Genomic DNA, 110,734 nt, shown 5'->3' with positions numbered 1-110,734 from the left:
AAGACAGGCACAGTTACGTTCGACGTGACAAAAGCTGTCCAGGACATCAAAGCTGGTAAGGTTGAATACCGCGCTGACAAAGCCGGCATCATCCACGCGCCAATCGGAAAAGTTTCGTTCGACAACGAGAAGCTCATCGAGAACTTCAACACGATCTTCGAAACCATCCAGAAGGCAAAACCTGCAGCTGCAAAAGGCACTTACATGAAGTCCGTCAACGTGACGACTACAATGGGCCCTGCAGTGAAAATTGATGCGGCTAACGTTACTGTCGCAAAATAATCATTGACAACGTTTCGGTGGTCTGGTAAGATTGCCGATGTTGTGAATATCGTTTGTACCGTAGACAGCAGGGGCGGCATGCCGCTTAAAATTTCCCTGCCGAGGACAAAGACGTGCTTGATCGAATGAAGCCGACTTTAATGCCCTGTGTCTGCGTACGCGGATACAGGGCTTTTCCATTGATATGCGGTATAAATGAGCCACTCTAACAGGAGGTGTTGACATGAGCAAAATTCTCGAACAGAAACAGGCGCTCGTCGATGAAATCAGCGGCAAGCTGAAAGAAGCGGCATCCGTTGTCGTCGTGGACTACCGCGGCCTCAGCGTGGCGCAAGTGACTGAGCTCCGTAAGCAGCTTCGCGAAGAAGGCATCGAGTTCAAGGTTTACAAGAACACGATGACTCGCCGCGCTGCTGAAGCGGCAGGCCTCGAAGGACTCAATGAGTACATGACAGGCCCGAACGCAATCGCGTTCTCGAACGAAGATGTTGTTGCTCCTGCGCGGGTTATCAATAACTTCGCAAAGGAAAACGATGCGCTTGAGATCAAAGCAGGCGTCATCGAAGGCAACGTGGCAACGCTTGAAGAAGTCAAGGCACTGGCAGAACTCCCATCCCGGGAAGGTCTCCTCTCCATGGTTCTCAGCGTTCTCCAGGCGCCGATCCGCAACTTCGCACTCGCTTCGAAGGCAGTTGCAGACCAGAAGGAAGAACAGGGCGCTTAATCCGGCATCCTGAGCCAACGGACCGCGGCATCGCCGCATAAAATAAAATCGATCCATTTAGGAGGAAACATCAATGAGCAAAGAGCAAATCATTGAAGCGATCAAAGAAATGACGGTCCTCGAACTGAACGACCTCGTCAAAGCAATCGAAGAAGAATTCGGCGTAACAGCAGCAGCTCCTGTTGCAGTAGCAGGCGGCGCAGCAGGCCCTGCAGCAGAAGAAAAAACTGACTTCGACGTTGTCCTTGCTTCCGCAGGCGACCAGAAGATCAAAGTCATCAAAGTTGTTCGCGAAATCACTGGCCTTGGCCTGAAAGAAGCTAAAGCGCTCGTAGACGAAGCGCCTAAAGCTATCAAAGAAGGCGTAGCGAAAGAAGAAGCAGAAGAAATGAAGTCGAAGCTCGAAGAAGTCGGCGCAGGCGTCGAACTCAAGTAATTCTTGCTTCCTATATGAAAAGCCCGTCTCAACTCGACGGGCTTTTTTATTCATGTCCAAAGGGTATGATAGGGAGGAAGGACTCCCGGCCCTTGCCGGGCACCACCAACATAAACGGAGGCGACGGGCATGGCGGATCATTACTATTCGAAAAATCCCGGAACCGGAAGCGCACCAAAGACGTGGTCAGCAACATTGCGCGGCATTCCGTTCCAATTCAAGACGGATGCCGGTGTGTTCAGCAAGGAAAGCGTCGATTTCGGCTCCAGGCTCCTGGTCGATACTTTCAGGGAACCTGGAATGCCGGGCGATCTCCTGGACATCGGCTGCGGCTACGGGCCGATCGGGCTCACTGCAGCGAGGCTGCTGCCGGACCGGACCGTACACATGGTCGATGTGAACAGCCGGGCGCTTGCGCTTGCACAAGAAAATGCCGGCGCGAACGGCGCCGGCAATACGGAGATTTATGAAAGTGACGCTGGGGCAGACGTGCGCGGGAGCGGATTTGCGGCCGTTCTGACGAACCCGCCGATCCGCGCGGGCAAAGAGACGGTGTTCAGGATCTACGAAGATGCTTTCCGCCTTCTTGCCGAAGGCGGCGAGCTCTGGGTCGTCATTCAGAAAAAACAGGGTGCCGCATCCACCGAGAAAAAGCTTCAGGAGCTGTTCGGAAACGTCACGGCCGAAGCGAAAAACAAGGGCTACCTGATTTTCCGGTCGGTCAAAAAATGACTTGACAAACATTGACTTGACAAATATTCAATGATAGTATAATAAAATGCACAAATAAAATTGAGGTCGTGTGCCCTTTTGACTGAAGTGCCTCCGGATGCCCTGGCGGTTTCCGGGGCCGGACAATCACACCGTATAGTCCGGCTCTTCAATTGGGAATACTGGCCCGGAATGGAATAAGCCTGGTGAAACCGAAAATGAGCTTCTGTACCGGACTCGTTTTCTTTTTGTCTTTTCGGATATCATACATCAATTTGCCGGCATCCGCAAAGACCCATTATCGTTTTAAATTGAGGGGTGAATCAGTTGACAGGTCAACTAGTTCAGTACGGTCAACATCGTCAGCGCAGGAGTTTTGCGCGGATCAGTGAGGTGCTCGAGCTCCCGAATCTGATCGAGATCCAGACGAAGTCCTATGAATGGTTCCTTGAGGAAGGGCTGCGGGATATGTTCCGCGACATTTCTCCAATCGAGGACTTCACGGGCAATCTTTCGCTCGATTTCGTCGACTACAGCCTCGGCGAACCGAAGTACTCCGTCGGTGAGTCGAAAGAACGCGATGCGACGTACGCGGCACCGCTCCGCGTCAAGGTCCGCCTCCATAATAAAGAAACTGAGGAAGTAAAGGAGCAGGACGTCTTCATGGGTGATTTCCCGCTCATGACGGACAACGGGACGTTCATCATCAACGGTGCGGAACGCGTCATCGTCTCCCGGCTCGTGCGTTCGCCGAGCGTTTACTTCCACGACAAGATCGACAAGAACGGCAAGCGCGGCTTCGGGGCAACTGTGATTCCGAACCGCGGTGCGTGGCTTGAATATGAGACCGATGCGAAGGATGTCGTTCACGTCCGCATCGACCGCACCCGGAAATTGCCGGTTACGGTCCTCCTACGGGCGCTCGGTTTCGGCTCCGACCAGGAGATCATCGATCTGATCGGGGATAACGAATATCTCCAGAACACTCTGGAGAAGGACAGCACCGAAAGCACCGAAAAAGCACTCCTGGAAATTTACGAGCGCCTCCGCCCGGGCGAACCGCCAACGGTCGAAAGCGCGAAGAACCTTCTTTATACCCGCTTCTTCGATCCGAAGCGGTATGACCTGGCCAACGTCGGCCGCTACAAGATGAACAAAAAACTCAGCATCAAGAACCGCCTCCTCAACCAGACGCTTGCCGAAACCATCGCAGATCCGGAAACAGGCGAAATCATTGCGGAAAAAGGGACTTACCTTGACCGCAGGGAACTCGATCGCCTCATTCCTTACCTCGAATCCGGTGCCGGCTACGAAACGGTTGAACCGACCGGCGGTGTGCTTGATGAGGAGATCACGATCTCTTCCGTGAAAATCTACGCCCCTAACAGCGAAGATGAGAAAGTCATCAACATTATCGGCAACGCCGACATCGAAGAAGAAGTAAAGCATGTCACACCGGCGGATATCGTCGCGTCGATCAGCTACTTCTTCAACCTGCTCTACCAGGTCGGTACGACTGATGACATCGACCACCTCGGAAACCGCCGCCTCCGCTCGGTCGGGGAACTGCTGCAGAACCAGTTCCGCATCGGCCTCTCCCGGATGGAGCGCGTGGTCCGCGAACGGATGTCGATCAACGATACACAATCTATTGTGCCTCAGCAGCTGATCAATATCCGCCCGGTCATCGCATCGATCAAGGAATTCTTCGGAAGCTCCCAGCTGTCCCAGTTCATGGACCAGACGAACCCGCTGGCAGAACTTACGCACAAGCGCCGTCTCTCCGCACTCGGACCGGGCGGGCTTACGCGTGAGCGCGCGGGCATGGAAGTCCGTGACGTCCACTACTCGCACTACGGCCGCATGTGTCCAATCGAGACGCCGGAAGGCCCGAACATCGGCCTCATCAACTCCCTTTCGACGTATGCGAAAGTGAACAAGTTCGGCTTCATTGAAACACCTTACCGCCGTGTTGATCCGGAAACCGGCCTCGTTACCGACCGGATCGACTACCTGACCGCCGATGAAGAAGACAACTACATCGTCGCCCAGGCAAACGCGATCCTCGATGAGGACGGCCGCTTCGTGAACGAAGAGATCTACGGCCGTTTCCGTGGCGACAACTCCGTGTTTAAGCGCGAAACGGTCGACTATATGGACGTTTCGCCGAAGCAGGTTGTCTCTGCGGCGACCGCATGTATCCCGTTCCTTGAGAACGATGACTCCAACCGTGCCCTCATGGGTGCGAACATGCAGCGTCAGGCCGTTCCTCTCCTCAACCCGGAAGCGCCGTTTGTCGGCACAGGCATGGAATATGTCTCGGCACGCGACTCGGGTGCTGCGATCGTCTCCAGGCACCACGGTATCGTGGAGCATGTCGAGGCGAAAGAGGTCCGTGTCCGCCGCATCGAGATGGTGGACGGCAAGGAAGTCAAGGGCGACCTGGACATCTACCGTTTCGAGAAATTTGTCCGCTCCAACCAGGGGACATGCTATAACCAGCGCCCGATCGTCAGCGTAGGCGACCGTGTCGAGCCGCTTACCGTCCTTGGTGACGGCCCGTCAATGGAAGTGGGCGAGCTTGCGCTCGGCCGAAACGTCCTCGTCGCATTCATGACTTGGGATGGCTTCAACTATGAGGATGCGGTCATCATGAGCGAGCGCCTGGTGAAGGACGATGTCTATACGTCGATCCACATCGAAGAATACGAATCAGACTCCCGAGATACAAAACTCGGACCTGAAGAGATTACCCGCGACATTCCGAACGTCGGTGAAGACGCGCTCCGCAACCTTGATGAGCGCGGCATCATCCGCGTCGGCGCGGAAGTCCGCGACGGCGATATCCTCGTCGGCAAGGTCACGCCGAAGGGCGTCACCGAGCTGACTGCGGAAGAACGTCTCCTCCACGCCATCTTCGGCGAAAAGGCGCGCGAAGTCCGCGACACCTCGCTCCGTGTCCCTCACGGCGCAGGCGGGATCGTCCTCGACGTCAAGGTGTTCAACCGTGAAGACGGCGATGAACTTGCACCGGGTGTCAACCAGCTCGTGCGTGTCTACATCGTCCAGAAGCGGAAGATCTCCGTTGGCGATAAGATGGCCGGCCGTCACGGCAACAAGGGTGTCATCTCCCGGATCCTGCCGGAAGAGGACATGCCGTTCATGCCGGACGGCACACCGGTCGACATCATGCTTAACCCGCTCGGCGTACCTTCCCGGATGAACATCGGGCAGGTTCTCGAGCTGCACTTGGGCATGGCCGCGCGGCAGCTCGGCCTCCATATGGCAAGCCCGGTCTTCGACGGCGCGAACGAAGAAGATGTCTGGGAGACCATGGAAGAAGCCGGCATGGACCGTTCGGGTAAGACCACCCTTTACGATGGCCGCTCCGGCGAGCCGTTCGACAACAAGGTGTCGGTCGGCGTCATGTACATGATCAAGCTCGCCCACATGGTCGACGATAAGCTCCACGCCCGTTCGACCGGACCGTACTCCCTCGTCACACAGCAGCCGCTCGGCGGTAAGGCGCAGTTCGGCGGCCAGCGTTTCGGGGAGATGGAAGTTTGGGCGCTTGAAGCGTACGGCGCAGCCTACACGCTCCAGGAAATCCTGACAGTCAAATCCGACGACGTCGTCGGCCGCGTGAAGACCTATGAAGCGATCGTCAAAGGGGAGAACATCCCGCAGCCGGGCCTCCCTGAGTCGTTCAAGGTCCTCATCAAGGAGCTCCAGTCCCTTGGCCTCGATGTCAAGATGCTGACGGAGGATTACGAGGAGATCGAGCTCCGCGACCTCGACGAAGACGAAGACCTGCAGCCGACGGATGCACTGAACATCCTGCCGGCCAACGAGCAGGAGACAATCGGAGCCGAATAATACGCGGATAAAGTTGCAGCGGGGCGGCCAGGCCGCCCGGCACGCTGCATTGCCATGAACGGTGAGCCTGTTCAGATTGAGACTAAAGGGAGGTAGGCTCCTTGATAGATGTTAATAATTTTGAGTATATGAAAATCGGCCTCGCATCTCCGGACAAAATCCGGTCGTGGTCCTACGGCGAAGTCAAAAAGCCGGAAACGATCAACTACCGGACACTGAAGCCGGAAAAAGACGGCCTGTTCTGCGAACGGATCTTCGGACCGACGAAGGACTGGGAGTGTCACTGCGGCAAGTATAAACGCGTCCGCTACAAAGGCGTTGTCTGCGACCGCTGCGGCGTCGAAGTGACGCGCGCAAAAGTCCGCCGTGAACGCATGGGCCATATCGAGCTTGCCGCTCCGGTATCCCATATCTGGTACTTCAAAGGCATTCCGAGCCGGATGGGGCTTCTTTTGGACATGTCCCCGCGCTCGCTTGAGGAAGTCATTTACTTCGCTTCCTATGTCGTGACCGAACCTGCTGATACCGGCCTCGACCGCAAACAGCTTCTGTCCGAGCGCGAATACCGCGCGTACCGTGAAAAGTACGGCAGCAAGTTCTCCGCGCTCATGGGCGCGGAAGCGATCGAAAAGCTTCTCAAGCAGATCGACCTCGACAAAGAGGCCGATGCGCTGAAGGAAGAGCTCAAGACCGCACAGGGCCAGCGCCGCACACGTGCCATCAAGCGGCTTGAAGTTGTCGAGTCGTTCCGCCATTCGGGCAACCGTCCGGAATGGATGGTCCTCGAAGTGCTTCCGGTCATCCCGCCTGAGCTTCGGCCAATGGTCCAGCTTGACGGAGGCCGCTTCGCGACGTCGGACCTGAACGACCTGTACCGCCGTGTGATCAACCGGAACAACCGTCTCAAGCGGCTGCTTGATCTCGGCGCGCCGGGAATCATCGTCCAGAACGAGAAGCGGATGCTGCAGGAAGCCGTCGACGCCCTGATCGACAACGGCCGCCGCGGCCGTCCGGTGACTGGACCGGGTAACCGCCCGCTCAAGTCCCTTTCGCATATGCTGAAGGGTAAGCAGGGCCGTTTCCGCCAGAACCTTCTCGGGAAGCGGGTCGACTATTCCGGCCGTTCCGTTATCGTTGTCGGGCCGAACCTGAAAATGTACCAGTGCGGCCTGCCGCGTGAAATGGCGATCGAGCTGTTCAAGCCTTTCGTCATGAAGGAGCTTGTCGAACGCGGCCTCGCCCACAACATCAAGAGTGCGAAACGCAAAATCGAGCGTCTCCACTCGGACGTCTGGGATGTCCTTGAGGAAGTCATCAAGGAACACCCGGTCCTGCTTAACCGCGCACCGACGCTTCACCGTCTCGGTATCCAGGCATTCGAGCCGACGCTCGTAGAAGGCCGCGCGATCCGCCTCCACCCGCTCGTATGTACGGCTTACAACGCCGACTTCGACGGTGACCAGATGGCGGTACACGTGCCGCTTTCCGCTGAAGCCCAGGCTGAGGCCCGTCTTCTTATGCTGGCGGCCCAGAACATCCTGAACCCGAAAGACGGAAAGCCGGTCGTTACGCCTTCCCAGGATATGGTCCTCGGGAACTACTACCTGACACTCGAGCGCAAGGGCGCTGCGGGAGAGGGAATGATCTTCAGCAATGCGAATGAAGTGATGGTGGCCTACCAGAACGGCTTCGTGCATCTGCACAGCCGGATCGCCATCCATGCGGCATCGCTGAACAACCCGACATTCACAGAAGAGCAGAACCGCCAGCTCCTGATGACGACGGTCGGCAAGGTGATCTTCAACGAGATCCTTCCAAAGTCGTTCCCGTATATCAACGAGCCGACGAACTACAACCTTCAGACCGAAACGCCTGAAAAGTACTTTATCGACCCGACCGATGACGTCAAGGCGAAGATCGGCGAAGCGGAGCTTGTCCAGCCGTTCAAAAAGAAAATCCTGGGGAACATCATCGCTGAGATCTTCAAGCGATTCCATATCACGGAAACGTCGAAGATGCTTGACCGCATGAAGGACCTCGGATTCAAATATTCGACGCGTGCCGGTATCACAATCGGTATTTCCGACATCGTCGTCCTTCCGAACAAGGGGGATATCCTCCAGGAAGCACAGGACAAGGTCGACAAGGTCACCAAGCAGTTCCGCCGAGGTCTCATCACCGAAGAGGAACGCTACGATCGCGTCATTTCGTACTGGTCGGCAGCAAAGGACACCATCCAGTCCAAACTGATGGAGTCCCTCGAGAACACGAACCCGATCTTCATGATGTCCGACTCCGGTGCCCGTGGTAACGCGTCGAACTTCACTCAGCTTGCCGGTATGCGCGGACTCATGGCCAACCCGGCCGGACGCATCATCGAACTCCCGATCAAGTCTTCGTTCCGGGAAGGCCTCACCGTCCTCGAGTACTTTATCTCGACACACGGTGCTCGTAAGGGTCTTGCCGATACGGCACTGAAGACGGCCGACTCCGGTTACCTGACGCGCCGCCTTGTTGATGTCGCGCAGGATGTCATCGTCCGCGAAGACGACTGCGGCACCGACCGCGGCCTCGAAGTGAGCGCGCTCACCGAAGGCACCGAGATCATCGAAACACTCGATGAGCGGATTGTCGGCCGCCACGCCAAAAAGTCGGTACGCCATCCGGAGACGGGTGATGTGCTCGTCGAACGCGACGGTCTCATCACTGAAGACATCGCGCGTGCAATCTTGGATGCGGGCGTCGAAACGGTTACCATCCGCTCGGCGTTCACATGCAACACGAAGCATGGTATCTGCAAGAAGTGCTACGGCATGAACCTGGCGACAGGCGAAGCGGTTGAAGTCGGCGAAGCAGTCGGCATCATCGCTGCCCAGTCGATCGGGGAGCCGGGCACGCAGCTGACGATGCGTACGTTCCACACAGGCGGTGTTGCCGGAGACGACATCACCCAGGGTCTACCGCGTATCCAGGAAATCTTCGAATCGCGAAATCCGAAAGGCCAGGCGGTCATTTCCGAGATCGATGGTGTCATCACCGAGATCGACGAGATCCGCGAAGGCCAGAAGGAAATCACCGTCACCGGCGAAGTCGAGACGCGCAAGTATACGCCACCGTATAATGCACGCCTCCGCTTTGAACTGAACGACACCGTCAAGCGCGGCGAAGCGCTGACTGAAGGGTCCATCGATCCGAAGCAGCTCATCGTCGTCAAAGACGTCAAGACCGTACAGGAATACCTGCTGAAGGAAGTCCAGAAGGTCTATCGGATGCAGGGCGTTGAGATCAGCGATAAGCACGTCGAGGTCATGGTCCGTCAGATGATGCGCAAAGTCCGTGTCATCGAAGCCGGCGAAACCGACCTTCTGCCGGGCACGCTGCTCGACATCCACCAGTTCACGGAAGCCAACTCCGAAGCCATCCTTGATGGCCGTGCTCCGGCGACAAGCCGTCCGGTCATCCTCGGGATCACGAAGGCGTCGCTTGAGACGGAATCTTTCCTCTCGGCCGCTTCGTTCCAGGAAACGACCCGTGTCCTCACCGATGCCGCGATCAAAGGCAAGATGGACGAACTCCTTGGCCTCAAGGAGAACGTCATCATCGGGAAGCTCGTGCCTGCCGGAACCGGCATGCAGCGCTACCGCCAGATCGAAATGGCCTACGAAGGCATGGAAGAAGAGCAGGAAATCGCAGCAACCGAATAAGCAGCATGACCCCCGGGAAGCCCATGGCTCCCCCGGGGGTTTTTTCTTGGCAAAGGAACCGGCAATGCCCGCGGGCTAGCGGAAACCGTTACGAAAAGGGTTTATTTCATTCATGGGTTGGGAGCGAGAAATCATGAATGATTAATAGCGGTTGCTTGGAGTGGAAGCACGGGACTCCTGCGGGAATAGCATGAGCCGAAGCCCCCGGATGCCGCGCAACGCTACGCTTTTGCACGCAGATGCCAATCTGCGTGTTGGCATCGGCTAAGGCCATGCCCGCGGAAAGCGAGTGCTGGAACGGAAAGCAACAACACTCTATAACAGAGCCTTAATTTAAAGAGGACGGGAATAGGGCAGGGGCATGCGGAAATGACAATCGAAATCCTACGAAAGAAAGCCGGATCTCAAGCGCTATTTCGAAAGCGTGACGCTCTTTACCATCACCGGAAGAAATGATATGTTTTTTATTGACATCCCGTTGCAGGGATGATAATATGTTCAAGGTTGAGAGTTGACTTTTGGTTCCTTGGAGGAAATGGCATATCTCATGGACAAGCGAATCAGAACCAGACGATCATCGGTATAAAGCAGGCAGTAAAGGCGCTCCGGAAAGGCCGGGTGCGGGAAGTGATTCTCGCTTCGGATGCTGACGGGCGGCTGATCGGCGACGTTCTTTCCCTTGCGGAAGAGAACGGGATTCCTGTACGCTATGAAGGCACGAGGAAAGACCTCGGCCGGGCATACGGAATCGATGTCGGCGCATCGGTCATCGCCATTACTGAGTAGGTTTTTGCGTCATGCTGCGCAAAGACTTTGTTTTTACCCCTAAAATGAACCACCTGGATGTGTGGTATTAAAAAGAACTGAAGGGAGGACCCTATCGATGCCTACAATTAACCAACTGGTCCGCAACCCGCGTAAGTCGAAAGCGACCAAGTCGAAGTCTCCGGCACTCGGGAAAGGTTACAACAGCTTCAAGAAATCTCTTACAGATGTGAACTCGCCTCAAAAGCGCGGTGTCTGCACACGTGTCGGCACAATGACGCCTAAGAAGCCGAACTCCGCGCTTCGTAAATACGCTCGTGTCCGCCTGACGAACACGATCGAAGTCAACGCGTATATCCCGGGTGAAGGCCACAACCTGCAAGAGCACAGCGTTGTCCTGATCCGCGGCGGCCGTGTTAAAGACCTTCCGGGTGTCCGCTACCACATCGTGCGCGGCGCCCTCGATACAGCCGGCGTTCAAGGCCGTATGCAGAGCCGTTCCCAATACGGCGCGAAGAAGCCAAAAGAGAAAAAATAATACACCTGCCAAAGGTGTCGTAAAGTTTGAAAGGAGGAACACACATGCCTCGTAAAGGTCCAGTAGCAAAACGTGACGTGTTGCCTGATCCGCTGTATAACTCGAAGCTCGTGACACGTCTTGTAAACAAAATCATGGTAGACGGCAAGAAGGGTACTGCCCAGAAAGCCCTCTACGGCGCATTCGAAATCGTCCGTGAGCGTTCCGGTAAGGATCCTCTGGAAGTATTCGAAGCAGCACTCGAAAACATCATGCCAGTCCTTGAAGTACGTGCCCGCCGTGTCGGTGGCGCGAACTACCAGGTACCGGTTGAAGTTCGCCCGGACCGCCGTGTAACACTCGGCCTCCGCTACCTCGTCAACTACTCCCGCCTGCGCGGTGAGAAGACGATGGAAGAGCGCCTGGCAAACGAGATCCTCGATGCATCCAACAACACTGGTGCATCCGTGAAGCGTCGTGAAGACCTTCACAAAATGGCGGAAGCGAACAAAGCATTCGCTCACTACCGCTGGTAAGTTCAAGCCGAAGTCCACTCTATTCCGACATAACAGGAGGAGAAACACATTATGGCTAGAGAATTCTCCTTGGAGAACACTCGTAACATCGGGATCATGGCCCACATTGATGCCGGTAAGACTACGACAACTGAGCGTATCCTTTATTACACAGGTAAGATCCACAAACTCGGCGAAACGCACGAAGGTGCTTCGCAGATGGACTGGATGGAGCAGGAGCAGGAGCGCGGGATCACAATCACTTCCGCTGCGACAACTGCTGCATGGAAAGGCCACCGCGTAAACATCATCGACACGCCAGGACACGTCGACTTCACAGTTGAAGTTGAACGTTCCCTCCGTGTACTCGATGGTGCGGTAACAGTGCTTGACGCCCAATCCGGCGTTGAGCCACAGACAGAGACTGTATGGCGCCAGGCAACAACTTACGGCGTTCCGCGTCTCGTATTCGTCAACAAGATGGACAAGACTGGCGCAGACTTCCTCTACGCAGTCAAAACGCTGCACGACCGCCTCGAAGCCAATGCGCATCCGATTCAGCTTCCAATTGGTGCTGAAGACGAATTCCGCGGCATCATCGACCTCGTCGAGCAGCGTGCCATCCTGTACGGCAACGACCTCGGCACGGATACTGAAGTAACAGAAATCCCTGACGAGTACAAAGACCAGGCTGACGAATACCGCGAAAAGCTCATCGAAGCACTCGCGGAATTCGACGAAGAGCTCATGGAGAAATACCTGGCCGGCGAAGAACTCTCTGTTGAAGAGATCAAAGCTGCCATCCGTAAAGCGACACTCGCGGTAGAATTCTACCCGGTTGTCCTTGGTACGGCATTCAAAAACAAAGGTGTCCAGCTCGTCCTTGACGCAGTTGTCGACTACCTCCCGTCCCCGCTGGACATCCCGGCAATCGACGGTACAGACCCTGACACAGGCGAAGCAATGGAACGCCATGCAGACGACAGCGAGCCGTTCTCGGCACTCGCGTTCAAGGTCATGACTGACCCGTTCGTCGGTAAGCTGACATTCTTCCGTGTCTACTCCGGTGTCCTTCAGTCCGGTTCTTATGTTCAGAACTCGACAAAAGGCAAGCGTGAGCGCGTCGGCCGTATCCTGCAGATGCACGCGAACTCCCGTGAGGAGATCTCCGAAGTGCACGCAGGTGAAATCGCCGCTGCCGTCGGCCTGAAAGACACAGGCACAGGCGACACGCTCTGCGACGAGAAAGCACTCGTCATCCTTGAGTCGATGGAATTCCCTGAGCCGGTTATCTCGGTTGCAATCGAGCCGAAGACCAAAGGCGACCAGGACAAGATGGGGATTGCCCTCGGCAAGCTCCAGGAAGAAGACCCTACATTCCGCGCGCATACTGACCAGGAAACTGGTGAAGTCATCATCGCGGGTATGGGAGAACTCCACCTCGACATCATCGTTGACCGCCTCAAGCGCGAGTTCAAGGTTGAAGCTAACGTCGGCGCGCCTCAGGTATCCTACCGTGAGACGTTCCGCCAAACTGCAAATGTCGAAGGTAAATTCGTACGCCAGTCCGGCGGCCGCGGTCAGTTCGGCCACGTCTGGATCGAATTCTCGCCAAACGAAGAAGGCGCCGGCTTCGAGTTCACGAACGGCATCGTCGGCGGTGTTGTTCCGCGTGAATACGTTCCTGCTGTTGAAGCGGGCGTTAAAGACGCACTCGAAAACGGTGTCGTAGCAGGATTCCCTGTCATCGACGTCAAAGCCAAGCTCTTCGATGGTTCTTACCACGATGTTGACTCCAGCGAAATGGCGTTCAAGATCGCCGCTTCCATGGCAGTCAAGAACGCAGTATCGAAGGTCAACGCTGTACTTCTTGAGCCGATGATGAAAGTTGAAGTCGTCATCCCTGAAGAGTACATGGGCGACATCATGGGCGACATCACTTCCCGTCGCGGACGCGTAGAAGGTATGGAAGCCCGCGGTAACGCTCAAGTCGTTCGCGCGATGGTTCCACTTTCCGAAATGTTCGGCTATGCGACATCGCTCCGCTCGAACACTCAGGGCCGCGGTACATTCTCGATGGTGTTCGATCACTACGAGGAAGTTCCAAAGTCCATAAGAGAAGAAATCGTTAAAAAAGTTAAAGGTGAATAATTGAAATTCCCCTTTGTTTCAAGTATAACTAACGTATAAGATATGGAAGGTGGGGAAGTATGGCTTCCCCGCGGACCATACCAACTATCTCTTACATTTAAGGAGGATTTTCCTAATGGGTAAAGAAAAATTCGACCGCTCCAAAACGCATGCTAACATCGGTACAATCGGTCACGTTGACCATGGTAAAACAACACTGACTGCTGCAATCGCAACAGTTCTCGCTAAAAAAGGCGGCGGTGAAGCACGTTCGTATGCTGACGTTGACAACGCTCCTGAAGAAAAAGAGCGCGGGATCACAATCAACACTTCCCACATCGAATACGAAACAGACAAGCGTCACTACGCGCACGTCGACTGCCCAGGTCACGCTGACTACGTCAAGAACATGATCACTGGTGCAGCACAGATGGACGGCGGAATCCTCGTCGTATCCGCAGCTGACGGCCCAATGCCACAAACTCGTGAGCACATCCTCCTGTCCCGTCAGGTAGGCGTTCCTTACCTCGTCGTATTCCTCAACAAGTGCGACATGGTAGACGACGAAGAACTCCTCGAGCTCGTTGAAATGGAAGTCCGTGACCTCCTTTCCGAGTACGACTTCCCTGGCGACGACCTTCCGGTCATCAAAGGTTCCGCTCTGAAAGCCCTCGAAGGCGAAGCAGAGTGGGAAGACAAAATCGTTGAGCTCATGGATGCAGTTGACGAGTACATCCCAACTCCTGAGCGCGACACTGAAAAGCCATTCATGATGCCTGTCGAGGACGTATTCTCGATCACAGGCCGTGGTACAGTTGCAACTGGCCGTGTAGAACGTGGCCAAGTTAAAGTCGGCGACACTGTTGACATCATCGGTCTTGCTGAAGAAGCTAAATCGACAACTGTTACAGGCGTTGAAATGTTCCGTAAGCTCCTTGACTATGCTGAAGCAGGCGACAACATCGGTGCGCTTCTCCGTGGTGTTGCACGTGAAGACATCCAGCGTGGCCAAGTTCTTGCAAAGCCAGGCTCGATCACTCCACACACTAACTTCAAATCTGAAGTTTACGTTCTGTCCAAAGAAGAAGGTGGCCGTCACACGCCATTCTTCTCCAACTACCGCCCGCAGTTCTACTTCCGTACAACTGACGTAACCGGCATCATCACGCTTCCAGAAGGCGTTGAAATGGTTATGCCTGGCGACAACGTTGAAATGACAGTAGAACTCATCTCCCCAATCGCGATCGAAGAAGGTACTAAATTCTCGATCCGTGAAGGCGGCCGCACAGTTGGTGCAGGCGTCGTAGCTTCTATCCAGAAGTAATCTGCTTCTCTCTTGTAACGAATAAACGGAAATGGAACGGCCTGATCAGCCGCTCCGCTTCCTATGTCCAGACGTGGACATGGATCTCCGCCCAGACGTGGGCGGAGGTCTTTTTTTTTTATGTCCTGATTTCATGCAGGCATGCAGAGGCTGTTGGGTTTTACCAGCAACCAGCCTGCTAACGCCAATTCTCCCGGCCGGTACGGGCCCTCCACCTCCCTTGATTCTATGTTGCTTCTCGACATGAAACCTTTTCATAAAAAAACTCAAAAAAACTTTTCCGCAGATGCAGAATGCGATATATCAACGTTTGCAAACGGTTACACCCCGAAACTAATTCTAAATTGCACAAAAACTTGGAAAAAGCGACTTGACGCAATATTTCAACCGAGTTATGATGTGTTCAATTCATTTTAAGAGACGGCAAAAGAGCATGGCCAGACGCCGCTCGGCCTCCATCCAGAGGAGAGATCATCGTATGCGAAGTGACATGATTAAAAAAGGAATCGACAGGGCACCGCACCGTAGCTTGCTGTACGCAGCGGGCGTCAAGGCGAAGGATATGGGCAAGCCGTTCATCGGCGTATGTAACTCCTACGTCGACATCATCCCGGGTCATATGCACCTGAACAAGTTCGCGGAAGTCGTCAAGGAAGCGATCCGTGAAGCGGGAGGTATTCCGTTCGAGTTCAATACGATCGGAGTCGATGACGGAATCGCGATGGGCCACATCGGGATGCGCTACTCGCTCCCGAGCCGGGAGATCATCGCTGATTCGGCTGAGACGGTCATCAACGCGCACTGGTTCGACGGTGTGTTCTATATCCCGAACTGTGACAAGATCACGCCGGGAATGCTCATGGCGGCAGTCCGGACGAACGTCCCGTCGGTCTTCGTATCGGGCGGTCCCATGGAAGCCGGCGTCGGTTCCGACGGCAGGCAGCTTTCCCTTACCTCGGTATTCGAGGGTGTAGGCGCCTACAAACAGGGATCGATGTCCGAGACCCAGCTTCTCGAAATCGAGCAGAGCGCTTGTCCGACATGCGGTTCCTGCTCAGGGATGTTCACCGCCAACTCGATGAACACCCTTATGGAGATGATGGGAGTCGCACTTCCGCAGAACGGAACAATCGTCGCAACCTCGGACAAACGCAAGGAGCTTATCTATGAGGCGGCCAAGCAGCTGATGCGCATGGTCGAGGAAGACGTGAAGCCCCGTGATCTCATTACGGAAGAGACTATCGATGACGCGTTTGCGCTTGACATGGCGATGGGCGGCTCGACAAATACGGTCCTTCACACACTCGCCATTGCGCATGAAGCCGGCATTGACTATGACCTGAAAAAGGTTAATGAAATCGCAGAGCGCGTTCCATATTTGTCCAAGCTCATGCCTGCTTCGGATTATTCGATGCATGATGTGCACCTTGCCGGCGGCGTCAATGCGATCATCCGCGAACTGTGCGACATCCCGGGTGCTATTCACCCGGACCGGATGACGGTCACCGGCAAAACACTTTATGAAAATGTGCAAGACAGCAAGATTTTGAATGAGCAGGTCATCCGGCCAAAAGAAAACCCGTATAGCCCGGTGGGCGGCCTATCCGTCTTATATGGGAATCTGGCACCGGATGGCGGCGTCATCAAAGTCGGCGCGGTCGATCCTTCCATCAAGGTGTTCGAAGGCGATGCCATCGTCTTTGAATCACAGGAAGAAGCCCAAAAAGGTATCGATGACGGCACGGTCCAGGAAGGTCATGTGGTCGTCATCCGATACGAGGGTCCGAAAGGCGGCCCAGGCATGCCGGAAATGCTCGCCCCGACATCGGCAATTGTCGGACGCGGACTCGGCACAAAAGTGGCACTCATCACGGACGGACGATTCTCGGGCGCATCCCGGGGCATCGCAGTCGGGCATATTTCGCCGGAAGCGGCGGAAGGCGGTCCGATCGGTCTGGTCGAGAATGGTGACATTATCGAAATCGACCTCGTCAGCCGAAAGATCGAACTCAAGGTTCCGGAAGACGTGCTTGAACAGCGGCGAAAGAATCTCAAGCCGTTTGAACCGAAGATCAAGACGGGCTATCTTGCCCGCTACTCCAAACTGGTCACTTCCGCCAATACAGGCGGCGTCATGAAAATCTGACGATCATCAGCAGACTTAAATGAACCAAAGCGCAGAAGAGGCAAAAGGGAAGGACCCCTGCATTTACCAGAGAGCCGGAACAGCTGGAACCCGGCAGTGCAGCCCCGACCGACATCACCTCCGAGCGGAACACTGAACGGATCATTCCCAAGGTGTTCCCGGGGCTGGCATCGAGCCGCCCCGTTACCAACCGGCCGGGCACCCAGCCCGGCCACCGAGGCGGCGTAGCCGCGAACAAGGGTGGTACCATGAAAGGCTCTTTCATCCCTTGCAACGGAAGACATCTGTGTTCCGTGCAGGGGGTGGAAGGGTCTTTTGTTTTTTTATATCAAAACTCACGAGTGAAGGAGGAAGGCGCAGATGGAAGCGAGCGTCAAGGTAAGGGAAACAAAACAAGCCGTCATGCCGGAAACTGCCGGCAACGGAGCCGACCTGCTGGTCCGGTCTTTGAAGAATGAGGGCGTGGACATTATTTTCGGCTATCCGGGCGGTGCGGTGCTCCCGATCTACGATGCACTGTACAAAAACCCGATCCGCCATATCCTGGCCCGGCACGAGCAAGGTGCCATCCATGCGGCTGAAGGATATGCGCGCACGACAGGAAGGACCGGCGTGGTCATCGCCACGTCCGGGCCGGGGGCGACCAACCTTGTTACCGGCATCGCGGACGCCATGCTTGACTCCCTCCCGCTCGTCGTCCTGACCGGTCAGGTTGCCCAGCAGGTAATCGGCACGGATGCCTTCCAGGAGGCGGACGTGATCGGCATCACGCAGCCGATCACGAAGCACAACTACCAGGTGAAGGATGCAAAAGACATCCCGCGCATCATCAAGGAGGCTTTCCATATCGCTTCCACGGGACGCAAGGGCCCGGTCGTCGTCGATATCCCGAAAGACGTATCGGTAACAGCACTTGCGGAGGATATCCGACATCCGGAAGGGGTTCACCTCCCGGGCTACCAGCCGACATTCAAGCCGAACTTCCTACAGATCCAGAAAGCGGCGCAGGCCCTTTCGGAAGCGAAGCGGCCGCTGATCCTTGCCGGGGCCGGCATCCTCGCAGCAGAGGCCACCGGAGAGCTCCGGAGCTTCATCGAAACGAACCGCATCCCGGTGACGACGACTCTTCTCGGCATCGGCACCGTCCCGGGCGGACATGAACTCGGGTTCGGGATGGCGGGCATGCACGGCTCGTACGCGGCCAATATGGCCATCCAGGAGTGCGATGTGCTCCTTAACATCGGCGCCCGTTTTGACGACCGGCTGACCGGAAAGCTCGATGGGTTCGCGCCGAACGCGAAAGTCATCCACATCGACATCGATCCGGCCGAGATCGGAAAGAACGTCCCGACGGAAATCCCGATTGTCGCGGATGCCAAAGTGGCTCTGACGGAGCTGAACGGAAAGGGCTTTGAAGCGCCGGATACGGAAGACTGGCTTGCCCGGCTCAGCGAATACCGGGAGACACGCCCGTTCGGATATGAGGCGGCGCCTGAAGGGCAGATCATGCCCCAGGACGCGGTGCGCCTCATCCACAAGTACACGGGGGGCGATGCAATCGTCACGACGGATGTCGGACAGCATCAGATGTTCGCCGCCCAGTACTACGAGCCGAACCACCCGCATCATTGGGTGACATCGGGTGGCCTCGGGACGATGGGCTTCGGATTCCCAGCTGCCATCGGCGCACAGCTCGCCTTCCCGCACGAGAAGGTCGTTGCGGTTGTCGGTGACGCCGGCTTCCAGATGACTCTGCAGGAGCTGTCGATCCTCCAGGAGTTCAAACTCCCGGTGAAGGTCATCATCATGAACAACGCCTCGCTTGGCATGGTGCGACAGTGGCAGGAGACTTTCCACGGAGAGCGCTATTCTTCATCACTGGTGCCGGTTCAGCCGGACTTCGTGAAGCTGGCGGAAGCCTATGAGGTCAAAGGCTACAAAGTCGAGACACTTGCAGATGCCGAACGGGTGATCCGCGAGGCGATCGAATCGGACGGTCCGGCGCTTGTCGACTGCCGGGTGCTTGCAACAGAGAACGTCTACCCGATGGTTGCGCCGGGCGCGACTCTCAGTGAAATGATCGGAGTGATGGAACGGTGAAACGGATCATAACGACAACAGTCCTCAACCAGAGCGGCGTCCTGAACCGGGTAACGGGACTCCTCATGAAGCGGCAGTTCAACATCGAGAGCATCACCGTTGGCCACACCGAGACACCGGGCATGTCAAAGATGACATTCGTCGTCCATGTCGAGGATCCGGGCAAGGTCGAGCAGCTCGTCAAGCAGCTGTCCAAACAGATCGACGTCATCAAGGTCAATGACATCTCCGACAAGGCGATGGTCATGAGGGAGCTGGCGCTCGTCAAGGTCGTCACCCCGCCGCAGCTCCGCCAGGAAGTCCGTAGCATCGTCGAGCCGTTCCGTGCACAGGTCATCGACATGAGCAAGAACGTCACGACGTTCCAGGTGACGGGCGACCCCGAGAAGATTGAAGCATTTATCGATCTTCTCCGGCCATACGGCATCAAAGAGATTTCCCGTACAGGCGTCACTGCCTTCACCCGCGAAACGCAGCGGGCTGAAACAGCACCGGACCTGATACTTCATTAACAGGCACTAACTTTCAAAAATGATTTTCGCGGCAGGCCGGCCCGCTTCCAAGATCCGGCCCAACCAAAAAACAGAACCCACAGGGAGGAAAATGAAAATGGCAAAAATGTACTATAACCAGGATGTTAACGAGGCAGTTCTCCAAGGCAGAAAAATCGCGGTCATCGGCTACGGCTCACAGGGCCATGCCCACGCACAGAACCTGAAAGAATCTGGTTTTGACGTGATCGTCGGCGTACGTCCCGGCAAATCGTTTGCAATGGCGCAGGAAGACGGCCTTCAGGTTTATCCGGTCGCCGAAGCTGCCGCAGCGGCGGATGTCATCATGGTCCTCCTCCCGGACGAGCGCCAGACTCAGGTCTACAACGAAGAGATCAAGCCGGCCCTCACTGCAGGCAAGGCACTCGTCTTCGCACACGGGTTCAACATCCACTTCGGCCAGATCGTTCCTCCGGCTGATGTCGATGTGTTCATGGTCGCGCCGAAGGGACCGGGCCACCTTGTCCGCCGTACGTACGAAAGCGGAGCTGGCGTACCGGCACTGATCGCAATCCACCAGGATGCAACAGGACAGGCGAAGGATCTTGCACTTGCTTACGCCAAAGGAGTCGGCGCAGCGCGTGCAGGGGTTCTTGAAACGACATTCCAGGAAGAGACCGAGACAGACCTCTTCGGCGAACAGGCTGTACTTTGCGGCGGCACGACGGCGCTCGTGAAGGCAGGATTCGAAACATTGGTCGAAGCTGGCTACCAGCCGGAAGTTGCCTACTTCGAGGTTCTCCACGAACTTAAGCTGATCGTCGACCTGATGTACGAAGGCGGCATCGAAAACATGCGCTACTCCATCTCCGACACAGCTCAGTGGGGCGACTTCGTTTCCGGCCCGCGTGTGATCACGGACGATACGAAAGCCCGCATGAAGGAAGTGCTCGAAGACATCCAGAATGGCAAGTTCGCAAAAGGCTGGCTGCTCGAGAACCAGCTTGGCCGTCCTGAATACAACGCCATCAACCGCCGTGAGTCCGAGCATCAGATCGAATCGGTCGGCCGTGAGCTGCGCGCGATGATGCCATTTGTCAACGAAGGGAAGAAAATTAAGAAGGAAGTGGTCGCCAGTGCGCAAAATTGATATCTTCGACACGACTCTGAGGGACGGGGAGCAGTCGGCGGGAATCAACCTGAACACCGCTGAAAAGCTCGAGATTGCGCGCCAGCTGGAACGGCTCGGCGTGACGGTCATGGAGGCCGGCTTCCCGGCAGCCTCGCCCGGTGACCAGGACGCCGTCCGGAAGATTGCAGGAACGGTCAAAAACTCGATTGTGACAGGCTTGGCCCGCTGCAACAAAAGTGATATCGATGCTGCATGGGAGGCCCTCCGTGTCGCGGAGCAGCCCCACATCCACATCTTCCTTGCCACATCTCCGATCCATATGGCGTACAAGCTGAAAAAGACGCCGGAAGAAGTGATTGAGGCATCGGTCGAAGCGGTCAAGTACGCGAAGAAATTCTTCCCGCTCGTCCAGTGGTCGGCGGAAGACGGTTCCCGCACGGAGCCTGACTTCCTCGCCCGCATCGTGAGTGAAGTCGTCAAGGCAGGCGCCACGACGGTCAATATCCCGGACACGGTCGGCTACGCAACGCCCCATGAATACGGTTCGATCTTCAAGTTCCTCAAGGAGAATGTCCCGAACATCGACCGCGTGAAGCTGTCGGCACACTGCCATGACGACCTCGGGATGGCAACGGCAAACACACTCGCCGCCATTGAGAACGGCGCCGATCAGGTCGAGGGCACGATCAATGCGATCGGAGAGCGCGCCGGCAACGTCGGGCTAGAAGAAGTCGCGGTAGCACTCCATATCCGCAAGGACCACTACAATGTGGAAACGGGCATCAACCTGAAGGAGATCAAGCGCACGAGCCAGCTGGTCAGCCAGCTGACCGGCGTCGCGATCCAGCCGAACAAGGCAGTGACCGGCAAGAACGCCTTTGCCCACGAGTCCGGCATCCATCAGGACGGCATGCTGAAAAACCCGAACACTTATGAAATCATCACGCCGGAACTGATCGGCGATGCCCATACCGAATTGGTCCTCGGCAAGCATTCCGGCCGCCACGCGTTCAAGTCCCGCGCGGAAGAAATGGGCTTCACGCTCGAGCCGGAGCGTCTGAACGAAGCATTCGCCGAATTCAAGAAGCTTGCTGACCGAAAGAAAGTCATCACCGAAGCCGATCTTCTTGTCATCCTCACAGACCAGCAGATCCAGGAAGCGGACGCTCCGATCTACGAACTTTCGGGCGTGCAGCTGTCCAGCGGCACGGCGAACATCCCGACGGCGACGATCACCGTCGTCCGGCCTGACGGGGAGACGACCACCGAGGCGGCGACCGGCACCGGTTCCGTTGAATCGATCTTCAACGCGCTTGAGCGCATTGTAAGCGAAAAGGTCCACATCCTCGACTACCGGGTTTCGTCCGTCGGCAAGGGCCGCGACGCACTCGGCGAGGCAGTCGTCAAAGTCCTGATCGGGGAAGAGGAGATCACCGGACGAGACGCTGCACAGGACGTACTTGAAGCAACGGCCAATGCCTACCTGAACGCGATCAATCGGAAACTTGTCAAAAACGCACAACAGCCATCAGAAACGGTGTCCATCACGTAACCATACACGGCCTGCACAGCGGGCCGGCCACCAAAAAGGAGGAAATGAACATGGAAAAGACAATTGCCGTATTGCCCGGAGACGGAATCGGCCCTGAAGTGACACGGGCTGCCGTCAAGGTCCTGAAACTTATTGCACGCCGCTACCAGCACGAATTCAATTTTTCCTACGGCCTGATCGGCGGAGCGGCAATTGACGCCCTCGACAACCCGTTCCCGAAAGAGACGGCCGACGCCTGCGAGGCGTCTGATGCCGTCCTGCTGGGTGCCGTCGGGGGACCGAAATGGGACAGCAACCCGTCCGAGCTTCGTCCTGAGAAGGGGCTGCTTGCCATCCGCAAACATTTCGGCCTGTTCGCAAACCTCCGTCCCGTCAAGGCGGTCCCGGCACTTCTGTCCGCATCCCCTCTGAAGGAAGAGAAAGCGGCAGGGGTGGACCTCATGATCGTACGCGAGCTGACAGGAGGCCTCTACTTTGGAGAAAAAGACCGTACTGCAAATGATGCGTATGACACGCTCGTGTACTCGAGGGAGGAAATCTCCCGTATCGTCGAGAAGGCGTTTGAACTTGCCCGGGTCCGCAGGGGCAAAGTGACTTCCGTCGACAAAGCAAACGTACTCGAATCCAGCCGGCTCTGGCGGGAAGTGGTTGAAGAGAAAAAGGCGGCCTATCCGGACGTCACGGTCGAACACCAGCTGGTCGACTCCTGCGCGATGAAACTGATTACGGATCCGTCCGCATTCGATGTTGTGGTGACGGAGAATATGTTCGGCGACATTCTGAGCGACGAGGCTTCTGTCATCACCGGTTCTCTCGGCATGCTGCCATCAGCGAGTATCCGCACCGACGGCTTCGGCCTGTATGAGCCCGTGCACGGTTCCGGTCCGGACATTGCAGGCAAAGGCATCGCAAACCCTGCGGCGGCAATTTTGTCCGCAGCGATGATGCTCCGCTACTCGTTCGGTATGGAAACCGAGGCAGCGGCAATCGAGGAAGCAGTCCAGACTGTGCTGGAAGACGGATGCCGTACGGCGGATGTCGCACAGGCGGGAAGCCGCAGCCTCACGACAGAGGAATGGACGGACAAAGTCATGGAACAGCTCGACGCGGAAGCCGTGTCGGACGATATTATGTTTTCGTATATGTAAAACAGGAGGCGGAACGCAATGGCAAAGACAATCATCGATAAAATCTGGGACCGGCATATCGTTGTCGGGGAGCCGGGCAAGCCGGACCTCCTCTACATCGACCTCCATCTCCTTCACGAAGTCACTTCTCCTCAGGCGTTTGAAGGACTCCGCCTGAACGGGCGCAAAGTCCGCCGGCCGGATCTCTGCTTCGCGACGATGGACCACAACGTGCCGACGGTCAACCGCAAAGTGATCAATGACCCGATCGCGCGCAAGCAGATCCGGACACTGGCAGAAAACTGCGAGGAGTTCGGGGTGCCGCTCGCGGACGTCGATCACCCGGATCAGGGGATCGTCCATGTCATCGGGCCTGAGCTCGGGCTTACCCAGCCGGGTAAAACGATCGTCTGCGGAGACTCCCACACCTCCACGCACGGCGCATTCGGCGCACTTGCTTTCGGAATCGGAACGAGCGAGGTCGAGCACGTGCTGTCCACACAGACACTCTGGCAGTCCCGCCCGAAGACCATGGAGATCCGCATCGATGGTGAGATTGCCCCGGGCGTTGCCGCCAAAGATATTATTCTGGCGATCATTGCAAAGTTCGGTACAGACATGGGCACGGGCCACATCGTGGAATACACGGGCGAAGCGATCCGCAAGCTCACGATGGAAGAGCGCATGACGATCTGCAACATGTCGATTGAAGCGGGCGCCCGTGCAGGACTGATCAGCCCGGACGAGACGACTGTCGAATACCTGCGCGGCCGAAAGTATGTACCGGATGGCGACGCTTTCGAGCAGGCGGCAGCCGACTGGCTTTCCCTCGCTTCAGACGAAGGTGCAGAGTACGACAAGTCGGTTTCGATTCATTCCGATGAAATCGAGCCGTTCATCACATGGGGAACCAACCCGGGCATGGGGGCCGGCATCAACGGCCATGTCCCATATGCCTCAGACTTCGAAAATGAGCTTGAGCGCGATTCCTTCCTTCGCGCCATCGAATACATGGGCCTTGAAGAAGGCCAGAAATTCACGGACATCGAGATTCAGCACGTCTTCATCGGCTCTTGCACGAATGCCCGCATGAGTGACCTCCGCGAAGCGGCACGCGTCATCGAAGGCAAGAAAGTCCGCGACGGCGTCAGAGCCATGGTCGTGCCGGGATCCCGCACGGTCAAGAAGCAGGCGGAAGAAGAAGGCCTCGATAAGGTCTTTACCGCTGCAGGCTTTGAATGGCGCGAATCCGGATGCAGCATGTGCCTCGCCATGAACGACGATGTCGTCCCGGCAGGCGAGCGCTGCGCGTCCACTTCCAACCGGAACTTCGAAGGACGGCAGGGGACGGGAGCGCGCACACACCTCATGAGTCCGGCCATGGCTGCTGCAGCAGCTGTTACCGGCCGCTTCACAGACGTCCGCGAACAATTTGCCGTCCACGCCTGACCGCGAAACGATGAAAGGAGGCCGCATCCATGAAACCGATCAATGAAGTCACCAGTATCCTGACTCCGCTCGACCGGAGCAACGTCGACACCGACCAGATCATCTCCAAGGAATTCCTGAAGCGCATCGAACGTACCGGCTTCGGCAAGTACCTGTTCCATCACTGGCGCTTTGATGCCGACGGCAACAAGAGGGACGGCTTCGTCCTGAACGATTCCCGCTTCGACGGGTCCGAGATCCTCGTCGCACGTGAGAACTTCGGCTGTGGCTCGTCCCGCGAACACGCCCCGTGGGCCATCCTGGACTACGGATTCCGTGTTGTCATCGCGCCAAGCTATGCTGATATCTTCTACAATAACTGCATGAAAAACGGCATCCTGCCGATCAGGCTTCCTGAAGAGGAAGTGGAAGAACTCCTCGCCAAGGGCAAGGCAGATCCGGTGCAGCTTGCAGTCAACCTGGCAGAGCAGACTGTTACACAGCCGGACGGCACCGTCCACCGGTTCGATATCGACCCGTACTGGAAGGAAATGCTCCTGAATGGCTGGGACGAAATTGCCCTGACCTTCAAATACGAAGACCAGATTGCCAAATATGAAGAAGTCACGCAGCGCGCATGATTGAAAACCGGCAGGCCTCTTTTGGGGGCCTGCCGGTTTTTCTTATGAGATGCCGCTCGCGTGAGCGCTCATGCCCATAAAGATGTTCGTATATGAAGGGTTGACAGCAATCAGCCGCCATGATAATCTAATAACATTCATTTTAACGCTTTATCACGGTAAAGTGGTGAAGCAAAAAGGAGTACTCGTTATGAATGCAGTCATTATTGCGGTCGCGGTCATGCTGGTCCTGAGTCTTCTCCGGGTCAACGTAGTGTTGGCGCTGGCTGTCGGAGCAATCGCCGGCGGTCTGACAGGCGGCCTTTCCATAAATGAAACAATAGAAGCCTTCACCGGGGGCCTCGGAGGCGGGGCAACCATCGCACTCAGTTATGCGCTTCTCGGAGGGTTTGCAGTCGCCATCTCCCGGACCGGCATTCCGGAAGTGCTCGTCAAACTGATTCTGAAGGTTGTCGGCAATGAAGGGGAAGGGGAGCGCAAAGGGCTCGCCAAGGCACTGATTATTCTTATCCTGCTTCTTGTCGCCATCTCGTCCCAGAACCTGATTCCGATCCATATCGCTTTTGTTCCGCTGCTCGTGCCGCCGATTCTCCACATCCTCGACATGCTGAAAATCGACCGCCGGCTCATCGCCTGTGTGCTCGCATTTGGTCTGATCGCTCCTTACGTCCTGTTGCCTTACGGATTCGGCCTCCTCTTCCACGAGGTCATCGCCAATCAGATGGCACTTGCAGGACTCGAGATCGATATGGCGGATATCCCGACGGCCATGGCCCTCCCGGTTGCCGGCATGGCCCTTGGTCTCATCATCGCCATTTTCATTTCGTACCGTAAACCGCGTGATTACGGCGACAGCCAAGCCATCGCTTCCGGCCCGGACCGTGAAGTCCGAACACGCAATATCGTTTTCACGATCATCGCGCTTGCGGCAGCACTTGCCGGGCAGATCACAACCGACTCGATGATCATCGGTGCCATCTCAGGTATTGCAGTTCTGTATGCAACAGGCGCTGTCCGCTGGAAAGATGCGGACGAGCTTCTGAACGACGGCATGAAAATGATGGCTTTCGTCGGCTTCGTCATGATCGCGGCAAATGGTTTTGCCGGTGTCATCCAGGCGACAGGTCACGTTGAGTCTCTCGTAGAATCCGCCAGCGGCATGCTCGGCGACAACAAGAGCATCGCGGCCATCATCATGCTTCTCGTCGGCCTGCTCGTCACAATGGGGATCGGCTCCTCGTTTGCGACCGTTCCGATCATCGCCGCCATCTTCGTTCCGCTCAGCGTCGAGTTCGGCTTCAGCACACTGGCGATCATTTCACTGATCGGCACGGCCGGAGCATTGGGTGACGCCGGCTCCCCGGCATCCGACTCCACACTCGGACCGACCGCCGGGCTCAATGCCGATGGAAAGCACAACCACATCTGGGACACCTGCGTCCCGACCTTCATCCATTTTAATATCCCCCTCATCATCTTCGGCTGGATCGCAGCCGTGATTCTTTGAGGGACTGAAAAAGCTCCGGGCTGCCGGAGCTTTTTCTTATTCCAAAAGTGTAACGGGAATGTGTTTCTTCTATATGAAATGGTGTGTTTCGACTACATTGCACAAGTTCAGCCTTATAATTTCAATAAGTATGAAAGGGAGATCTTGAGAAACTCAATATAGAATGGATTGAAGCGGAGGGTCCGAGACACCTGCGGGAAAAGCGTTAGCCGAAGACCCCGCAGAGCGCAGCTCGAGGAGGCTAAGGCAACGCCCGCGGTAAGCGAGGACCCGTAGCGTAAATCCATAAGAATATCTTAGGAACAAAGCAAAATCGACTTCCTTCCATATAACAATCCCGTTCCCGGCAACCTAATATTCCGACTCTTTCCTTACCGATTGCATCCTGAGCCAAACCGTTATATAATTCTAGGGTCCAGCAAAGAATCTCGCGCGTAATGCTTGCGAGGCTCTTCCGTTTTGTGTATAATACGGAATGTTGGTCATTTGACTGCGATGAAGCGGGAGGTTGCTGACACACCCGGCCGCTTTGCCATGGCGGTGTGCAGGAGATTTCCGTGGAGAATTGTCTTGAAAAAAGGCGAAAGGGAGGGAAAGTAATGGCAAAACAAAAAATCCGTATCCGTTTGAAAGCGTACGACCACCGTATCCTCGATCAATCAGCTGAGAAGATTGTTGAAACGGCAAAACGTTCTGGTGCAAGTGTTTCGGGTCCGATCCCGCTTCCGACAGAGCGTTCGGTTTACACGATTCTTCGTGCGGTCCACAAATACAAGGACTCACGTGAACAGTTCGAGATGCGCACGCACAAGCGTCTGATCGACATCGTCAACCCGACACCAAAAACGGTTGATGCGCTCATGAAGCTTGATCTGCCATCCGGCGTAGACATCGAAATCAAACTTTAATCAACACCAAAATAAAAACAAAAAGAATGCAGGAGGTGTGACGAATGACCAAAGGAATCTTGGGTAGAAAAGTCGGCATGACACAAGTGTTCGCTGAAAACGGCGATCTCATCCCGGTAACTGTCATCGAAGCGGCACCAAACGTTGTCCTTCAAAAGAAGACAGCAGAAACGGACGGCTATGCAGCAGTCCAGCTCGGCTTCGAAGACAAGCGCGAAAAGCTCGCGAACAAACCGGAAAAAGGCCGCGCAGCTAAAGCAGAAACTGCGCCTAAGCGCTTCGTTCGCGAATTCCGCGGAGAGGACACGGCCGATTATGAAGTTGGTCAGGAAGTCAACGTAGAAATTTTCGCAGCTGGAGATTTCGTCGATATCACAGGTGTAACAAAAGGTAAAGGATTCCAGGGTGTTATCAAGCGCCACGGGCACTCCCGCGGGCCGATGAGCCACGGATCCCACTTCCACCGCGCACCTGGTTCGCTCGGTCCGGTTGACCCGGCACGCGTCTTCAAGGGTATGAAATCCCCAGGCCGCATGGGCAGCGACACCGTAACGATCCAAAACCTCGAAATTGTAAAAGTTGACGCAGAGCGCAACCTGCTCCTCGTCAAAGGGAATGTGCCGGGCGCACGCAAGTCGCTCGTAAAAGTACGCGCATCCCTCAAGAAATAAGGAAAGGAGGACAACACAATGCCAAAAGTATCCGTACTTAATCAAACAGGCGCTTCCGTCGGCGAAGTTGAACTGAACGAATCCGTATTCGGAATCGAGCCGAACGAAGCAGTTCTTTTTGAAGCGATCATCTCCCAGCGCGCATCGCTGCGCCAGGGTAACCACAAAACGAAGCAGCGCGGAGAAGTAGCAGGCGGAGGCCGCAAGCCATGGCGCCAAAAAGGCACAGGCCGTGCGCGTCAAGGCTCCACCCGTTCCCCGCAATGGCGCGGAGGCGGTACCGTATTCGGTCCGGTTCCACGCAGCTACAGCTACAAGCTTCCTAGGAAAGTCCGCCGTCTGGCACTCCGTTCGGCACTTTCTGCGAAAGTTCGCGAAGAAAGCCTCGTCGTACTCGACGCACTCACTTTCGACGCACCTAAGACGAAAGCATTCATTCAGGTCCTGAAAGATCTTTCCGTCGACAAGAAAGCATTGTTCGTCACTGCAGAGCTCGATGAAAACGTGGCACTGTCCGCACGCAACATCCCGGGCGTCACGGTCGTCTCCGCAAACGGCATCAACGTCCTCGACCTGGTAGGCCATGACAAGCTCGTCATGACAAAATCCGCGGTCGAAAAAGTACAGGAGGTGCTTGGCTAATGGATGCACGTGATGTATTGAAGCGTCCGGTCATTACCGAGCGTTCCGCACAGGCTATGGAAGACAAAAAGTACACATTCGACGTTGACGTCCGCGCCAACAAGACACAGGTCAAACAGGCCGTCGAAGAAGTCTTCGGTGTCAAAGTTGAGAAGGTCAACATCATGAACGTCAAAGGCAAGTTCAAGCGTATGGGCCGTTTCGGCGGATACACGAACAAACGCCGCAAAGCCATCGTCAAACTGACGGCTGATTCCAAAGACATCGAACTCTTCGAAGCGTAAATCTTACGCTTTGAACCCATAAAACAATGAGGAGGGAAAACAATGGCGATCAAGAAGTACAAACCGACTTCCAACGGCCGACGCAACATGACGGCTTCCGACTTCGCAGAGATCACAACTGACAAGCCGGAAAAATCGCTCCTCGCGCCTAAACACCGCAAGGGCGGCCGTAACAACCAAGGTCGTACGACAGTCCGCCATCAAGGTGGCGGCCACAAGCGCCAATACCGTGTCATCGACTTCCAACGCCGGAAAGATGGCATTCCAGGACGCGTTGCTACGATCGAATACGATCCGAACCGTTCTGCAAACATCGCATTGATCAACTATGTGGACGGGGAAAAGCGTTACATCCTCGCGCCTAAAGGCCTCAAGGTCGGCATGGAAATCATGTCCGGTCCTGAAGCAGACATCAAAGTGGGGAACGCACTTCCACTCCAGAACATTCCGATGGGTGCGACAATCCACAACATCGAACTGAAGCCTGGCAAAGGCGGACAGCTTGTCCGTTCCGCGGGTACATCCGCTCAGGTCCTCGGTAAAGAAGACAAGTACGTCATCGTCCGTCTCCAATCCGGCGAAGTCCGCATGATCCTCGGCACATGCCGCGCGACAATCGGCCAAGTCGGCAACGAGCAGCACGAACTGATCAACATCGGTAAAGCAGGACGTTCCCGCTGGATGGGCAAGCGCCCGACAGTACGCGGTTCCGTCATGAACCCGAACGATCACCCGCACGGTGGTGGTGAAGGTCGTACGCCAATCGGCCGTAAAGCACCGGTTACACCATGGGGCAAGCCGGCACTTGGTCTCAAAACCCGCAAGAAGAAAAACAAATCGGACGACTACATCATTCGTCGCCGCAAAAAATAATGTGGTTTCTCAGCGGTTCACGGGGTGGGCCGCCGGGCAATCACGGAGGGAGGTACCAAAATGGGTCGCAGCTTGAAAAAAGGACCTTTTGTGGATGATCATCTCATGAAAAAGGTCGAAACACAGAACGCTAACGAGAAAAAGCAGGTCATTAAAACATGGTCCCGCCGCTCTACAATCTTCCCTAACTTCATCGGCAACACGATTGCAGTCTATGACGGACGCAAACACGTACCGGTCTACGTAACGGAAGACATGGTTGGCCATAAACTGGGTGAATTCGCACCTACACGCACTTACCGCGGTCATGGAGCCGACGATAAGAAAACGAAACGCTAATTGAGAGGAGGTACTCCTGATGCAACAAGCTAAAGCCGTAGCCCGTACAATCCGGATTGCTCCTCGCAAAGTCCGTTTGGTCGTCGACCTGATCCGGGGCAAGCAAGTGGGCGAAGCGGTCGCAATCCTGCGACACACACCTAAAGCCGCATCGCCGGTTGTCGAGAAAGTCTTGAAATCCGCGATTGCCAATGCAGAACACAACTACGACCTGGATGTAAACAACCTCGTCGTCAGTGAAGTCTTCGTAGACGAAGGCCCGACGCTCAAGCGTTTCCGCCCTCGTGCGCAAGGCCGTGCTACTTCAATACTCAAACGCACTAGCCACATCACACTAGTGGTATCCGAGAAAAAGGAGGGATAATTCGTGGGTCAAAAAGTACATCCAAACGGTATGCGACTCGGAGTCATCCGTGACTGGGAGTCGAAATGGTATGCAGAAAAAGACTATGCAACTCTTCTTCATGAAGACCTCAAGATTCGCGAGTACATCGACGGACGCCTGAAAGACGCTTCCCTGTCTCAGGTCGAGATCGAGCGTGCAGCGAACCGTGTGAACATTACGATCCATACAGCAAAGCCCGGCATGGTGATCGGGAAGGGCGGTTCCGAAGTTGAAGCGCTCCGCAAAGAACTCAACGCAATTTCCGGCAAGCGTGTGCACATCAACATCGTTGAAGTGAAGCGTGCAGATCTTGATGCGAAACTCGTCGCAGAAAACATCGCCCGCCAGCTTGAACAGCGTGCATCGTTCCGCCGCGCACAAAAACAAGCGATCCAGCGCACAATGCGTGCAGGCGCTAAAGGGATCCGCACAATGGTATCGGGACGCCTCGGCGGCGCCGACATCGCCCGTGCCGAACACTACAGCGAAGGTACTGTACCGCTCCATACACTCCGTGCCGACATTGGCTACGCTCACGCGGAAGCTGATACAACATACGGCAAACTCGGCGTAAAAGTATGGATCTACCGCGGTGAAGTCCTTCCTGAGAAGAAGAAATCCGAGGAAGGAGGCAACTGATCATGTTGATGCCTAAACGTGTGAAACACCGTCGTGTACACCGCGGCAAAATGCGCGGAGAAACAAAAGGCGGCGGCACAGTTAATTTCGGTGAGTATGGCCTCCAGGCTATTGAAGCCGGCTGGATCACCAACCGTCAGATCGAATCTGCCCGTATCGCCATGACCCGTTACATGAAGCGTGGCGGTAAGGTCTGGATCAAGATCTTCCCTCATAAGCCATATACGAAAAAGCCTCTTGAAGTCCGGATGGGTTCCGGTAAAGGTGCCGTTGAAGGATGGGTGGCTGTCGTGAAGCCAGGCCGTGTTATGTTTGAAATCGCAGGCGTCTCCGAAGAGGTTGCCCGTGAAGCGCTGCGTCTCGCATCGCACAAACTGCCGGTTAAGAGCAAGTTTGTAAAACGCGAAGAAATTGGTGGTGAATCGAATGAAGGCTAATGATATCCGTGAATTGACCACTGCTGAAATCGAACAAAAAGTGAAGTCGCTGAAAGAAGAGCTCTTCAACCTGCGTTTCCAGCTTGCTACCGGCCAACTCGAGAACACAGCTCGCATTCGTGAGGTGCGCAAGTCGATCGCGCGCATGAAGACAGTCATTCGCCAACGCGAACTCAGCGCCAACAACTGATAAAAGGAGGCTGCAAGCATGTCTGAGCGTAACCAACGCAAAGTTTACACAGGCCGCGTCGTTTCCGACAAAATGGACAAGACGATCACGGTTATTGTCGAGACTTACAAGAAGCACCCCGTCATCGGCAAACGTGTAAAATACTCGAAGAAATATAAAGCACATGATGAAAACAATGTTGCAAAAACAGGCGACGTCGTCCGCATCATGGAAACTCGCCCGCTTTCCGCTACGAAGCGTTTCCGCCTTGTAGAGGTCGTTGAAAAAGCGATTATCATCTGATCGGAATTTAACTTGAGAGGAGGTACCCTCGATGATCCAACAAGAGAGTCGTATGAAAGTCGCTGACAACTCCGGCGCACGTGAAGTCCTCACGATCAAAGTGCTCGGCGGTTCCGGCCGTAAGACAGCGAATATCGGCGACATCGTCGTCTGCACCGTCAAGAAAGCAACACCAGGTGGCGTTGTTAAGAAGGGTGACGTCGTCAAGGCGGTTGTCGTCCGCACGAAGAGCGGTGTCCGCCGTAAAGACGGTACGTACATCAAGTTCGACGAGAACGCATGCGTCATCATCCGTGATGACAAAGGCCCGCGTGGTACGCGGATCTTCGGACCTGTCGCACGTGAGCTGCGCGACAACAACTTCATGAAAATCATTTCCCTCGCTCCGGAAGTACTTTAATCCATAGGGTAGTGCCAACCAAGGAGGTGCAAGAGAATGCACGTTAAAAAAGGTGATAAAGTCCAGGTGATCACAGGAAAAGACAAAGGGAAAACCGGCGTCATCCTTGCTGCATTCCCTAAGAAAGACCGTGTGATCGTGGAAGGCGTCAACATCATCAAGAAGCACACGAAGCCGAACCAGGAAAGCCCACAGGGCGGCATCGTGAGCAAAGAAGCCCCAATCCACGTTTCCAACGTAATGCTGCTTGATCCGAAATCGGGCGAACCGACTCGTATCGGCTACAAAGAAGTAGAAGAAAAAGGCAAGATGGTCACAGTCCGCGTTTCCAAGAAATCCGGCGAGATCATTGCTGACCCATACAAGAAATAAGCGACATAGAGGAAGGAGGTACTCCTGATGAACCGCCTAAAAGAGAAATTTAAAACAGACATCACACCTGCTCTCATGAGCAAGTTTGAATACAGCTCGGTTATGCAAGTGCCGAAAGTTGAAAAGATCGTCATCAACATGGGTGTCGGCGACGCTGTGCAGAACAGCAAGTCCCTCGACTCCGCTGTGGAAGACCTCGAAATCATCTCCGGCCAAAAACCGGTCGTCACAAAAGCGAAGAAATCCATCGCCGGCTTCCGCCTCCGTGAAGGAATGCCGATCGGTACGAAAGTAACGCTCCGTGGCGAGCGCATGTATGATTTCCTCGACAAGCTGGTTTCGATCGCACTTCCGCGTGTCCGCGACTTCCGCGGTGTATCGAAGAACGCGTTCGACGGCCGCGGCAACTACACGCTCGGCGTTAAAGAACAGCTGATCTTCCCGGAAATCGATTACGATAAAGTATCCAAAGTCCGTGGCATGGACATCGTCATCGTCACGACTGCTAACACGGACGAAGAAGCCCGTGAGCTCCTGACGCAGCTCGGCATGCCATTCCAAAAGTAAACGAAAGGGAGGCGAAATTGTGGCTAAGAAATCGATGATCGCGAAACAAAAGCGCACACCGAAACACAAAGTGCAGGAATACACACGCTGCGAGCGTTGCGGACGTCCTCACTCCGTGTACCGTAAATTTAAGCTTTGCCGTATTTGTTTCCGTGAACTTGCATACAAAGGGCAACTGCCTGGCGTCAAGAAGGCCAGCTGGTAATCCCTATACCTGGGAAGGAGGTACAACACAATGACTATGAGTGATCCGATCGCAGATATGCTTACGCGTATCCGTAACGCTAACATGGTACGCCATGAAAAGCTGGAAGTTCCTGCTTCCAACATGAAAAAAGAGATCGCCGAAATCCTGAAACGCGAAGGATTTGTCCGCGACGTTGAATACATCGAAGATGATAAGCAGGGGATCATCCGGATCTTCCTCAAATACGGCCAGGACAACGAACGTGTTATCACGGGCCTGAAGCGTATTTCGAAGCCGGGTCTCCGCGTCTACGCGAAGACAAATGAAATCCCGAAAGTCCTGAACGGTCTGGGCATCGCCCTCGTCTCGACTTCTCACGGTGTCGTAACAGACAAAGAAGCACGTGCGAAAAAAGTTGGCGGCGAAGTCGTCGCATACGTCTGGTAATCCGCTACAAACGAATGGAGGTGCACACACATGTCCCGTATTGGCAATAAGCTGATCGAAGTGCCTGAAAACGTGACAGTCACCCTTGCGGATGACAACACGGTCACAGTCAAAGGCCCGAAAGGCGAACTCACTCGCAAACTGAGCAGTGAAATCACGATCAATCAGGACGGCAACGTCATCACCCTGACACGCCCGTCCGACAACAAAGAACACCGCGCGATCCACGGAACGACCCGTTCGCTCCTGAACAACATGGTCGAAGGCGTCTCGAAAGGCTTCGAAAAGTCCCTCGAGCTCGTCGGTGTCGGTTACCGTGCGCAAAAACAGGGCAACAAACTCGTCCTGAACGTCGGTTACTCCCACCCGGTCGAATTCACTCCTGAAGAAGGCGTGGAAGTCGAAGTTCCTTCGAACACGAAGATCACTGTCCGCGGTTACAACAAAGAGCACGTCGGTGCGCTCGCATCCAACATCCGCGCCGTACGCCCGCCTGAGCCGTACAAAGGCAAAGGGATCCGCTACGAAGGCGAGAAAGTCCGCCGCAAAGAAGGTAAGACAGGTAAATAATGCCGCATAGGCATCGAAAGGAGTGACCACGATGATTACGAAACAGGACAAGAACCAGGTCCGCAAAAAGCGCCATGCACGTGTGCGTTCCAAGATCAGTGGTACTGCCGAGCGTCCGCGCCTGAACGTCTTCCGGTCGAACAAGCATATCTATGCTCAACTGATCGATGATGCAAACGGTGTGACAGTCGCAAGTGCGTCCACAATGGACAAAGGTTTCGAAGGTTCCACTTCGAACACTGAAGCAGCAGTGAAAATCGGCGAAACAATCGCCAAAGCAGCTGTTGAAAAGAACGTAAAATCTGTCGTCTTCGACCGTGGGGGTTACCTCTACCACGGCCGCATTAAGGCTCTGGCAGATGCAGCCCGTGAAAACGGACTTGAATTCTAATTAAAAGGAGGGACCCATACACATGCGTCGCAATGAAGTGAAAAGTGAGTTCGAAGAACGCGTAGTAACGATCAACCGCGTAGCGAAAGTCGTAAAAGGCGGACGCCGTTTCCGCTTCACGGCACTTGTCGTCGTCGGCGATAAGAACGGCCGTGTCGGTTTTGGTACTGGTAAAGCACAAGAAGTTCCGGATGCGATCCGCAAAGCAGTCGAAGATGCCAAGAAGAAACTGGTCACAGTTCCTATGGTGAACGGCACAATTCCTCACGAAGTGACAGGCCGTTTCGGTGCTGGCTCCGTCTTCATCAAACCTGCTGCTCCTGGTACCGGTGTTATCGCAGGCGGCCCTGTCCGTGCGGTACTTGAGCTCGCAGGCATCACGGACATCCTTTCGAAATCCCTGGGATCCAACACGCCGATCAACGTCATCCGTGCTACGATGACTGGTCTTCAGGAACTCAAGCGTGCTGAGGATGTCGCAAAACTCCGTGGCAAATCTGTAGAAGAATTGCTGGGCTGAGGGGGGAAAACTAATGGCTAAGCTCGAAATTACCCTTAAGAAGAGCGTGATCGGGACGAAACCGGATCAACGCAAAACGGTTGAAGCTCTCGGTCTGCGCAAGACGAACCAAACGGTCGAACACGAAGACAATGCTGCAATCCGCGGCATGCTGAACAAAGTCGGCCACCTCGTCGAAGTTAAAGAAAACTAATCATTCATCAAATCATAAGGAGGTGCCAGTCAAATGAAACTGCATGAACTGAAACCTGCAAAAGGATCCCGCAAAGAACGCAATCGCGTAGGCCGCGGACCTGGTTCCGGCAACGGTAAAACATCCGGCCGCGGTGCAAACGGTCAAAACTCGCGTTCCGGCGGCGGTGTACGCCTCGGCTTCGAGGGTGGCCAGATGCCGCTCTTCCAAAGCCTGCCTAAGCGTGGCTTCACGAACATCAACCGCAAGGAATATGCCATCGTGAACCTCGAAACGCTTAACCGCTTCGAGGAAGGCACAGAAGTTACTCCTGCGCTCCTGCTCGAAACAGGCATCGTGAGCAAGGAAAAATCCGGCATCAAGATCCTCGGCAACGGTCAGCTTGAGAAAAAGCTCACTGTACAGGCTCACAAATTCTCTGCTTCCGCTAAAGAGGCCATCGAGAACGCAGGCGGCTCCGTCGAGGTGATCTGATGTTTGAGACCATCTCGAACTTTATGCGCGTCCGGGATATCCGGAAAAAAATCCTATTTACGCTGGCGCTGCTCATCGTCTTCAGGCTCGGGACCTTTATCCCGGTGCCGAATGTTGACGCGTCAGCACTCCAGGCAGCCGATCAATTCAGCCTGATCGGCTTTCTGAACACGTTCGGGGGCGGCGCGCTCGCGAACTTCTCCATTCTGGCGATGGGGATCATGCCGTACATCACGGCTTCGATCATCGTCCAGCTCCTTCAGATGGATGTCGTCCCGAAATTCGCCGAATGGGCGAAGCAGGGCGAGGTCGGCCGGAGGAAACTGGCCCAGTTCACCAGATACTTCACGATCGTCCTGGCATTTATCCAGTCGATCGCCATGTCGTACGGCTTTAACCGCATGTACGGCGGCACGCTGATCCAGAATGACAGCATTGCGACTTACCTCGTCATTGCAGTCGTCCTGACAGCAGGCACGGCGTTCCTTCTCTGGCTCGGTGAACAAATCACCGAGAACGGCGTAGGGAACGGGATCTCGATCATCATCTTTGCAGGTATCGTTGCGGCGATTCCGAATGCGGTGAATCAGATCTATGCGCAGCAGATCCAGGATGCAGGGGACCAGCTGTTCCTGAATATCCTCGTTCTGGTTCTCCTTGCTCTTGCGGTTGTCGCCATCACGGTCGGCGTCGTATATGTCCAGGAGGCTCTCCGGAAAATTCCGGTGCAGTATGCCAAGCGTGTCACGGGCCGCGGCAGCCAGCAGGCTGGCCAGCAGACCCACTTGCCATTGAAAGTAAACGCGGCGGGCGTCATTCCCGTAATCTTCGCAGTCGCGTTCATCATAACCCCTCAGTCGCTCGCTTCGTTCTTCGGCCAAAACCGCTGGACAGCGGCGATCATCGAGATCTTCGATTATACGAAGCCTGTGGGGATGATCATTTATGTAGCGCTCATCATTGCCTTCACGTATTTCTACGCGTTCATCCAGGTCAACCCTGAGAATGTGTCGGACAATCTGAAAAAGCAGGGCGCCTACATCCCGGGCATCCGTCCGGGGCAGGACACCCAGAACTATCTGACCCGTGTCCTAAACCGCCTGACCTTCGTCGGAGCCATCTTCCTTGCGGTCATCTCGATCCTGCCTATCTTCTTTATCAGCCTGGCAGGACTCCCGCAGTCCGTGCAGATCGGCGGCACCAGCCTCCTGATCGTTGCAGGGGTCGCGCTCCAGACGATGAAGCAGCTGGAATCCCAGCTCGTCAAGCGGCACTACAAAGGCTTTATGAAATGATTCCGCGGCCGGTTCCGGCCGGCCGCGAAAACACTGTAGGAGGGCACGACGTATGAACATCGTATTGATGGGCCTGCCGGGTGCCGGCAAAGGCACCCAGGCGGACAGGATTGTCGAGAAGTACGAAATCCCTCATATCTCTACAGGCGACATGTTCCGTTCCGCTATCCAAGAAGGTACGGAGCTCGGTCTCAAGGCCAAGCAGTTCATGGATGAAGGGGCGCTCGTCCCTGATGAAGTGACCGTCGGCATCGTCCGTGAACGCCTGTCTAAACAGGATTGCGAGCAAGGCGTCCTTCTGGACGGCTTCCCGCGCACTGTCGCCCAGGCGGAAGCACTGGATGAGATCATGTCCGGGCTTGGCCGCAAGATCGACCATGTCATCAACATCCGGGTGGAGCATGACGAACTCGTCAAACGGCTGACCGGCCGCCGCATCTGCAAAGAATGCGGATCTTCCTACCACCTTGTCTTCAACCCTCCCAAACAGGATGGCGTCTGTGACAAGGATGGCGGGGAGCTCTACCAGCGCGCCGATGACAACCCGGAGACCGTCAACAACCGCCTGGAAGTGAATATGAAACAGAGTGAACCGCTCCTCGCCTACTACGGCGACAAAGGCGTTCTGACCCACATCGACGGGCAGCAGGACATCGAGGTTGTATTCAAGGACATCGACCGGCTGCTCCGGGGCAACTGAGCCCGTGCCGGGGAGGCGAGACGATCCTGTTTTATGGCATGTGACGGCAGACCATGCCCGCCGGCCGCTGCGATCGGCAGGCATGGCGCGGAAATGCAGGCATGGCGGGACTTCGGTCATGCAATGCAGTCCGGAACAAGGTATAATGGGGACCGTGGATCTTTCCTTTTTTCGGATAGGGAAGCGGAAACCGTTGGTAGTCTTTCGGACATCTCTCATGCAGACCGTTCATATGTTTGAAGGTAGGGCGCAGCGGGACGAAGAGAGACCTGATTCTAACATGAAGGGATGATGATGGATGGCGAAAGATGATTTAATTGAAGTGGAAGGCAAGGTCGTCGAGACTCTGCCAGGAGCCAATTTCCAAGTGGAACTCGAAAACGGCCATACGATCCTTGCGCACGTTTCCGGAAAAATGCGGATGCACTATATCCGGATTCTGCCGGGTGACCGTGTGACAGTGGAACTTTCCCCCTACGATCTGACCCGTGGCCGTATCACATACCGTTACAAATGATCTAAGCACTCCGGACGATAAGGAGGTTCTATGCGATGAAAGTAAGACCATCTGTTAAGCCGATCTGCGAAAAGTGCAAAGTCATCCGCCGTCGCGGTCGGGTCATGGTAATCTGTGAAAACCCGAAACATAAACAACGCCAAGGCTAAACCCTAAGGAGGTGCACGAATATATGGCACGTATTGCTGGTGTAGACGTACCGCGCGAGAAGCGCGTAGTCATCGCTCTCACTTACATCTTCGGAATCGGTAAAACGACTTCCCAAAAGGTTCTCGCTGATGCAGGCGTTTCAGAAGAGACTCGCGTACGCGACCTCACTGACGCTGAACTCGACAAGATCCGTGAACAAATCGACAGCCTGAAAGTTGAAGGTGACCTTCGTCGTGAAACGAACCTCAACATCAAGCGTCTGATGGAAATCGGCAGCAACCGTGGAATCCGCCACCGCCGTGGCCTTCCAGTACGCGGTCAGCACACGAAGAACAACGCACGTACCCGTAAGGGCCCGCGTAAGACAGTCGCTAACAAGAAGAAATAATCTGCAAAGGAGGTAACTTCCCACTATGGCACGTAGACAACAAACGCGTAAACGCCGCGTCAAAAAGAATATTGAGTCCGGCATCGCACACATCCGTTCCACTTTCAACAACACAATCGTCACGATCACGGACACACAAGGTAACGCTGTATCCTGGTCGAGCGCAGGTGCACTTGGTTTCAAGGGCTCCCGTAAGTCCACTCCGTTCGCTGCCCAGATGGCTGCAGAAACAGCTGCACGCACATCGATGGAGCACGGCATGAAGACTCTCGAAGTGACGGTTAAAGGTCCTGGTGCAGGCCGTGAAGCGGCTATCCGCGCACTGCAGGCTGCAGGTCTTGAAGTCACTGCGATCCGCGACGTAACTCCAGTTCCTCACAACGGTTGCCGTCCTCCAAAACGCCGCCGTGTATAATGGCTGTCCGTCCATTGATTGAGAAACACGATTTACGGATAAACTGGTTTGTGAGAGTGCAATAGTTGTCTTGTATATCGATTTCCAATAGGAACTGCCATTCATGGACGTTTTGAGGGAGGGTGAATTTGAATGATCGAAATAGAAAAACCGAGGATTGAAGCTGTACAGACTGTGGAGAGCACCTATGGAAAGTTCATCGTGGAGCCGCTTGAGCGGGGCTACGGAACCACCTTGGGGAATTCCCTGCGGCGCATTCTTCTTTCTTCTCTGCCTGGTGCCGCTGTAACATCCATTCAGATCGACGGAGTCCTCCACGAGTTTTCGACGGTGGATGGCGTGGTCGAGGATGTCGCTTCGATCATCCTGAACGTGAAGAAACTGGCCCTGAAAATCTACTCGGACGACGAGAAGGTCATCGAAATCGATGTAAAGGGCGAGAACGAAGTAACGGCTGCGGATATCACGCATGACAGCGACGTTGAAATCCTCAACCCGGATCTCCACATTGCGACTGTCGGCAAGAACGGCCACCTCCGCATGCGCATGTATGCACAGCGCGGGCGCGGTTATGTACCGGCTGACAAAAACAAGCGTGAAGACCTGCCAATCGGCGTGATCCCGATCGACTCCATTTACACCCCAGTCTCCCGCGTCAATTTCCAGGTGGAAAACACACGTGTCGGACAATCATCCGATTACGATAAATTGACCCTCGACGTCTGGACCGATGGCAGCATCGGGCCGCAAGAGGCAATCTCGCTCGGCTCCAGGATCCTGACCGAGCACCTCAACATCTTCGTAGGCCTCACGGATGAAGCACATTCCGTTGAGATCATGGTAGAGAAGGAAGAAGACCAGAAGGAAAAGGTTCTCGAGATGACTATCGAGGAACTCGACCTGAGCGTCCGATCCTACAACTGCCTGAAGCGTGCCGGCATCAACACGGTGCTTGAGCTCGCGAACAAATCCGAAGATGAAATGATGAAAGTGCGCAACCTGGGCCGCAAGTCCCTCGAAGAGGTCAAGGCGAAGCTGACAGATCTCGGACTCGGCCTGCGTACGGAAGAATAATCGTCCATAGCGGACCATCCAATTTACCCAAAAGGAGGGAAACTCGATGGGCTACAGAAAGTTAGGTCGCACAAGCTCCCAGCGTAAGGCGATGCTTCGTGACCTCGCAACCGATCTCATCATCAACGAACGCCTGCAGACGACTGAAACGCGTGCGAAAGAGCTCCGTTCCGTCGTTGAGAAAATGATCACTCTCGGAAAACGCGGTGATCTCCATGCACGCCGTCAGGCTGCCGAATTCATCCGTCGCGAACTCGTTACGACGACTGACGAAGAAGGCAATGAGCAAACGGTCTATGCACTGCAGAAACTGTTCGACGATGTGGCACCTCGCTACGCTGAGCGTCAGGGCGGCTACACCCGCATCATGAAAGTCGGCCCTCGCCGCGGAGACGGCGCACCGGTCGTCATCATCGAACTCGTTTAATTTGCGTTAACGAAAAGGGTGTGCGGTTACCTGAGTATGGACGGCACCCTTTTCTTTCTATAATGATTTATACGGCAAATGAAAAAGCTGAGCGTTACGATGGGCGGAGCCAATGCTTGCGTCCCGTCTAGCTCTCCGCACCCCATCATGGTCCCGGCGGTGTGAGCAGCCGCCGGGTCATGCCATACGACAAAAGCGCAGTCACCAGTTGGGGTGCGCGCTTTTTTTTTACATACGGACGGAAACGGGAACGCATCTGAGTGGGGTAGGCGTTGAGACGTTGACATACTGGAGTGAAACGTTGCTATACCGGAGTGAGACGTTAAAATACCGGGGTGAAACGTTGCTTTACCGGAGTAAGATGTTCACACACTCCTCCGGCTCCGGGCCCGGACGACACGGCCACCGGATTCCGTTACAATAGACAGCAGAGTTGAGTGAAGCAGAGGAGGAATGACTATGGAACGGATCCTGTCCCTTCAGGACGTCCGTTTTACCTATACACCGGACGATGCGGACGGCCGCCATGCGGTCGACGGCGTTTCGTTCGATATGCAGGCGGGCGAGTGGATTGCCGTCGTCGGGCATAACGGTTCCGGCAAATCGACGCTTGCGCGGCTCATGATCGGACTCCTTTTCCCTCAGGAGGGGACTGTGGGCCTGTTCGGCGACACGCTCACAGAGGACAACCTTTGGGAAAAGCGTTCGCAGATGGGCATGGTGTTCCAGAACCCGGACAACCAGTTTGTCGGAGCGACCGTGCAGGATGATGTCGCTTTCGCCCTGGAAAACAACGGCATCCCATTCGAGGAGATGACACTCCGCGTGCGCGATGCGCTCAGGCAGGTCAAGATGGATACGTTCCTTGACCACGAGCCGCAGCACCTGTCGGGCGGCCAGAAGCAGCGCGTGGCCATTGCGGGTGCACTGGCCCTCAGGCCGAGGCTGCTGATTCTGGACGAAGCGACTTCGATGCTCGATCCCCAGGGACGGGAAGAAGTGATCCGGGTCATCCTGGAGTTGAGGGAAAAGACGGGACTGTCCGTTATTTCGATCACCCATGACCTCGAGGAAGCGCTATTGGCTGACCGGGTGGTGGTCATGAACGGCGGCCGCAAGTTCGCGGAAGGAACGCCGCAGGAAGTCTTTCTCAAAGGAGAGTCGCTGACTGCGCTCGGGCTCGATCTGCCGTTCGCCATGAGGCTGTCCGCACTTCTCGGGGAGCAGGGCATCGGAACAGAACCCGGAACGATGACGGAACGGAAGTTGGTGGAGCAGTTATGGACATTGCGCTCGAACAGGTAGGCTACACATACGCGGCGGGCACGCCGTTCCAGAAGCAGGCGCTCCACGATGTGAACGTCCGTATCCCTTCGGGGTCGTATACGGCCATCATCGGCCATACGGGCTCCGGCAAGTCGACGCTTCTTCAGCATCTGAACGGCCTTCTCAAGCCTACGTCCGGAGTTGTCCGAATCGGAGAGACCCAAGTCACCAAGGATACGAAAGGCAAGCAGCTGAAGCCGATCCGACGCAAAGTCGGCATCGTCTTCCAGTTTCCCGAGCATCAGCTGTTCGAGGAGAATGTGCTGAAGGATGTCATGTTCGGCCCGCTGAACTTCGGTGTTGAGGAAGAAGAGGCAAAGGTACGCGCGCTCAGATGGCTGGAGCGCGTCGGTCTTCCCGAGGGAACGGCGGAAAAGTCTCCGTTCGATCTGTCGGGCGGCCAGATGCGGCGAGTGGCGATTGCCGGGGTACTGGCCATGGAACCTGATGTGCTCGTCCTGGACGAGCCGACCGCCGGGCTGGATCCCGCTGGCCGCAAGGAGATCATGGACTTGTTCTATGAGCTCCATGGACAGCAGAATCTGACGACGATCCTCGTCACCCACAGCATGGAGGACGCCGCGCGCTATGCGGACCACATGATCGTCATGCATGACGGCACGGACGTCCTGCAGGGGCCGCCCGGGGAAGTGTTCGCAGATGCGGAGCGCCTCGGGGAATGGCGCCTCGGCGTCCCGCGCACGGTCAGCTTCCAGCGGCTGTACGAGGAAGGCGCGGGACTGCCCCCTGGCCCTCCGGCACTCACGGAAGAGCAGCTAGCGGCCTATCTTGCGGCGGACCTCGGGAAGGGGGGCGGCGCATCATGATGGAGAAAATGGTGTTCGGCCGCTACATCCCGGGTGATTCGTTCGTCCACCGGCTCGACCCGCGTTCGAAGCTGATCTTTGTCTTCATCTTCATCGCGGCGGTGTTCCTTGCGAACAGCACCGTGAGCTACGCGCTCCTGCTGGCTTTTACATTAATGTCGATCTTCGCATCCAAGGTGCGCATCGGTTTCCTCATCGGTGGGCTGAAGCCGGTCATGTTCCTAATCGCCTTCACGTTCCTCCTCCATATCTTCTTCACGAAGGAAGGCGACCTGCTGTTCGAGCTCGGCTTCCTGAAGATCTATGAAGAAGGGTTGCGGCAGGGGATTTACATCTCGGTCCGTTTCCTCGTGCTCGTGCTCATGACGTCGCTGCTCACGCTCACGACATCACCGATCTCGATCACGGACGGGCTTGAGGTGCTTCTGAACCCGCTGAAGAAAGTGAAATTCCCGGTCCACGAGCTTGCGCTTATGATGTCGATCTCGCTCCGTTTTATTCCGACACTGATGGACGAGACTGACAAAATCCTGAAGGCCCAGCTGGCACGGGGCTCCGACATCTCGTCGGGCACGATGAAAGAACGCATCCAGGCGGTTGTCCCGCTCCTCGTCCCGCTTTTCGTCAGCGCCTTCAAGCGCGCCGAGGACCTGGCCGTCGCGATGGAAGTCCGCGGTTACCGCGGGGGAGAAGGAAGGACCCGCTACCGCCAGCTAAAGTGGGACTGGCGGGATACGACGGCATTGCTGATCTTGCTAGCGGTCATTGTGGCCCTCTGGTTCCTGAGGGGATAGGGCTGCGGGATTGCGGACTTTTCGGACCGGGCTCGGACTTAGTTGGCCGATATCGGACTTACCGCTTCGTAATCGGACTTAGCGCACCAATATCGGACTTACAGCTGCAAAATCGGACTTAGCCGTTCCGTTTCGGACTTACACGCCAGGAACTGGCCCCAACACCCAAAAGGAGAGATTTCCATGCCACGCATCAAACTGATCATCGCCTATGACGGGAGCGGCTTCGAGGGCTATCAGATCCAGCCGAAGGGGCGCACGGTGCAGGGCGAGCTGGAGCAGGCACTCTCCGTGATCCATAAGGGGACGGCGGTCCGTGTGCATGCGTCCGGCCGCACCGATGCCGGCGTGCATGCAAGCGGGCAGGTCGTCCACTTTGATACACCTCTCGGCATACCGGATAACCGCTGGGCGATGGCGCTCAATACCCGGCTGCCCGGGGCGATCCGCATTCTTTCCGCGGAGACAGTACCCGACGGTTTCCACGCGCGTTTTTCGGCAACGGGCAAGACCTATCGGTACATTTGGCACCTGTCCGATGTCATCAGTCCGTTCCGTCGGTATTTCACGACGCCGTCACTCGGGGTGACACCGGATGTGGCCAGGATGGAAGCGGGCGCACGCCATCTGATCGGCACGCACGACTTCACGAGCTTCTGCTCGGCTAAGACGGATGTGGAGGACAAGGTCCGCACCATTGAATCGATCCGGTTCGAGCGGCAAGGCGAGGAGCTCCATATGGTCATCAGCGGGAGCGGCTTCCTGTACAACATGGTCCGGATCATCGCCGGCACCCTCTGGATGTGCGGCAAGGGCGAACTGGATCCGGAAGACATCCCGGGTATCCTCGCCGCGAAGGACCGGTCCCAAGCGGGGAAAACCGCGCAGGCACAGGGTTTGTACCTCGAAAACGTGCACTACGGGGGATGAAACAACTTTTCCTGGCGTACACACAAAAACGGTTGACTTCATTGCCAATTCACGGTATGATGATAAGCGGTAATTCGATAACCCCACTAAGAATGCCCCGGTAAGGTTTCTTTGTGTTAGGGATAGAGAATCGGAACTCGGAACTTTGATTGAGTGAAATTTAGGAGGACTAACAAATGCGTACAACGTACATGGCGAAAGCCCAAGAAGTCGAGCGCAAGTGGCTCGTTGTCGACGCAGAGGGCAAGACGCTCGGCCGTCTATCGTCCGAAGTCGCAGCAATCCTGCGCGGCAAGCATAAACCAACGTACACTCCGAACGTGGACACAGGCGACCACGTCATCATTATTAATGCAGAAAAGATCGAAATGACTGGAAACAAGCTCCAGGACAAGATCTACTACCGTCACACAGGCCACCCGGGCGGCATCCGTCAGCGTACAGCAGGCGAAATGCGCGAGAAGTACCCTACAAAGCTTCTCGAAACGTCCATCAAGGGCATGCTTCCAAAAGGACCGCTCGGCCGTCAGATGTACCGCAAACTGCATGTCTATGCAGGCGCTGAGCATCCACACGCAGCACAACAACCGGAAGTTTACGAACTTCGCGGGTAATTAAGAGGAGGAACCACTTTGGCACAAGTTCAATACATCGGCACTGGCCGCCGCAAGACTTCCGTTGCCCGCGTACGCCTCGTACCCGGCGAAGGTAAAGTCGTAATCAACGGCCGTGACGCAGAAGATTACATCCCATTCGAAACACTCCGTGAAGTCATCAAGCAACCGCTTGTAGCGACTGAAACTCTCGGCAGCTACGACGTTCTCGTTAACGTCAACGGCGGCGGCTACACTGGCCAAGCCGGCGCAATCCGCCACGGCGTTGCCCGTGCCCTGCTTCAGGTAGACCCTGACTTCCGTCCTGCGCTCAAATCCGCAGGTCTCCTCACACGTGACCCACGTATGAAGGAACGTAAGAAGTACGGTCTCAAAGGCGCGCGTCGTGCACCTCAGTTCTCGAAGCGCTAATTTTCAACATCACAAAAGCTCTCAACCGTTATGGTTGGGGGCTTTTTTGTTATGCTTATGATGATAAGAGACGCTGGAGGAGGTTCATACTTGAACATCTTAATAATGGGCGGGACCGGACGTGTCGGCAGCTGCATCGTCAGGCAGGCGCTTGAGGACGGACATCGGGTCAGCGTTCTTGTTCGCAATCCGGAGAAGCTTCAGATAGAAGACGAACATCTGACGGTCATCCAGGGTGATGCATTAAACCAAGATGCGATTAAACGCGCCATGCATGGAGCCGACGTTGTGGTCAGTGCCCTCAATACGGACGGAGGCACCACGCTCTCGGAAAGCATGCCGCTGATCATCAAGGCCATGGAAACAGAAGGCATCCGGCGGATCATTACAATCGGGACTGCCGGAATCCTGCAGAGCCGGGTTACCCCGGATGTATTGCGCTACCAATCAAGCGAATCCAAGCGCAAAACTACCCGTGCTGCCGAAGAACATGAGAAAGTCTACAATTTGCTCAGAGAATCCAATCTCGACTGGACCATCGTCTGTCCGACGTATTTGCCGGACGGCGAACGATTGGGCAACTACCGGACAGAAACAGATTTCCTGCCGGAAGGCGGCAGCAAAATTTCAGTGCCGGATACGGCGGAATTCGCATATGGCCAGATTGAAAGCGGCGAGTACATTAAAAAGCGCGTGGGAATTGCTTATTGATGCAGAAGCCAAAGCATCCAGCCCCTCTCCTTACATGACAGGGAGAGGCTTTTTTTCTGGCTGTTCTGATACACTATTCAAAAGACTTAGAGACGACTTGATCGCAAGGGGAGTATGTTGAATGAAGTTGCTTTTTCCATTACTCGCATTGATCGGCGGCATCGCCGTCGCCATACAGAGCCAGGTCAATGGGAACCTGGGCAGAAACGTCGGAGTGATCGAAGGGTCTTTCATTTCGTTTCTGATCGGCACGCTCGCGCTGTTCTTTGCCGTTATCTTTTTTGGGAACGGCAACTTGCTGGCCGTGGCATCGGTTCCGAAATGGCAGTTGCTTGGAGGGCTCATGGGTGCGGTTTACGTGCTCATTCTGGTCTTTTCCGTGCCGAAAATTGGTGTGGCGGCGGCTCTGGCCGGAATTATTGCCGGACAGATGATCATGGGCGCGGTGATCGACCATTTCGGGCTGTTCGGAGGAGAACGCTTCCCGATCGATGCCAAAAAGCTGATCGCGATTGTGCTGCTGTTTGTGTCGCTTTACTTGTTCAACCAGAAGTAAACCTTCTCCGGAACCGCCCTCTCTAAACTGCAGAGAGGGTTGTTTTGCGTTTTGGCAATTAACGCTTTGAACCTTGCATAAATCATTTCCAGAACTCCCGGACTTGAACCGGACAGAGGCCGGCCCGACAACCGCTAAGCCCGCATATCCTGTCGGGAGGTGGTTGGATGCACGGGCTTTCATTTGTTTTGATTCTATATACAAATCTGGTGCTGTTTGCACTGCTGTATGGCTATGTGCACCATCACCGGAAATTGATCGCTTTTCCGCTGGCCATGAATATTGCCATGGCTTTGGGCGGCCTGGTTGCCCTGTCGGCGGGGTTTTTCTGATCATGCAATATCCCTTCCACTTCACGGCTATCACGATGGTGTCTGCCTTGGGAGGGATGGGTGCCGGCGCATTGTTCGGGGCGCTCTTCGACTGCCAGTCGATGCTGACCGGGCTGATCAACGGCATGATGATGGGGATGATGGCGCCCATGCTGGGAGCCATTGTAACAGACCCCTATCATTTTACGGTCATTCTTGAATTGTTTGTTTTCCTGATCCTCGCTGTCCTGTTCGCTGCGGTCAAGAGATCGGGAGGGTGAGAACATGCTCGGCATTGTTGGACTTCTGATCTGGAATGTGGCGGCTGCTTGTTTCTGTTATTTTCGATTGCGCAGAAGGAAGCATCTGTTTGATGGCAGACATGCAGCCACCATCGCAAGCACAGCGACATTGGGAGTCACACTCATACTGGGCATGCATGTGACCGTGTTGTTGTCCGCGGGCCTCTCCCTGGTTTTTCTTGTTAATCTACTGCTTGGAGCAGCAGTCGGGACTCTTTTTGGAGGTCTGTTCAACTACCACTTGCTCCTGGCCGGTCTATACAATGGGCTGGTCGGCATCTCGATGGGCATCATGATCGGCGAAGTGCTGAAAAACCCGCAAATCTGCAGCATTCCGATCTCCGACCACACCCAGCTTCTGCTGAATATGTATCAGCTGTGCGGATTCGCCACTTTGTTGCTCACAGTTGTCGTGGGCCTCGTTTTAAATTCCATAAAAGCTTGAGGGTGAACCATTTGAAAAGAATTTCATTCATTGCCATGATCGTTCTTCTCGGATTTGCAGCGATCTGCCTTTTTTGGCCCCGGACTGTGGAGCTTCCCAAATTGGCTGCCATCGATGATCCGCAATTGCCTTCGATAACGGGTGATACGGATGCCTTTTCCTCCGGCAAACCCAAACTCGTGGCGTTTTATTACACCCAGTGTCCGGACGTTTGCCCAATGACAGTGATTGACTTGCTGAGCCTTCAGGAAACATTGGAGGGTAAAGACGTTCCGGAAAATGACTATCATGTCATTCTCATCACCTTGGACCCCGAAGTGGATACAGTGGACAGGATCAAACAATACAAGAACCAGTTTGACATTACATCGGGGAATTGGCTGTTCCTCCGGGGAACTGTTGAGCAGACGGAAGAGGTCACGAACCAGTTTAAAATGGTTTTCCAGAAAGACCGGGACGGCCAGATTGTTCATGGGACGACCATGTATGTCTTGGATGATGAGAATCAGATCCGGGCCGTTCATGATATGAATACGGGGCAGGCAGCAGTCAACGTGGAGCAGATTGCTGAGCATATCGAAACGCTGATCAAATAGCCGGCAGGAGAAGGCTCGAAATTGAATCGTGAAGAAAAGATGGAAAAGGGGCTTTCGCCGTCCGGCTGGCTCCTTTTTGCTTTTTGGAAACACTCCATATGGACCGGTATCCCAATAAAAATAGCTGCATCGAAAGAATATCTGTTCGATGCAGCTTTATTTAGATCAATGAGCCCCAATCCATATGCAGTCCGTGTAAACAAGATCTGAAGTCATTGTCACAAATCAGGACTCGTAATCGGCGTTGCACTTGCATCCGCTGTTGCATCCGCACGAGCAGCTGCATTTGCACTTGCACTCGCACTTGCACGAGCAGCTACAGCTGCATTTACACTTGCACCCACACCTGCATTTGCACTTGCATCCGGAATTACAAGTGCATCCGCTATTGCACTTGCAGTCCTTGCGGCATCTGCCTGCCTGACCAGAATTTTTAGAGCCGTCGGAACCAGGGAACGTACTCATCTAAAGTCCTCCTTTCTAAAATCTTGTCGGGGGACCAAAATTGCAGCAACTTCAGTCACTTCATCATATGAACATTTTTTTGCTCCACGTGGTCTTAACAACTATGAAATGTAATTCTTCGGTATTTGGAATACTGTACCGCGGATTTTCGATCGTCTTCATGGATTTCCGGTAAGACCGGGTATTTGCATGAGCAGGATCTTATGGCTATGCTTCTAGTGAATACAGGCTCATAGCCGGAAAGAAAGGACGGATGGGGACATGAGTACATTCAAAGCGATGGTAGTGAAGGACGAGCAGTCTCAGCCGGAGATCACGCAGCTGACCATGGAAGATCTGCCGGAAGGGGAGGTTACAATCCGGGTAGCCTACTCGAGTGTGAACTTCAAGGATGGCCTGGTTGCCCTGAAGAAGAGAATGGTCGGATCCTATCCGATGGTGCCCGGAATCGATCTGGCGGGGACGGTGATGGAGTCGGCGGACGGACGCTATAAGGCTGGAGATGAGGTCATCGTGACCAGCTACGCGCTCGGGACCGGGCATTTTGGCGGATTCAGCGAAGTGGCGCGCGTACCGGCGGATTGGGTCGTGCCGCTTCCGGAAGGACTGACGATGCGGGAGTCCATGGTTCTCGGTACGGCCGGCTTTACTGCGGCCTTGTCCGTCCTTCGGCTGGAAGAGAACGGGCTCGCGCCTGACAAAGGCCCGGTCCTGGTCGCCGGTGCCACGGGCGGCGTCGGCAGCGTCGCCGTGAACATTCTGGCCAATCGGGGCTATGAGGTGACGGCCAGCACGGGCAAACATGACGAGGAAGCGTATCTGAAAGAACTCGGGGCAAGCCGGGTCATCCGCCGCAATGACGTGGCTGATGAAGACGGGACACCGGTCAGGGAAGAACAGTGGGCAGGAGCGGTCGACCCCGTCGGCGGGAAGACGCTCCAGTACATCCTCAGTACGCTGAAGTATGGCGGTTCGGTCGCGACTTCTGGCCTGACAGGCGGTATCGAAGTCCAGACGACAGTCCTGCCGTTTATCTCGAGAAATATCAACTGGCTAGGGATCGACTCCGTGCAATGCCCGATGGAACGTCGCCTCGAGGCGTGGGAGCGGCTGAGCACTGATTATAAGCCGACGGTGCTGGACGGCGACCTGGTCAATGAAGTGTCCCTGGAGCAGCTGCCGGAAGTGCTCGGGGCCATCCTGCAGGGGAAGGTGCGAGGCCGGACACTTGTGAAACTGTAATTGGAAAGGGACCCATCCGCGGATGGGTCCCTTTCAGATTTCAGGCGGAGCCTGGTAAACGTAATTTGGAGACAGCTTTTCATTATTGTACGGCTTATGGAAAATGTGCGTTGAGGCAGGGGACAGAGGCGGAATGAGCCAGGTCCAGTTTCCGGTGACGGGGCGACCGTGTCTGTGCTCATTTTCCTCGAACTTCCGGAACTGCTCGGCCGCTGTGTGGTGGTCGACGAGCGTGACGTCGGCCAACTGATAGGAATGCAGTACGGCGACGTTCAGCTCGACAAGGGCCCGGTCGACCCAGAGAGACCGGTTAGAGGAGGTATCCAGGCCAAACACCTTCGCTACGGCGGGCAGGAGGCCATAGCGGTCCTCATCCGCGAAGTTCCTAGCGCCGATCTCCGTACCCATGTACCAGCCGTTGAACGGCGCCATCGGATACTCGATTCCGCCGATCTCCAGCAGCATATCCGAAATCATCGGGACGGCATACCATTTCAGGCCAAGCTCGCCGAATGCTTTGTTGTCCGGATGGGTGATCGGCACTTCCATGACCGCATCATCCGGAATCCGGAACAGTTCCGGTGCTTTCCCGTCCTCCCGGATAACGAGTGGAAGAACATCAAACGGGGTGCCTTCCCCCTGCCAGCCGAGATTCTCGCACAGCCTGGTGAACTGCAGGGACGCCGGGTCGCCTGTGGCCTGGCCATCTGTCTCATATCCGGCGTAGCGGATCAGCTGATGGTTCAGGACACGGAGCGGATCGGTACCGTGTTTCCGCGGAGGGAAAACGGTGATCGTGGAGCGGATCTTCCCGCCGTTCGTGGCAAAACGAATATGGTCCAGCAGCTGTTCATACGCATCTTCAGCGGTCCGTACATGCCGGGCATCGACAACATGCAGGGTGTGCCAGAGCAGGCGGCCAATACAGCGGTTGCTGTTGCGCCACGCCATCCTGGCGCCGTGCGTGAGTTCGATGGACGTGTGGGCATACGTGCCCGTCGCTTCCACTTCCGACCGGATTTCCCGGATCCGTTCTTCCTGCCTTTCCTCCGGGATCCCGAGCTCCGCGTAGCATTCTCTGATAAACTGTTCGGCTTGCATCATCAGCCGGTTGTCCGTGATCGCCTGATTCATTCGCCTCAACCTCCATTACACAAAGTGTAGCACGGGAATCTGGCCAAACTGTGATGAGGGAGTGGAGGTTTGGTGAATTCTGCCGGATAACCTGAACGTAAATCAGCCTGTGTGCCGGATTCCGGTACACAGGCTGATAAATGATTTGCTTAAACGGGTCAGGATTCGGATTCTTCTTCCCGGTCAAACCACAGCAACTCCTGATCATCCTCGTCTCCGTTGTAGTTGATGAGGATCTCTTCCCCCATTTTGATGGGAGTGTGGGCGTAGAAGTTGAATGTCTGGTTCTCGAAGCTGATCTCATAGGACGCATTCGGCTGGTACGAGTGGTTGAACAGCATACCATAGCCGAGAAGGATGGCGGTGTGGTTGAGCCCGTACTCAAACGCATAGTCAGCAAGGAGCGTCTGTTCGATGTGTTCATGCTGATCGTTCGGGTAGGCGATCACCGGCGCTTGGTGGATCAGTGTGCCTTCGTTGATATCGCACGTGGCAAATACCCCTCTGTTAAATTCCCCGTCACTTAGTGTGGATGTTTTGATTTCGATCAAATAATTCACCTGCTCATTTCTGATTGGAATTCATCCTTCAGCGGAAACGCCGCCCGGCGGATGGTTTATATAAACTAAAGAATGGTCATCAGTATTCCATCAGTATACAGCAGAAAGCTCGGTTAAAGGGGGCAGGAGGTCTCAGGTTTTCCCGAGAATCCGAAAACGGCCATGCAAAGGGGCACGGCCGTGTGGGGGAGGCTTAAGGCTGCAGGCTGCCAATCAGCTCGAGCTCGGCAACTTCTTTGGAATCTGCTGAGCCGTTTATGATCTCTTTCACATCATTCAGCGTCTCCTGGAGGCTGACGGAAGCACCCGGTTTTTTCGTGAAGGCCTCAGCAGCGTAAAATGGCTGGGTCAGATAGGCCTCCAGACGCTCGCCCCTACGATAAGTCTGCAGCTCGGATGCAGGAATCCGATCGATTCCGCCGACTGTTACCAGAGATCTGAGTTCCCGATAGCGGCGGAGGAGTTTCAGGGCTTTCTGCTGGACGGCGAAGTGTTCCTGATCGAGATGGGCGCCTTCGAGAACAGAGGACACGGATCCCAGGGGACTCACGGCCGGATAGCGGTGCCTGGCCACCAGGTCGGCATCGAACTGCCATAGCGTCTCAAGCGGCCCGTAAGGCAGGTTCTCATCCACTGCGTCACCGGTCAGGTCGACAAGGAACGTAGTCACGGAGTGGATGCCTTTTTCCTGGAGATTCTCCTGCAGCTCCTGGATGCCGCCCGTGATGACATGGGAGCGGTCAGCGACAAAAATAATCTCCTGACCGCCGCCCAGCTCAATGATTTTCCGGTTGGTTTCTCCGATCGAATGGGTAATGACATCCACGTTTTCCGCAAGGTCGTCCACTCCGCGGTGTTCCCCTTCGGGCATGAGCAGGATGGTCTGATAGCCGTCATTCTTCAACCGGTAAAGCAGTTCCGCCAATACGACGAGCTGACCCATCCCCGGACGTGCAACAAGACCGACCGTACCGCCTTTAGCCAATGGTGCAAACAAATCCAAAGTCTTGATCTTCGTCTCAATCATCTCGATCTTCTCCCCCCTGATAATCAGATCATCCAATGTGCAATTGGCCAATGAAGCGAGCGCAGCAAGCGTCCGGACCTCAGCCCGCCCGACGGGTATCTTGCCTGTGCACAGGTTCGACACGGTCGCAGGACGTAGCCCGACCTGACGGGCCGCGCTTGTCAGATTCGGGACCTTTCTGCGCAACAAACCGACATTCAAACGTAAGTCATCCATTTCAAACACCCCTTTCTTACTTTGAAGTGTAATTTAGTTTACGCTTGAATGTAAAGATTTATTAATTGGAACGCACAAAAAATTACGTTATAGCGTAATTTAACTAAAAAACCGACGAAGATAATAATCCCTCTCCATTTGTTATCTGGAGAGGGATTGCTGCATTTAGTATTCTTCTTCGCTGTCCTTCTTGATCAGCGTCATAAAGGCGATCAGTCCGATGAGGGAAGTGCCGAAAAGGGTTGCGCCCATCGGGACGGCGGTTGCGCCCGCGATGCCGGACAGCGGGGTAAAGGCCGCGCCGAGCAGGCTCGGGAGCATGCCGAGTACGGCGCTGGCGCTGCCGGCACGGCCGCCCTGTTTGGCCATCCCAAGGGTGAAGGTGCTGGTGATGATCATGCCCATCGTGGTCATGTAGATGAAGATCAGGATCACCAGCGACGCCAGCGGGCCTTTGATGATGGTCATGATCAGCAGGATGAATGTTGAGGCCGCAGCTACGGTGACGGCTGCCTGCAGCAGCTTTTTCTCGGATATGATTCCGCCGAACCGGCCGATGATGAAGCTCCCGGTGATGATGGCCACACCGTTGATCCCGAACAGGATACTGAATACCTGAGGAGACACACCGTAAATCTGCTGGTAAACAAAAGGCGTGCCCGAGACGTAGGCAAAACTTCCGCCATGGACAAAACCGACAACGAGCGCATAGCCGATAAAGGAGCGGTCCTTCAATAAACTGCCCATTGTGGTCACTGAAGAACCGATGGAACTTGGAATCCGCTTTTCCGGCGGCAGCGTTTCCTTCAGCTTCGTCCCCACAATCACGACGATCAGTACTCCGATCAAAGCCAGTGCGTAGAAAATCGTTTCCCAGCTTGCAGAAGGAATGGCCAGGATCGCTCCGCCGAGCATGGGAGCGACGACCGGTGCAACGGCATTGATGACCATGAGGAGCGAGAAGAACTTCGTCATCTCCCGCCCGCTGAAGACATCGCGCACTACGGCACGGGATAGGACAACCCCCGCCGCAGCGGTGAACCCCTGCAGGAACCGTGCGATGATGAGCACGGTGATATTGGGGGCGAGCGCACAGAAGACGGATGCCAGGGCAAAGAGAGAAGTGCCGATGATCAGCGGCTTTCTTCTGCCCTGGGCATCGCTGATCGGGCCGACCACGATCTGCCCGAGCGCAAGCCCGATCAGGCAGGCGGTCAGACTCAGCTGCACCTGCGAGGCGCCGGTTCCGAGTTCCCGCGAAATCTCGGGAAAGCTCGGCAAATACATATCGATATTGAGTGGCCCCAGTATGGCGAGGAGTCCGAGGACAAGTGCCAGTCCGATCCGGCTTTTTCCGGTCGGATTATGTAGTTTATCTTGTTGCAGGTTTATAAGTCATCACTCCTCGTCTGGAACATTATAAAGGAATCTTTCCCTTTTGCGTGAAGTTAAGTCACGACTGTTCAGAGGGAGACGAATGCTCAGCATCTGAATGACCTCACCAGTGTTTCTGAAGGGCATCAGCATTAGCCGTTGCGACACGTCAGGCAATTGACATGTAGGGTCTTCTGCATTATAGTTTCCATAGTTAATAGTTAATATGAGTAACTAAAAAGGGGGCCGAACTATGGAGGGGATTTTCCGTCATTATCTGGCCATTTACCGGCCGCTGATCACCAGGCTGAATCAGCTGCTGGAACCGTACGGCCTTACTTATTCGCTGTGGCAGGTCATTTTCTACATCGAGCGTGAAGGACCGTCTACGCTTGTTGAGATATCGAGTTATTACGGGGTTGAAAAGCCGTCGATCACGAGAAGGGTCCATCGCCTGGAAGAGCGGGAACTGATTGAGCAGATTCCAGGAAAGGACCGGCGAGTCAAAGTGATCCGTCTGACAGGGAGGGGAGTGGCGGTGTACCGGGAATGCCGGGAAAAGATCTCCCTGCTGGAAGGCGAGATCATGAAAGGGATGGCGCGTGAGGAGCAGGAACTTCTGCACCGCCTTCTTCCTGAAATCAGGAAGAATCTAATGCGGAAAGGGGGAGCCGGAGATGAAGCCTGATCAGAAATTATGGACAAAAGATTTTATCATCGTCTCCGGCGTCAACTTTCTGATCACACTCGTCTTTTACTTGCTTGTGGTTATCATCGGGGTTTATGCCACTGATGAATACGGCGCCTCGGCGAGTGAGGCGGGACTTGTTACCGGCCTGTTTATCGTGGGCGCACTTACCGGCAGGCTGTTGACCGGCCGCAGTATTGAATCAATAGGGCGCAGAAAGACACTGTTTATCGGTCTTATCCTGTTTGCTTTGACGACTGCCCTGTACTTCATCCAGCTGGGGATTCCGTTTCTTATGCTGACGCGCTTCCTCCACGGAACTGCGATGGGGATTGCAAGTACGGCGACGGGGACGATTGTGGCACAGACCATCCCGGCAGCGCGGAAAGGGGAGGGCATCGGTTATTTCAGCATGAGCGCTACGCTTGCGACGGCAATCGGTCCCTTTATCGGCCTGTATTTGAGCGGTAAGACCGGGATGACGGCCATATTCGGCTTATGCCTTGCCGTCGGTTTCGTCAGCCTGGCAGTTGCGATGTTCCTGCGCGTACCCGAAGCAAAGCCGGTGCCGAAGGGACAGGAGAAAAAAGGGTTCAGCCTTTCCGGCATCGTGGAGCCGGGTGCCATTCCGATTGCGCTCGTCACCTTGGTGGTCGCATTCTGCTATTCCGGCGTCCTGTCGTTCATCGGCACCTACGCAATCGAGATCAATCTCGTGAGCGCGGCCAGCTTCTTCTTCCTCGTGTACTCCGTCGCGGTACTGCTGTCGCGTCCGTTCACCGGCCGCCTCATGGATGTGAAGGGGGCGAATGCGGTGATGTATCCGGCGTTTGTCTTGTTCGCGTCCGGGCTCGTTCTGCTCGGGACTGCACAGAACGGACTGATGCTGCTTGCTTCCGGCGTGCTGATTGGCCTCGGATTTGGCAATATGCAGTCCTGTACACAGGCAGTCGCAGTCAAGCTCACGCCGCCACACCGCATGGGGCTGGCGACATCGACGTTTTTCATCGCGTTGGATGCGGGGCTCGGATTCGGCCCATTCCTAATTGGGTTCTTTATTCCGTACATGAGCTTCGGCACACTCTATCTGATCTTGGCGGCTGTCGTACTCGTTTCGGCGTTGCTGTATTTCTTGATGCACGGCAAAAGAGAGAAGGCAGGCCTGCAGGTGCAGGCAGGTTAATGACGGTCCGGTCTACAGTTGCGACAGTTGCCGGTTTCGTCATTCAGCGGTTAAGTTTCATCATTCGACAGTCTAATTTCGTCATTCATGCCGTTAATTTCAGCATTCGACGGCTCCGGGTGGGCGAATGACGAAATTGCGGCTTCGAATGACGAAACTGGAACCATAAATGACGAGAATGAAGCCTTGAATGACGAAATCGCAGCCTTTATAAGAAAAGCGCATCACCCTCACCCGGGCGATGCGCTTTTTCTTATAGGGACTGTTCAATATACGAGCGGACTTCCTCGCCGGAGGAGAGGGACAGGATGTGATCAATCTTCGCTTCCATCTTTGCCTTGGAAAGGCCTGCGATTTTCGCGCGGGCCTTCAGGATGGAGGAGGCGCTCATCGAGAACTCGTCGAGGCCCATGCCGAGCAGGACCGGAATCGCGGCTTCGTCACCCGCCATTTCGCCGCACATGCCGGCGTGCTTGCCTTCCCGGTGGGCGGCGTCGATGACCATCTTGATCAGCCGGAGAACCGCCGGGCTGAACGGCTGGTACAGGTACGACAGCTGTTCGTTCATCCGGTCGGCGGCCATCGTGTACTGGATCAGGTCGTTCGTACCAATCGAGAAGAAGTCGACTTCTTTGGCGAACTGGTCGGCCATGAGTGCGGCGGACGGAATCTCGACCATCATGCCGAGTTCGATCTTGTCGCTGACGGGCACGCCGCTTTGTTCCAACTTCTCCTTTTCATCCAGGAAGACCGTCTTGGCGCGGCGGAATTCATCCAGTGTCGCGATCATCGGAAACATGATCTTCAGATGTCCGTGGACACTTGCCCGGAGCAATGCGCGGAGCTGCACTCGGAACATGTCTTCTTCCTGCAGGCAAAGGCGGATGGCACGGATGCCGAGGAACGGGTTCGCCTCATCCGGAAGATCCAGGTAAGGCAATTCCTTGTCGCCGCCGATGTCGAGTGTCCGGACGATGGTCGGGCGGCCTTCCATCTGTTCCAAGACGCTCTTGTATGCTTCGAACTGCTCGTCTTCCGTAGGGAACTGGTCGCGGCCCATATAAAGGAATTCCGTCCGGAACAGGCCGATGCCTTCTCCGCCGTTCTCAAGGACTTTGGCGACATCGGCAGGGGAGCCGATGTTGCCGGCCAGTTCTACCCTGTGGCCGTCTTTTGATAGGGTCGGTTCATTCACGAGCCTGGTGAGCCGTGTTTGTTCCTCAGCGAACGCGGCCTGCTTTTCTTCATAGGACTTGAGCGTGTCGTCAGACGGGCTGACGATCACTTCACCGGAAGTTCCGTCGACGATGACCGTCGCGCCGTTTTTTATCTGAGCCATCGCGGAGCGGCTGCCGACGACTGCCGGGATTTCCAGTGTCCTTGCCAGGATGGCGGAGTGGGATGTGCGTCCTCCGATGTCCGTGACGAAACCGCGGACGTATTCCGGATTCAGCTGCACCGTATCGGACGGTGTCAGGTCCTCGGCGATGATGACCGTCTGTTCGCGGATCATCGAAGGGCTCTGGAGCGTCACTCCGAGCAGGTGGGCGAGGATGCGCTTGGTGACATCACGCACGTCGGCCGCACGTTCTTTCATGTATTCATTGTCCATCGACTCGAACAGCGCGACAAAGCCGTCAGCGGTCTGTTTGAGGGCATGCTCCGCATTTACCTGCTCCGATCGGATCTTCTCCTTCACCGGCCCGATGAGTTCAGGGTCGTCAAGGACGAGCAGGTGTGCACTGAAAATGTCCGCTTCGCTTTCACTGAGCTGTTCTGAGGTACGTTCACGGATGGCCTTGAGGTCTTCCCGCGAAGCATCGATCGCCCGGTCCAGGCGGGCAGTTTCCGCTTCTGTGTCCGCAACGGTTGCTTTTTCGGTCTGGAGGTCGGGATGCTCCAGCCGGAAAGCTTTTGCAATCGCGATGCCTCCGGAGGCTGCGATACCTTTGATCCGCTGTTCCATTCAGTTTGCCAGCCCTTCGGATTTCATGACTTCATCGATTTTGGCGATGGCTTCATTTTCATCTTCGCCCTCGGCCCTGACGGTGATGGTCGCTCCCGATGCGACTCCAAGCGCCATGACGCCAAGGATGGACTTCATGTTCACCGTCTTGTCGTTGTAGATCAGGGAGATATCGGAAGAGAAAGGCGCCAGCGAACCGACGAGCAGGGAAGTCGGACGTGCGTGGAGACCTTCTGATGCACTGATTGTATATTGTTTTTCGACCATGAGCGTAATTCCTCCTAAATGAAGACAGTCAACAGGATGACTGTTTTTGAATGTTTGTGAACGATTATGATGGATTTTGGAACCGATTTCAAGTAAAATGGGCTTAATCAATGACAGACGGGTGATCAAACATGCTGACGACTGAACGCCATGAATGGATCATGGATCTGCTGAGACAAAAGCAGACCGTGAAAATCTCTGAGCTTGTGGAAGGCACAGGTGCATCAGAATCGACCATCCGCCGCGATCTGACGGAGCTGGAGGCTATCAATCTCCTGGAGCGCATCCATGGCGGTGCCACAATCCGTGACCGGAACATCCAGGAGTTGAGCGTTTCTGACAAATCCGTCAAAAACGAGCAGGAAAAGCTGCAGATTGCGGCTGTAGCCGCCGGCCTCGTCGAGGAAGGGGAATTCATCTTCCTTGATGCGGGAACGACGACTTTCCGGATGATTCCGTTTCTTGCGGGGAAGGGGACGGTCGTCGTCACGAACGGCCTGACCCATGTGGATACTCTGATCGACCATGGAATCACGACCTATCTGACCGGCGGCTACGTAAAGGGCAAAACAGGCGCGCTTGTCGGTCCGCAGGCGACAGGTGCCCTTTCGGAATACCGCTTTGACCGGTGCTTTCTCGGGGCGAACGGGTTCCATCCGGAATACGGCTACACGACACCGGACCCCGAGGAAGCCGCTGTCAAGAAACTGGCCGCTTCGCTGTCGCGGCGCACTTATGTCGTCGCGGATCACAGCAAGGCGGGCAAGGTCAGCTTCACCAAAGTCCTTCCGCTCGCTTCTGCCGGGCTGATCACGGATTCCCTGGATGCGGCGATGATGGAAGCTGTTGAGAACGAAACAACTGTCAAGGTGGTGACGGAATGATCTATACGTATACACTGACGCCTTCTCTGGACTATACCGTTTATCTTCCCGGCTTCAGCACGGGGAAACTTAACCGCTCGGAAGAAGTGTACTACTATCCGGGGGGCAAGGGAATCAATGTCTCCCGCGTTTTAAAGCGGCTTGGCACCGACAGCACCGCCGTCGGACTTGCCGGCGGATTCACGGGAGATTATCTGGAGCAGTTCCTGCAGGACGAAGGTATCCGGACGGAACTGATCCGGACGGACAGCGTCACCCGCATCAATGTGAAGATCAAGTCGGAACAGGAGACCGAATTGAACGGCCCCGGCCCGGAGATCACGGAGAAGGAGCGCCTGCAGCTGCTCGACCGGGCAAGGCGGATGGAGCGGGGAGACTGGCTCGTGCTCGCCGGCAGGATCCCCGATTCTGCAGGGGCAGATTTTGCCTCGGAACTGGCGGGCATCTGCCGGGACATCGGCGTCCGCCTCGCGGTCGATACATCCGGCCCTGTCCTGAAAGAACTCGCCGGCATGCAGCCTGAACTGATGAAGCCGAACGAGCATGAGCTCGGTGAACTGTTCGGTGTGGAGATCGGAACAAAGGAAGAAGCGCTGAAGTACGCCCGGCTGCTCGTTGGGCAGGGTGTCCGGCATGTCATTGTTTCAATGGGCGGGGAAGGCGCGCTCTACGTGTCGGAATCAGTGGAAGCCGAGGCGCAGGCACCTGAAGTCAAGGTGGTCAATACCGTCGGTGCGGGCGATTCGCTCGTGTCCGGATTTATCTCTGCGCTTGAGTCCGGCGAAAGTGCGAAAGACGCCTTCACGTACGGTGTTGCAGCGGGCAGTGCAACGGTCTCCCGCTCGGACCTTTGCCGGAAAAAAGATGTCGATGCGCTGGCCGGGCAGATCACGGTCACCCGATTGAAAGAAGGAGAATAAGCGATGAACATCACTTCTTTGTTGACGAAAGATACAGTCCTTCTCGACCTTGCGGCTGCATCCAAGGAAGCCGCGCTCTCAGAACTTGTCGGCAAGCTCGACGAAGCGGGCAAGCTGTCCGACCGGGAAGCCTTTATGAATGATATCCTCGCGCGCGAGGAACAAAGTACGACCGGCATCGGGGATGGTATCGCCATCCCTCATGCCAAGTCCGCCGCGGTCCGCGAGCCGGCGATTGCATTCGGCCGCTCCGCCGAAGGAATCGACTATGCGTCGCTCGACGGACAGCCGGCCCATCTGTTCTTCATGATCGCAGCGAGCGAAGGGGCGAACAATGCCCACCTCGAGGCACTGTCCAGGCTCGCGACTTTCCTTATGGACGGCAAATTCCGGGACCGCGTCCTGAATGCGGCTACAGCCGACGAAGTGCTGGCTGCCGTGAACGACAAGGAGCGGGAGCTGGAAGAACCGGAAGCTCCGGCGGAAGCGCCGGAAGCGCCGGCGGAATCCGTTCCTGTACAAGCTGATGCACAGGCAGGGCAGGAAGAGCCATCTGCACTCGGCAAGGTCCTTGCAGTCACCGCCTGCCCAACCGGCATTGCCCATACGTACATGGCGGCCGAGAAGCTGAATGAGCGCGCGAAGGAGCGCGGCATCCCAATCAAGGTCGAGACAAATGGCTCCTCCGGCGTGAAAAACCGGCTGACCGCGGAAGAAATCGCCGAGGCCGATGTCATCATCGTCGCGGCGGACACGAAAGTGGAGATGGCCCGTTTTGACGGCAAGCCCGTCATCCAGACAAAGGTCGGCAAGGCGATCCATGAAACGGATGTGCTGCTTGATCGGGCTGTAACAAAAGACGCCCCGATCTACCATGCTGAACGCAAGGCGGACAAGGGTGAATCGGCTGAGCCGAAGAGCGGATTCTACAAGCACCTCATGAACGGTGTGTCAAACATGCTGCCGTTTGTCGTCGGCGGCGGAATCCTGATCGCCCTATCCTTTTTCTGGGGCATCAACGCAAGTGATCCGGAAAGCCCCGAGTACAATGCATTTGCTGCCATGCTCAACACAATTGGCGGCGGCAAGGCCTTCTTCCTTATGGTCCCGGTCCTGGCGGGCTTTATCGCATCGAGTATTGCCGAACGTCCCGGCTTCGCGCCCGGCATGGTCGGCGGCCTGATCGCGATCACTGTTTCCGGAGTGGAAGGGGCGGACGGCGGGTCCGGCTTCCTCGGTGGAATCATCGCCGGTTTCCTGGCCGGTTATGTGACGCTTTTCGTCAAGAAAATGTTCGCCAAGCTGCCGGATGCGCTTGAAGGACTCAAGCCGGTTCTCTTTTATCCGCTGTTCGGCATTGCCATCACCGGCATCATCATGATGCTGATCAACCCTCAGCTGACGAAGTTGTACACCGGCCTGTCGTCGTTCCTCGAAGGACTCGGCGGCACGAACCAGGTACTGGTCGGCCTGATCATCGGCGCGATGATGGCGGTCGATATGGGCGGCCCGGTCAACAAGGCGGCCTACACATTCGGCATTGCCATGCTGGATGCGGGCAACTTCAACTTTATCGCGGCGGTCATGGCCGCAGGCATGGTCCCGCCGCTCGGCATGGCGCTCGCCACGACGCTCTTCAAGAAGCGGTTCTCGAAACAGGAGCAAGAAGCGGGTAAGACCGCTTACGTGCTCGGAGCCTGCTTTATCACGGAAGGGGTCATCCCGTTCGCGGCGGCCGACCCGGCGCGTGTCATCCCGGCGTCCATCGGCGGCGCTGCCGTGACGGGCGCTCTCACGATGCTGTTTGACATTAGTCTGCGCGCACCGCACGGCGGAGTCTTCGTCATGGGCCTTGTTGACGGCGGCCTTATGAAGGTGATCCTCTATGCGGCTGCGATTATCGCCGGCGCCATCGTCACCGCTTTCCTTGCCGGCATGCTGAAAAAGCCTGTTGTACAGGCGGCGTGAGGCGTTAGTTGGGCGAGACGTTAACATACTTGATTGAGACGTTAACATACTGATGTGAGACGTTAACATACTTCATTGAAACGTTGACATACTCGCATGAGACGTTAACATACTTCACTGAGACGTTAACATATCCCCATATGAGAAAGGGCTGCCCATTTTGATGGACAGCCCTTTTTTCTATGGATCGGCTATTCGAGAATCGTGCTGTTCAGCAAATACTCGACATCATACTTTTCCGCAAGCCGGCGGAGAAACAGGAGAAGGTCCTCTTCGCGGGTGCTGCCCGAGGAAAAGCCGTCCATTAGTCTCCGGTATTCCTCCTTTTCCTCTTCGTCCGCCTGCTTCTTGAAGTAGCCCCACATATGCTGGACGGCATTCCGGACCGACCCGGGCGTTGCCGGAATTTTTACCGCCTCGCTGATCAGCATCTCGATTTCTTTGAGATCCGGTTGCCCCTTCAGGGTTTGCCTGATCTGGTCATAATGGGCCTGGCTGTGGTACATGACCCGGTATTTCTCGCGGCTCCACAATTCCTCCATCATGCGTCGTTCATTCATGGCCTTCCTCCTTATGTACGGTCATTCTGTCCGACAGCCTCATGAGGCGAGGGCGGTTAAAGCGCTGAATGAGGATAAACGGGATGTTTGCCGTGAGCGCATAGGCTACCATCACCCACCCCGCCCAAGGGGGGTTCCACAGGAAAAACAGAAACGCCGGCGGGATCAGCAGCCAATGCGTCCACTCGGCGCGCCTGGACTCGGCAACAAACTGCCGAAGATAATCGGCCGAACCTTCATCAAGCCGCTTTTTCGGAAACCCTCTGCCAAGCACGGAATCGCCGTCCGGCAGCCGGTCTTTCCACTGCCGGATCCGGAACAGCCGCTGCCAGGCACGGCCGCCCTGCTCCCAAAAACGGATGCGGGTGAGTGCAGTCTCTTTTTCGAAATAACGGAGCGGCATCCGGTACAGGGCATAGGAAATACCCAGATGAAACAGCGCCCATGCGGCAATATCCAAAACGACAGTCCAAACCACCGGAAGTTCGATTATCCGCATTGCGCTCCTCCTTTAAAGGTCAACCTGGCGTCCTCTCCAGGTGACGCGTTTCCGGATACGGACAGCATAAAGCGACCAGATAAAGACCGCCGTGAAAAACAGGAAGTGAAAGGGGTAAAGAAGCACTGTGGTGAACCGGAAGTTTCCGGCTTTCCGGATCAGCCTGAAGACCTCCAGGCCATAGAGGAGATAAAGGGCAGCTCCGGCAGTGATCCATCCGGCCATCCCGTTCCAGGCGGCAGCCGCAAGGGTTGCGGCCGGCATAAAGGCACCCGCGATCCACAGGCTGACGAGTGCGGTGACCGCGGGATGGGTGGAGCTGACGCCCGAAGCCATGCTTTTTGTCCAGCCTTCCACCAGACTGCGAATTCCGTCCGGGTACATCCGGAGCGAGATGACATTCCGGCCGCCCAGGCAGTAAACCGGAAGCCCGCTGTCACGGAACGCTGCACCGAGTGCCAGGTCGTCCATGAGCTCGCCACGGATCGCATGGTGGCCCCCGGTTCCTATGTAATCTGCCCGGCTGCAGAGAATGCACCCGCCAAATGCGCCCGCAGGCGGCAGGTTCCATCTTGCCGGCGTAAAGGTGTTCATGCCCGCCATGACGATCAGGTTAAAGACAGCGGACAGGTTCTCGTAGGGCCGCATGACAGTATGATAGGGCTGGACAGACAAAAGTCCGTTTCCGCCGCGCGCTCCGTACTCGGACACGAGCTTGTCCAAACTGTCCTGCGCCTGCAGACGGGTGTCGGCGTCAAGGAATAAAAAAAGCTCTCCGTTTGCGGCGGCAGCCCCCATCCAGCAGGCGGCCGATTTTCCGGCGGTGCCGTCCGGGGCAGAAGCGGAGCGGAGAACACGGGCTCCGGCGATTCGTGCGATTTCCGCCGTCCGGTCCGAAGAGTCATCGTCCACGACAATCACTTCCATGTCCGGATACAACTGATCCATGAGCGATTCCAGAAGAGGGCCGATCCGATGCGCTTCATTGCGTGCCGGGATGATGACAGAAAGGGAAGGGCGGGAAGTTTCCGGATGTTTTTTCGGAACGGGAAACCGCCATAGCATCAGTTTTCCTGCAAGGACACCCAGGACTGCAACCAGTGTCCCGGTCGCCATGAGTACAGTCAGCATGTCCGCTTCTCCTTTCGGCCAATGTCCGTCACTTACCGCGGTCCTTCCGGATGATCTTTCTCGCGGCCTGCTGTCCGCTCAGTGTCACCATCGGCATGCCGCCTCCGGGGTTTGCGGTGCCGCCGACAAAGTAAAGGTTGTCATACAGACTGCTTTCCTTCGGATGCTTGAAGCCGAGGTTACTTTTCCGGTCGGAAACCGTCCCGTAGATCGCGCCTCGGTGGGAGCCGTAGACCCGGCGGATATCTTCCGGTGTCCACATGTCTTCGGTCACGATATGGCTGCGCAGATCTTCGAGCCCCATTCGCTCCAGCTTAACCAGCACACGCTCACGGAAATCGACGTAGTCCTGCGTGGTGAACGGTTTATCCTGAATGTACGGAATATGCGGCAGGACCTTCAGGTTTTCGTGGCCTTCAGGCGCCTGCGCGGGGTCCGTCTTGTTTGCATTGACCAGATAGATCGTCGGGTCATCCGGAAGCTTGTGCTCGCGGAAGACCAGGTCCATCTGCTCTTTCAGGTTCTCCGAGAAAAAGAAATTGTGATGGGCAAGCTGCGGATAGGTCCTGTTAACCCCGAGGTGCAGCACCAGTCCGGAGCTTGCCGGTTCAAACTTTTTCTCGAGTTTCCGGATTTTATCCGATCCGACATTGAGCAGTTTTTCATAGAGCGGGATCACTTCCATATTGGAGACGAAGTGGTCGGCCTGAAGCTTTGTTCCGTCTTCAAGCTCGGCCCCGGTGATGGTCCCGTTCCCGTCTTCCGTCAGCTTGGAGATTTTCGTCCCGGTATGGAGCTCCACACCGGCCTCTTCCGCAAGGCGGGTCAGCCCCTGTGCGATCTGGTCCATGCCGCCCGGCACATACCAAACACCCTGTGAATGCTGCATGTAGATCATCATATTGAGGACCGCTGGCGCGTCATAGGGGGATGAGCCGACGTATTTGATGAAATAGGACAGCATCGTCCGGAAATGCGGATGGCTGATCCGTTTTTCGATGCTGCCATACATCGAGGAAAACAGGTCGAACCGTCTGAGCGCCGTGACCGGCCCGTGGTGGCTGAAGACTTCTTTGGCCGTGTCGAGCCCTTCATCGCCCAGGTATCCCTCTTCCGTGATGTCGTAGAGCCCCTTGGAGTATTCGAGCAGATTGCGGTATTCCCGGATATCCTTTTTATTCAGCGAATCATTTTCATGGAGCATTTTGTCCAGGTCTCCGTACAGGTCGATCACCGTGCCGTCGGGAAAGAATGAGCGCCACTCCCGCTCCAGGCGGACAGTAGGTATGTAGTCGGCCATCCGTTTGCCGGATGCATGGAACAGCCGCTCAAAAATATGCGGCATCGTCAAAATGGACGGGCCCAGGTCAAAGCCGAAGCCGTCCTGTTCCAGCCGGTTCAGTTTGCCGCCAAGGTGTTTATTCTGTTCATAGAGGGAGACACGGTAGCCTGCCTGAGCGAGCGAGATGGCTGCGGACAGCCCGCCGAGGCCGCCTCCTATGACCAGAGCCGTTTTCTTCTTTTGTGCATCCATGTATTCCCGTCCTCCTATTCCGTCCGCGGTCAGGGTGCCACATCCGCTGCCAGAGTGTGTGCCATACCTGTTTTTCGTGTAAGGCTTGCTCTCACCGCCAGCGCAATCCGGCTTTTTTCACGCTTGCCGACGACAGCGCGTCTGCTGAAGCAGTCGTAACCGTTGTTCCGGACTTCGTTCAGTATTCCGCGATACACGCCGGCGGACAGTGCAACCGGCAGCCGGCTGTCGTCGGAATAATCCCCAAGGGTTTCATTGAATCGGTCGTATAGATCTTCCGACCGGGCGGCCACGGCCTCCCACAGACTGGTGAACCGATCATCAATCAGGCGGTTTTCCAGGTCTTCCGATGTATAGCCGTGTTTGGCCATGAGGTTCCGGGGCAGATAAACCCTGCCTTTGTCACGAAGGTCTTCGCCGATATCCCTGAGGATGTTCGTAAGCTGCATGGCAACTCCCAGATCGGCCGCGTGCCGGCGGGTTTCCGCATCAGCACCGGGCGCGATGATCGGCAACAGCATCAGGCCGACGGATCCCGCGACAAAATAACTGTATTCCTCAAGCCGGCGGAGGTCTGCAGGCTGTCTGAAATCAAGGTCCATACGCTGGCCTTCCAGCTGGTCATAGAAGGGTTGGATATCCATGGTATAGCGTCTGAAGACGTCGCGCAGCGCGCGCCAGAGTGGGGTGTCCGCATCCTGCCCCTCCCGGAAGCGGTCCAATTCAGCCGACAGCCTGCCGAGGGCTGCCATACGTTCCTCCCGGCTGCCCGAGCTGTCGACACTGTCGTCCGCCGTCCTGCAGAATGCGTAGATGGCATAGACGGCGCGGGCTTTTTCCTGTGGAAGCCTGCTGAAGGCGTAATAGAAGCTTTTCGAGTGGCGCTTGATGATGGCTTCGCAATGGCGGTAATCCTCTTCTGTGCGGCGGCTGAAGGACGTGGTCATGTCGCTCTCCTCCTTATGGATTGTCATGTGGACGGCACATCCGATCCGGCTTCCACCGGATGCAGGGATTCCCGCGCGGCATCAGGGACGGTGCCAAGGTCATCAAGCATCAGTTCTTCCGTGGCGATTTTGGCGGACAGCAGAACAATCGGGACTCCGGCGCCGGGATGCGTGCTGCTTCCCGTGAAATACAGGTTCTCGCAGTTCTTGGCCTTGCTCTGAGGGCGGAGATGATTGCTCTGCGCAAGATTCGGGCGCAGCCCGAAGCAGGCCCCGTTATAGGCGTTAAAGCGCTTTTCGAAATCCGGGGGAGTCATGTAGGATTCGGAGATGATATGGCTTTCGATGTCGCCGAACTCCGGGATTTCCTTCAGCTTCTCAAAGACCCGGCTGCGGTAATGGTCGATTGTCTCCTGGGTCCACCCGTAGCTTGAGGCGGATCTGTCGGACACCGGAACAAGGATGTAAAGACCGTCCTTGCCTTCCGGTGCCATGGTCGGGTCCAGTTTCGAGCCGATGTAGACGTAGAAGGAAGGGTCATCCATCTGTTCTCCGGAAAAGATGGACTCAAGATTGGCGTTGAGGTCCTTGCTGAAGACAAAGTTATGGACGTTGTCGACTTCGTCGTACTTGCGGTCCATCCCGAGATACATCAGGAAGCAGGAACAGGAATACTTCATCTTGTCGATTTTCTTGTCGGTGTACTTGCCCTTGGCTGCCGTATCCAGTACAAGGTTCTTCATGGCGTACGGAAAGTCCGCGTTGCAGACGACAAAGTCCGCGCGCACCTCACGCCCGCCGGTCCGGATGCCTTCAGCACGGCCGTTTTGGATCAGGATGTCTTCCGCCGGGGAGTTGTAGTGGATCTTGCCGCCAAGCTCCAGGAAAAGCCGCTCCATGGCGGAGGCCATTGTGTACATGCCGCCTTTGATGAACCAGACGCCGTACAGGAATTCAATCATCGGGATCATCGTATAGAGGGAAGGGCCATTATAAGGGGAAACACCTATGTATAAGGTTTGGAAGCTGATCATCTGCTTGAGCCGTTCATTCTTGATATACTTCCCGACAAACTTGTCCGCGCTGTCGAAGGTTTTCAGCTTCAATGCCTGGCGCAGAACCGACGGATTGTAGAAATCGGAAGCGTTGCGGAACGGACGTTGAATAAAGTGGTTTTTGGCCACCGTGAAGCGTTCGTAGATCTCTTTCAGATAGGTCAGGAAGCCTTCCGCGTCTTCTTCACTGATGTCTTCAAGTGTCTTGGTCAGCTCGACAAGGTCGGAGGAGATGTCATACCGGTCGTCCGGGCCATTGCCGAAAAAGACGGAATACATCGGGTCCAGCCGTTCCATCGGGATATAGTCATCCGGATTTCGGCCTGCAAGTTCGAAGACTTCCCTGTACAGCTCGGGCATCATGACAATGGTCGGGCCCAGGTCGAAGCGGAACCCGTCCTGTTCGATTTTGTGCATCTTGCCCCCGGGAATGGCTTCTTTCTCATAGATTTCCACCTGGTAGCCTGCGTGCTGCAGGCGGATGGCGCTGGCCAGGCCGGCAACTCCGGCACCGATGACGATGACATGCTTGTTCATGATTTACTCCTCTCAGAATCTTTAATAGGGTTTGTTGAATTTGTATAATGTTTTTATCTTAACATTATACAATTAAAGTCGAAAATCAGGAAGAAAACAAGTATAATATGTTAATAGTTGTCTTCCCCTAGATTAAAAGGCCTAAACCCGTACAAGGTTTGGTGGAGATGATATACAATGTTGGTTAAGGATATTTTGAGAGCGGAGGAGGCGGGCATGATGAAGGAGCCGGTAGGCTATTACATTAAGGACGTTGCACGGATCACCGGTCTTTCCGAACAGGTCATCCGGAAATGGGAAGACCGGTATGGCATCGTCCGTCCGGTCAGGAAGGATAACGGGTACCGTGTTTATGGTGAGGAAGAGATCCGCAGGCTGTTGAAGATGCAGGCGCTGCGCAATGACGGGCATCCGCTGAAGCGTGCCGCGGAACTGGCAACGACTGAAGAGCAGACGGCCGGGACGGCGCAGCAACCGGAAAGCGAAGCCGGCCGGTATGTACGCAAGTTGATCGGACAGGGCGAGCAGTGCCATGAAGCTGAACTGGAGAGGCTCCTCCGGCAGGCGCACAGCGAACTCGGGCTGGCGCATTTTCTGGATGGAGTGGTCATCCCATTCCTGAAACAGGTCGGAGGCTTGTGGGAGCGGGGAGAGTGGGGGGAGTACCAGGAGTCTGTTTCAAGCCTCATTGTGAGGGACTTGCTTGTGAATATCCGGCGGAATGTCCGTCCTGCTCCCGGCGCCCCCCTCATCATCGGCGCCTGCTTCCCTGAGGAGCGTCATGAAATACCGGTCCATCTCATCCTGCTGAAAGCGATGATGAGGGGGTACAGGACGCATCTGGTCGGGGCTTCCCCCGCTCCCGGCGCGACCGAGTCGCTCATCCGGCAGCTCAAGCCCGACGCGGTCCTTTTATCGGCATCGACCACGGCACCATTCCTCCGCCATCCGGACGTGCTGGGCGAATTGGACCGCTTTGCCGGGGAACATGCGGATATTCGTTTTTATGCGGGAGGGGCGGGAGTCCGTCTTGCAGCGGCCGCAGGCAAACCGGTCCATATCCGGGTGACGGATGACGTAGAGCAAGTGCTGCGCGATCTGGATAACGATTATTCCAACACATAAATAAACCGGCACGGATAAAATCCCGTGCCGGTTTCTATTGTATTTGGGGTCAGCGGATCCGCCGCTCGTCCAGGAGAGGGAAGCTCTCGACAATTCCCTGGACGACCCGCTCGCCTTCTTCCTCCCAGTGGGATTTGCGGCGGATCGCTCCATCCTTTTCTTCGGGGCTCTGGAACTGGTTGAGTCCTGTGGTCGCCAGCAGGTCATCGCCTTCGTGGTCGAGGCCGACGTTGACCACATGCTTGAGGACGAACGGCTGGCCGAACACAATCTGTGTTTCGGGATCTTCCAGCATGCCGGAAACTACGTCGAACGGGATCCGGAGATAGATCGTCTCCGGGCCATCCTTATTCAGGATTCCGTCGAACATGGCCTCGTCGTATTCCCAGTTACCGCAAAGCGTAATATCCTTTTCTAGCAGGATCGGATAAATATCACCGAACCGTGCCTGTTTGCCCTGAAGGTCCGTTTCCAGTTTCAGCATGGTTCCACTCTCCTTTTCCCATCTCGTAGGTTGATACTCTATTCCCCGTATGACAGGAATTAACCTCGTGGAGAGATGGAGAGCAGATTCGCAATATGCCCACTTTCGTCAGATTCCGCGTAATTTCCCGGGAAATATGTCGGTTGCCGCGTTTAGCTTTGGGCCGCTTCCTTTAACACAATCATCGACCTCTTCTTGCTTTCCGGGCTGAACACAGGGGTGATCGCCATGATTTCATCGACGCCTGCAGAGGAAAGTTCATCCATCTGACGGCCGAGCGATTTGTTTGAACCGATCATGTAGGTGGCCAGGATATCCCGGACTTCCTGTTTTTCTTTTTCCGTCACAATGCCTGTAAGCGCTTCGGCAGGATCCGGCAGGTGCCCCTGGATGCCCCGGTGGAATCCGAACTGCACGTGTGCCGCACTGCGCGCAATCCATTCCGCTTCGTCATCGGTGTCCGCCGCGAAAACCCGGGCGGCACAAACCGTGTAGGGCGCTTCCGAAAAGCGGGACGGGCGGAAGTTTTCCCTGTACAGGCGGATGGTCTGCTCCATTTCATCCCGCTCCGCATTGATGAATCGGGCAAAGGCATACGGCAGGCCTCGCTCCGCAGCAAGTTGTGCGGACGCGGGGCCGGTTCCGAGGATCCACGGGAGCGGCTTTTGGATGACTGCAGGGGAAGCCTTCAGATAGCCGCTCATCGGATGGCTTTCCGGGAGGTCGTCCTCCAGGTACTCGATCAGTTCGCCGACCATTTCCGGGAACCTTTCCTTATTGCGTGGCTTGGCATCGGTGAGTGCCCGGCCGCCCTGCAGCGCGATTGTCGGCAGGTGCGTGCCGCCGGGTGCCTTGCCGACACCAAGGTCGACGCGGCCCGGGGCAAGCGCGCTCATTACGCGGAAGTTTTCGGCCACTTTGTACGGCGCGTAATGGGTCAGCATGACCCCTCCCGTGCCAATCCGGATCGTCTCCGTCTGCGCCAATAGATGTACTGCAAGGATTTCGGGAGAGGAGCCGGCAATCGTGTCCGAACTGTGGTGCTCCGATACCCAGAACCGCCGATAGCCGAGCTGTTCGGCAAGCCGCGCCGCCTCCACTGTACCGGCGAACCCCGCCTCGGGGGTCTGCCCTTCCGCCAGCTGTGTCTGGTCCAGCATACTCACTTGCATCTGTGCCGCCTCCTTTCTGCAAATGCTATCGGCCTGATATCAAATTTTCAATCAATGTACACCGGAGAGAAGGGGAACGGACTGTATTTATCGAAAAAATTGAGTTACGATGAAAGGTATATCATTCACTTTACGAGGAAGGATCGGGATCAAAATGAGTGGGTTTCCAAAAGATGCGCTGCGAGTACTGAAAGAAACAAGCCGGACATTTTATATTCCGATTACTTTTTTGCAGAAAGAACTGAAAGCTTCCGTCGCCTCCGCGTACCTTGTTTTCCGGGCAATTGATGAGATAGAGGACCACGAAGAGCTCGGCAACGACCTTAAGCACTCGCTCCTGATGCAGGTGGGCGAGCTGTTTACGCAGCCGTTCGACAATGAACGCTACCTCGGCATCCTCGGGCCGGTCAAGGAGCGCATGCCCGAAGTGACGCTCAGGCTTGCCGACTGGATGGAGGCCTGTCCGGAAGCGGTGCGCCCGAGAATCGCGGATGCCGCCCGGGAAATGTCCGAGGGCATGGCAAAGTGGGCCAAGGCGGGATGGAAAATCCGCACACGTGAGGACCTGGACGATTATACGTACTATGTGGCAGGGCTTGTCGGCGTGCTGCTGTCTGATCTTTGGGGACACTATGCGGGTGAAAAGACGGACCGTGAGCTCGCGATCGGCTACGGACGCGGCCTGCAGGCGGTCAATATCCTGCGCAACGAGAAGGAAGACATGGACGAGCGCGGCGTCCGCTTCGTGCCGGACGGATGGACTCGCGATGACCTGTTCCGCTATGCGGAAGAAAATCTCTCCAAGGCGGATCAGTATATGAAAGCGCTCAGCACAAAAAGCGTCATTCTGTTTTGCCGCCTTCCACTTGCCCTTGCCCATAAGACGCTTGGCGCGCTGAAGGACGGGCGCGAGAAGATGTCACGGGATGAAGTGGTCCGGACGGTCGAAGAGGTCAGTGTCGACTGACGTTTCCGGAACCGGTACAGCAAAGACAGAAGGCGGTGTTGGCGATGGCCGGCTCAATAGAACAGAGGAAATCGGAACATATTCAGATCACACTCAATGAAAAAGTCACAGGGGATGCCATCACGACCGGATTCGAGTCGTATGCGTTTATCCATAATGCCTTGCCGGAAATCGATTTTGCGGATATTTCAACTGAGGCTGAATTTCTGGGGCATGCGTGCCGGACGCCGTTCCTCATCTCTTCGATGACCGGCGGGACGGCGCTTGCCGAAACAATCAACCGGAACCTGGCAGAGGCTGCCGAGGAACGCGGCTGGGCTCTTGCGCTTGGTTCGACAAGGGCACTCCTCGACAGCGACGGCCATCCGCCTTCGTTTCTCATGCGTCGGTACGCGCCAAACGTGCCGATCATTGCGAACATCGGCGCCGTTCAGTTCAACTACGGCTACGGCATCGATGAATGCAGGCGAATCGTCGAGCTGACGGAGGCTGACATGCTCGTCCTCCATCTGAACAGCATCCAGGAAGTGGTCCAGGACGGTGGAGATACGAACTTCAGGGCGCTCCTCGGGAAAATCGAAACACTCTGCACAGGGCTCGGTGTGCCGGTCGGCGTCAAGGAAGTCGGCTGGGGCATCGACGGCGAAACTGCACGGCGCCTGACAGATGCAGGCATTGCGTTCGTCGACGTCGCAGGTGCCGGCGGCACATCGTGGAGCCAGGTGGAAAAGTTCCGCTCCAAGGATCCGGTGCGCCGGGCTGCAGCGGAGGCGTTCAGCGACTGGGGCATCCCGACGGCCGACTCGGTCCGGATGGTGCGGGCGGAAATCGGCGGCCGGACGCTTGTTGCAAGCGGCGGCATGCGGACGGGTCTTGATGCCGCAAAAGCGCTGGCGCTCGGCGCTGACTTTGTCGGGTTCGGCCGTTCGATCCTGAAAGAAGCGACACAGAGCACGGAAGATGTGCTGGAATCGATGGCCGTACGCGAGATGGAACTCCGCATGGCGATGTTCGGCATCGGCGCATCGAATCTTCGCGAACTGAAGGATACGCCCCGCCTTGTGAGAAAAGGTTTTTGAGTGTTAACGTTCCGGCTTCGGCCGGGGCGTTTTTGTTTGCGGCGGGCAGATTGTCAACGTTTCAGTGAACTTAATCAACGTTTCAATGAAGATCATCAACGTCTCAATGAAGATCGTCAACATCTCAATAAACTTAATCAACGTTTCACTCGACTTCATCAACGTTTCCCCGGAGCTGCCGCGCATTGATGCGAATTTTCGCAAAAAATGTAAACGCTTTATTGATATGTAGATTTATCTGTGGTATTCTGTACCCATAAATTCACAGCGGTCTCATGTGACTGATCCGATCAGGCATGGGGGCAAGAGCGGAGCCTGGGGGCTTTCGCTATGCTCCCATGCCTTTTTACGTCCCGGAAAGGGGCCGCGCCGAGTGACAATCCCGAAAGGTGGAATGTGCGGATGCTATCCAATCTGTTCAAGAAAAAAGACAAGGAAGAAAAAGTGCTGGCACCGGTTTCTGGCCAATTGATGCCGATTGACCAAGTGCCGGACCCGGTATTCAGCGGCAAGATGATGGGAGAGGGAATCGCCGTCATGCCGGATTCGGGGAGCGTCGTCTCGCCGGTAGACGGAACGGTCGTGATGGTCGCCGACACAGGCCATGCAATCGGTATCCGCTCAGCACAGGGCACGGAATTCCTGATCCATATCGGGCTCGAAACAGTCGCGCTTAAAGGCGAGGGTTTCAACGTCCTGGTCCGCCAGGATGACAAAGTGACCGCGGGCCAGCCGCTGATCGAAGCGGACTGGACTTATCTCGGAGAAAATGCCAACAGCACGGTCACGCCGATCGTCGTGACAAACGGGGAAGGAAAGACGGTCCGGCCGGTAGCGGAAGGCACCTGCACGGCAGGGGAAACCGTGATTATGACGGTCACTGCAGGCTGACCCGATTTTCGACTGGAGGAGGAGTCCGATGAAAATCAGCAAAATCCTCAATAACAACGCGGTGATCGTACGTGACGGAGACAGGGAGAAGGTCGTGGTCGGAGCCGGAGTCGCCTTCGGCAAGAAGCGAAACGATCCCGTCCCGGCCGACAAGATCGAGAAGGTATTCGTCATGACGGAGAACGAGCAGCTCAGCCAGCTCCTCGGCCGGATACCTGAAGAACATTTCACGGTGTCGGAAGCGATCATCTCGCGGGCGGAGAAAACGCTCGGAACCAAGCTGAACGAGCACATCCATCTCGTTCTGACCGACCACCTGTCGTTCGCCATCGAGCGGACAAAAGACGGCATCCACGTCAACAACAAGCTTCTCGGGGAGATCCGCCTCCTGTATCCGAAAGAGTACGGCATCGGGCTGTGGGGAATCGGCCATATCCGCGACACGCTCGGTGTGGAGATGCCGGTCGACGAGGCAGGGTTTATCGCGCTTCACCTCCATACGATGAAGCCGCATGGCGGAGACCTGAACGATACGATCCGCCAGGCGACCATCGTCCGTGATATGCTGCGCTCAATCCGCGCCTGCCTGCGGAACGAGATTGAGGAAGATGATATTTCATACCAGCGGCTCGTGACGCATCTACAGCATTCCGTCGCCAATCTTGGCAGGTATGATGCGCATACGCTCGACAGCGAAATGGCGGAGCTGATCCGCACCCGTTACGCAGAATCGTATCACTGCGCAAAGGTGATGGCGGCGGAAAGCATGCGGCTGCACGAAATCGATATACCGGAATCGGAACTGGCATATATTGCACTACACATCGAACGGCTCAGGAATCCGGAAAACCAGGGGACATGACGAAAGGGGGAAATTGAAGATGAAAAAGTATTTGCAGAGGCTGGGGGGCTCCCTTATGCTTCCGGTCGCAGTCCTTCCGGCTGCGGCGATACTGATGGGGATTGGTTACTGGATCGACCATGACGGCTGGGGATCCGGCAACGTCTTCGCGGCGTTCCTGATCACGGCAGGGGACTCGATCTTGAAAAACATTCCGATCCTGTTCGCGGTGGGGGCCGCAATCGGGCTTTCCAGGGAAAAGGATGGTGCTGCGGCACTGAGCGGCCTGGTAGCCTACCTCGTGGTCACCTCGATGCTATCGACCAATTCGGTAGGACTCTTGACGCAAACAGACCCGGAAAACGTGGATATGGCGTTTGGCCAGATTCAAAACGCATTTATCGGTATTCTTTCAGGGATCATCGCATCCATCATGTACAACCGGTTCAGCCAGGTGAAGCTGCCTGACTTCCTGGCGTTCTTCAGCGGCAAGCGGCTTGTGCCGATCATGTCGGCTGTGGCCATGCTTGTTGCATCGGCGGTCCTGTTCTTTGTCTGGCCGATCGTCTACGGCGGACTTGTCGCATTCGGCCAGTCGATCCTGGACCTCGGGGCGGCGGGTGCCGGAATCTATGGATTCTTTAACCGCCTCCTGATCCCGACCGGACTGCACCACGCACTCAACGCCGTGTTCTGGTTTGACACGGTCGGCATCAACGACATCGGCAACTTCTGGAGCAGCACCGGTGAACAGGGCATCACAGGCCGCTACCAGGCCGGGTTCTTCCCGATCATGATGTTCGGATTGCCGGCGGCGGCACTTGCGATGTACCACACGGCAAAGACCAAACGCCGCAAGCAGGCGGCCTCGCTCATGCTGGCAGCCGGATTCGCCTCGTTCTTCACGGGCGTTACTGAGCCGCTTGAGTTCTCGTTCATGTTCCTCGCACCTGCACTGTACGTCGTGCACGCAGCGCTCACGGGGCTGTCACTCTTTATCGCGGCCTCGTTCCAGTGGACGGCAGGCTTCGGATTCAGCGCCGGGCTGATCGACTTTGTGCTCAGCCTGCGCATCCCGATCGCCAACATGCCGCTCATGCTCCTTGTGCAGGGCTTGTTCTTCGCGCTCATCTACTACTTCCTGTTCCGCTTCCTCATCCGGAAGTTCGACCTGAAGACACCTGGGCGTGAAGACGATGAAGTCGTCGAAGAAGCGGAAACGGCAACAGGCGACGACAAGTTCAAGTCGATGGCCGCGAAAATCTACGACGGTCTTGGCGGCAAAGACAACGTCCGCAGTATCGACAACTGTGCAACAAGGCTGCGGGTTGAAGTGGCTGACATGGACAAAGTCGACCAGAAGAAAATCAAATCCACCGGCGTCCCGGGTATTAATGTCGTCGGTAAGCACAATATCCAAGTCATCGTCGGCACGAGCGTCCAGTTCGTTGCTGATGAAGTCAAAAAACTGCACAAAAAATAATCTTAAAACGGACTAACGGAGGCGTTTCCAGATGCAAAAGACATTCAAAATCACAGCACCCGAAGGGCTTCACGCCCGTCCCGCCACACAGCTTGTTTCGGCGGTCAACTCGTTGGACGCTGACATCCAGCTGATCCACGGCAGCAAGTCGGCCAACCTGAAGTCCATCATGGGCGTCATGGCACAGGCCGTCCCGCATGGCGCGACCGTCACGATCACCGCAGAAGGCGTCGAAGCCGAAAAGGCGATCGAAAAGGTGACCGAGGTGTTCGTCTCCCAGTCACTCGGGGAAGAAACGGAATAAGAGAGAAGTGCTGCGGTAGTTGCGATTGCCGTGGCGCTTTTTTTACTTAGTCGTTTTAGCAGGTGAAATAGAATTTCTCATAATCCTGTGAATGAAAAAATGTTAATATGATACATAAAGAGAGAGTTTCTTGATTGAGGTTACGTATGGTGGAGAAGATGGAAAACCAGCTGATTGCCGATAGGATTTCAAAAACATTCAACGGAAAAACTGTAGTGTATCCGACGAGCTTGAAGATCCAAAATGGCAGCATCCATGTGATTGAAGGGAAGAGCGGATCTGGGAAATCGACCTTGCTGAGTATGTTGGGTGGAATGGAAAAGCCAGACAAAGGGGAAGTTCGCTTTAAGGGTTCTTCACTTTACCGACTAAACGATATCGAGCAATCAAACATCCGGGGAACCTCTTTTGGTTATGTCTTTCAATCGTTTCATTTGATCCCTGAGTTGACGGTGAAAGAGAATATTGAGTTACCTCTGCAATTCAATCCTCGAGGCGTTAAGAAACACAGGGTTGATGAGATTGCGGATGCGCTGGGCATTTCATCTCAGTTGGAAAAAAGACCTGACTTTCTATCCGGCGGTGAACAGCAGCGGGTTGCCATCGCGAGGGCCGTCATCACGAATCCTGACATCTTATTTGCAGATGAACCAACTGGTAACTTGGATCAAGCCACGTCTAAAACTGTTGTAGAACTCTTAACCACTCTTGTGGAGTCCATGAACATCAGTTTGGTTGTAGTGACACATGAACAAAACCTCTTTTCTCATCCCCATCATCTCTATCAGATGGAGAATGGTCGTTTAAGAGAGGTGGATTGAACGTGTTTAAACTAGCGATGAAGCTAATGCTCTCCAGAAGAAAATGGTTAATCGTCATCGTTTGTTCGTTTGCGCTAATGCTAGCAGCCACATTCTCCATCCTGATGGCTTCTGAAACGATCAAGTCAAACCTGAAAAGAGCAGCCTATCAAAATTACGGGGAACACACCGGCGTTATACTGGGCGCGGAAGCTTCGAAAGAAGATGTCCGCAAGAATGCTGACCGCGTCGGTGAGTTTGCATTATCTGATCGGCTGATATTGAAAAACGGCAAAGTGGTATCCGTTGGATGGTTTGATGAAGAGGCTCTTGGGCTAAGTCACATCCGGTTATCCGAAGGAACATTTCCAAGCAAAGCAAATGAAATCGCGATTGAACGTTCCTATAAGAATTTGCTGGATAAACAGGACGGTCAAGTGTGGAAAATCGGAGAAAGCAAACTTCTTGAATTTGAAAGCGGCCATGAGCAAGTGACATTAGCCGGAGTTATTGAGGATTATTCAGCAAACTGGTCGGTGCCGGCAGGTGTGGAGAAAGGCAAGGATGATTTCCCGAACATCATAACCTTGAAGCCAGACCCCCCCCCCCTATCAGAAGCATAACTATATGTTTCAAATCAAGGCCAATAAATACACTGCCCTTGATCAAAGTTCCAGTTTGATCAGTGATTACGGCGAGGGCTTTATTAATTCACGACTTTTACATACGGGGCTTATCGATTATGGGACTGTCTCAACCGTGGCCTTCGCGTTTCAAATTGTGGTCATCTGCCTGTCCATTATCAGTATTTTAACCCTGCTCTCCTTTTACTTTGCAAATACAGTGAAAAAGATCGGCATATTTAAAGCGGTTGGCGCAAATAGCCTACATCTATTTTCCATCATCAGCTACCAATACTTGATTATGCTGTCTGTCGGCATATTGTTTGCAGTTCCGATGTCCATCCCGCTTACCCATCTGATTGTGGAGAACACATATGACAATGGAAAACCGAACGATTTAAATGGGGCCTATATCATCGGGCTGAATCTTGTCATGATTTTAATCATTTCTCTGTGTGTAGTTTTGAAGACCATTCAAGGTGTCAGAAAGGACCATGCATCTTCTGTTGCCTATTCGCTGCGCGGCAACACTCAACTGCTGGATATTTCAAAGCTGAGAACTGAGAAATTTATTCTTAAACAGTTGTATATGCAAGTCATTACATATAAAAAGTGGTCCATCCTTACCGTTCTGTCATTGTCTCTTTGCATGCTGGTCATCACCCTGTCAATCTTCATTCAAAAAGAGACTGCTGGGATTTGGGGCAGTGATGTCGACTACTACATCACAGCGCAACAGTCGTTTCAGTCCAAAACAATTGGCCATCTGGAAGTTTTAAAAGAGGAAGGGCTCACAATTTCAGCAAATGACGTCAATCGGATCGAAAGCTTACCTTTTGTCTCCAATGTAGAGAAAACTCCCTTCATGGTCGATGTCCACCCTTTAATTGAGGAGGAGTTTATCCCGCAATCGCTTGGAAGTTGGATATCTTCCCTAGACCCTGAGGAGGGGGCATATAAGGATAAACGAATCATCCCCCATGCCAATTACCAAGTGGTAGATGCAAAAGGATTTGAAGAATTATACGGAGAGAGATCGTTCGAAGAATTTCAGGGAAAAGTGCTTCTATTGTTACCCTCAGGCATTCATGGCGAAAACTTAAAAGGACATGAGATGCAATTTGTGAGGAAATACAAAAGCGGATCAGGCCTTAAAACACAGGAATGGACGTACCCCATCTATGATGTCATGTATGCTTCGGAAGTAGGAATAGAAGATTTGGCTTTCACGGTTATTTTAGACGAGGAAACTGCTATTAAAAATGGAATATTCCGAGGGTATTATAATCTCTCCATTTCTATCAAGGATTATTTGTCCGAAAAGCAAACTGATGAGCTGGAATCCATTCTGAGCGAAATCGTTTCCACGACACCGGGGAGTCTATATCAAAAGATTTCCGATTTTGAAATCGAAGACACAAAGATTTCGTTCTTCTTCGGTTTCCTGGGCAAACTCTCCTATAGCACAGCCATTTTGTTGGCTGTTATCAGTACGATCACGATGATATTCGGTAAATACAACAACCAAAAGCTCCGTTGGGGAACTTATATGTCCTTAGGGATGAGTAAAAAGCGGGTAATACAATATCTGGGGTTGGAGTTGCTCCTTTACCTGGTCTGCGGGTCCATCATCAGCACGCTGATCTTTTTGTCCATGGCGTTCTGGATTGGCCATGTATATCCAATATCCCTCTACTTGCTGTATCACTTGCTTTCGATTGCAATGATCAGTCTATTGCTTCTGACAGGCATTTGTTTAGTCAGAAACCAGATTAACAAACACTCGATACACGATTTGCTGAGAAGAGATGAATAAGTAAGATGAAATTTTTAACGCGGGGTGGATAAAGGTGAGACTGGCAGAACTGATTGGGATTGTGAAAGAAAATTTTTATCTGGCTGTAGTAGTGGTCATTGCATTAGGTGTCCTGTTTTTCCTGTTGAACAGAAGTTCTATAGGAAAAGGAGATACCAAAAAGCGGTTGGTTTTGTTGGCCTTGTTCATAGGCTATTTGATCATGGTCATCGGCGTCACCTTTCTGAACAGGGGGCCGGGCTACACGAGCAACGTGGACTTGTCCCTTTTCTCCTCATACCGGGAAGCTTGGTATCTTTACAGTACCCGGCACTGGCAGTTCATCTATTTGAATATCCTGATGTTTGTCCCGTTCGGCATGCTCGTTCCGCTGCTGAACCCGCGCTTTAAACAGGCGCTTTGGATGATCGGGGCAGCCATGCTGTTCACACTGTCCATTGAAAGTCTCCAACTGATCACGGGTTACGGGACGTTTGAGGTGGACGACCTGTTCAATAATCTGTTGGGCGCGGTCATCGGATACGGTCTCACAATGGGTTTCCTTTCCCTGAAGGAGAAGAAGGGAGTAAAAAGCTCCCTCATCTATCTGACGCCCTTATTGGTCACAGTCATTTTGTTTGGAAGCATATTTGCCTATTATCATTCCAAGGAGTACGGGAATCTCTCCATCGTCCCGGCGAACCGGGCAGACATGAAACAGGTCGAAGTAACGACCAACGTAACGTTGGATGGCAGCCGAAAAACTGTCCCCGTCTATCGGGCACCCAGTTATACGAAAGAAAGGGCAGACGAGTTTGCCAGAGAGTTTTTCGGAAGGATGAAGATTGATCCGGCGGAAATTGAGGATATTTCGTATCCCGATGAAGGGCTGTATCGGGTACATGGAGATTCCGCCTACCAACTGTCATTTCGGTTTCTGGATGGAAGCCATAGCCTGACAGATTTTTCTCTGTTGGATGATGGCCGTGAACCGGCAGACGCAGACGAGGGGAAGGTAAAAGCAAGCCTGAAAAAGTACGGGCTGGAAATTCCCCCTGAGGCCAGCTTCCGAAGGATCGATACGGGGAAGTATGAGTGGACGGTAAATCAAGAGGTAAGCGGGAACCGGTTTACGGACGGTAAGTTGTCCGTCACCTACTATAATGACGGGACGGTGAAGGAATTCGATAACCGCCTGGTTACCTATGAGAAACAAAAAGATGTCCGGATCAAAAGCGAACAGGAGGCCTATCAGGAGCTTTTGAAAGGGAAGTTCCGGAACTTCTCGGAAAAACGAAAAATCGGCAACCTGCAAATCGATGAGATGAGGATAAGCTATGCGTTAGACTCGAAAGGCTACTACCAACCCGTATATGCCTTCGAAAGTATAGTGGATGGTACGGAGATGACCATCCTGGTTCCGGGAATCTAGAAAGCCATCACTTACCTTGGTTTGGAAAGGACGGTTCCAATGGAGAAAATGTTGAAAGTCCTCATTGCGGTTTCATTAATCATCCTGGCCGTTAATAGCTTCTTCGTCGTTGGTTACTTGAAGAATCTAACGGAGTTAGTTGCTGCATTATTAAATTCCAACTGTTGTTGAAGACCTGCACAAACAGATGAAAAAGCTAAGGGAAGGGGGAGGCATCATGTGGATCCGACAGCCGTTCGATGAATTTCTTGACTATACATACAACCGGCTTTCTGAAGCAGAAGTGGAGGTCGGACTAGAAGTGAAGGACCTGTACGTGAACAGTGCCGGCGTTATTCATGGGGGCATCATTTCGTCGCTTGCCGATGTGGCGATGTCGAATTTGGTGCCGGCCGATGAAAACGGCGTCCAGCAGATGGTGACGGTCGATCTGAATGTGTCGTTCCTGAGGGCGGCAAGGGGGCAGTCGCTCCGGGCGGTCGCACGTCTTGAAAAGGATGGCCGTACGCTCGTCCATGCGATCTGTACGGTCTATGACGAACAGGAGCGCCCCGTCGCCTCGGCCAAGGGAATTTTCTGCAGGATATGAGGGAAAAGAAGTTGTGAGGTGATGGCATGCCCACATTCAAGAACGGGGACATTTCTCTTTATTATGAGGAGCAGGGAAGCGGGGAACCGCTGATTTTGCTGCACGGTCTCACGATGAACCATCTCCACTTCAGCGTGGACATGGCCCGGCTCCGACGGCACTTCCGTGTGATCGCCATGGATGCGCGCGGCCACGGCAAGTCGGACAAGCCGGAGACCTACACGATCGATGACCATATCGGCGATGTGCTCGCGCTCATGGACCATCTCGGGCTTGATAAGACTGATCTGCTCGGGGTGTCGATGGGCAGCTATATTGCGCAGGGGGTTGCAATCCGGGCACCGGAGCGGGTGGAGCGGCTGATCCTGGTGTCGACAAAATCTCACGGGACCACGTCTTCCTCACAGGCGCTTTTCGAGCGCCATGCGGAAGAACTGGAAGGAATGGACTTCCAGGAAAAGATGAATGCCGCGACCAAGTACATGTTCCGCAATCTGCTGGAAGTGGCAGATATCATGCAGAATGAGGATTTGAACGTTCGGCTTACGAAAAAGCAGCAAAAAGCGGCGAACGAGGCGCTGAATGGGTTTGACTTCAGGCCGGAACTCGGCAAGGTCCGGGCAAAGACGCTCGTGATTGCCGGCAGCCACGACGGGCTCAATCCGCCTGAGGCCGGCCGTGAGACGGCGGCGCTCATACCGGATTCCGTGTTCATGGAATTCCGCGAATCCGGCCATCTGCCGAACATCGAGGAGCCCCGGCTGTTTTATTCCGTCGTGAAGGAGTTTCTTGACGATGACGAGTGAGGAACGTTTCGAAGCCAAGCCGGCTCCAGAACGTCTTTTTCTGTTCTGGAACCTAAATAGTTTAACGTTAAACTATTTAGTGATAAACTAAATGCACCATAAGGAGGGATTTGAGATGACTGGAAGACTGCAAGGTAAGACAGCACTCATTACAGGTGCCGGTGGAGGAATCGGCAAAGGGATGGCGCTCGCCTTTGTAAAAGAAGGTGCGAAGGTCGCCATCGTGGACATCAACGAGGAGCTGGGGGCTAAAGCTGAAAAAGAGCTGCAGGCCTATTCTCCGGAGTCGTTCTTTATCAAGGGTGATCTGATGGACCACCAGAACCTCTACAAACTCGTTGAGGAAGCGGTTGCAAGGTTCGGCAAGCTCAACATTCTTGTCAACAACGCACACGCTTCCCGGCAGAAACCGTTTGTTGAGACGACACAGGAAGACTTGGATCTAAGCTTTGGAACAGGGTTTTATCCGACCTTCTATCTGATGCAGGCGGCTTATCCTCATCTGAAAGAGACGAAAGGGGCCGTCATCAACTTTTCTTCCGGAGCGGGACTTACCGGCCAGGCAAACCAGGCGGCCTACGCGGCGGCGAAGGAAGCCATCCGCGCCATTTCCCGCAATGCGGCGAACGAGTGGGGGCCGGACGGCATCAACGTCAACCTGATCTCGCCAATCGCGAACTCGCCGGGCATCCAGCAATGGAAAGAGAATGAGCCGGAAATGTTCGCAGCCATGCTGCAGAAGATTCCGATGCGCCGGCTTGGCGAGCTGGAAGCAGACATTGGCCGCGTGGCTGTGTTTCTCGCGAGCGAAGATGCCTCTTACATCACAGGCCAGACAATCATGGTCGACGGCGGCTCGATCATGCTTCGCTGACTACGTCAGCACGAGTCCTGCATGATTTGGCTCGATTTCCGGGAGTGTGATATAGGTGAAGGAAACGGATTTGTTTAAACTGATTCATTCGACCGAGGCGGTAACGAATGAGATGGTCATCCGATGGACGAAGGCGTTCCGTTACAACATCGGCATTTCTCCGGTGCTGGTTTTGTGGGAACTGAAGACAAACGGACCCCAAAAGCAGTCGGTCCTAGCAGCCAAGCTCGGTTATACGGCGGCTGCCATCACCAACATTGCGGGGAAGCTTGTGAAGGAAGAGATGGCGGAAAGGCTCGCCGATGAGCAGGACCGCCGGATGGTGCTGCTCTCGATTACGGAAAAGGGAGAAGACGTTCTCCGCGAGGCACACGAAACCGGGACCCGGTTGCGATTGAATATGTTCAGCGTGCTTTCGGAAAAAGAAGTGGATCAGTATCTCGCCATTAACAAGAAACTGCTGGCTGCCCTGGAACCGGGGGCGGAATTAAAGAAGGAGCGGACTTAAATGGGGCGTATGGAAGGAAAAGTGGCACTGGTGACAGGCGGCGCGTCCGGCATCGGCCTGTCGTCGGCCGTGCTGATGGCCCACGAAGGCGCAAAGGTGGTCATCAGTGACTTTAACGAGGAAGGCGCAAAGGCCGAAGCAAGGAAAATCACCGAATCCGGAGGGGCCGCTAAAGGAATCTTCCTCGACGCGGGCGATGAAGCTTCGATCCGGGAAGCGGTCGAGTTTACAGTAAAGGAATTCGGGAAGCTTGATGTCCTATTCAACAATGTCGGCGTCACGAATCTCCAGAAGGACCTGGATGTGGTCAATATGGACTTGGATGAATGGGACCGTCTCATGGATGTGAATCTGAAGAGCGTCCTGCTCGGCACCCGGTTCGCCATTCCGCACATGGTTGAGGCGGGCGGCGGCTCAATCATCAATACGGCTTCAATGGCGGCATTCGCGGGTGACGCCACGCGCTCCGCATATGGAGCATCCAAGGCGGGAGTCGTGAATTTGACACGCTATATCGCAGCCCAGTACGGTAAGGACAAAATCCGCTGCAATGCGGTTGCTCCCGGATTGATTCTGACCCCTGCCGCAAGGAATAACATGCCACAGCAGGTTCTCGATATCTTCGGCAAGTTTAACGCCCTGCCTTACCACGGCGAAGCGGACGACATCGGCTACACAGTCCTGTTTCTTGCCTCCGACGAATCCAAATTCATCACAGGCCAGACCATTCAGGTGGAGGGCGGGCATTACATGGCCAATCCTTCGATCGCAGATTTCCAGGCATTTATGGATCAGTCCGGCCAATAAGCGCCGGTTCTTCCCTTCCCGTGCAAGCAGGGAAGGTTTTTTTGTGCAGTCAAGCAGAACTGATCTCTCTCTGTCCATTGCTTTCAGAAAAACTGGCCGTTCAGGTATGATGAAAGTAAACAGGATGCACGGGGAGCGAGAAGGATGGAAATAGAGAAAGAGGCACTGATCATCGATGAACTGTTTGAACTGCTGGAAAGCGGAACAATCCGGCCTGGCGGGAAGCTCCCGTCCGAAAACACATTGGCCGACCAGTACCGGGTTCCCCGCTATACCGTCCGGAATGCGCTCAACCATCTGGAGGAGCGGGGCCTGATTGAATCCGTGCAGGGGAAGGGGCGTTTTCTCAAGCCGGGCCCGGCACGGATCCGGATTCCGCTTAGCGGCAAGACGAGCTTCACAGAGAAGATGGGGGAACTCGGCCGTTCGCTGGAAACCTCTGTCGTCTCATGTGAACCAAGCGACAACGGAGAAGCGGCACGGATTCTTGCCGCCGATCCGGGTGACCCGGTCTGGCGGATCGGAAGGCTGCGTGTGGTGGACGGGGAGCCGATTGCGATCCACTATTCCCATGTGCTGCAGTCCAGGTTTCCCGAAATCGGTGCGGACGGGCCGGACATCCGGTCGATGTTCGAATACTACCGGGAGCACGGCTACGGGGATTTCAAGAGCGGTAAGACCCTCCTGAGCGTCGTCTTCCCCTCATCCCGCGAACAGGAACTGCTCCGCTGCAGCCGCCTCGTCCCTCTCCTCGCCCTTGAGAGCAGCTGCCTGGACGGGCGTTCCGGCGATATGCTGGAATACACGCGGATCCTGTACCGGAGCGATACCTTCAAATACGATATTTCCGACATACAGGAATAGTGGAGCGGAAAGAAAGGGGAGCAGTCTAATGTCCGAACACGGAACGAGAAGGGTCCTGTTGGATCTGGCAGTCTCACTCGACGGATTCATCGAAGGGAAAAATGGCGAAACGGACTGGTGCATCATGGAGCCTGATATGAGTTTCGATGAATTCCTCGACGGGATCGATACGATCCTTTATGGAAGGAAGAGCTATGACATGTGGGGCCAGTACGTCCCGGAAGAAGGGGCCTCCGAAGAAGAGCACGGCTTCTGGGAACGGATTCACAGCAAGGAAAAGATCGTGTTTTCAAGAACAAGGAACGGCGATGATGCGGTTTACGTCCATGAGGACATCCCGGGCACGGTCGCAAAGCTGAAGGCACAGCCGGGCAGGGACATCTGGCTGTACGGCGGAGCGGGACTGATCACCACCTTTATCAACGCGGGGCTCGTGGACGAATTCAGGCTCTCCGTCCATTCCGTCGTGCTTGGCGAAGGCAAGCCGCTGTTCACAGATATTAGAGAGCGGCTGAACCTTAAACTGGACGGGACGCGCACATTCACATCAGGCGTAGTCCAGCTCATCTATCATCGGAATTGAATAGTAATGATGGCAAGACGGACTTCCGGAAAACCGGAGGTCCGTTTTTTTGGAGCTTGGGAAATGATAGAACTTCACTCTGTGGAAGATGATTATTCCCGGGTCGGCCACGTCCAGCTCCAGCGCCCAGCAACTAGCAAACTTCACCCTCCTCCACTGCGATAAGTCAACATCGGCTCGTATCTCGCCGTGTTTCCTTTATCTCATTACGAATGGCTCCAGTTTGTACGTTGCTAAGCGGGCGCTTGCGCTTTTGATCTTTACATTTCTTAACACAGCCTTAACCCGCGCTAAGTTGTCGCCAAGTTAGGATGAAATCAGCAGAGGAGGGAGAACCCGAAATGAAGCGCAGACGCATGACTGAAATCCTGATCGAAGGGAACCCGGAGCTGGCGGACCGGCTCGCATCTGAAATCAGGCACCACTATCCCGTGCGGGAGCTGGCCGCCCCCCGGCAGGGCCTGACGATGATCAAGATGAGGGAGACGGCCAAACAGTCGCTGTTTTATCTGGGCGAAGTGCTGGTGACGGAAGCGAAGGTCGAGATCGGCGACCACATCGGGGTCGGCATCGTCGCGGGTGTCCGGGAAAAGTTGGCCGGTGATCTGGCGGTAATCGACGCGGCCTGCCGGGCCGGGCTGTCCGAGACGGCCGGATGGACCGCGATGCTTGAGGCGGAGGAGATCAGGCTGGCGGACAGGAAACACCGGGAGCTGGCCGCTCTGGAAAAGACAAAAGTCCAATTCGACACGATGGAAGAGTGAGGGGAGATCGCAATGCAACTTGATTCAGTGCATGACATCCAGAAAGTTTACCGTGAACTGCTGCAGTGCATGGCCAGGCCCGGGAAGATCGCAGACATCCGGGACTCGGCGGCAAAGGCCGATTTTGTCCGGGAATGCCATCCGGCGACGTTCCTCGTGATCCAGACGCTGCTGGACGCGGAAGTCACATTCCATGTGCTCGGAGAGCGGAAAGACGCCATCCGCCGGAAAATCGAGGATTATACGTTTGCCGGGCACACTTCCGCTGAAGACGCGGACTATATCATCGCCCCGGCAGAGACCGGAGAGCCGGAACTGCTCGAGGCGATTCGCGGCTGCAGGGCAGGCACTCTTGAGAACCCGCACCAGTCGGCCACGTGGATCATCGAGGCCGGGGCACTGGGGGGATCTTCAGATTGGAAGCTGTCGGGCCCCGGCATCCGGGATGAAGCGGAGGCTCCAATTGCTCTCAGTGAAGCATTTGTCCGCACACGGAGCATGAAAACGCAGGAGTTCCCGACGGGCATCGACCTCATCTTCACAGACGGCGACGGGCTCATCTCGAGCATCCCGCGCACGACGGCCATCACGGCGAAGGAGGAATCGGCATGGGTTATGTAGCGGTCAAAGGCGGTACGGATGCAATTGAAGCTTCCATTGACCGTCTGAAGTATGAACGTCTCAAGGGCGGCGAGCAGGTGGAGGTGTCCGCGATCCTGTCTTCGATGAGGCTGCTTATCGATCAGGTCATGTCCGAAGCGAGCCTCTACTCTCCAGAGCTTGCGGCACTCGCCATCAAGCAGGCGGAGGGCAGCATGGAGGAAGCGGTATTTCTTCTTCGGGCGCACCGCTCTACGCTGCCGCGGCTGTATTACAGCGAGACGGTGGAACCGGAGCGAATGGGGGTGGAGCGGCGGATCTCGGCAAGCTTCAAGGACATCCCCGGCGGACAGCTGCTCGGCGCGACCCATGACTACACGCACCGCCTGATCGATTTTTCCCTCCTCGAAGAATCGGAAAAAAAGCGTAAACAATGGCTGGACCAATATGAAGAGGAACTGTCCGCACTGGAAAAAGCGACCGGCGACGGAACCTATCCGAAAGTGGTGGAGTACCTGAGGGAAGAGGGGCTGTTCGAGACGTTCGAACCGGACAACACCGAGCCGGATGACGTCACAAAGAACGTCTTCCAGTTTCCTGCATCGCGCAGCGAGCGCCTGCAGATCCTCACGCGCGGACAGACCGGTGCGATCACGGCGCTCGGCTATGCTTCGCTCAGGGGTTACGGCCAGGTTCACCCGACCGTCGGGGAAGTCCGAATGGGACAACTGCCCATCACGGTCCCGGCGCACGGGGGAGATGGGGAGGACGATTCGTATTACATCGGATCGGTCCGTGCGACAGAGGTCGAGTCGTTTGTGCCGATGCCCACCAAGGGACCGGACGGCAAGCAGGAGCTCCGGTTCGAGATCGGCTACGGCATCTGCTACGGGCAGAACGAGACGAAGGCAATCGCCATGAGCATCCTGGATCAGTGCCTGGAGCATCCGGAAAGCGATGCCCCGTCCCATGACGAGGAGTTTGTCCTGCTCCACGTGGACACGGTGGAATCGACCGGATTCATCTCACACCTGAAGATGCCGCACTACGTCACATTCCAGTCCAAGCTGGACAGCGTGCGGAACACGAGGAAAGGAGGGGACGGCCATGAAAGCTGAACCGCAATTCGCCTTCCTGGATGAAGGCTCGAAAAAAGAAATCCGCAGGGCGACGCTCAAGGCGGTCGCCATCCCGGGCTACCAGGTGCCGTTCGCCTCGCGCGAGATGCCGATGGCGCGTGGCTGGGGAACAGGGGGCCTTCAGCTGACCTGCTCCCTTGTCGGCAAAGACGATGTGCTGAAAGTGATCGACCAGGGAGCCGATGAATCGGTCAACGCCGTCAGCATCAAAAAGCTGATTCGGGCGACGACGGGCATCCCGGTGACCGAGCGGACGGAGGAAGCGTCGCTGATCCAGTCCCGCCACCGGATCCCTGAGGTCCCGCTGACCAAAGACCAGATCCTCGTGCTGCAGGTGCCGATGCCCGAACCGCTCCGCAAGTATGAGAAAAAAGAATCCGTCACGAAACGCCTCCACGCCGAAAGTGAATACAGCGGCGCGTGGCTCATGCTGTTCGAGCAGATCATGAAATACGGGCGGACGACGACGGGCGCCGACCACCCGGTCCTCGTCAACGGCCGTTACGTCATGGCACCGAGCCCGATTCCACGTTTTGATAACCCGAAGATGGACCATTCCGAGGCATTGATTCTGCTCGGGGCCGGCAGAGAGAAGAAAATTTACGCGGTTCCGCCGTATACCGAGATCCGCTCCCTTGCCTTTGAAGACCACCCATTCGAGGGAGAAGACTTTTCCGGGAAGTCCTGCCGATTCTGCGGTGCGACCGGTGTCTTCCTGGATGAACTCTACATCCAAGAGACCGGCATGACGGAGCATCAGTGCAACGACACGAGCCACTGCGCGGACCGGCTCGGGCGCCAGGAAGAAAAAGAGGTGCAGCATGCAACGATTTGAAGAACGCCCCCTCCTGAAAGTGGAAAACCTGACCAAACAGTACGGCCCGGGTTGCGGCGAATGCAGCCAGCCGGGAAGGCCGGGTCTCATCAAGAACTACTGCCCGTCCTGCGGCACGGTCTACGCCTGCAGCGACGTCTCACTCGACGTGTACCCGGGGGAGATCCTCGGGATCGTGGGCGAGAGCGGCAGCGGAAAGTCGACCCTGATGCAATGCCTGTATTTTGACCAGGACGTCACATCAGGCACGCTGACGATCGACGATCCGGAACTGGCCGGGGAGAACCTGTTCGACGTCTCCTCCCAGCGCAAGCGGTATATCCGCAACCACAAATACGGCATGGTCTACCAGAACCCGGTCAAGGGCCTCCGGATGGACTTTTCCTCCATCAGCAACATCGCTGAAAAGCAGATCGCCGCGGGCGGCCGACATGTCGGGCAGATGCAGTCCGCCGGGGAACGTCTCCTCGACGTCGTCAGCATCCCGCTGTTCCGGATGAAAGAAGAGCCGCGGAACTTCTCGGGCGGCATGCAGCAGCGGGTCCAGATCGCCAAGGCCCTCTCGAACGATCCGCCGATCCTGTTCCTCGATGAGGTGACGACAGGCCTTGACCTGTCGGTTCAGGCGGCTGTCATCGATCTGATCAAGCAGATCCAGCGCGACCTCGGCATCTCGATGATTGTCGTGTCACACGACTTGGCCGTCATCCGGATGCTCGCCGACCGGACACTCGTCATGCTGAACGGCCGGGTGATCGAGTCCGGCCTGACCGACCAGATTCTTGAAGACCCCAATCACGCATATACCCAGCAGCTGGTTTACTCGCTGCTGTAGGGAGGACGAAACCACATGCACATTCTGCATAACGGAAAGATCATTCTGGAAGACCGGATTCTTGAGGGAATGGCAGTTCTTATCGAGGGAGACCGCATCGCCGACATCGTCCCGGAGGAGGAAATCCGGCGCTGGCCGGACGCGGAGCTGCTTGATGCCAATGGCGGCTACATCACGCCGGGGTTCGTCGACATCCATTCGGACTATATCGAGACAATCGCCTCTCCGCGCCCCACAAGCATGATGGACTTCAACATGGCCCTGCGGGAAGCGGAAAAAATCCTGATCAACCATGGGATCACAACGATGTTCCATTCCCTGTCCTTCTATAAAGAAGACATGTTCAGCCATAAGCCGATCCGGCAGCCGGAAAACGTCCAGCGGCTCGTCGATGCGATCAGTTCGCTTCGCGATGGGCTCCATCTGATCCGTCACCGTCTTCACGCCCGGTTCGAGGTCGACAACATCGGGGAAGTGGACACGCTGATCCAAAACATCCGGGACGGGAAGGTCCATCTCCTGTCGTTCATGGACCACACGCCGGGACAGGGCCAGTACCGGGACCTTGAGATGTACCGGAACACCATGAAGGGCTACCGGGACATCTCGGACGAGGAAGTGGGCGTCCTGATCGCCGAGCGCACGAGCCGCGAGCAGATGACGATCGAGCGCATCCAGGAAGTCGCCGAAATCGCAATCGCCCAGGGCATCGCGGTCGCCTCCCACGACGACGATCATGAAAAGAAGCTCGAGCTTGTCCGTTCGTACGGCACGACGATCAGCGAGTTCCCGATCACCCTGGATGTCGCAAAAAAAGCGAATGAACTGGGAATGGCGACGATCGTCGGCGCGCCAAACGTCCTCATGGGCGGCTCGCATTCAGGCAATTTGTCGGCTGCGGAAGCGATCCAGGAAGGCTGCGCGGACATCCTGTGCAGCGACTACTATCCGGCTGCCCTCCTGCATTCGATCTTCAAGCTGCACGACGAGTGCGGCCTGCCGCTCCACGAAGGATTTGCAAAAGTGACGATCCGACCGGCACAGGCCGTCAACATGGAACAGGAGATCGGCTCGGTCTGCCCGGGGAAAAAAGCGGATCTGCTCATTATCGAGCGGATGGACGACGGTTACCCGATGCTGAGCGCGACGATGGTCAACGGCGTGGTCGTCACCCGGACGAATTACCGAAAAAGCTGAGAGGAGGGGGACAATTTGGTCATGCTTGAAGTGAAAGATTTCGGCAAGCGGTTCACTAGCCACCATTTGAATACCACGAGGAAGGCGGTTGAAGGCATCAGCTTCAGCCTGGAGCAGGGCGGTTTCATCGGCATCGTCGGCAAGAGCGGAAGCGGCAAGTCAACGATCCTGAAAAGCATCTACCGGACTTATCTGCCCGATGAGGGGGAGATCTGGTTCGACTCTGAGCGGTTCGGCAGGATCGACCTGCTGAAGGCGGAGGAGCGTCAGGTCATCTGGCTGAGAAAGCATGAGATCGGCTACGTCTCGCAGTTCCTGAATGTCATGCCTCGCACGACGGCCAGGGAACTCGTCGAGCAGGCGCTCCTCGGGATGGGCGAATCACACGAGGCGGCAACCATCAAAGCCGAACAGTCGCTCCGCCATTTCGATCTGGACGAGCGGCTGTGGGACACCTTCCCGAACACATTCTCGGGCGGTGAGAAGCTTCGGCTGAACATCGCGATCGCGACGGTAAAGAAACCTCGCCTGCTGCTGCTGGATGAGCCGACCGCTAGCCTGGATTACCAGTCCAAGCTGAAGGTCCGCGAAGTGATCGAAAAGCTGAAGGCGGACGGCACGACGCTCGTCGGCATCTTCCACGACCTGGAGTTCATGGAGGGGCTGTGCGACTGCGTGTATGACATGAACGAGAAAGCCCTTCGCGGAATGCCGGAGGTGCAGCGATGAAAGCGGATCTTCATGTCCACAGCCGGTATTCCGATGGGGCCGATTCGGTCCGGGAAGTACTGCAGCGCGCAACGGAAGCTGGAATCACCCACCTCAGTTTTGTCGACCACGATACGACGGATGGTCTGGAAGAGGTGGTTGCCTTAGGTGAGGAGTACGGGGTCACCGTCATCCCGGGCATCGAAATCTCCGCCTACGACTTTAAACGAAACCGCAAAGTCCACATGCTGGGCTACAACTACGGAAGTGATGCCCGCCATCTCCGCGCCCTCTGTCGGCCGCTCCTGGAACGGCGCCATCTGCACACGCTCGAACAGGCGAGAAAAATCCGGGAAACCGGCCTCTCGCTGGATGAGGAGCAGGTGCTCGCCATGGTTCCGGAAGGCGGCATCGTCTACAAGCAGCATCTGATGGACCTGCTGACGGATGCGCCGTTTGAGTCGGCGGACTACCAACAGCTGTACCGCTCCCTGTTCAAGGACGGAGGGCCGGCCTCGGGCGATATCCGGTACATCGATGTGTTCGATGCCGTGCGCGCCATCAAAGCAGACGGCGGCTTCGCGGTCATCGCCCATCCCGGACAGCTTGATTCCTACGAGCTGATCCCGGAACTTGCAACTGCAGGGCTCGACGGAATCGAACGCCATCACCCGGACCACACGCCGGAAGATTACGAACGTGTGGACCGGCTTGCAGCCGAATTCAGCCTGTTCACGACAGGCGGTTCCGATTACCACGGGCGGTACGGCACCCCTATCGCGCTTGGTGAATTCACCAGCCCTGACAACCCGCTGTTAATGTCGTGTAAACATTCTTAAAACAGTCTAAAGAAGCGCGCCAACCCATAGCCCCGCGGCCCGCTTCCGTGCTTCAATGAAGCTGAACCATGGATCTGCAGAATGGAAAAAGCCAAAACATCTGGAAAAGGGGATTGAATGATGAAAAAACGTTTCGGGCTGCTGCTTGCCGCTGCAACTACTGCCGCACTGTTGGGAGCTTGTTCAGAAGGCGATGCAGAAAGCAATGATCAGGGAGACGACGTCGTCGACATCGTCTGGTATCCGAACGAATCCGGGAACGACCTGAAAGGCGCGCGCGATGCCATCGGTACAGCGGTCGGGGAAGCCACCGGCAAAGAAGTCAAACACCATCTGACAACGGACTACGCCATCGCCATCGAAACGATCGTCAACAACAATGCCGAACTCGCCTTCATGGGCGCGCAGGGCTATATCGAGGCCAAGGAAGGCAACGATGCCATCGAACCGCTGGCCGTTCCGACAGGCCCGTCCGGCACGCTGGATGATGCCAAGTACCACTCCTGGATCGCGGTCGAGAAGGAAAACGCGGATGAATATAAGGACGGCGACGGATTCACGATTGACCCGATAGAAGGAAAGTCCTTCTCCTTCGTTTCCAACAGCTCGACTTCGGGCTTTGTCGTTCCTTCCTCTTCGATCCTGAACCACTTCTCCGACAAAGGGCTGAGCGAGGAAGACCTGATGGAGAGCGGGCCGTTCTTTGAACAGGTCCAGTTCGGCGGCTCACACCAGGGTTCTGCTGTGAACCTGCTCAAAGGAACTGTTGAAGCAGCTGCATTCTGCGATACTTGTGTGGATAACTACGTAGAAGTGGCCGAAGGCGAGGAAAACGCGCCGGGTTCGGTCTACCGGGTCAAGGATGATGCGGCCGAGCCGTTCCACACCGTGCCGGGTGAAGAATTTGTCCTTGTCAGCGTGACGCCTGTCCTGAACGCACCGTTTGTCGCCAACACGGATGTGCTGAGCGAAGAGGACTTCAATAAGATTCGTGACGCCTTCACCTCTGATGAAATGGCTGAAAACGAGGGAGTCTTCGTTCCGGAAGACTCGGGAGAATCCGGCCTCTTCAAGAAGTCGGAAGGCGAGCGATTCGCGGAAGTGGAAGACAGCTGGTTCGACCCGATCCGCGAACTTTCCAACTAAGCTGACTGGTTCCTGGCCCGCCGGCACGGCTTTTTGCCGGCCGGCGGGCCATTCTGCCAAGGCTATCTTAATAAGCAAAGGAGTTTTTTCAGTGGCATTACTGGAAGTGAACGGTCTGATGAAGTCATACCAGCCGGGCAATCCGATTCTGAAGGATGTCTCATTCTCCGTGGAAGCAGGGGAGTTTGTTGCGGTGATCGGCCCTTCGGGGGCGGGGAAATCCACAATGCTGCGCTGCCTGAACCGGATGGTCGACATCGGGGAGGGGCAGGTGTTCTTTGACGGCAAGGATGTAGGCGCGCAAAACAAAAAAGGCCTGCGGGACGTCCGAAAGCACATCGGCATGGTGTTCCAGCATTATAACCTCGTCCCAAGGCTGACCGTCATCGAAAATGTCCTGCACGGCCGATTCGGATACAAGTCGACCCTGCAGGGGGTCCTCGGACGGTTCACGGAAGCGGAAAAGCGGAAGGCGTTTGACCTTCTGGAAAAGCTCGGCATCGCCGAACACGCCTATAAGCGGTGCGACCAGTTGAGCGGCGGCCAGCAGCAGCGCGTCGGCATCTGCCGGGCGCTGATCCAGGATCCGAAAATCATCCTCTGCGATGAGCCGATCGCCTCGCTCGACCCGAACTCGTCCAAGGTGATCATGGACCATTTGAAGACGATCTCCATCGATTTCGGCATCACGTGCATCGTCAACCTCCACCAGGTGGACGTGGCGAAGGACTATGCCAACCGGATCATCGGACTGAAAAAAGGCGAAGTCGTCTTTGACGGGCCGAGCCCGCTGCTCACGGAGCGTTTCACCGATGAAATCTACGGCATGAAAACTGTCGTGGAGACCCGCGAACTGATCACTGTCTGAGGAGTCTGCCGCACATGAATGAAACCGTACTGAAAAAACGAAAATTCCAGATGACGCTGCTTTTTCTCGGAGTCATCGTCCTCACTTATCTGTCCGCATGGATCACCGACTACGGCTTCATCAGCAGCCTTGAGGCGGTTCCCGGGGCGATGGCGTGGATGGCCTCCAACCTGCTTGTTAACGGGGAGGCGCTCGGCAAGCTGCCAGATATCATGGATAAGCTGATCGAGACGATCTTTATGTCGATCGCCGCCACAACGATCGCCGCCGCACTGTCGCTGTTCCTTGCAATCATGGGTTCGAAGACGACGATGGTGAACCGGGCGTTCGGGACCTTCTCCCGCTTTGTCGCCTCGCTGTCGCGAAACATCCCGGTCGTGGCCTGGTCGCTGATCCTTCTTCTTTCCTTTGGCCAAAACTCGGTGACCGGATTTCTCGCCCTGTTTGTCGGAACGGTCGGTTTCCTGACCCGGGCCTTTATCGAGACGATCGACGAGGCGGCACTTGGATCCGTCGAGGCGCTCCGGGCGACGGGAGCCACCTACTGGCAGATCGTCAGCAAGGCCGTCGTACCGCAGGGGCTCCCACAGATGGTGAGCTGGGTGCTGTTCATGATCGAGACGAACATCCGCAGCGCCACACTTGTCGGCATCCTGACGGGCACTGGCATTGGCTATATGTTCGATATGTACTACAAGACGATGAACTACGAGGTGGTCGCGCTGATCACGATCACGATCGTGCTGGCAGTCATCCTGATCGAACTTCTCTCGACTAGAATCCGGAAGGTGATCCTGTAATGCAGCAGATAACCCAACAACCGTCCGTCATCCGGCACACACGGGCGGGCAAGATCAATATCCGCTCCGGCAACCGGGTCAGCCTGGTCCTCCGCTCGACGCTCTGGGCATTGGGCGCACTGACGGTCCTCGCCTTCTTCTTCTTTGACTACACCGGCTTCCGGCCGCTGCAGGCGATCCCGGAAACCCTGTATAACCTGAAAGCCATGTTCCTTGAACCGAAACTCAGCCACTTCGGATGGGGCGAGGCGGCCATGCAGGTCGCCATCACGCTCGGACTCGGTGCGCTGGCCACAGTATTCGGCGCGGTATTCGCCTTTTTCCTCGCGCTCGGCGCTGCGGAGAACCTGAGTGTTCCGTGGCTGTCCAAATCAATCCGGGTCGTCGTCGCGTTTGTCCGTGCGGTCCCGACAGTCCTGTGGGTCCTGATCTTCGCCATTGCGGCAGGGCTCGGCAGCGAGGCGGCCGTCCTCGGGATGCTGTTCCACTCGGTCGCCTATCTCGTGAAGGCCTTTTCGGAGGCGTTCGAGGAAGTCGACCCGAAGATCCTGGAGGCGCTCCGCTCCACGGGTGCCGGGTGGTGGCAGACCGTCGTCCACGGCGTCGTTCCGTCCACATTCACTTATCTCCTGTCCTGGACCTTCCTCCGCTTCGAGATCAACTTCTCGGTGGCCGTCGCGATGGGCGCGGCCGCCGGAGCTGGCGGCATCGGATTTGAGCTTTTCATGGCTTCGGGCTTCTACTTCGACCTGCGCGAAGTCGGCATGATCACGTATATGATCTTGGCCATCGCCATCGTGCTTGAAATTTTCTCGACGCGCCTGAAAAGCCGGGTCTACTCGGCGGACTAAGCGGTTCCATCCCCTCTGTTATGAGGGGATTTTTCATTGGATCACCCGGGCAATTTCCGACAGCCTTCGATTCATTTCCCGGGAAATATGTCGAGGAATCCCGAAAGTCACTGAGGTATAATGTAAAGACCTACAACAAAAAGGGAGGACGAACCATGGAAACGATCCGCTGGTCACAGCTCCAACAGGGGAACTGGGACCTCATCATCGCAGCGACGGACAAGGGACTTTGCTGGATCGGCTCGGAAGGTCGCGGTTTTGATGAGCTGGAACAATGGGCTGCCGCGCGTCGTCCAGGAGCTGAACTGGTCCGTGACGACGGGGCGCTTGACCTGTACAGGTCACAGCTGGAGGAGTATTTTGACGGCAGCCGGACAGTGTTTGACATGCCGGTCGACCTCGGCGGTACTCCGTTCCAGCAGAAGGTCTGGCAGGCGCTCCGGGAAATTCCGTGCGGCGAGACCGTGACGTACTCCGACATCGCGGAGCGCATCGGACGCCCGACCGCCGTGCGTGCTGTCGCCGCCGCTATCGGAGCCAACCCGGTGCTCATGCTCGTTCCGTGCCACCGGGTAATCGGCAAGAACGGCAAACTGACCGGTTTCCGCGGCGGCCTGTCGATGAAGGAGCGGCTGCTTGCGCTGGAAACGGGGGAGTAAGCGGATAAAGACAGCGAAAGACCAGGTAAAGCCGTTAAGAGTACAGGAAGAGTATACGAAAGACCAAGCGACTCCCGAGAGAGTCCAAGCAGAGACAACGAAAGACCAAGAACTCTCATCAGCCGAAGCTTGTCTGGACTCTTTCCCTGTGCTATTCTGATTGCCCGCTCCCTTTTTCGTCTGAAGGAAGAATCAGGGAAATAAAACGCTTCCAATTTCATCCTTTTCCCATTTATGGGGAAGGGATTTTGTTTTGCCTATTAGTTGGAAAAGAAAATCTCATTTCTTCAATAAAATTCCTTAAAATGTTCTTGCGTATGCCCTTTTGCGACAGTATGATAAAAAAATGTGATGGCCGGGCGCCGTTGCAATACTGTAAAAGGAGAGTGGCTGAAATGGGTAAGTATACACGCGATGACATCTGGAAGTTTGTTGAGGAAGACAATGTGAATTTCATCCGTCTCCAATTCACCGACGTGCTCGGCACGATCAAAAACGTGGAGATCCCGGTCAGCCAGCTCGACAAGGCGCTCGACAACAAGATGATGTTCGACGGCTCTTCGATCGAAGGCTTTGTGAGGATCGAGGAATCCGATATGTACCTGTTCCCTGACCTCGACACGTGGATGGTATTCCCGTGGACAACAGGCAAGGGCAAGGTCGCGCGGCTGATCTGCGACATCTCCAAGGCGGACGGCACGCCGTTCGAGGGGGATCCGCGGAATAACCTGAAGCGCGTCCTGAAAGAGATGGAAGAAATGGGCTTCACCCACTTCAACCTCGGGCCGGAGCCGGAGTTTTTCCTGTTCAAGCTCGACCATAATCTGCAGCCGACGCTAGAGCTCAATGACAACGGCGGCTACTTCGACCTCGCGCCGACCGACCTCGGCGAGAACTGCCGCCGGGACATCGTGCTCGAGCTGGAAGAGATGGGCTTCGAGATCGAGGCGTCCCACCACGAAGTGGCACCGGGCCAGCATGAAATCGACTTCAAGTATGCGGACGCACTTGCCGCATGTGACAATATCCAGACATTCAAGCTCGTCGTCAAGACGATCGCGCGCAAGCACGGCCTGCATGCGACATTCATGCCGAAGCCGCTGTTCGGCGTCGCGGGATCCGGCATGCACTGCAACATCTCCCTTTTCAAGGGAGACGAAAACGCGTTCTTCGACGAAGAAGGCCAGATGAAGCTGAGCGAGACCGCCTATAAATTCATGGCAGGTGTCCTCGAGCACGTCCGCAGCTTCACGGCGGTCACAAATCCGACCGTCAACTCGTACAAGCGGCTCGTGCCGGGCTATGAGGCTCCGAGCTACGTGGCATGGAGCGCACAGAACCGCAGCCCGCTCGTCCGGATCCCGGCATCCCGGGGACTGTCCACCCGGATCGAGGTGCGCTCCGTCGACCCGTCCGCGAACCCGTACCTGGCGCTCGCGGTCATCCTGAAGGCCGGCCTCGACGGCATCAAGCGGGACCTCGATGTCCCGGCGCCGGTCAACCGGAACCTGTATGAGATGACACCGGAGGAGCTGGAAGAGGCCGGCATCGGCACGCTGCCGACCGACCTCGACCACGCGCTCAACTCCCTCCAGGCCGACGAGACCATCATCGCTGCGCTCGGCAGCCATATCTACAACAACTACATGGCCGCCAAACGCATGGAGTGGGAACAATATCGCATGACCGTCCACCCGTGGGAGCGCGAGCAGTACATGAAGATGTACTGATACGTTACAATAAACCCCAGGAGGGATTGCCATGAACGAAATTTCTGTGAAAGATCTGGAAGCCCGCCTCGACGCAGGCGAACAGCCAAATATGATTGACGTCCGCGAAGATGAGGAAGTCGCGGCCGGCATGATCCCCGGCGCGGTGCACATCCCGCTCCAGGAAATTCCCGAGCGGCTTGGGGAACTGGATGCGGACAAGGAATACATCATCATCTGCCGCTCCGGCAACCGCAGCTCGATGGCCTGCAACTTCCTTGACGGCAACGGCTACAACGTGACGAATATGACCGGCGGCATGCTGGCGTGGGAAGGCGAAGTCATCGCCTGACCGGGCGAAACCGGCGCACCTTTTGGGTGTGCCGGTTTTTCTTATGGAGCGGAGCTGGGGGTTCGCGCCGGCAACTGGAAGATTTGCGCCGGCAACAGGGTATTTCGCGCCGGCCCCAAGTATTCACTCATCAACTCCTCCGATCCGTCCGAAAAGAACCCGTACCGCCCGTCTCCCGTCCAAGCATAGCCGGTCCACCTCGGGCGTATGATGATGAAAAAGGCGGTGACCGTTACGCATGGGGAAGTTGAAGAGGCGGGTTGTGGTTCTTGCATTTATCCTGATCGCGTCCGCGGCGTTCCTGGCCTATGAGACGTTCGCGTCGGACCGCGACTTTTTCCTGCCGGAGCCGATGGGCGGAGTGAAGGTCGTGATTGATCCGGGGCACGGCGGACCGGACGGGGGCGCGTCTTCGGGAGATATCATCGAAGGCGATATTAACCTGGCGATTGCGAAGGAATTGGAAAAGCAGCTGAAGAAAAAGGGCGCGACTGTCATCATGACGCGAACGAAAAGCGGTGATGCGCTCGCGGAGCGGGAGCCGGGGAAGGATTTCCCTTCGATCCGTGCCCGGAAGATGGCGGACCTGAAGCTTCGGGAACAGATCGCAATCGATGAGGAGCCGGATATGTTCCTGAGCATCCACGGGAACGCCGTGCCGGAGGAAAAGTGGCGCGGGGCGCAGGTGTTCTACCACCATGAAGGTCATCCGAAAAGTGAGCTTCTGGCAAAGGCGGTGCAGGGTTCGATCGTCGAGAACGTGAAGAACACGGAGCGGGAGGCACTCGCCGTCCGTCAGGTGTACCTGCTGAAGAAAGTGCCGACACCGGCAGTGCTGATTGAGACCGGTTTCCTGAGTAATCCTGAAGAGCGCGGCCTGCTGACGGATGCAGGCTACCAGAAGAAAATGGCCTCCGCGATCGCGGACGGCGTATCGGATTATCTGTCGCAGGACGTCCAGTGAGCCGTCTGCTCGATTCGGCATTTCCCTATGGTATACTGTAGGTAGAAATGACCGGATTGGGAGTGTCTGAAATTGATTAATGAACAACAAATCCGGGAACTGGTCGGAGCACTTCAGGACCCGTTCCTTCACCGTACATTGGACGAGACCGGCGGCATCACAGAAGTCTCGATCAAAGAAGAAAAAGAGCATGCGAGCGTCAAGCTTGCGATCGCCAAGATCAACAACGCCGAACAGATGCAGCTTCAGATGAAAGTCGTCGACACGCTGAAAAAGGCCGGCGTGAAGACGGTCGGCATCCGCTTCGAAGAACTGCCGGCTGAGAAACTCGAGCAGTTCCGCGGCACGGCGGACGTTTCCGAGGCACAGGATATCCTGTCGCCGCTGAACAAAGTGCAGATCATCTCGGTCGCATCCGGCAAAGGCGGCGTCGGCAAGTCGACGGTTTCCGTCAACCTCGCCGTCGCGCTTGCTCGTATGGGCAAGAAAGTCGGCCTCGTCGATGCCGATATCTACGGCTTCAGCGTACCGAACATGATGGGCATCGAGCAGAACCCGGTTGTCCGCGGCAACTCGATCATCCCGGTTGAGCGCTTTGGCGTGAAGGTCATCTCGATGGACTTTTTCGTCGACCAGAACGCGCCGGTCGTCTGGCGCGGCCCGATGCTCGGCAAGGTGCTTGACCAGTTCTTCCGCGATGTGGAGTGGGGCGACCTTGACTTCCTCCTCCTCGACCTGCCTCCGGGCACGGGCGACGTGGCGCTGGACGTCCACCAGATGCTGCCGACGTCGAAGGAACTGATCGTCACGACGCCTCACCCGACAGCCGCATTTGTCGCGGCGCGCGCGGGTGCGATGGCGCTCAAAACAGAACACGAAATTCTCGGCGTCGTCGAGAACATGTCGTGGTACGAGTCCAAGTCTGGCGAGAAGGAGTATGTCTTCGGCAAGGGCGGCGGCCCGAAACTGGCCGAAGAGCTTCGCACCGAACTGCTCGGCCAGATCCCGCTCGGCCAGCCGGACTGGGACGAAAACGACTTCGCCCCGTCCGTATACGGCGAAGACCATCCGACAGGCAAGCTTTACGGCGAAATCGCCTCTAATATCGTGGCGAAGCTCGGCAAGGACAGCGAGCCTGCGCAGAACGAAGGCCCGGTCAGCCCGTTTGACCCTAGGAATAACTGATTTGACTCAGCAGCCGCTGCGCCCGATGGGGTGCGGCGGTTTTTGCTTTCATCACTTTCAACGTGCGATTCGTCACTTTCAGGGGGTGAATCGTCACTTTCGCGAGCCTATTCGTCACTTTCAGGACGCGATTCGTCACTTTCGCTGCCAAAGCCCGTTCCTGAAAGAGGAGCGGAGACGCCCGCCGTCGAATGGTTCGTCATGCTGGGAAAGGATGAATGATATGGAGATTCGGCCTATGGGCGAACGGGAAGCGAGGGAGATCACGGGTTGGGCGTATCCGCCGCCGTATGATTTCTACAATATGGACGGAGAAGGGGCGGAGGAGCTCGGAGAATATGAAGCCGTTGTCGAAGACGGCCTGCTGATCGGCTTTTTCTGCACCGGAGCAGAGGCCCGGGTGCCGGCGGGATACGGGGCAGGCGCCTATTCGAAAGAAGACGGAATCATCGATATCGGCCTCGGGATGAAGCCGGAGCGCACTGGACAAGGGGGTGCAAGCATTTGTCTCTTTCATCCTTGACCACCTGAGGGAGACTCGGTCACCCGCAGCCTACCGCCTCACCGTGGCAGACTTTAACGAACGCGCCATCCGCCTGTACCGGAAATCCGGCTTCCGGGAGACCGGCACATTCACCCGTGACGATACGCGCTTCATTGTCATGACAAAAGAGGAAATATAAAAATGGGGTTCCGGACAGCCGGAACCCCATTTTATTCACTCTCCAGTGCCTGCCGGATTTGCCGGAAATGGTGCTCGTCGTGCTCAATCATTCCAGCAAAGTAATGCCCGAGCGTCATCCGGGACTTCCCGATCTGGAAGTCCCGGCTCCAGTCGCCGTCCGGCAGATCGCGCAGTGCGGTAATCAGCTGCCGGCGGACCGAGACGAACTCGTCAATCGTTTCATCCCGGCTTCGCTCGCGGCTATTCCGTGCGGAGCCTGCATTCAGCTCATCCGCACCCGGTCCCTCAGGCATCGGATCACCCACGATTAAATACGGAAGCCGGCGTTCCAGGATAAACCGGTCCCAAGGCGCGAAATGGCCGGCAACTTCCGCTATTGTCCACTTGCCCGGACCGAGCGGCCGCCGCCATTCTTCTTCGGACAGCTTGCTGAGTGACTGCATGAAACGGACAGATTCCTCGTTGTGCCAGACGATCTCAGATGCCTTCATGAGCTTCCCCCTTTCCTCTGATTATAAAGAAAACATCAAAAAAGAACGATCCCGGTTTTCTCCGGATCGTCCTTTTCTCCGACGTCAGGAGCCTCCGCCCCCGCCGCTTCCTTCATCTTTTTTGCCTCCGCCTTCACCGCCGCCTCCGCTTTCTCCCTCGCTCCCGCCGCCTTCTTTCTTGCCGGCTTCCTCGATGAGTTTCTGCCACTTCGAGGCGAGGGTTGGGGAGTTGATTGTCTCTTCGACGACTTTCTTCATCTCCTCGCGCATGTCAGAGGATTTCATGACTTCACCGAGGGTCTTCTGCATTTCCGCCTGTCCGAACAGGGACTCCAAGTCTTTCTGGAAGTCCGGATCCTTCATGAGCTGTTTCATGACGTCCTGCTGCTGCTCCTGCATCGATTTGGCGATGGTTTCCTTGAATTTCGGGTCCTCGAACTGCTTTTTCCAGAACTCCTTGCCCTTGTCTGACAGCATCGTTTCCTCGATTGAGGTCTTTACTTCCTCCTGTTCGAGGGCGACCATGTCCTTGAATTCCGGATCGGAGAGAAGATCGCGGATCGCTTTTTTGCCATCCTCGGTCTGGAGGGCGTCGGTTACCATTTTTTTCGTCTCTTCATAGTTCGGGGCGGCCTGCCCGCCTCCGCATCCCGAAAGAAGGAGAAGAGCGAGACCGGCCGGGATGAACCGCTTCACACGCATCAAATCCTTTCCCGCCATCGTTTCAATTATTGTTCACAATTCGGAGCAGACTATGCGTGCGCAAAATAGATTTTTCAGGGCATCGTTGATACACTTAAGAATGGAAATTAAAAACGGAGGCTTAATCTGACGTGACAATACGCAACTGGTTTAAATTTTTCCTCAACGCACTCCTGATCGGGGGCGGCATCACCGGCCTCGTAGGTCTGATCGTGCGCTGGAACGATACGTTTTCTCCATTTATCCAGTCCGGGGAATTTGGCGAATTCATCGCAGCATTCCTCTGGATGGTCTTTCTCGGTTTCACGATGAGCGTCGTGGCACAGATGGGCTTTTTCGCTTATTTGACGGTTCACCAGTTCGGCGTGAACATCTTCCGTTCTCTGACCCTCTGGAACTGGGTGCAGATGCTCATCATCGCGGTCGTTTTGTTTGACCTGGTGTTCTTCCGTTTTGACATCACGCAGGGCGACGGAAGCCGGACCGCCCTTTACCTGATGCTGCTCTTCTTCCTGATCGCCGTGCCTGCGCTGACAGCATGGCTGAAGGTGAAGATGACCGGCAAAAAGCACGTCCTCATTTCGTCGCTCTTCTTCATGATCGTCATCACGACGCTTGAATGGCTTCCGGCGCTGATGGTCCGGAGCGGCAACATCGACCAGTGGGTCACCATCCTGTTGTTCCCGCTGCTGGCCGTGAATATGTATCAGCTGCTCATGTTGCCGAAATACAATGCCAAATCGGAAGAAGACATCAAAAAGCGCCAGGAGCGCCGCGAAGCCCGCAAACGGGCCGAAGCTGCTTCCGGCAATCCGAAACAAAAGAAAAAACGGCCCGCCCAATGATGGGGGACCGCTCCGACACCCGGCAGACGCCGGGTGTTTTCTTGGTTTAAGGGAACTTCTTTTCCTTCGTTTCCACACCGAACAGCACATCTTCGATCGTCAGGAATTCATTGGCGGATAGGAGTTGGGAGACTTTTTTCAGGTCCGTCCGTTTTTCCTGGTGATGCTGGATGGACAAAATTAGGCCTTCCCGCTTTTTCGGCAGCTTGCCGCCGTCCCACCGCATTGTCGATCCGAGTGCGTTCACCTCAGCCTCGAATAGTTGTTTTTGGAGCGTTTTCGGGAACTCTTCGTCGGACGTCCGGAAGTAAAGCGGCTTGCGGCTGAAGTGAGCCTCGTATATGGCGATCTGCTCACCCAGCAGCTTCGGTTCCTCTTCGTACAGTTTGCCTTCCGCTCCAAGCAGGCCGACCGGAATGTTCCGGTCAATCATCAGCTTGACCAGCTCAGGAGAGCGTTCCAGCCAGGCAAGATCGGCGAAGATGAGCGGGTACGGTGCCTGCAGTTCCTCAAGCCACGCTTTTACCTCAGAATCGCCGAATGACAAGTCGACCGTCACTGCGGTGCCGTGGCTGCCCTTTACAATGACATCGGGCTCTTGGGTGATGTTAAAGACGGGAATGAGCGGCCCGCCGCCCGAAGAACGGACGAGCACAAATGCGGTAAACAGGAAAAACAGCCCAAACAGCAGCAACTTCTTCATCGGGGGCGCCCCTTTCCGTGAAACTCGCTCTTATCAGCTTATGCGGCGAAGGGGACGGGCATGAGCAAGGCGAAATGGGTATAGAATCCGGGCAATTCGGACAGACTGGAACAGGTTACGCAATTAATAAAATAGGGTTGAAACGTCCCGATGTCCTGTGTATAATGATATCTGTCGGTACGATATTTCAATATTCCGCAGTAGCTCAGTGGTAGAGCAATCGGCTGTTAACCGATCGGTCGTAGGTTCGAGTCCTACCTGCGGAGCCATTTTTATTTTCACCTATTATTATGCTTCCATAGCTCAGTAGGCAGAGTGCTTCCATGGTAAGGAAGAGGTCGCCGGTTCGAGCCCGGCTGGAAGCTTACGCAAAAACGCTTGTCCCATTCGGGGCAGGCGTTTTCTTTATGAACTTGAACCCATATTGATCTGGAAATCTTCTGGAATTGGAGGGTTGAGGGGTTGAAATAGAGAAGAAAAAGAAGAAATGACACAATCTGATTAAAATGAGACTAATAAGGCTTGGGGGCGTTGGAGATGAGAAAAGGCGGGTTAATGATCATGCTAACGGCAGCCATGATAATCCTGGGGGCCTGCAACAGTTCCTCTACTAAAACGGATATCGAACTGGCTGATCATTCGTCAAACAGGGAGTCGACAACAGTTGTACGAGCGGATGCGCCCAATGATGACACAATCATTGAACAAGAAGAGGTCACATCAGAAAGCACTGAAATCAATCAAACGAATAATCAGGAAGAAACGGCCAGCCGTACCGGCGAAATCAGCAACAAGGAGGAATACCTCCAGAAGCTAAGTGACGCAAAAGCTGAAACAGACCAGCTCAAGGAAACCGATTCATCAACCTACGCCTTGAAAAAGGTGGCCAACGACAAATGGGAGATTTGGGATGAGTTGCTGAATGAGATCTACGGGGTTTTGCAGGAACAGCTGTCGCAAGATGAGATGGATCGGCTAAGAGTAGAACAAAGAGATTGGATCAAGTATAGAGATGAAACTGCACTGGAAGCATCGCAGAAATTCAAAGGCGGAACGCAGGAGCACCTGGAATATGTAATGGTTCTGGCCCGACTTACCGAAGAACGATGCTATGAATTGGTTGAGGATTACATGGGATGATATCTGCCGGTCGTCGGAAAACGCCTATCCCATCTTGATACTGTTAAGGATGAGCGCATTTGTACGATATAAAGATTGGGGGATAAATGGAATGGATACGATTGAGAATCGCTTGAAAGAGTTGGGCCTGGAGCTTCCGGAGTCAGTAGCCCCTTTATACAGTTATGTGCCGGTCACGGTCCACCAGGGGACGGCATACGTGAGCGGCCAGGTTCCGAGGATCGATGGTCGTGTGCCGTATTCGGGGAAGGTCGGCAAAGACGTGACGGTTGAGCAGGCGAGGGAACTAGCCGAGTACTGCGTGCTGAAAGGGCTTAGTGTTCTGAAGGCTGAAGTCGGAAGTCTCGACCGGGTGGAACAAGTGTTGAAGGTGACCGGCTTTGTCCAGACGGCACCCGGTTTTTATGAACCGTCGAAAGTCCTCGATGCGGCTTCCGAACTGCTGGTGAAGATCTTCGGCGAGAAAGGGCGCCATGCCCGCTCTGCCATTGGTGCGGCGGAACTGCCGGACAATACCCCGGTTGAGATTGAGTTTATCTTTGCGGTGAATCTGCTGGAAGATTAAATGTGAATCAGTTGCCTGATTGAGCGCTTGTCCCAAAAGGGATGAGCGTTTTTCTTTTTGCCATCAACATCCCCCATGGCTTACTGCTTTGCAGATTAGGGAATGTAAAACGTGGAAACGCTTATTGCATACAGACAGCATGAGACAGGAGCAGTGGTGAGATGGAAAATAATCTTGCAAAAATAGATGAAATCAAAGATGCGTTGAATGCGAGGTTCCAGGAGCGCGAAGCCGAGATCGAGGCGATCCTGGTTGCGGCATTGGCGCGGCAGCATATCCTCATGATTGGCCCTGCCGGCACGGCGAAATCCGCGCTGGTCATGGAGCTTTCAAAGATGATCCAAGGGACACAGTATTTCCAGTGGCTGCTGACGAGGTTCAGCACGCCGGAGGAGCTGTTCGGCCCTTTGTCGCTGAAGGACCTGGAGCAGGGTGTCTACAAGCGGAATACGAAAAACAAGATGCCGGAGGCGCATGTGGCGTTTCTGGATGAGATCTTCAAAGCGAACAGTGCGATCCTCAACAGCCTTCTGACCCTCTTGAATGAGCGGGTCTTTTACAATGACGGTGCTCCGGTGCAGGTGCCGCTTATGTCGGTGATCGGGGCGTCCAACGAATTTCCGGAAGACGGGGAGGGGCTTGAAGCCCTGTTCGACCGTTTCCTCCTCCGTTTTGAAGTCGATTATATCGCGGATGAGGCGAATTTCATTGCGATGATGAAAGACTCGGGCCAGCATCAGCAGAGGCCGGTGATGACTCTGGAGGAGCTGATCGATCTTCAGCACATGACGGATCAGGTCGCCATCCAGGACGAAGTCTATACGGCCCTGTTGAAAATCCGGAACGAGCTGCGGGATGAAGGGATCCGCCCTTCCGACCGCAGGTTCAAGCAGTCGCTGTCCCTCCTGCAGGCGAGGGCGCTGATCAACAAGCGCCAGACTGTATTGCCGGAAGACCTGATCCTCCTCGAACATTCCCTATGGGAGACGACCGACCAGAAAGAGATCGTCTGCATCATCGTGCGCAGGCACGCCCAGGACGCACTGGTCAAAACGCTTGATTCGATGAGGCGTGAGGCGAAGGATATCTTCGGGCGGGTCAGGAAAGATCCGTCGGCCGAGTATGGCATGGAAGCGTCCCAGAAGCTGAAAAAGCTCGAGGCTAATCTGGAGCAGTTGAAAGTGCGCCATGAAGGCCGGAGCGAAGAAATCGACACGGTCCTCCTTAAAGTGAAATCGATGCAACAGGAACTTGCCGTGAACTCGATGTATGAAGGCGATAATGGCCAGGATACGTCCGGGATCTACTACAGAATGTGAGGCGATGCCGGATGAGTAAGCTGGACTTCGAAGAAAATATCTCTGTCCTGAACACAGACGCCTTCGACAAGAGGCGGTTCAAGGAAATCATGGAGATGTCGAAGGGACTCCAAGAACTCAGGGAAGAAGCGGTCATGCCAACTTTCGAACCGCTGCTCGGAGACATCTGGGCATCCCTGTACAAAATGAAGCCTTCCATCACAGAAGAGGAAGTGGACGGATCCCTTGCCGCCAACAAGCAGATCATGCAGGCAATCATGGCCGATCCGTCCTTTGAATCATTCCGCCATTTCACCCGGTTAAACGACTGGGCCTCCGCGATCAGCACACTCAAAACCGGTGAAAAGGCCCATCAATGGCTGGTCATGCAGACGGAAAAAGACAAGAGCCTGCGGGAGCAGCTCCGAAATGTGCGTGAACAGGCCAGCCGGCAGCAAGAGGAGCTAAATCCGGAAGCCATTGCGGAAAGCATGGAAGAATTCAACGAGAAGCTCAAGGAGACGATTGAATTCAATCTGGAAAGCTTCCGGCAATCGATGGATCAGGCGCGGGACGAGGTCCAGCAGGCCGGAGAATGGCTGAAATCCCTCCTGGGCGGGAGCCGCGCGGGAAGCGGGGATGCGGAACTGAGGAAAGTCCCGCTGCGCGACAAGATCTACCTGGCGGAGAAAATCTCAACTGATCGCAGGCTGAAGGAGATTGCGGACTGGGCGGGACGGTTCAAACAGGCTGCTCGGAAAAAGCAAAAGGCGAAGCAGACCGAGTCGGTGGCCAGGCAGGGTGTCACGACCGGGATTGACGTTGAAAACTTGCTGCCGGTCGAACTCAGCCTCTATACGCATCCGCTGACGAAGATGGATTTCCTCAGGCGCTTTTCTGAAAGGCAGACGATGCAATTTGAACTCAAAGGCCCCGAGCATCTGAATAAAGGCCCGATCGTCATTTGCCTGGACCAGTCGGACAGCATGAGGGAACTGGACA

The 110,734-nt window shown here is 55.5% G+C and carries 127 protein-coding genes, 2 tRNA genes and 1 other annotated feature (2 of these 130 only partly in view); of the genes, 112 read left to right on the top strand and 17 right to left on the bottom strand.

The genetic code is table 11. The annotated features are described in order from the left end of the window. The 63 genes from rplA to BMX91_RS09530 form a co-directional block, all read left to right on the top strand. On the top strand, positions 1-282 hold the final stretch of the coding sequence (gene rplA, locus BMX91_RS09840; protein ID WP_092053129.1) for a 50S ribosomal protein L1. It extends 420 nt beyond the left edge of the window; only the last 282 of its 702 coding nucleotides appear in the window; its start codon lies beyond the left edge, outside the window; it ends in the stop codon at positions 280-282. Positions 283-322: 40 nt separating this feature from the next. Next, positions 323-469, top strand: a sequence feature (ribosomal protein L10 leader region). A gap of 36 nt (positions 470-505) precedes the next feature. Beyond that, a complete protein-coding gene (gene rplJ, locus BMX91_RS09835) occupies positions 506-1,006 on the top strand; it encodes a 50S ribosomal protein L10 (protein WP_092053124.1) in 501 nt (166 codons plus the stop codon). A gap of 73 nt (positions 1,007-1,079) precedes the next feature. After that, positions 1,080-1,442, top strand: a complete 363-nt coding sequence (gene rplL / locus BMX91_RS09830) for a 50S ribosomal protein L7/L12 (RefSeq protein ID WP_092053120.1) — start codon at positions 1,080-1,082, stop codon at positions 1,440-1,442. A 129-nt stretch (positions 1,443-1,571) separates the two neighbouring features. Continuing rightward, complete coding sequence (locus BMX91_RS09825; protein ID WP_092053116.1) at positions 1,572-2,174, top strand: class I SAM-dependent methyltransferase; 603 nt, start codon at positions 1,572-1,574, stop codon at positions 2,172-2,174. 306 nt (positions 2,175-2,480) lie between these two features. Beyond that, entirely contained in the window at positions 2,481-6,029 is a 3,549-nt protein-coding gene (gene rpoB, locus BMX91_RS09820) for a DNA-directed RNA polymerase subunit beta (RefSeq protein ID WP_092053111.1), read from the top strand. Positions 6,030-6,130: 101 nt separating this feature from the next. Continuing rightward, positions 6,131-9,733 carry a DNA-directed RNA polymerase subunit beta' gene (gene rpoC / locus BMX91_RS09815; RefSeq protein WP_092053108.1) on the top strand — a complete coding sequence of 1,201 codons (3,603 nt, stop codon included), beginning with the start codon at positions 6,131-6,133 and terminating at the stop codon, positions 9,731-9,733. A gap of 504 nt (positions 9,734-10,237) precedes the next feature. After that, entirely contained in the window at positions 10,238-10,519 is a 282-nt protein-coding gene (locus BMX91_RS09810; protein ID WP_322787459.1) for a ribosomal L7Ae/L30e/S12e/Gadd45 family protein, read from the top strand. 97 nt (positions 10,520-10,616) lie between these two features. Then, complete coding sequence (rpsL, locus tag BMX91_RS09805) at positions 10,617-11,036, top strand: 30S ribosomal protein S12 (RefSeq protein ID WP_008298903.1); 420 nt, start codon at positions 10,617-10,619, stop codon at positions 11,034-11,036. A 44-nt stretch (positions 11,037-11,080) separates the two neighbouring features. Then, positions 11,081-11,551: a 30S ribosomal protein S7 gene (gene rpsG / locus BMX91_RS09800; protein WP_008298901.1), complete on the top strand. Its 471-nt coding sequence runs from the start codon at positions 11,081-11,083 to the stop codon at positions 11,549-11,551. A gap of 51 nt (positions 11,552-11,602) precedes the next feature. Further along, entirely contained in the window at positions 11,603-13,681 is a 2,079-nt protein-coding gene (gene fusA, locus BMX91_RS09795) for an elongation factor G (RefSeq protein WP_092053103.1), read from the top strand. Positions 13,682-13,796: 115 nt separating this feature from the next. Next, positions 13,797-14,984, top strand: coding sequence for an elongation factor Tu (tuf, locus tag BMX91_RS09790; protein WP_092053098.1), 1,188 nt, complete (start codon positions 13,797-13,799; stop codon positions 14,982-14,984). A 478-nt stretch (positions 14,985-15,462) separates the two neighbouring features. Continuing rightward, complete coding sequence (ilvD, locus tag BMX91_RS09785) at positions 15,463-17,130, top strand: dihydroxy-acid dehydratase (RefSeq protein WP_092053093.1); 1,668 nt, start codon at positions 15,463-15,465, stop codon at positions 17,128-17,130. A gap of 360 nt (positions 17,131-17,490) precedes the next feature. Next, on the top strand, positions 17,491-19,230 hold the full coding sequence (gene ilvB / locus BMX91_RS09780; RefSeq protein ID WP_092053090.1) for a biosynthetic-type acetolactate synthase large subunit: 1,740 nt from the start codon (positions 17,491-17,493) through the stop codon (positions 19,228-19,230). Next, entirely contained in the window at positions 19,227-19,742 is a 516-nt protein-coding gene (gene ilvN, locus BMX91_RS09775) for an acetolactate synthase small subunit (protein ID WP_092053085.1), read from the top strand. Before ilvB ends, ilvN begins: the two co-directional genes overlap by 4 nt. Before the next feature lie 97 nt (positions 19,743-19,839). Further along, positions 19,840-20,871 (top strand): ketol-acid reductoisomerase, encoded by a 1,032-nt coding sequence (gene ilvC, locus BMX91_RS09770; RefSeq protein WP_092053082.1) that lies wholly within the window; start codon positions 19,840-19,842, stop codon positions 20,869-20,871. Then, positions 20,858-22,405: a 2-isopropylmalate synthase gene (locus BMX91_RS09765; protein ID WP_092053080.1), complete on the top strand. Its 1,548-nt coding sequence runs from the start codon at positions 20,858-20,860 to the stop codon at positions 22,403-22,405. The genes ilvC and BMX91_RS09765 overlap by 14 nt, the downstream gene beginning before the upstream one ends. Positions 22,406-22,455: 50 nt before the next feature. Continuing rightward, positions 22,456-23,553: a 3-isopropylmalate dehydrogenase gene (gene leuB / locus BMX91_RS09760; RefSeq protein ID WP_092053078.1), complete on the top strand. Its 1,098-nt coding sequence runs from the start codon at positions 22,456-22,458 to the stop codon at positions 23,551-23,553. Between the two features lie 18 nt (positions 23,554-23,571). After that, positions 23,572-24,981 (top strand): 3-isopropylmalate dehydratase large subunit, encoded by a 1,410-nt coding sequence (leuC, locus tag BMX91_RS09755; protein ID WP_092053075.1) that lies wholly within the window; start codon positions 23,572-23,574, stop codon positions 24,979-24,981. Between the two features lie 29 nt (positions 24,982-25,010). After that, positions 25,011-25,601 carry a 3-isopropylmalate dehydratase small subunit gene (leuD, locus tag BMX91_RS09750; protein WP_092053072.1) on the top strand — a complete coding sequence of 197 codons (591 nt, stop codon included), beginning with the start codon at positions 25,011-25,013 and terminating at the stop codon, positions 25,599-25,601. A gap of 190 nt (positions 25,602-25,791) precedes the next feature. Next, positions 25,792-27,108, top strand: coding sequence for a Na+/H+ antiporter family protein (locus BMX91_RS09745; protein ID WP_092053070.1), 1,317 nt, complete (start codon positions 25,792-25,794; stop codon positions 27,106-27,108). A gap of 599 nt (positions 27,109-27,707) precedes the next feature. Then, positions 27,708-28,016 carry a 30S ribosomal protein S10 gene (gene rpsJ / locus BMX91_RS09740; RefSeq protein ID WP_008298888.1) on the top strand — a complete coding sequence of 103 codons (309 nt, stop codon included), beginning with the start codon at positions 27,708-27,710 and terminating at the stop codon, positions 28,014-28,016. A 44-nt stretch (positions 28,017-28,060) separates the two neighbouring features. Beyond that, the gene (rplC, locus tag BMX91_RS09735; RefSeq protein ID WP_092053066.1) at positions 28,061-28,687 is read left to right on the top strand and encodes a 50S ribosomal protein L3; all 627 of its coding nucleotides are present in this window, start codon (positions 28,061-28,063) and stop codon (positions 28,685-28,687) included. Between the two features lie 18 nt (positions 28,688-28,705). Then, the gene (gene rplD / locus BMX91_RS09730) at positions 28,706-29,329 is read left to right on the top strand and encodes a 50S ribosomal protein L4 (RefSeq protein ID WP_092053062.1); all 624 of its coding nucleotides are present in this window, start codon (positions 28,706-28,708) and stop codon (positions 29,327-29,329) included. After that, positions 29,329-29,613 carry a 50S ribosomal protein L23 gene (rplW, locus tag BMX91_RS09725; RefSeq protein ID WP_063182516.1) on the top strand — a complete coding sequence of 95 codons (285 nt, stop codon included), beginning with the start codon at positions 29,329-29,331 and terminating at the stop codon, positions 29,611-29,613. Before rplD ends, rplW begins: the two co-directional genes overlap by 1 nt. Positions 29,614-29,655: 42 nt before the next feature. Then, complete coding sequence (gene rplB, locus BMX91_RS09720) at positions 29,656-30,486, top strand: 50S ribosomal protein L2 (protein ID WP_092053058.1); 831 nt, start codon at positions 29,656-29,658, stop codon at positions 30,484-30,486. A 60-nt stretch (positions 30,487-30,546) separates the two neighbouring features. Beyond that, positions 30,547-30,825, top strand: coding sequence for a 30S ribosomal protein S19 (gene rpsS / locus BMX91_RS09715; RefSeq protein ID WP_092053054.1), 279 nt, complete (start codon positions 30,547-30,549; stop codon positions 30,823-30,825). A 19-nt stretch (positions 30,826-30,844) separates the two neighbouring features. Further along, positions 30,845-31,189, top strand: coding sequence for a 50S ribosomal protein L22 (gene rplV / locus BMX91_RS09710; RefSeq protein ID WP_092053050.1), 345 nt, complete (start codon positions 30,845-30,847; stop codon positions 31,187-31,189). 3 nt (positions 31,190-31,192) lie between these two features. Next, positions 31,193-31,849 (top strand): 30S ribosomal protein S3, encoded by a 657-nt coding sequence (rpsC, locus tag BMX91_RS09705; protein ID WP_092053046.1) that lies wholly within the window; start codon positions 31,193-31,195, stop codon positions 31,847-31,849. Between the two features lie 2 nt (positions 31,850-31,851). Continuing rightward, positions 31,852-32,286 (top strand): 50S ribosomal protein L16, encoded by a 435-nt coding sequence (gene rplP / locus BMX91_RS09700; protein ID WP_092053041.1) that lies wholly within the window; start codon positions 31,852-31,854, stop codon positions 32,284-32,286. Beyond that, on the top strand, positions 32,276-32,476 hold the full coding sequence (gene rpmC, locus BMX91_RS09695; RefSeq protein ID WP_063182504.1) for a 50S ribosomal protein L29: 201 nt from the start codon (positions 32,276-32,278) through the stop codon (positions 32,474-32,476). Before rplP ends, rpmC begins: the two co-directional genes overlap by 11 nt. An 18-nt stretch (positions 32,477-32,494) precedes the next feature. Next, positions 32,495-32,758, top strand: a complete 264-nt coding sequence (gene rpsQ, locus BMX91_RS09690) for a 30S ribosomal protein S17 (protein ID WP_092053036.1) — start codon at positions 32,495-32,497, stop codon at positions 32,756-32,758. A 31-nt stretch (positions 32,759-32,789) separates the two neighbouring features. Beyond that, the gene (rplN, locus tag BMX91_RS09685) at positions 32,790-33,158 is read left to right on the top strand and encodes a 50S ribosomal protein L14 (protein ID WP_092053032.1); all 369 of its coding nucleotides are present in this window, start codon (positions 32,790-32,792) and stop codon (positions 33,156-33,158) included. Between the two features lie 36 nt (positions 33,159-33,194). After that, positions 33,195-33,530 carry a 50S ribosomal protein L24 gene (gene rplX / locus BMX91_RS09680; protein ID WP_092053028.1) on the top strand — a complete coding sequence of 112 codons (336 nt, stop codon included), beginning with the start codon at positions 33,195-33,197 and terminating at the stop codon, positions 33,528-33,530. 27 nt (positions 33,531-33,557) lie between these two features. Beyond that, complete coding sequence (rplE, locus tag BMX91_RS09675) at positions 33,558-34,097, top strand: 50S ribosomal protein L5 (RefSeq protein ID WP_092053025.1); 540 nt, start codon at positions 33,558-33,560, stop codon at positions 34,095-34,097. Between the two features lie 19 nt (positions 34,098-34,116). Beyond that, positions 34,117-34,302, top strand: coding sequence for a type Z 30S ribosomal protein S14 (locus tag BMX91_RS09670; protein WP_076758835.1), 186 nt, complete (start codon positions 34,117-34,119; stop codon positions 34,300-34,302). Between the two features lie 30 nt (positions 34,303-34,332). Beyond that, entirely contained in the window at positions 34,333-34,731 is a 399-nt protein-coding gene (gene rpsH / locus BMX91_RS09665; protein ID WP_092053020.1) for a 30S ribosomal protein S8, read from the top strand. A gap of 30 nt (positions 34,732-34,761) precedes the next feature. Next, positions 34,762-35,301 (top strand): 50S ribosomal protein L6, encoded by a 540-nt coding sequence (rplF, locus tag BMX91_RS09660; protein ID WP_092053015.1) that lies wholly within the window; start codon positions 34,762-34,764, stop codon positions 35,299-35,301. A gap of 31 nt (positions 35,302-35,332) precedes the next feature. Further along, positions 35,333-35,692 carry a 50S ribosomal protein L18 gene (gene rplR / locus BMX91_RS09655; protein ID WP_092053013.1) on the top strand — a complete coding sequence of 120 codons (360 nt, stop codon included), beginning with the start codon at positions 35,333-35,335 and terminating at the stop codon, positions 35,690-35,692. A gap of 22 nt (positions 35,693-35,714) precedes the next feature. Next, positions 35,715-36,212: a 30S ribosomal protein S5 gene (gene rpsE, locus BMX91_RS09650; protein WP_092053009.1), complete on the top strand. Its 498-nt coding sequence runs from the start codon at positions 35,715-35,717 to the stop codon at positions 36,210-36,212. A gap of 13 nt (positions 36,213-36,225) precedes the next feature. Continuing rightward, on the top strand, positions 36,226-36,405 hold the full coding sequence (gene rpmD, locus BMX91_RS09645) for a 50S ribosomal protein L30 (RefSeq protein WP_092053004.1): 180 nt from the start codon (positions 36,226-36,228) through the stop codon (positions 36,403-36,405). Between the two features lie 33 nt (positions 36,406-36,438). Further along, positions 36,439-36,879, top strand: a complete 441-nt coding sequence (rplO, locus tag BMX91_RS09640; RefSeq protein WP_092052999.1) for a 50S ribosomal protein L15 — start codon at positions 36,439-36,441, stop codon at positions 36,877-36,879. Then, positions 36,879-38,174 (top strand): preprotein translocase subunit SecY, encoded by a 1,296-nt coding sequence (gene secY, locus BMX91_RS09635; RefSeq protein ID WP_092052994.1) that lies wholly within the window; start codon positions 36,879-36,881, stop codon positions 38,172-38,174. Before rplO ends, secY begins: the two co-directional genes overlap by 1 nt. A 52-nt stretch (positions 38,175-38,226) precedes the next feature. Next, positions 38,227-38,874, top strand: a complete 648-nt coding sequence (locus tag BMX91_RS09630; protein ID WP_092052989.1) for an adenylate kinase — start codon at positions 38,227-38,229, stop codon at positions 38,872-38,874. A gap of 298 nt (positions 38,875-39,172) precedes the next feature. After that, positions 39,173-39,391, top strand: coding sequence for a translation initiation factor IF-1 (infA, locus tag BMX91_RS09625; RefSeq protein ID WP_008298852.1), 219 nt, complete (start codon positions 39,173-39,175; stop codon positions 39,389-39,391). A 35-nt stretch (positions 39,392-39,426) separates the two neighbouring features. Continuing rightward, positions 39,427-39,540, top strand: coding sequence for a 50S ribosomal protein L36 (gene rpmJ / locus BMX91_RS09620; RefSeq protein WP_076758849.1), 114 nt, complete (start codon positions 39,427-39,429; stop codon positions 39,538-39,540). A 23-nt stretch (positions 39,541-39,563) separates the two neighbouring features. Continuing rightward, positions 39,564-39,929, top strand: coding sequence for a 30S ribosomal protein S13 (gene rpsM / locus BMX91_RS09615; RefSeq protein ID WP_063182479.1), 366 nt, complete (start codon positions 39,564-39,566; stop codon positions 39,927-39,929). Positions 39,930-39,954: 25 nt separating this feature from the next. Continuing rightward, positions 39,955-40,344 carry a 30S ribosomal protein S11 gene (rpsK, locus tag BMX91_RS09610; RefSeq protein ID WP_008298848.1) on the top strand — a complete coding sequence of 130 codons (390 nt, stop codon included), beginning with the start codon at positions 39,955-39,957 and terminating at the stop codon, positions 40,342-40,344. Positions 40,345-40,476: 132 nt separating this feature from the next. After that, positions 40,477-41,418 (top strand): DNA-directed RNA polymerase subunit alpha, encoded by a 942-nt coding sequence (locus BMX91_RS09605; RefSeq protein WP_092052985.1) that lies wholly within the window; start codon positions 40,477-40,479, stop codon positions 41,416-41,418. Positions 41,419-41,464: 46 nt separating this feature from the next. Continuing rightward, a complete protein-coding gene (rplQ, locus tag BMX91_RS09600) occupies positions 41,465-41,845 on the top strand; it encodes a 50S ribosomal protein L17 (protein WP_008298846.1) in 381 nt (126 codons plus the stop codon). Positions 41,846-42,304: 459 nt separating this feature from the next. After that, positions 42,305-43,150, top strand: a complete 846-nt coding sequence (locus BMX91_RS09595; RefSeq protein ID WP_092052982.1) for an energy-coupling factor ABC transporter ATP-binding protein — start codon at positions 42,305-42,307, stop codon at positions 43,148-43,150. Further along, entirely contained in the window at positions 43,126-43,998 is an 873-nt protein-coding gene (locus BMX91_RS09590; protein ID WP_092052978.1) for an energy-coupling factor ABC transporter ATP-binding protein, read from the top strand. The genes BMX91_RS09595 and BMX91_RS09590 overlap by 25 nt, the downstream gene beginning before the upstream one ends. Then, the gene (locus tag BMX91_RS09585) at positions 43,995-44,792 is read left to right on the top strand and encodes an energy-coupling factor transporter transmembrane component T family protein (protein ID WP_092052974.1); all 798 of its coding nucleotides are present in this window, start codon (positions 43,995-43,997) and stop codon (positions 44,790-44,792) included. Before BMX91_RS09590 ends, BMX91_RS09585 begins: the two co-directional genes overlap by 4 nt. A gap of 183 nt (positions 44,793-44,975) precedes the next feature. Further along, the gene (gene truA, locus BMX91_RS09580) at positions 44,976-45,722 is read left to right on the top strand and encodes a tRNA pseudouridine(38-40) synthase TruA (protein WP_092052970.1); all 747 of its coding nucleotides are present in this window, start codon (positions 44,976-44,978) and stop codon (positions 45,720-45,722) included. Positions 45,723-45,898: 176 nt separating this feature from the next. After that, on the top strand, positions 45,899-46,336 hold the full coding sequence (gene rplM / locus BMX91_RS09575) for a 50S ribosomal protein L13 (protein WP_063182467.1): 438 nt from the start codon (positions 45,899-45,901) through the stop codon (positions 46,334-46,336). A gap of 18 nt (positions 46,337-46,354) precedes the next feature. Further along, positions 46,355-46,747 carry a 30S ribosomal protein S9 gene (gene rpsI / locus BMX91_RS09570; RefSeq protein ID WP_008298840.1) on the top strand — a complete coding sequence of 131 codons (393 nt, stop codon included), beginning with the start codon at positions 46,355-46,357 and terminating at the stop codon, positions 46,745-46,747. A 90-nt stretch (positions 46,748-46,837) separates the two neighbouring features. Further along, entirely contained in the window at positions 46,838-47,458 is a 621-nt protein-coding gene (locus BMX91_RS09565) for an NAD(P)-dependent oxidoreductase (protein WP_092052966.1), read from the top strand. Between the two features lie 121 nt (positions 47,459-47,579). Next, positions 47,580-48,014 (top strand): DMT family transporter, encoded by a 435-nt coding sequence (locus BMX91_RS09560; RefSeq protein WP_092052962.1) that lies wholly within the window; start codon positions 47,580-47,582, stop codon positions 48,012-48,014. A 167-nt stretch (positions 48,015-48,181) separates the two neighbouring features. After that, a complete protein-coding gene (locus BMX91_RS15755; protein ID WP_177168341.1) occupies positions 48,182-48,346 on the top strand; it encodes a hypothetical protein in 165 nt (54 codons plus the stop codon). Between the two features lie 2 nt (positions 48,347-48,348). Further along, on the top strand, positions 48,349-48,606 hold the full coding sequence (locus tag BMX91_RS09555) for a hypothetical protein (RefSeq protein WP_143059370.1): 258 nt from the start codon (positions 48,349-48,351) through the stop codon (positions 48,604-48,606). A 4-nt stretch (positions 48,607-48,610) separates the two neighbouring features. Then, complete coding sequence (locus BMX91_RS09550; RefSeq protein ID WP_092052953.1) at positions 48,611-49,072, top strand: hypothetical protein; 462 nt, start codon at positions 48,611-48,613, stop codon at positions 49,070-49,072. Positions 49,073-49,083: 11 nt separating this feature from the next. After that, the gene (locus BMX91_RS09545) at positions 49,084-49,668 is read left to right on the top strand and encodes an SCO family protein (protein WP_092052949.1); all 585 of its coding nucleotides are present in this window, start codon (positions 49,084-49,086) and stop codon (positions 49,666-49,668) included. Positions 49,669-49,689: 21 nt separating this feature from the next. Continuing rightward, positions 49,690-49,878, top strand: coding sequence for a hypothetical protein (locus tag BMX91_RS09540; RefSeq protein WP_092052945.1), 189 nt, complete (start codon positions 49,690-49,692; stop codon positions 49,876-49,878). Positions 49,879-50,394: 516 nt separating this feature from the next. Beyond that, a complete protein-coding gene (locus BMX91_RS09530) occupies positions 50,395-51,375 on the top strand; it encodes an acrylyl-CoA reductase family protein (RefSeq protein ID WP_092052937.1) in 981 nt (326 codons plus the stop codon). 33 nt (positions 51,376-51,408) lie between these two features. On the opposite strand, the gene BMX91_RS09525 is transcribed toward BMX91_RS09530, so the two are convergent. The 4 genes from BMX91_RS09525 to BMX91_RS09510 all read right to left on the bottom strand — a co-directional run bounded on the left by BMX91_RS09525 (position 51,409) and on the right by BMX91_RS09510 (position 55,698). After that, complete coding sequence (locus tag BMX91_RS09525) at positions 51,409-52,509, bottom strand: nitric oxide synthase oxygenase (protein WP_092052934.1); 1,101 nt, start codon at positions 52,507-52,509, stop codon at positions 51,409-51,411. A 158-nt stretch (positions 52,510-52,667) separates the two neighbouring features. Continuing rightward, on the bottom strand, positions 52,668-53,060 hold the full coding sequence (locus BMX91_RS09520; RefSeq protein WP_143059369.1) for an SET domain-containing protein: 393 nt from the start codon (positions 53,058-53,060) through the stop codon (positions 52,668-52,670). Between the two features lie 202 nt (positions 53,061-53,262). Further along, a complete protein-coding gene (locus BMX91_RS09515; protein ID WP_092052926.1) occupies positions 53,263-54,312 on the bottom strand; it encodes an ATP synthase beta subunit C-terminal domain-containing protein in 1,050 nt (349 codons plus the stop codon). Between the two features lie 165 nt (positions 54,313-54,477). Then, a complete protein-coding gene (locus tag BMX91_RS09510; protein ID WP_092052921.1) occupies positions 54,478-55,698 on the bottom strand; it encodes a Bcr/CflA family efflux MFS transporter in 1,221 nt (406 codons plus the stop codon). Positions 55,699-55,939: 241 nt separating this feature from the next. Here BMX91_RS09510 and BMX91_RS09505 point away from each other — a divergent pair, with 241 nt between their 5' ends. Together BMX91_RS09505 and BMX91_RS09500 are read left to right on the top strand one after the other, a co-directional pair. Continuing rightward, the gene (locus BMX91_RS09505; RefSeq protein WP_092052917.1) at positions 55,940-56,374 is read left to right on the top strand and encodes a MarR family winged helix-turn-helix transcriptional regulator; all 435 of its coding nucleotides are present in this window, start codon (positions 55,940-55,942) and stop codon (positions 56,372-56,374) included. Then, on the top strand, positions 56,364-57,557 hold the full coding sequence (locus BMX91_RS09500) for an MFS transporter (protein WP_092052913.1): 1,194 nt from the start codon (positions 56,364-56,366) through the stop codon (positions 57,555-57,557). The genes BMX91_RS09505 and BMX91_RS09500 overlap by 11 nt, the downstream gene beginning before the upstream one ends. Before the next feature lie 253 nt (positions 57,558-57,810). On the opposite strand, the gene ptsP is transcribed toward BMX91_RS09500, so the two are convergent. After that, on the bottom strand, positions 57,811-59,523 hold the full coding sequence (gene ptsP, locus BMX91_RS09495; protein ID WP_092052910.1) for a phosphoenolpyruvate--protein phosphotransferase: 1,713 nt from the start codon (positions 59,521-59,523) through the stop codon (positions 57,811-57,813). Beyond that, on the bottom strand, positions 59,524-59,790 hold the full coding sequence (locus tag BMX91_RS09490; RefSeq protein ID WP_092052907.1) for a phosphocarrier protein HPr: 267 nt from the start codon (positions 59,788-59,790) through the stop codon (positions 59,524-59,526). Between the two features lie 131 nt (positions 59,791-59,921). On the opposite strand from BMX91_RS09490, the gene BMX91_RS09485 reads away from it, so the two are divergent. Genes BMX91_RS09485 through BMX91_RS09475 form a run of 3 tightly spaced genes read left to right on the top strand, consistent with a single transcriptional unit; the run spans position 59,922 to position 63,562 of the window. After that, complete coding sequence (locus BMX91_RS09485; RefSeq protein ID WP_092052904.1) at positions 59,922-60,674, top strand: DeoR/GlpR family DNA-binding transcription regulator; 753 nt, start codon at positions 59,922-59,924, stop codon at positions 60,672-60,674. Next, positions 60,671-61,594, top strand: coding sequence for a 1-phosphofructokinase (gene pfkB, locus BMX91_RS09480; protein ID WP_092052901.1), 924 nt, complete (start codon positions 60,671-60,673; stop codon positions 61,592-61,594). Before BMX91_RS09485 ends, pfkB begins: the two co-directional genes overlap by 4 nt. 3 nt (positions 61,595-61,597) lie before the next feature. Next, the gene (locus BMX91_RS09475; protein WP_092052897.1) at positions 61,598-63,562 is read left to right on the top strand and encodes a PTS fructose transporter subunit IIABC; all 1,965 of its coding nucleotides are present in this window, start codon (positions 61,598-61,600) and stop codon (positions 63,560-63,562) included. Between the two features lie 191 nt (positions 63,563-63,753). Here BMX91_RS09475 and BMX91_RS09470 read toward each other — a convergent pair whose 3' ends face one another. From BMX91_RS09470 to BMX91_RS09445, 6 genes are read right to left on the bottom strand one after another with little or no spacing between them, the layout of a single operon-like run. Continuing rightward, positions 63,754-64,122, bottom strand: coding sequence for a YbgA family protein (locus tag BMX91_RS09470; RefSeq protein WP_092052893.1), 369 nt, complete (start codon positions 64,120-64,122; stop codon positions 63,754-63,756). Continuing rightward, positions 64,115-64,621 carry a glycosyl-4,4'-diaponeurosporenoate acyltransferase CrtO family protein gene (locus tag BMX91_RS09465; RefSeq protein ID WP_092052889.1) on the bottom strand — a complete coding sequence of 169 codons (507 nt, stop codon included), beginning with the start codon at positions 64,619-64,621 and terminating at the stop codon, positions 64,115-64,117. Before BMX91_RS09465 ends, BMX91_RS09470 begins: the two co-directional genes overlap by 8 nt. 12 nt (positions 64,622-64,633) lie before the next feature. Further along, the gene (locus BMX91_RS09460; protein WP_092052885.1) at positions 64,634-65,752 is read right to left on the bottom strand and encodes a glycosyltransferase; all 1,119 of its coding nucleotides are present in this window, start codon (positions 65,750-65,752) and stop codon (positions 64,634-64,636) included. 28 nt (positions 65,753-65,780) lie between these two features. Next, positions 65,781-67,286, bottom strand: a complete 1,506-nt coding sequence (locus BMX91_RS09455; RefSeq protein ID WP_092052881.1) for a phytoene desaturase family protein — start codon at positions 67,284-67,286, stop codon at positions 65,781-65,783. 29 nt (positions 67,287-67,315) lie between these two features. Continuing rightward, the gene (locus BMX91_RS09450) at positions 67,316-68,233 is read right to left on the bottom strand and encodes a phytoene/squalene synthase family protein (protein WP_092052877.1); all 918 of its coding nucleotides are present in this window, start codon (positions 68,231-68,233) and stop codon (positions 67,316-67,318) included. A gap of 23 nt (positions 68,234-68,256) precedes the next feature. Beyond that, positions 68,257-69,825: a phytoene desaturase family protein gene (locus tag BMX91_RS09445; RefSeq protein WP_092052872.1), complete on the bottom strand. Its 1,569-nt coding sequence runs from the start codon at positions 69,823-69,825 to the stop codon at positions 68,257-68,259. A 219-nt stretch (positions 69,826-70,044) separates the two neighbouring features. On the opposite strand from BMX91_RS09445, the gene BMX91_RS09440 reads away from it, so the two are divergent. Further along, complete coding sequence (locus BMX91_RS09440; RefSeq protein WP_177168340.1) at positions 70,045-70,950, top strand: MerR family transcriptional regulator; 906 nt, start codon at positions 70,045-70,047, stop codon at positions 70,948-70,950. Between the two features lie 49 nt (positions 70,951-70,999). On the opposite strand, the gene BMX91_RS09435 is transcribed toward BMX91_RS09440, so the two are convergent. Both BMX91_RS09435 and BMX91_RS09430 read right to left on the bottom strand, forming a co-directional pair. Then, the gene (locus BMX91_RS09435; protein WP_092052863.1) at positions 71,000-71,434 is read right to left on the bottom strand and encodes a YugN family protein; all 435 of its coding nucleotides are present in this window, start codon (positions 71,432-71,434) and stop codon (positions 71,000-71,002) included. 152 nt (positions 71,435-71,586) lie between these two features. Continuing rightward, on the bottom strand, positions 71,587-72,606 hold the full coding sequence (locus tag BMX91_RS09430; RefSeq protein ID WP_092052859.1) for an LLM class flavin-dependent oxidoreductase: 1,020 nt from the start codon (positions 72,604-72,606) through the stop codon (positions 71,587-71,589). Between the two features lie 154 nt (positions 72,607-72,760). On the opposite strand from BMX91_RS09430, the gene BMX91_RS09425 reads away from it, so the two are divergent. From BMX91_RS09425 to BMX91_RS15920, 36 genes are all read left to right on the top strand, one after another. After that, on the top strand, positions 72,761-73,573 hold the full coding sequence (locus tag BMX91_RS09425) for a squalene/phytoene synthase family protein (protein ID WP_092052855.1): 813 nt from the start codon (positions 72,761-72,763) through the stop codon (positions 73,571-73,573). A gap of 44 nt (positions 73,574-73,617) precedes the next feature. Next, entirely contained in the window at positions 73,618-74,652 is a 1,035-nt protein-coding gene (gene fni / locus BMX91_RS09420; protein ID WP_092052851.1) for a type 2 isopentenyl-diphosphate Delta-isomerase, read from the top strand. A 402-nt stretch (positions 74,653-75,054) separates the two neighbouring features. Next, a complete protein-coding gene (locus BMX91_RS09410; protein WP_092053961.1) occupies positions 75,055-75,543 on the top strand; it encodes a PTS sugar transporter subunit IIA in 489 nt (162 codons plus the stop codon). Between the two features lie 28 nt (positions 75,544-75,571). After that, a complete protein-coding gene (locus BMX91_RS09405) occupies positions 75,572-76,405 on the top strand; it encodes a PRD domain-containing protein (protein ID WP_092052844.1) in 834 nt (277 codons plus the stop codon). Between the two features lie 19 nt (positions 76,406-76,424). Beyond that, positions 76,425-77,867 (top strand): N-acetylglucosamine-specific PTS transporter subunit IIBC, encoded by a 1,443-nt coding sequence (gene nagE, locus BMX91_RS09400; RefSeq protein WP_092052840.1) that lies wholly within the window; start codon positions 76,425-76,427, stop codon positions 77,865-77,867. 31 nt (positions 77,868-77,898) lie between these two features. Beyond that, positions 77,899-78,171, top strand: coding sequence for an HPr family phosphocarrier protein (locus tag BMX91_RS09395; protein WP_092052837.1), 273 nt, complete (start codon positions 77,899-77,901; stop codon positions 78,169-78,171). A gap of 158 nt (positions 78,172-78,329) precedes the next feature. Continuing rightward, positions 78,330-78,992 (top strand): ABC transporter ATP-binding protein, encoded by a 663-nt coding sequence (locus BMX91_RS09390; protein WP_092053957.1) that lies wholly within the window; start codon positions 78,330-78,332, stop codon positions 78,990-78,992. Between the two features lie 2 nt (positions 78,993-78,994). Further along, a complete protein-coding gene (locus tag BMX91_RS09385; RefSeq protein WP_143059368.1) occupies positions 78,995-79,594 on the top strand; it encodes a hypothetical protein in 600 nt (199 codons plus the stop codon). Between the two features lie 4 nt (positions 79,595-79,598). Further along, on the top strand, positions 79,599-81,410 hold the full coding sequence (locus BMX91_RS09380; protein ID WP_092052830.1) for an FtsX-like permease family protein: 1,812 nt from the start codon (positions 79,599-79,601) through the stop codon (positions 81,408-81,410). A gap of 34 nt (positions 81,411-81,444) precedes the next feature. Further along, positions 81,445-82,821, top strand: coding sequence for a VanZ family protein (locus BMX91_RS09375; RefSeq protein WP_092052825.1), 1,377 nt, complete (start codon positions 81,445-81,447; stop codon positions 82,819-82,821). 217 nt (positions 82,822-83,038) lie between these two features. Continuing rightward, complete coding sequence (locus BMX91_RS09370; protein ID WP_245744383.1) at positions 83,039-83,410, top strand: PaaI family thioesterase; 372 nt, start codon at positions 83,039-83,041, stop codon at positions 83,408-83,410. A 26-nt stretch (positions 83,411-83,436) separates the two neighbouring features. Beyond that, on the top strand, positions 83,437-84,216 hold the full coding sequence (locus tag BMX91_RS09365; RefSeq protein WP_092052820.1) for an alpha/beta fold hydrolase: 780 nt from the start codon (positions 83,437-83,439) through the stop codon (positions 84,214-84,216). A 115-nt stretch (positions 84,217-84,331) separates the two neighbouring features. Further along, the gene (locus BMX91_RS09360; RefSeq protein WP_092052816.1) at positions 84,332-85,090 is read left to right on the top strand and encodes an SDR family NAD(P)-dependent oxidoreductase; all 759 of its coding nucleotides are present in this window, start codon (positions 84,332-84,334) and stop codon (positions 85,088-85,090) included. A gap of 70 nt (positions 85,091-85,160) precedes the next feature. Further along, on the top strand, positions 85,161-85,598 hold the full coding sequence (locus BMX91_RS09355) for a MarR family winged helix-turn-helix transcriptional regulator (protein WP_245744381.1): 438 nt from the start codon (positions 85,161-85,163) through the stop codon (positions 85,596-85,598). After that, entirely contained in the window at positions 85,599-86,405 is an 807-nt protein-coding gene (locus BMX91_RS09350; protein ID WP_092052809.1) for an SDR family NAD(P)-dependent oxidoreductase, read from the top strand. A gap of 144 nt (positions 86,406-86,549) precedes the next feature. Further along, entirely contained in the window at positions 86,550-87,269 is a 720-nt protein-coding gene (locus BMX91_RS09345) for a GntR family transcriptional regulator (RefSeq protein WP_092052806.1), read from the top strand. A 28-nt stretch (positions 87,270-87,297) separates the two neighbouring features. Then, positions 87,298-87,852, top strand: coding sequence for a dihydrofolate reductase family protein (locus tag BMX91_RS09340; protein ID WP_092052802.1), 555 nt, complete (start codon positions 87,298-87,300; stop codon positions 87,850-87,852). 341 nt (positions 87,853-88,193) lie between these two features. After that, positions 88,194-88,616, top strand: coding sequence for a phosphonate C-P lyase system protein PhnG (gene phnG / locus BMX91_RS09335; protein WP_092052797.1), 423 nt, complete (start codon positions 88,194-88,196; stop codon positions 88,614-88,616). 12 nt (positions 88,617-88,628) lie between these two features. Beyond that, positions 88,629-89,237, top strand: a complete 609-nt coding sequence (gene phnH, locus BMX91_RS09330) for a phosphonate C-P lyase system protein PhnH (RefSeq protein WP_092052792.1) — start codon at positions 88,629-88,631, stop codon at positions 89,235-89,237. Beyond that, a complete protein-coding gene (locus tag BMX91_RS09325; protein WP_092052787.1) occupies positions 89,225-90,334 on the top strand; it encodes a carbon-phosphorus lyase complex subunit PhnI in 1,110 nt (369 codons plus the stop codon). The genes phnH and BMX91_RS09325 overlap by 13 nt, the downstream gene beginning before the upstream one ends. Beyond that, the gene (locus BMX91_RS09320) at positions 90,324-91,190 is read left to right on the top strand and encodes an alpha-D-ribose 1-methylphosphonate 5-phosphate C-P-lyase PhnJ (protein WP_092052783.1); all 867 of its coding nucleotides are present in this window, start codon (positions 90,324-90,326) and stop codon (positions 91,188-91,190) included. Before BMX91_RS09325 ends, BMX91_RS09320 begins: the two co-directional genes overlap by 11 nt. Continuing rightward, a complete protein-coding gene (locus tag BMX91_RS09315) occupies positions 91,177-92,025 on the top strand; it encodes an ATP-binding cassette domain-containing protein (RefSeq protein ID WP_092052780.1) in 849 nt (282 codons plus the stop codon). The genes BMX91_RS09320 and BMX91_RS09315 overlap by 14 nt, the downstream gene beginning before the upstream one ends. A gap of 15 nt (positions 92,026-92,040) precedes the next feature. Continuing rightward, a complete protein-coding gene (gene phnM / locus BMX91_RS09310; RefSeq protein ID WP_092052776.1) occupies positions 92,041-93,222 on the top strand; it encodes a phosphonate metabolism protein PhnM in 1,182 nt (393 codons plus the stop codon). A 15-nt stretch (positions 93,223-93,237) separates the two neighbouring features. Next, complete coding sequence (locus BMX91_RS09305) at positions 93,238-93,951, top strand: phosphonate C-P lyase system protein PhnL (RefSeq protein ID WP_092052772.1); 714 nt, start codon at positions 93,238-93,240, stop codon at positions 93,949-93,951. Continuing rightward, positions 93,948-94,769, top strand: a complete 822-nt coding sequence (locus BMX91_RS09300) for a PHP domain-containing protein (protein ID WP_092052768.1) — start codon at positions 93,948-93,950, stop codon at positions 94,767-94,769. Before BMX91_RS09305 ends, BMX91_RS09300 begins: the two co-directional genes overlap by 4 nt. A gap of 120 nt (positions 94,770-94,889) precedes the next feature. After that, positions 94,890-95,915, top strand: a complete 1,026-nt coding sequence (locus BMX91_RS09295; RefSeq protein WP_177168339.1) for a PhnD/SsuA/transferrin family substrate-binding protein — start codon at positions 94,890-94,892, stop codon at positions 95,913-95,915. Positions 95,916-96,006: 91 nt separating this feature from the next. After that, the gene (gene phnC, locus BMX91_RS09290) at positions 96,007-96,783 is read left to right on the top strand and encodes a phosphonate ABC transporter ATP-binding protein (protein ID WP_092052761.1); all 777 of its coding nucleotides are present in this window, start codon (positions 96,007-96,009) and stop codon (positions 96,781-96,783) included. Between the two features lie 14 nt (positions 96,784-96,797). Continuing rightward, entirely contained in the window at positions 96,798-97,583 is a 786-nt protein-coding gene (locus tag BMX91_RS09285; protein ID WP_092052757.1) for a PhnE/PtxC family ABC transporter permease, read from the top strand. Further along, positions 97,583-98,434 (top strand): ABC transporter permease subunit, encoded by an 852-nt coding sequence (locus BMX91_RS09280; protein ID WP_092052754.1) that lies wholly within the window; start codon positions 97,583-97,585, stop codon positions 98,432-98,434. The genes BMX91_RS09285 and BMX91_RS09280 overlap by 1 nt, the downstream gene beginning before the upstream one ends. Before the next feature lie 155 nt (positions 98,435-98,589). Then, positions 98,590-99,093: a methylated-DNA--[protein]-cysteine S-methyltransferase gene (locus BMX91_RS09275; RefSeq protein ID WP_092052750.1), complete on the top strand. Its 504-nt coding sequence runs from the start codon at positions 98,590-98,592 to the stop codon at positions 99,091-99,093. A 395-nt stretch (positions 99,094-99,488) separates the two neighbouring features. Beyond that, positions 99,489-100,823 carry a type I glutamate--ammonia ligase gene (glnA, locus tag BMX91_RS09270; RefSeq protein WP_092052746.1) on the top strand — a complete coding sequence of 445 codons (1,335 nt, stop codon included), beginning with the start codon at positions 99,489-99,491 and terminating at the stop codon, positions 100,821-100,823. Between the two features lie 31 nt (positions 100,824-100,854). Further along, entirely contained in the window at positions 100,855-101,154 is a 300-nt protein-coding gene (locus BMX91_RS09265) for a rhodanese-like domain-containing protein (RefSeq protein WP_092052743.1), read from the top strand. 238 nt (positions 101,155-101,392) lie between these two features. Continuing rightward, positions 101,393-102,118, top strand: coding sequence for an N-acetylmuramoyl-L-alanine amidase (locus BMX91_RS09260; protein ID WP_092052740.1), 726 nt, complete (start codon positions 101,393-101,395; stop codon positions 102,116-102,118). 72 nt (positions 102,119-102,190) lie between these two features. Beyond that, positions 102,191-103,303 carry an Mrp/NBP35 family ATP-binding protein gene (locus tag BMX91_RS09255; protein ID WP_092052737.1) on the top strand — a complete coding sequence of 371 codons (1,113 nt, stop codon included), beginning with the start codon at positions 102,191-102,193 and terminating at the stop codon, positions 103,301-103,303. A 223-nt stretch (positions 103,304-103,526) separates the two neighbouring features. After that, on the top strand, positions 103,527-103,826 hold the full coding sequence (locus tag BMX91_RS09250; RefSeq protein ID WP_245744379.1) for a hypothetical protein: 300 nt from the start codon (positions 103,527-103,529) through the stop codon (positions 103,824-103,826). Continuing rightward, the gene (locus BMX91_RS15920; protein WP_245744377.1) at positions 103,798-103,986 is read left to right on the top strand and encodes a GNAT family N-acetyltransferase; all 189 of its coding nucleotides are present in this window, start codon (positions 103,798-103,800) and stop codon (positions 103,984-103,986) included. The genes BMX91_RS09250 and BMX91_RS15920 overlap by 29 nt, the downstream gene beginning before the upstream one ends. A 31-nt stretch (positions 103,987-104,017) precedes the next feature. On the opposite strand, the gene BMX91_RS09245 is transcribed toward BMX91_RS15920, so the two are convergent. Together BMX91_RS09245 and gerD are read right to left on the bottom strand one after the other, a co-directional pair. Next, the gene (locus BMX91_RS09245) at positions 104,018-104,479 is read right to left on the bottom strand and encodes a DinB family protein (protein WP_092052734.1); all 462 of its coding nucleotides are present in this window, start codon (positions 104,477-104,479) and stop codon (positions 104,018-104,020) included. An 84-nt stretch (positions 104,480-104,563) separates the two neighbouring features. Then, positions 104,564-105,175 carry a spore germination lipoprotein GerD gene (gerD, locus tag BMX91_RS09240; RefSeq protein WP_245744375.1) on the bottom strand — a complete coding sequence of 204 codons (612 nt, stop codon included), beginning with the start codon at positions 105,173-105,175 and terminating at the stop codon, positions 104,564-104,566. Positions 105,176-105,312: 137 nt separating this feature from the next. Between gerD and BMX91_RS09235 the strand changes: the two genes are divergently transcribed. Beyond that, positions 105,313-106,026, top strand: a complete 714-nt coding sequence (locus tag BMX91_RS09235) for a KinB-signaling pathway activation protein (protein ID WP_092052728.1) — start codon at positions 105,313-105,315, stop codon at positions 106,024-106,026. A 46-nt stretch (positions 106,027-106,072) separates the two neighbouring features. Here BMX91_RS09235 and BMX91_RS09230 read toward each other — a convergent pair whose 3' ends face one another. Further along, positions 106,073-106,729: a hypothetical protein gene (locus BMX91_RS09230; RefSeq protein WP_092052726.1), complete on the bottom strand. Its 657-nt coding sequence runs from the start codon at positions 106,727-106,729 to the stop codon at positions 106,073-106,075. Between the two features lie 194 nt (positions 106,730-106,923). On the opposite strand from BMX91_RS09230, the gene BMX91_RS09220 reads away from it, so the two are divergent. The 6 genes from BMX91_RS09220 to BMX91_RS09195 all read left to right on the top strand — a co-directional run. Further along, positions 106,924-106,998 (top strand) — tRNA-Asn (locus BMX91_RS09220). A 23-nt stretch (positions 106,999-107,021) separates the two neighbouring features. Further along, a tRNA-Thr gene (locus tag BMX91_RS09215) sits at positions 107,022-107,094 on the top strand. A 172-nt stretch (positions 107,095-107,266) separates the two neighbouring features. Beyond that, on the top strand, positions 107,267-107,869 hold the full coding sequence (locus BMX91_RS09210; RefSeq protein ID WP_092052719.1) for a lysozyme inhibitor LprI family protein: 603 nt from the start codon (positions 107,267-107,269) through the stop codon (positions 107,867-107,869). A gap of 91 nt (positions 107,870-107,960) precedes the next feature. After that, entirely contained in the window at positions 107,961-108,434 is a 474-nt protein-coding gene (locus BMX91_RS09205) for a RidA family protein (protein WP_092052716.1), read from the top strand. 161 nt (positions 108,435-108,595) lie between these two features. After that, positions 108,596-109,753 (top strand): AAA family ATPase, encoded by a 1,158-nt coding sequence (locus tag BMX91_RS09200; protein WP_092052712.1) that lies wholly within the window; start codon positions 108,596-108,598, stop codon positions 109,751-109,753. A gap of 11 nt (positions 109,754-109,764) precedes the next feature. Continuing rightward, a protein-coding gene (locus BMX91_RS09195) for a vWA domain-containing protein (protein WP_092052708.1) crosses the window boundary here: on the top strand, positions 109,765-110,734 show its 5' portion. Its footprint extends 437 nt past the window's final position; 970 of the gene's 1,407 nt are visible here — the first part of the coding sequence; the start codon lies at positions 109,765-109,767; the stop codon falls past the right edge of the window.

It is taken from the genome of Bhargavaea ginsengi (assembly GCF_900109165.1).
Taxonomy (GTDB): Bacteria; Bacillota; Bacilli; order Bacillales_A; family Planococcaceae; genus Bhargavaea; species Bhargavaea ginsengi.
Note: the sequence above shows the minus strand (reverse complement) of the source record. Positions and strands in the feature narration are given on the sequence as shown.

What these genes read in the sequence shown, in the direction of transcription:
- BMX91_RS09550 (WP_092052953.1), top strand. Translation starts at nt 48,611, where the DNA reads ATGCTCGGCATTGTTGGACTTCTGATCTGGAATGTGGCGGCTGCTTGT.
- rpsE (WP_092053009.1), top strand. Translation starts at nt 35,715, where the DNA reads ATGCGTCGCAATGAAGTGAAAAGTGAGTTCGAAGAACGCGTAGTAACG.
- BMX91_RS09405 (WP_092052844.1), top strand. Translation starts at nt 75,572, where the DNA reads ATGAAAATCAGCAAAATCCTCAATAACAACGCGGTGATCGTACGTGAC.
- BMX91_RS09585 (WP_092052974.1), top strand. Translation starts at nt 43,995, where the DNA reads ATGATGGAGAAAATGGTGTTCGGCCGCTACATCCCGGGTGATTCGTTC.
- rplO (WP_092052999.1), top strand. Translation starts at nt 36,439, where the DNA reads ATGAAACTGCATGAACTGAAACCTGCAAAAGGATCCCGCAAAGAACGC.
- BMX91_RS09320 (WP_092052783.1), top strand. Translation starts at nt 90,324, where the DNA reads ATGAAAGCTGAACCGCAATTCGCCTTCCTGGATGAAGGCTCGAAAAAA.
- BMX91_RS09370 (WP_245744383.1), top strand. Translation starts at nt 83,039, where the DNA reads ATGTGGATCCGACAGCCGTTCGATGAATTTCTTGACTATACATACAAC.
- BMX91_RS09590 (WP_092052978.1), top strand. Translation starts at nt 43,126, where the DNA reads ATGGACATTGCGCTCGAACAGGTAGGCTACACATACGCGGCGGGCACG.
- BMX91_RS09475 (WP_092052897.1), top strand. Translation starts at nt 61,598, where the DNA reads ATGAACATCACTTCTTTGTTGACGAAAGATACAGTCCTTCTCGACCTT.
- fni (WP_092052851.1), top strand. Translation starts at nt 73,618, where the DNA reads ATGGCCGGCTCAATAGAACAGAGGAAATCGGAACATATTCAGATCACA.
- BMX91_RS09300 (WP_092052768.1), top strand. Translation starts at nt 93,948, where the DNA reads ATGAAAGCGGATCTTCATGTCCACAGCCGGTATTCCGATGGGGCCGAT.
- ilvD (WP_092053093.1), top strand. Translation starts at nt 15,463, where the DNA reads ATGCGAAGTGACATGATTAAAAAAGGAATCGACAGGGCACCGCACCGT.
- BMX91_RS09470 (WP_092052893.1), bottom strand. Translation starts at nt 64,122, where the DNA reads ATGAATGAACGACGCATGATGGAGGAATTGTGGAGCCGCGAGAAATAC.
- BMX91_RS09825 (WP_092053116.1), top strand. Translation starts at nt 1,572, where the DNA reads ATGGCGGATCATTACTATTCGAAAAATCCCGGAACCGGAAGCGCACCA.
- leuC (WP_092053075.1), top strand. Translation starts at nt 23,572, where the DNA reads ATGGCAAAGACAATCATCGATAAAATCTGGGACCGGCATATCGTTGTC.
- truA (WP_092052970.1), top strand. Translation starts at nt 44,976, where the DNA reads ATGCCACGCATCAAACTGATCATCGCCTATGACGGGAGCGGCTTCGAG.
- BMX91_RS09395 (WP_092052837.1), top strand. Translation starts at nt 77,899, where the DNA reads ATGCAAAAGACATTCAAAATCACAGCACCCGAAGGGCTTCACGCCCGT.
- BMX91_RS09555 (WP_143059370.1), top strand. Translation starts at nt 48,349, where the DNA reads ATGCAATATCCCTTCCACTTCACGGCTATCACGATGGTGTCTGCCTTG.
- rpmD (WP_092053004.1), top strand. Translation starts at nt 36,226, where the DNA reads ATGGCTAAGCTCGAAATTACCCTTAAGAAGAGCGTGATCGGGACGAAA.
- BMX91_RS09380 (WP_092052830.1), top strand. Translation starts at nt 79,599, where the DNA reads ATGTTTCAAATCAAGGCCAATAAATACACTGCCCTTGATCAAAGTTCC.
- BMX91_RS09745 (WP_092053070.1), top strand. Translation starts at nt 25,792, where the DNA reads ATGAATGCAGTCATTATTGCGGTCGCGGTCATGCTGGTCCTGAGTCTT.
- BMX91_RS09485 (WP_092052904.1), top strand. Translation starts at nt 59,922, where the DNA reads ATGCTGACGACTGAACGCCATGAATGGATCATGGATCTGCTGAGACAA.
- rplL (WP_092053120.1), top strand. Translation starts at nt 1,080, where the DNA reads ATGAGCAAAGAGCAAATCATTGAAGCGATCAAAGAAATGACGGTCCTC.
- phnG (WP_092052797.1), top strand. Translation starts at nt 88,194, where the DNA reads ATGAAGCGCAGACGCATGACTGAAATCCTGATCGAAGGGAACCCGGAG.
- rplE (WP_092053025.1), top strand. Translation starts at nt 33,558, where the DNA reads ATGAACCGCCTAAAAGAGAAATTTAAAACAGACATCACACCTGCTCTC.
- rpsJ (WP_008298888.1), top strand. Translation starts at nt 27,708, where the DNA reads ATGGCAAAACAAAAAATCCGTATCCGTTTGAAAGCGTACGACCACCGT.
- BMX91_RS09460 (WP_092052885.1), bottom strand. Translation starts at nt 65,752, where the DNA reads ATGCTGACTGTACTCATGGCGACCGGGACACTGGTTGCAGTCCTGGGT.
- BMX91_RS09605 (WP_092052985.1), top strand. Translation starts at nt 40,477, where the DNA reads ATGATCGAAATAGAAAAACCGAGGATTGAAGCTGTACAGACTGTGGAG.
- BMX91_RS09295 (WP_177168339.1), top strand. Translation starts at nt 94,890, where the DNA reads ATGAAAAAACGTTTCGGGCTGCTGCTTGCCGCTGCAACTACTGCCGCA.
- rpsH (WP_092053020.1), top strand. Translation starts at nt 34,333, where the DNA reads ATGACTATGAGTGATCCGATCGCAGATATGCTTACGCGTATCCGTAAC.
- BMX91_RS09365 (WP_092052820.1), top strand. Translation starts at nt 83,437, where the DNA reads ATGCCCACATTCAAGAACGGGGACATTTCTCTTTATTATGAGGAGCAG.
- BMX91_RS09280 (WP_092052754.1), top strand. Translation starts at nt 97,583, where the DNA reads ATGCAGCAGATAACCCAACAACCGTCCGTCATCCGGCACACACGGGCG.
- infA (WP_008298852.1), top strand. Translation starts at nt 39,173, where the DNA reads ATGGCGAAAGATGATTTAATTGAAGTGGAAGGCAAGGTCGTCGAGACT.
- BMX91_RS09410 (WP_092053961.1), top strand. Translation starts at nt 75,055, where the DNA reads ATGCTATCCAATCTGTTCAAGAAAAAAGACAAGGAAGAAAAAGTGCTG.
- rpsL (WP_008298903.1), top strand. Translation starts at nt 10,617, where the DNA reads ATGCCTACAATTAACCAACTGGTCCGCAACCCGCGTAAGTCGAAAGCG.
- BMX91_RS09360 (WP_092052816.1), top strand. Translation starts at nt 84,332, where the DNA reads ATGACTGGAAGACTGCAAGGTAAGACAGCACTCATTACAGGTGCCGGT.
- rplV (WP_092053050.1), top strand. Translation starts at nt 30,845, where the DNA reads ATGCAACAAGCTAAAGCCGTAGCCCGTACAATCCGGATTGCTCCTCGC.
- BMX91_RS09345 (WP_092052806.1), top strand. Translation starts at nt 86,550, where the DNA reads ATGGAAATAGAGAAAGAGGCACTGATCATCGATGAACTGTTTGAACTG.
- rplM (WP_063182467.1), top strand. Translation starts at nt 45,899, where the DNA reads ATGCGTACAACGTACATGGCGAAAGCCCAAGAAGTCGAGCGCAAGTGG.
- BMX91_RS09265 (WP_092052743.1), top strand. Translation starts at nt 100,855, where the DNA reads ATGAACGAAATTTCTGTGAAAGATCTGGAAGCCCGCCTCGACGCAGGC.
- BMX91_RS09200 (WP_092052712.1), top strand. Translation starts at nt 108,596, where the DNA reads ATGGAAAATAATCTTGCAAAAATAGATGAAATCAAAGATGCGTTGAAT.
- rplF (WP_092053015.1), top strand. Translation starts at nt 34,762, where the DNA reads ATGTCCCGTATTGGCAATAAGCTGATCGAAGTGCCTGAAAACGTGACA.
- BMX91_RS15755 (WP_177168341.1), top strand. Translation starts at nt 48,182, where the DNA reads ATGCACGGGCTTTCATTTGTTTTGATTCTATATACAAATCTGGTGCTG.
- BMX91_RS09595 (WP_092052982.1), top strand. Translation starts at nt 42,305, where the DNA reads ATGGAACGGATCCTGTCCCTTCAGGACGTCCGTTTTACCTATACACCG.
- rplW (WP_063182516.1), top strand. Translation starts at nt 29,329, where the DNA reads ATGGATGCACGTGATGTATTGAAGCGTCCGGTCATTACCGAGCGTTCC.
- BMX91_RS09315 (WP_092052780.1), top strand. Translation starts at nt 91,177, where the DNA reads ATGCAACGATTTGAAGAACGCCCCCTCCTGAAAGTGGAAAACCTGACC.
- BMX91_RS09560 (WP_092052962.1), top strand. Translation starts at nt 47,580, where the DNA reads ATGAAGTTGCTTTTTCCATTACTCGCATTGATCGGCGGCATCGCCGTC.
- rplD (WP_092053062.1), top strand. Translation starts at nt 28,706, where the DNA reads ATGCCAAAAGTATCCGTACTTAATCAAACAGGCGCTTCCGTCGGCGAA.
- BMX91_RS09230 (WP_092052726.1), bottom strand. Translation starts at nt 106,729, where the DNA reads ATGAAGAAGTTGCTGCTGTTTGGGCTGTTTTTCCTGTTTACCGCATTT.
- rpmJ (WP_076758849.1), top strand. Translation starts at nt 39,427, where the DNA reads ATGAAAGTAAGACCATCTGTTAAGCCGATCTGCGAAAAGTGCAAAGTC.
- BMX91_RS09340 (WP_092052802.1), top strand. Translation starts at nt 87,298, where the DNA reads ATGTCCGAACACGGAACGAGAAGGGTCCTGTTGGATCTGGCAGTCTCA.
- BMX91_RS09450 (WP_092052877.1), bottom strand. Translation starts at nt 68,233, where the DNA reads ATGACCACGTCCTTCAGCCGCCGCACAGAAGAGGATTACCGCCATTGC.
- fusA (WP_092053103.1), top strand. Translation starts at nt 11,603, where the DNA reads ATGGCTAGAGAATTCTCCTTGGAGAACACTCGTAACATCGGGATCATG.
- BMX91_RS09390 (WP_092053957.1), top strand. Translation starts at nt 78,330, where the DNA reads ATGGAAAACCAGCTGATTGCCGATAGGATTTCAAAAACATTCAACGGA.
- rpsG (WP_008298901.1), top strand. Translation starts at nt 11,081, where the DNA reads ATGCCTCGTAAAGGTCCAGTAGCAAAACGTGACGTGTTGCCTGATCCG.
- rpmC (WP_063182504.1), top strand. Translation starts at nt 32,276, where the DNA reads ATGAAGGCTAATGATATCCGTGAATTGACCACTGCTGAAATCGAACAA.
- rplN (WP_092053032.1), top strand. Translation starts at nt 32,790, where the DNA reads ATGATCCAACAAGAGAGTCGTATGAAAGTCGCTGACAACTCCGGCGCA.
- BMX91_RS09505 (WP_092052917.1), top strand. Translation starts at nt 55,940, where the DNA reads ATGGAGGGGATTTTCCGTCATTATCTGGCCATTTACCGGCCGCTGATC.
- glnA (WP_092052746.1), top strand. Translation starts at nt 99,489, where the DNA reads ATGGGTAAGTATACACGCGATGACATCTGGAAGTTTGTTGAGGAAGAC.
- rplB (WP_092053058.1), top strand. Translation starts at nt 29,656, where the DNA reads ATGGCGATCAAGAAGTACAAACCGACTTCCAACGGCCGACGCAACATG.
- ptsP (WP_092052910.1), bottom strand. Translation starts at nt 59,523, where the DNA reads ATGGAACAGCGGATCAAAGGTATCGCAGCCTCCGGAGGCATCGCGATT.
- ilvC (WP_092053082.1), top strand. Translation starts at nt 19,840, where the DNA reads ATGGCAAAAATGTACTATAACCAGGATGTTAACGAGGCAGTTCTCCAA.
- BMX91_RS09630 (WP_092052989.1), top strand. Translation starts at nt 38,227, where the DNA reads ATGAACATCGTATTGATGGGCCTGCCGGGTGCCGGCAAAGGCACCCAG.
- phnM (WP_092052776.1), top strand. Translation starts at nt 92,041, where the DNA reads ATGCACATTCTGCATAACGGAAAGATCATTCTGGAAGACCGGATTCTT.
- BMX91_RS09275 (WP_092052750.1), top strand. Translation starts at nt 98,590, where the DNA reads ATGGAAACGATCCGCTGGTCACAGCTCCAACAGGGGAACTGGGACCTC.
- BMX91_RS09260 (WP_092052740.1), top strand. Translation starts at nt 101,393, where the DNA reads ATGGGGAAGTTGAAGAGGCGGGTTGTGGTTCTTGCATTTATCCTGATC.
- BMX91_RS09250 (WP_245744379.1), top strand. Translation starts at nt 103,527, where the DNA reads ATGGAGATTCGGCCTATGGGCGAACGGGAAGCGAGGGAGATCACGGGT.
- BMX91_RS09425 (WP_092052855.1), top strand. Translation starts at nt 72,761, where the DNA reads ATGAGTGGGTTTCCAAAAGATGCGCTGCGAGTACTGAAAGAAACAAGC.
- nagE (WP_092052840.1), top strand. Translation starts at nt 76,425, where the DNA reads ATGAAAAAGTATTTGCAGAGGCTGGGGGGCTCCCTTATGCTTCCGGTC.
- BMX91_RS09455 (WP_092052881.1), bottom strand. Translation starts at nt 67,286, where the DNA reads ATGGATGCACAAAAGAAGAAAACGGCTCTGGTCATAGGAGGCGGCCTC.
- ilvB (WP_092053090.1), top strand. Translation starts at nt 17,491, where the DNA reads ATGGAAGCGAGCGTCAAGGTAAGGGAAACAAAACAAGCCGTCATGCCG.
- BMX91_RS09205 (WP_092052716.1), top strand. Translation starts at nt 107,961, where the DNA reads ATGGATACGATTGAGAATCGCTTGAAAGAGTTGGGCCTGGAGCTTCCG.
- rpsK (WP_008298848.1), top strand. Translation starts at nt 39,955, where the DNA reads ATGGCACGTAGACAACAAACGCGTAAACGCCGCGTCAAAAAGAATATT.
- leuB (WP_092053078.1), top strand. Translation starts at nt 22,456, where the DNA reads ATGGAAAAGACAATTGCCGTATTGCCCGGAGACGGAATCGGCCCTGAA.
- BMX91_RS09430 (WP_092052859.1), bottom strand. Translation starts at nt 72,606, where the DNA reads ATGCAAGTGAGTATGCTGGACCAGACACAGCTGGCGGAAGGGCAGACC.
- rpsS (WP_092053054.1), top strand. Translation starts at nt 30,547, where the DNA reads ATGGGTCGCAGCTTGAAAAAAGGACCTTTTGTGGATGATCATCTCATG.
- BMX91_RS09515 (WP_092052926.1), bottom strand. Translation starts at nt 54,312, where the DNA reads ATGGATGACTTACGTTTGAATGTCGGTTTGTTGCGCAGAAAGGTCCCG.
- rplP (WP_092053041.1), top strand. Translation starts at nt 31,852, where the DNA reads ATGTTGATGCCTAAACGTGTGAAACACCGTCGTGTACACCGCGGCAAA.
- rplJ (WP_092053124.1), top strand. Translation starts at nt 506, where the DNA reads ATGAGCAAAATTCTCGAACAGAAACAGGCGCTCGTCGATGAAATCAGC.
- BMX91_RS09285 (WP_092052757.1), top strand. Translation starts at nt 96,798, where the DNA reads ATGAATGAAACCGTACTGAAAAAACGAAAATTCCAGATGACGCTGCTT.
- BMX91_RS09210 (WP_092052719.1), top strand. Translation starts at nt 107,267, where the DNA reads ATGAGAAAAGGCGGGTTAATGATCATGCTAACGGCAGCCATGATAATC.
- phnH (WP_092052792.1), top strand. Translation starts at nt 88,629, where the DNA reads ATGCAACTTGATTCAGTGCATGACATCCAGAAAGTTTACCGTGAACTG.
- rplQ (WP_008298846.1), top strand. Translation starts at nt 41,465, where the DNA reads ATGGGCTACAGAAAGTTAGGTCGCACAAGCTCCCAGCGTAAGGCGATG.
- BMX91_RS09445 (WP_092052872.1), bottom strand. Translation starts at nt 69,825, where the DNA reads ATGAACAAGCATGTCATCGTCATCGGTGCCGGAGTTGCCGGCCTGGCC.
- BMX91_RS09525 (WP_092052934.1), bottom strand. Translation starts at nt 52,509, where the DNA reads ATGAATCAGGCGATCACGGACAACCGGCTGATGATGCAAGCCGAACAG.
- rplR (WP_092053013.1), top strand. Translation starts at nt 35,333, where the DNA reads ATGATTACGAAACAGGACAAGAACCAGGTCCGCAAAAAGCGCCATGCA.
- pfkB (WP_092052901.1), top strand. Translation starts at nt 60,671, where the DNA reads ATGATCTATACGTATACACTGACGCCTTCTCTGGACTATACCGTTTAT.
- rpsM (WP_063182479.1), top strand. Translation starts at nt 39,564, where the DNA reads ATGGCACGTATTGCTGGTGTAGACGTACCGCGCGAGAAGCGCGTAGTC.
- leuD (WP_092053072.1), top strand. Translation starts at nt 25,011, where the DNA reads ATGAAACCGATCAATGAAGTCACCAGTATCCTGACTCCGCTCGACCGG.
- BMX91_RS09440 (WP_177168340.1), top strand. Translation starts at nt 70,045, where the DNA reads ATGAAGGAGCCGGTAGGCTATTACATTAAGGACGTTGCACGGATCACC.
- rplX (WP_092053028.1), top strand. Translation starts at nt 33,195, where the DNA reads ATGCACGTTAAAAAAGGTGATAAAGTCCAGGTGATCACAGGAAAAGAC.
- BMX91_RS09530 (WP_092052937.1), top strand. Translation starts at nt 50,395, where the DNA reads ATGAGTACATTCAAAGCGATGGTAGTGAAGGACGAGCAGTCTCAGCCG.
- BMX91_RS09435 (WP_092052863.1), bottom strand. Translation starts at nt 71,434, where the DNA reads ATGCTGAAACTGGAAACGGACCTTCAGGGCAAACAGGCACGGTTCGGT.
- rpsQ (WP_092053036.1), top strand. Translation starts at nt 32,495, where the DNA reads ATGTCTGAGCGTAACCAACGCAAAGTTTACACAGGCCGCGTCGTTTCC.
- secY (WP_092052994.1), top strand. Translation starts at nt 36,879, where the DNA reads ATGTTTGAGACCATCTCGAACTTTATGCGCGTCCGGGATATCCGGAAA.
- BMX91_RS09350 (WP_092052809.1), top strand. Translation starts at nt 85,599, where the DNA reads ATGGGGCGTATGGAAGGAAAAGTGGCACTGGTGACAGGCGGCGCGTCC.
- BMX91_RS09500 (WP_092052913.1), top strand. Translation starts at nt 56,364, where the DNA reads ATGAAGCCTGATCAGAAATTATGGACAAAAGATTTTATCATCGTCTCC.
- BMX91_RS09245 (WP_092052734.1), bottom strand. Translation starts at nt 104,479, where the DNA reads ATGAAGGCATCTGAGATCGTCTGGCACAACGAGGAATCTGTCCGTTTC.
- BMX91_RS09490 (WP_092052907.1), bottom strand. Translation starts at nt 59,790, where the DNA reads ATGGTCGAAAAACAATATACAATCAGTGCATCAGAAGGTCTCCACGCA.
- rplC (WP_092053066.1), top strand. Translation starts at nt 28,061, where the DNA reads ATGACCAAAGGAATCTTGGGTAGAAAAGTCGGCATGACACAAGTGTTC.
- BMX91_RS09325 (WP_092052787.1), top strand. Translation starts at nt 89,225, where the DNA reads ATGGGTTATGTAGCGGTCAAAGGCGGTACGGATGCAATTGAAGCTTCC.
- BMX91_RS09465 (WP_092052889.1), bottom strand. Translation starts at nt 64,621, where the DNA reads ATGCGGATAATCGAACTTCCGGTGGTTTGGACTGTCGTTTTGGATATT.
- tuf (WP_092053098.1), top strand. Translation starts at nt 13,797, where the DNA reads ATGGGTAAAGAAAAATTCGACCGCTCCAAAACGCATGCTAACATCGGT.